Origin of the sequence: Maribellus sediminis (assembly GCF_011799805.1) — a bacterium.
GTDB lineage: Bacteria > Bacteroidota > Bacteroidia > Bacteroidales > Prolixibacteraceae > Draconibacterium > Draconibacterium sediminis_A.
The window spans coordinates 980,414-1,095,756 of the sequence record NZ_WXUB01000001.1; the positions used below are offsets into that span (position 1 = coordinate 980,414).

Consider the following 115,343-nt stretch of genomic DNA (forward strand, 5'->3'; position numbering starts at 1 on the left):
TTTTCAGATTTAACCCGGTGTCGTCTTTATAAATCCTTACCAGATTGATTTGCTCATCAATTTTTTCCAATTCATTTCTGAGCACATCTTTTTTTGAGTTACTCTTGGTCCCACCTGAGTTGCATTTATCGCGCCCCGGATAATAGATACAAACAATTGGTTTATCAAAATTGAGGGAATAGATGGATAAAGAATCCAGTGTTTTATAAACCTTTTCAATATGAACTAAATTTCCTTCAGCATAGCGGTATACCAGACGTTTGTGGTTGCTGGAATCTCCCGGCACTTCTAGATAATCTCGCGAATCGAGTTGTTCCATGTATTTCTCTTCAGAAATTTCCATGTTTGTTTCATCGAAATATCGGACTGTTTCCTGAGACAGACCTGGTCGCTGTTGAGCGCACAACAAGAAATGTGTAAGGTTCAAAAGGACAAAAACTATAGAACAAAAGATTGATTTCATTTGAGGAGAAAATTGTTCCGTTTTCAATACTTATTATTTTATATCATCAAGCACTTTTTGTGCGGCCAGTCTTCCCGTTTCGATCACTTCTTTGGCTTTATAAAAATCGTAAGTGCCACAGGTGTCGCGCGAGGTTTCTATCAATATATCGGGGTTGCCGTTTTTAATGGTAAGTTGAGCCAATTGCAACATTCCGGTGGCAAGTGTATTATCGATCAGCGAAAGAAAGCCCAAACTGTGTTCTTTTTCTTTTGAGCTGCTAAGAAATTCGCTGATGTTGCTGAGCCATTTTTTGTATTTCGACTCTTTCTCTTCTTCTTCTTTTTTATTCAATACCGGAGTAATCGCAGGTATATTGGCATTAACATGAACCACGACGAGCTTGTCGCCTTTGGTTCTTTTTACGTTCGAAATCGGCACATTATTCATCACTCCGCCGTCAACAAGCACAGCGCCATTCTTCTTTATCGGCGTGAAGACTGTAGGTATGGCAATCGATGCCCGAATGGCATCATAAAGGCTGCCGCTGGTAAATACCACTTCCTGGTGCTTGATTATGTCGGTGGCTGTGGCCGAGTAGGGAATAGGCAGTTCTTCAATTTTTACATCGGGAATAAACTCCTTCATGGCGTTAAGTACTTTTTCACCTTTTACAATACCCGCCGCACCCAGGGTGAAATCAACCAGTTTAAATAGTTCGAAATGATCGAGCGAGATCATCCAGTCCCGGAATTCGCTTAACTTACCATGGGCATAAACGCCTCCTACCAAAGCTCCCATTGAAGTTCCGGCAATGGAAGTAATTTCAAAATCGTGTTTTTCAAGTTCTTCAATAACCCCAATGTGAGCTAATCCACGGGCTCCGCCTCCCGATAAAACCAACGCAATTTTCTGACTCATTTTGAATTGAATTAATTTCAATAAAAATACAAAGATTCGCTTTTTCCGATGCAATTTTTCCGGTAAACAATATGCCTTTGCCTCATATCGAATATTTTAAATGTTTGATTATCTTCGAACCTTAATTCTGTATTTAAAAATTCAGAATGCTTTTGGTGGATAATGGCTTCACAAAGGAGAAAGTAAATCACCAATTAAAAAACAACATCGAAATCTTTAAATTGTAATTATATGAAAAAGTATTTTGTTTTGATTTTTGCTGCCGGACTTTTTGCATGTTCGCAGCAAAGCGGTTTTAAAATTAACGTTAACCTCGAAGGTGCCGAAGGACAGGTGGTTCTTGAAGAACGTAAAGATGGCGCACTGGTGGGTATTGATACGGCTGATATTGTTGATGGTACTGCAGTTCTTGAAGGTGAAGTAGAAGTTCCCGGAGCATATTACCTTTCGATATTAGGGCAGCGGGCAAAAGCACTGGTTTTTGTTGAAAATGCAAAAATGACGGTAAGCGGTAAAGCTGATTCAATTCGTTTTGCGAAAGTTAGTGGTTCGGCCAGTCACGACGATTATGCAGCGTTAAGCGATAAACTGAAAAAGATCTCTGATGAGTATATGGCCCTCTACCAGGAAGCCAGAACCGCTGAAGCTGCAGGTGATACTGCAAAGTCGGCTAAACTAATGGCGCAGGTTGAGGAAATGTACGAAAGTACCAATACTATTCAGGAAGATTTTGTAAAAGAACATCCGGCATCGTATGTAACTCCAATTATTCTTGGTGGAATTTCCTATGGAAAAGAAGCCGATGAACTGGAAGCACTGGTAAACGGTTTGGATCCAAAGATTCAGGAAGTGCCAAGTATTGTTGAGCTGAAAGATAAAATAGAGAAACTGAAAGTCGTAGCTATCGGGCAGATTGCTCCCGATTTTACCCAGAACGATCCTGAAGGAAATCCGGTGAAATTCTCTGATGTTTATTCGCAGCACGAATTGACTTTACTCGATTTCTGGGCGTCGTGGTGTGGTCCTTGTCGTCAGGAAAACCCAAATGTTGTGGCTGTTTTTAATGAATTTAAAGACAAAGGCTTCACCGTTTTTGGTGTTTCACTCGATCGTGATAAAGAAGCTTGGTTAAAGGGAATCGAAGACGATGGCTTAACCTGGACACAGGTTTCTGACCTTGCTTACTGGAATAACACAGTGGCTAAAACCTATGCTGTTAGCGGAATTCCTCACAGTATTCTTGTAGGCAAAGACGGTAAGATCATTGCCAAAAACAAGCGTGGCGATGAGCTTCGCGAAGCGGTTCAGGAATATTTGAATAACTAGTGAAAAGTACAAACTGATAAAGGGAACCATTCTTCAGCTTGTGTGAGGAATGGTTCTTTTTTTAGTTGAAATCGCTTACTTAAATCTGATATGCAAAACCATTTTGGAGAAATAGCAGGTGTGCTTACAGCAGTATTCTGGACGATTACAGCACTGGCTTTTGAATCGGCAGGAAAAAAGGTAGGATCGCTTGCGGTGAATCTTATTCGCCTGGTAATCGCTTTTTTTCTCATTGGTATTTACAGTTGGGTGGTTCGTGGTTTTTTCTTCCCTACCGATGCCACCTGGTTTGCCTGGAAATGGCTGGCACTTTCGGGACTGATTGGTTTTGTAATTGGTGATCTTTTATTGTTTCAGTCGTACCTGATTATTGGTGCACGTGTGGCTATGCTAATCATGGCGCTGGCACCACCCTTTGCAGCTTTTATCGGCTGGCTGATGCTGGGCGAGGTACTTTCTCCCATGAATTGGCTCGGGATGGTAGTTACCATGAGTGGTATTGTTCTGGTAATTCTGAAACGCGAGAAATCGGAGGAGAACGGTGCGATCATCAAAAAGTTGAAATCGAATTATTCGCTTCCCGGACTTTTGCTGGCACTTGGTGGCGCACTGGGACAGGCTGCCGGTTTGGTGATCAGCAAAAAAGGAATGGGCGACTACGATGCTTTTTCGGCTACACAAATACGCGTACTAACCGGGATTGTGGGATTCTCTATTTTGTTCTTTTTTATTCGGCGCTGGAAGCTGGTGGGGCTGGCTTTAAAAAATGGCTCGGCCATGAAACGCATCACATTGGGAGCTTTCTTTGGCCCTTTTCTGGGCGTTTCTTTTTCATTGCTGGCAGTGCAACACACACAAACCGGTATTGCCGCCACATTAATGGCCATCGTTCCGGTACTGATTATTGCCCCCGCCGTGCTTATTTTCCACGAAAAAGTAAACTGGAAAGAAATTCTTGGCGCCGTAATAACAGTTGCAGGAGTAGCTTTGTTTTTTCTATAGCAAAAGCTTAAGCTTGCACTTTATTCCATTCGTCGATTTTAGATTATTTTTATCGTGCTGCAAATTAGTTGTTTAGTCTGAGTTAGTGTGGTGCGTGACTAAAATCATGTTCAAATTTTTGTTTTTTCAAGCTACTCAAATTATTTTCACGTATCCTTAATACAAAACAACTTTACGATAAATGTACTAGCATAATGAACTAATGACAGTAACTTGGACGTAGCCAGGCTACACAACCCAAACCAAACCTTTGCTTGTGATAGCTGTAAACTACCTTTAAATGGCTCTTCTTTATTTCCGTTAGGAATTTCATTGCATGGAAGCATCAAACGCTTCCTATTAATTTATTATTTATTCATATTAAAAAATTTATATAAATGAAAAGAAACAACAAATTTCTCGTAAAATTTTTATGCTTAGTAGTGTTTATTGGAACCACTGTAAGCGCAACATCATCCGCACAAAATAGCAGAACTGCCAAAGATCTTACACGATATGAAGTGGCCGTAGACCTTCAAAATTTATTCTCTGACGGTATCCCGGATAAGGTATTATTCAAGTTAAATAATATTAAAAATAACCAAATAATAGGGGCATATCGTTTTGGAATTGGTACCTCTTATAGTGTGAGTAAATATAGTGTTACTCATGATGATGAGAACTATGAATTAACCGGAAAAGAACAAAAAACCAACTTCTCGTTCTCTCTCGGTTATGAATTTCAAAACAAATTCAATAAAGCTGTTTTTTATTACGGGGCTGATGCTGGAGCTTATTTAGGCATTATCGACGATATGGATTATCCCAAAACGGATGATTATTATAATATTTCCTTTGTTCCTTTTGTCGGAGTAAAAGTATTGTTATCAAGTAATTTATCAATAGCTTTTGAAACCGGTATAGAAAACAAATTCGAACGTTGGAAAACGGAAGGGACAAATGTTGATCCAAACAATAGAGTAAAGCACACTTATTATCATTCCCGAATTCAATTACCTTATAGTTTAACTTTTAATTTTAATTTTTAATGAACAAACACATTGAGATTCTTACTGAACTGTTACTGAAAAACAAATTTCATAAAATTATAGGGAAGCATGGTTGAGGCCTTCAAGCATTAATGGAAGCTTGATTGCCTCAATTATCTATAATAATATACAGGATATAAGAAAAAGCGCAGAATTACTTTTTCATTTCCAGCCATTCTTCCAGTTTGGCTTTTACCAGTGCTTTTTGATCTTCCGGAAGGTTTCCGATACGTGCGTTATGGCTTCCTTCAGGTTTTACAATTTTCAGGAAATTGTCTTTCTGTGGTACTTCAAATGCCGAGGCCGACCAGGGATCCCATTCGCCGTAAATAAAGAGTATTCTAGAGTCTGTGGTATCGATAAACTTTTTCACCGCAAGAGCAGTTTTTGGTTGGTATTTAACCTTTAAATCTTTGGGTAGATAGATTTTGGTCATCCAGCCTTCGGCGCTTTTTATACGCAGATAATCTTTAAATGGTTCGGTGTCGTAACCATAATAACCCAACTCGCGTGCAGCCTGAATGTAGAACGATAAGAAGATATTAACGCCTTCATCGCTGAGGTACATAGGCGACGATATTTTTACCAGGTGCTCAAAGATCACATCATCTCCGGCGTCAGTGGCCGGAATAGCATCGATCGGAGTGCCGTACTGCCAGAATCCGTAGGAATATTCCAACACCACAAAGTCCAGCATTTCTTCCGGCTCTAAGCGGGAATGTAACTTTTTTTCTTCACAATAATCTTTTAGCATCGGCACAAATTCGTCACGGTGCTTTACTACATAAAGCTGAAGATCGCGTACTTTTTTTCGGCCTTCAGCAGTTCCCGTAACATTTGCTATGAAAGGTTCGTGGCGGCCATCTTCAACAGCAAAATTCAGCGGAGCAACATATGGAATCGAAACATCAACATCGTCGGGATAGAGCCAACGGTGATAAACGACTGTCTGTCCGCCTTTGCTGATGCCAGTGGTGATCCATTTTTCCTCGTAATATTTTTTCATCATTTGAATCACTTCGTGATGATCGGCAGCTGCATTCCGCACGGTCAGGTAGTCCCAGTTTAGCGGATCGGGCATCGATTCGCCAAAATAACGGTGATCCATACAAATTTGGTTGGCTTCCAAAATCGGACTCAGTTCGTTTATGTACCTCGGATTTTCGGCATAACCACCATTGTAACCTTCAGTAATAAAAACCACCGGGCGATCTACTCCTTTGTTACAAATGATCACACGCTGCAAAAAAGTTCCTTTTTTAGGGTGCCGGTGATCCAGAGGCTGTTCCACCATTATTTTATACTTCTCGTTAAAAAAGTCATTCGTCTCCAGCTTCTCGATGCTTTTAACTTGCGGTTGTTCCTTTAAAAATGCTTCGAGCGAAGGATACTGTGCAAAAACAAATGTTGACAGCAGCAGTAAAAGCAGTAGCAATTGAAATCTTTTCATTTTGCAATTTTTATTCTAAATATAAAATGCGTTAATATTTTTAGCGCCGTCCTTTAGTGCGGCGATTTATGAGTTTCCCAGATGAAATTTGATTTTCCGGAAATTTCGAAGTTTGTAGGATACAAAATTTCCGGAAAATAAGTACGAAATGAATGTCTCTTGCCACCGCACTAAAGTACGGTGCAAAAAATACAAGCCAATGCTTCAACTGTCAAACTCATTTTATCAAGCTTAGTTAACAGGTTTTCTTACTTTTGAATGCAAGTAAATCATTCTATTCAAATTAAAAAATGAAGAAAGTAATATTGTTATCGTGGCTGCTGATTGTTTTTGTTCAGTTAAGCTTTGCCGGGCAATTGCCCAAAGTTCTGATGACTACAAGTTTGGGTAAGATTGTATTGGAGATTGATACTGTTCGTGCCCCGGTAACGGCTAAAAACTTTTTGATGCACGTTAAAAATGGAACGTACAAAAATGCAGTGTTTTACCGTGTAGTTCGCCCGGATAATCAACCCAACAACGCTATTAAAATTGAAGTGATCCAGGGTGGGGTTTACGATGATAAGCTGATTGATCAGATTCCGACAATAGCACATGAAACAACTGAAATGACGGGTATCAAACACAAAGACGGCACTTTTTCGATGGCCAGGTACACGCCGGGAACCGCCTGCTCCGAATTTTTTATTTGTGTTGGCGATCAGCCGGAACTGGATTTTGGTGGTAAACGAAATCCCGACGGTCAGGGATTTGCAGCTTTCGGACAAGTAGTAAAAGGAATGAAAGTGGTTCGGAAAATTCAGCAGCAAAAAGATAAAGCACAGTATTTGCTCGCACCTGTGAAAATTGAAAGCATCGGGATACTAAAATAAAAAATGGCCCCGAAGGGCCATTTCTTGTAAAATTATTTTGTTTTAAGGTAGAGTCAGAACTTCGTTGTACTCTCCGTAAGAACCCAGGTCGGGAATAAGATGTTCGATTGTCATCGTTAACACTTTTCCACTCATGGTTCCCGATCCCAAAACATGGACATCAGATTCATAGGTATTGCTGTACCAGCCAACCTGCTCTTCAATGGTAATGATATTATTTTCCACGATCACCGTAACATCAATACCAACATCGTACAACTCTTTAAGCTTGTATAACGTTTTAGAGCCTACAACTAATTTGTAAACTTCCACATCCCAGATATCTTCAAAGAATTCGGAATTGAAATTAGCTGTTCCAACATAATCAAATTTAAATCCGGCTTTATAGGTGGCCGTATTAAATAATTCTGATGCATTATCGCTGGTTATGGTAAGATTGAACACATACGCTTTGGTTGGATCCAACTGATCAGGGCTGACCAGGGGGACTATTTTTACATAGGCCGTTCCTTTGCCATCTTCGAAAGTAACGCTGTTGTTTTCCAATGCAAATACACCTTCAATATCCGCATTCATTTCCAATTCGATGTTGGCCGTTGCTGAACCTTTCAAATCGGAACGAACAAGAACACAGTTTACTGAGAAGTTGTTATCCGCCGAAAGTACATTATCTGGAACAACAGAAGTTGCAAAACTTACATAAGGACCGTCCGGCTCATAAATGGTTCCAATATTGTCCTGGTCGCAGGATGCCAACGCCAGAGCAAATAGCATTAAAAGCAAATATATTTTATTCATTTCAATCGTTTTTAGCGTTTAATTATCAGCGAATGGATTCTGATCAGTCACTTCATTCATATTCTTGTTTCCGTCAAATTCCGATTGTGGAATAGACATTACAAAGTCAGCATATTCCGGATTCAGCGTATTGCGGGTCAGTAGTTTATCCACATGATTGCTTCCCGCAAAATTACGTGAGAAACCGGTTTTCAATCGTTTAACATCCATAATCCTTCCAACTTCTCCCCAAAGTTCGATCCTGCGTTGCAGTATAATCTCGTCGAGCAAGGTTACCGAACCTCCGGCCGGGGTTGTTGGCCCGTTAGCGTCGTTGGTAGTAAGTGTGTGCGAATCCTGCAATGAAGAGATGTCATAAGTGACATCACGTTCAGCCATCAACTCATTGAGCACTGCGCGGGCCTGGGTGTACTTACTTTGCATGCACATGGCTTCGGCCTGTACCAGCATCATTTCTTCGGTACGCATCAGGATATAATCGCCCAGTGCATTCGTAGCATCCGAGAAACGGAACTTGAACTGGTTGTAGCTCATCACCGGACCAATTGGATCGTCAGATTCCAGAGGGCCGTTCCACCAAAGGTTTTTACGAACATCAAAGTCCGACATCTGATCGTACAACCAGCTGCTGATACATTTGCGCGATGTTTGCGCATAGTAATCGGCACTGGCATCCATGTGCGAAAAGAATGAACCAAAAACTGTTGAATGCTCGGAAATAATTTTCAGTCCCCACAAAACGGTGGGAGCTGAAGCATCGTTAAATGCAAAACCGTTGTCCAGATCATCCATCGAGAGCATCGAGGTTCCACCGCTTAAAGCAATTGTTGCGGCCGATTCTGCCGTTGCCCAATCATTTTTTTCGAGGGCGATATTCGCTTTAATACCGTTAGCCACGTAATAGTCGATATGTGACGGATGACTTTTAGGTGCTGCATTATCCGGATTAAGTAAATTGATCGCTTCGTCGATATCAGCATCTATTCGCTGATAAACATCGGCAACTGTTCCGCGAGCTTGGCCTTCCGATGTATTCGTTGTTGGTTCAGTGTAAATTGGCACACCAGGAGCATCTTCATTCCCTACATAAGTTTGCTGAAAAAACCGAACCAGGTTAAAGTAAGCATAGGCTCTCAAAGCATATGCCTGTCCGATCAAACTGTTTATTTCAGAAGGTTCTCCGGCGATTCCATCTTTTGCAGCAATAATAGAATTGGCATTGGAGATTACAGTATAGTAGAAGAACCACACTGCATAGGGCCGACCGCTTTTATGGACATAGTCCGATTTAACATTGTAGATGTAATCGTAATAAAACCATCCCTGGCCTTCTTCGTTTTGTACCATATCTTCGGCCATCAGGTCGTAAGTCAGCGTAAAGGCAGTTACTCCGAATTCTTCATCAGCCCAGTTTGCCGACCAGGTGGAAGCCACGTACATAGCTCTGTAAATGCCATTTAGTGCGACATTCGCCTTAGCTACATCCGAGAACAGAACGTCGCCCGAGGTGCTGTCGGTTGGGTTGGTGTCGAGGTAATCCTCGCATGAGGAAACGAACACCACCGCAATTATCAGTAAAAGTATTTTATATAATTTCATGATGTTTTATTTTAAAATTTTACTTCAATACCTAAAAGACTTGTTCTGTCAGGTGTGTATGCAAAATTGGTTGATCCCGTAAAATTGTATTGCGGATTCATACCATCGAGATGAGAGAACAGGGCTACATTGTCGACAGTTACATAAGCGCGGACACTTTGTATCCCGATTCGTTGCAGAAAGGCTTTTGGAAGTGTATATCCAAGCGTGATATTTTTGATAGAAAAGTAAGAGGCATCCAACAGATCGCTGTCGGTTGCTATCCTTGAAAAACCTGTGCCATTCTGAATTCTTGGCACATCGGTTACATCGCCGGGTTGACGCCACGCCCGTAAAACTTTATCTGCATAATTGGTACCGATATAAGTCGGGTTCCCAAGGCTACGATACACCTGTTCATAAATTTCGCCACCAACCGAGAAGGTAGTCATAAAAGAAAAGTCAAAGTTTTTGAACAGGATGAAATCACTTCCAAAGGCACCATAAAAATCAGGTATCCGGCTTCCGGAGATTATTTTACTTTGCGTTGCTTTCTGGTAATCAGCCGAAATATAAGGTTCGCCGGGGAACCCGTCGTCATCCAGGTCAAATACCCAGTAAAGTTGTGCACCGGTGGTAATATCAACTCCGGCAGATTGAGCTACGTAATAAGAGTTTAACTCTTCTCCTTTTTTCTGAATGATACTTCCATTCACAATCTGATCCTGTTCTCCGTCAAGTTCTACGATCTCATTTTTCAATGTGGTAAGGTTCAGCGTAGCGTTCCACCTGAAATTCTGAGCATCCAATACAATAGTTTTCGAGTTAAATTCGAGGCCTGAGTTCAGCATTTCGCCAACATTGGCCCAATAACTATCAAAACCAAGTGATGTGGCCATCGGCTTTTCCATCAGCATACTTACCGTTCTTCGCTGGTAGTATTCAAGTCCGAATTCAAGTCTTTTCCAAAGTGTTCCTTCAACACCTATGTTGAAATTGTTATTTTCTTCCCATTTGATGGTCGTGTTTTCAAGCGACGATAACAAGGCTCCGTTCAGGTTAGCATTCGACCAGTCGAGGTTGTAAAGCGACTGCCAGCCATAATAAGTACCAATACGGTCGTTACCTTGTTTCCCGTAACTTCCTTTCAATTTAAGATTGTCCACCCAAGTGACACTGTCGAAGAACTTTTCTTCGCTGATTCTCCACGAAGCACCAACAGACCAGAATTTTCCCCAACGATAATCTTTGTTGAATCGTGACGAACCGTCGGTTCTGAAACTTGCAGAAAGGTAATAGCGATCAGCAAAATCATAGGTCAAGTTACTGAGGAACGATTCAATGCTGTAATTATCTTCAAACGATGTAAGTTTTGATACGGTTGATCCAGGAGCCAGTTCTTTGATCCCGGAATAAGGGAAGCCTGTTTTTTCACCTTCCAACTCGTTGATCATCAGTTTGTAGAATTCGTGGCCAACCAGTAGGCTAATACTGTGCTGCCCGAAATCTTTTTCATACCGCAGCAACTCATTCACTGTAAAAGAGAAGTTCCTGTTATTGACAAGATTCAGACGGCCGCCAACAATAGCTCCGTCCCCAAAATCGGGATTGTTATAACTTTTTGTGTTGGTATTTACATAGTCGAACCCAATATTGGTGCTCAGTTTAAGACCGGTTAATGAGGTGCCCATTCCATTACCGAGCAAATCGAAATGAAATCTTCCTGAGAGGTTGTCGGCGCGTGTTTCGTACGAGTCTTCGTAGAGTGTTGCTACAGGATTCCAGTTAGGATTAGCACCCGATGGCCGTGACAGGCCATAATCAAATTGTTTCTCGCCCAGTTCGTCAAGTACAGGATTTCCGTTTTCGTCCTGTATATACACCGGATAAATTGGCGCCATGAATTGGGCCGAGTACCAAACGTTATTGTTGTAGGTAGTTGCCTGGTTAGCCAGGAAATCAGATTCTGTTTTCGAGAAATTGACGTTTCCTCCATAATTGAACCAGGCGGTTGGAGTGAGTTCAGCACCGATCCTGCCTGAGATTCTTGTGAAATCAGTGGTTTTCAACAAACCTTCTTTATTCAGATAGGCGATTGATGAAAAGATCTTTGCATTTTCTGATCCACCGTTCAGGAAAAGCTGGTACTCCTGGTGTTGCGCATTGTTGTTGGTGATTTCTCCCATCCAGTCGGCTTCATAAAGCAATTTAGCCGAAGGATTCACCATGCCGGTTACGGGATCAATCAGTTCGGCAATCGGCATATTATACGGATTGTACATTTCGTTGGTCCCGAAAATTCCGGAATTCCCTGTCATTGCTGCAATGGCTGCTTCACCAGCCAGATCGGGATGAACACCGCTTCTGTAAATCAGATCATTCTTATAGCCCTGGAAAGAGGCTTCAATAAACTCAGCCGTGTTCAGCGTATTATAGGGTTTGATGGCCCGGCTCGCCACACCGTAAGTGGCTTTTAATTCAACCGAAAGTCTGTCGGCTTTCCCTTTCTTTGTAGTTATCACCACAACACCATTGGCCCCGCGTGAACCATAGAGTGCACCTGCAGACGCATCTTTCAAAATCGTCATCGACTCGATGTCGCCCGGGTTGATGGCATTCAGGTTACCGTCGTACGGCACACCGTCTACTACGTAAAGCGGATTATTGCTCGAATTGATCGAACCAAATCCACGGATCACGATACTCGCTCCATCGCCCGGTTGGCCCGAACCTGATGTAGTTTGTACACCGGCAACCTGGCCTTCGAGTGCCTTGGAAATGTTGGCCACCGGCCTTTTTTCCAGCACATCGTTGCTGATTACTTCGGCAGAACCCGTAAACGATTCTTTTTTGGCTGTACCATAAGCAACAACCATAACCTCGTCAACACCAATCAGTTCGTTTTCCAGCTCAATGTTGTAAGTGGATTGATCGGTGATTGGGACTTCAACGGTTTTCATTCCTACAAAAGAGAAAACCAGGGTTTCGTTCTCAGGAACGGTAAGCATGAACACACCGTCGATGTTGGTAGTAGTACCATTGGTAGTACCCTTTACCACTACCGATACGCCGGGTATCGGGGTGCCATCTTCGGCAGAACTTACTTTCCCTGTAATTTGCTTTGTTTGGGCGAAAATGGTGAATACACCCATGAACAAAGCTACAATGAGTAATAGTAGTTTTTTCATGTACAAAAGTTTATGTTAATACTCTAGCGATAATTACCCTTCGCTTATGTTTTCTTGCATAAGAAAACTCCCGCCGGGGAAACGGGAGTTTGAATATCCGCCAGCCGGCCAGATATTACTCTTTTTACATTTGCATTGCTGTTTAACTATTTCTATGTAAAAAAGCGGAGTCTTTTTTTGTTTGTCTGTTTCCCCGTACTCCCCGTAAATTTTTTGTTGGAATTCTATGGCTCAAGAGTTCCCTGTTTTAGTTTTTTTTCAAACTTAAGACAGAAATCAATTCGGTGAAAAAAAATTCAGCAAACGACAGTGAAATTTGTGCAACATGCTAATATTAGACTGTTTAGGTGTGTTTTGGCAATTTTTGAGCACATGGCAGATAATAGGTGGTAGTTTACAGATGAATTTAGGCAGTTTACATAAAAAAAGCGGGTAAATACCCGCTTCTATTTTTTAAGCCGCAATGTCCTTAAAGGCCTCAGCCAGAACATCGGGATACTGATTTTTAAAATTGGCATAACACCAGGTATACAACTCGCCAATCTGATCGGGTTCTACCCAGTTGATGCACTTATTCAGTTCTTTTCTGAACAAATCTTTACTAAAACTAACTTTAGGAAGAATGATTTTAGCATACTCTAACATGGCTTGTGCTTTTAATGATTGTTGGTATTAAGATAACTCTTAGCAGGCATTTTAAGTATGCTGTAAAATATGCTTTAACACTATTTAATAGTCCGTTTTTGTGCCAATTCTGATTAACCGTTTGTAGCTTAATTGTTTACAGAATAAAGGCTGCTTTTCTGTTTCAAAACATACCTTTGGCGTAAACATTTTTTAGCTTATTTAATCGGGCTGAATGATGTTTTCCACGAACACTTTGATTCCTGTTTTCAGGTCTGTTGAACTCGAAACAGCATTTACGAATGCACTTCCAATAATGGCTCCATTGGCGTATTTACAGGCGTTACCAAAGGTTGCACGGTCAGAAATGCCAAACCCGATCAAACGTGGGTTCTTTAATTGCATGTTCTGAATTCGTTCAAAATAATCCTGGTGAAAATCCTCTACTTTTTTACCTGCACCGGTTGTTGAAGCCGACGATACCATGTAAATAAATCCTCCGCTAATTTCGTCGATCTGTCGAATTCTCGCTTCTGAAGTTTGTGGTGTGATCAGCAAAATATTATGCAGGTTATTTTTATCGTAAAAAGCTTTATAGTGGCTTTCAAATTCATCAAGCGGAAGATCGGGCAGAATGGTTCCGTCGATTCCGATTTCAGCACATTTTTCACAAAAACGATCGATGCCATACTGGTAAACCGGATTGATGTAGCCCATCAGAATAAGCGGGATGTTCACCGATTTGCGGATATCTTTTAGCTGTTCGAACAGCAGGTTCAGGTTCATGCCATTTTTCAGAGCTGTTTCGCTGCTTTTCTGAATGGTTGGTCCGTCGGCCGTTGGATCAGAAAAAGGAATGCCAATTTCGATGAGGTCCACGCCATTCTTTTCCAGTTCCTGAATGATTTCTACGGTATCATTCAAGTTTGGAAATCCGGCTGTGAAATAAACTGATAGTATATTTTGCTTCTTGGTTTCGAAAAGTTTGTTTATTCTGTTCATCATTTTGTTTCATTTAGAAATGAGATTAAGAGTAATTAGTATTGAGAACTTTGAAGTAACCTTCTTCTCAATACTCACTCTCTCACGACTCTGTACTATTTAGTATCCAAAATAATTAAGGTACGTTTCCATGTCCTTATTCCCGCTGCCCGAAAGATTGATGACATTAACATCGTCGGGTTTCATTTTTATCTTATCAAGCGCTGCCAGTGCATGTGCCGATTCCAGTGCCGGAATAATTCCTTCTTTTTGCGTGAGCAGCAGAACGGATTGCAGCACTTCTTCGTCGGTTGCAGCAAGGAATTTTGCACGGCCGGTTTTGTGCAGATGAGCGTGCAAAGGCCCGATGCCCGGGTAATCCAGTCCGGCCGAGATGGAATATGGCTCCGTGATTTGTCCGTCGGCATTTTGCATGAGCATTGTTTTAGCGGCATGTAATACGCCGGGAGAACCAACCGTAAGAGTGGCTGCCGTTTCTTCGGTATCAACACCTTTCCCGGCGGCTTCCACGCCAATGAGTTCTACCTGTTCATCGTCGAGAAAATGGTAGAAAGCTCCGGCGGCGTTGCTTCCTCCGCCCACACAGGCCAGTACCCGGGTTGGCAGTTCCGAACCGGTTTGTTCCAGCAACTGGCTCTTCATTTCTTTGCTGATCACCGACTGAAAACGTGCCACCATGTCGGGGTAGGGATGAGGCCCAACCACCGAACCGATGATGTAGTGCGTATCTTCCGGGTTGTTGATCCAGTCGCGCATGGCTTCGTTGGTAGCATCTTTCAATGTTTTGTTACCACTGTGAACCGGGACAACTTCAGCGCCCAGCATTTTCATCTTTTTTACGTTTGGTGCCTGACGTGAAACATCGAGTGCACCCATGTAAACCACACATTGCAGTCCTTTAAGCGCACAAACTGTAGCTGTGGCCACTCCATGCTGGCCGGCACCTGTTTCGGCAATAATTCGTTTTTTGCCCAGTTTCTCGGCCAGCAAAATCTGCCCGATCGTATTATTCAGTTTGTGCGAGCCCGTGTGGTTCAGGTCTTCGCGTTTCAGGTAAATTTTTGTTCCGTAATGCTCCGATAAACGGCCGGCAAAGTACAAAGGCGAGGGGCGGCCTACGTAATCCTTCAACAACTGGTCGAACTCACTTTTGAATTCTTCTGATCCGATTATTTCAAGGTAGCGGTTTTTCAACTCCTCAATGTTGGTGTACATCATTTCAGGGATCCAGGCCCCGCCAAATTCACCGTAATATCCTTTTTCGTCAACTTGGTATTTCATAGTCTGTGTTTTTCTTTTCCATCGTCATTCCCGCGAAGGCGGGATTCTCATCAGTTTCCTGCTTTCGCAGGAAAGACAACTGTTTGTTATTGCAGTTCTTCAATAAACTGTTTTAGTTTTTCAATATTTTTTATTCCCGGCTCGTCTTCAAATCCGCTGTTTAAATCCACTCCGGTAAGTTTTGGATGATCGATCTTTTTGATCTCTGAAACATCCCCGGGTCCAATACCGCCGCTTAAAAAAAATGGTCGGTGCCCGGTGTATTTATTCAATATCTCCCAGTTAAATTTTTTCCCCGATCCGCCATGCAGCTTGGTTTTGGTGTCGAATAAAAAGTAATCGACATCTTTCTCGAAGGCTTGAGTAGTTTCAAATTTGAAGGAATCGTCAACCGAAAAGGCTTTGATGATTTTCAACCCTTGTTTTTTGAGCATGCCACAGGTTTTGGGATTTTCTTTCCCGTGTAGCTGGACATACTCGAAGTCGAAGTTTTTTGTCAGCGCCAGTATTTCAAAAGCGTTTTCATCGACAAAAACAGCAACTTTGGGTTTGGCAGCATAAAAAAGCCCGGCATCCGGATCATCGCCAACAAAGCGTTTCGAAGGTTCGTAGAAAATGTAACCGAGCAGATCGACTCCAAGTTGTTCCACCTGTTCACGATTTTCGGCGAACTTCATTCCACAAACCTTTATCTTCAATTTTCTTTCCATTCGATTTTTCTTTTCCTGTATTCTTTTCTAATATCCCCTTGAGGCCTGCCTGCCGATAGGCAGGAGACTACAGGGGTGATTTGACTCACTATTTTAGTTTTTGAATAAACTTTTTACACGCTTTTCCGGGATTCTCGGTTTTCATGAAGGTCTCACCAATCAGGAATCCTTTAAATCCGTGACTTCTGAGGTATTTTATTTCATCGGGACCTGCCAGTCCGCTTTCCGATATTTTTATGAATTTATCGGGGATGAGTTTGCCCAGTTCAACCGATGTTTCAACACTCACTTCAAAAGTTTTCAGGTTGCGGTTGTTTACGCCAACAATATCCACAAAATCGTTAACGATGTCCAGTTCTTCGGCATTATGGATTTCCATCAATACTTCGAGACCCAGTTCTTTTGCAGCCTGAGCCAGTTCCAGTGCCTGTCTTTTACTCAGGCAGGCAGCAATCAGCAAAATAACATCGGCACCATAACCTTTGGCTTCCACCATCTGGTACGGATCGATCATAAAATCCTTGCGAAGAATCGGAATATCGGGATTGTGTTCTCGCGCAATCACCAGGTTCGACTGCGAACCTCCGAAAAAGTGTTTTTCCGTAAGAACCGACAGCCCTGCAGCCCCTGCTTTTCGGTAAGCTTCGGTTACTTTTTCCACCCTTGCCGACAGATTGATATCCCCTTTTGAGGGAGATCGTTGCTTAAATTCTGCAATAATTCCGGATGAACCTTCTTTTAGCAGACTTGCACAGAGTGAATTACATTCCCTGTAAAAATCAGGAATGTCTTTCAACACCTCGATGTCGACCAATTCTTTTTGGTGCGTAATTTCAAGCTTTTTAGCTTCAATGATTTTGTCCAGGATGTTCATGATATTATTGAATAACAGATTTCAGACATTGTAAAGCCTTGCCACTATCGAGTGACTCGCGGGCCATAGCAACACATTCAGTCAATTCCTTTTCAGGATAAACCACCTGAAGTGCGAGACCTGCATTGGCCAAAACCACGTTGGTTTGCTCTTTGGTTCCCTTTCCTTCCAGCACGCTGGTAAAGATCTTTGCAGCTTCCTCAATCGTGGTTCCGCCGAATAATTTCTCGGGCCGGACACTTTCCAGGTTAAAGTCTTCGGCAGTGAGGTATTTTTCCGTCCCTTTTAATCCCAAACGCGTATTGGCAGTTAAAGAGATCTCGTCGTAACCATCGATACTATGAACTATTGCAAAATTAATAGCCAACGATTCATAAACGTTCTTATAGTGCATAAAATTTTCGGAATTGTTTACACCCAGAACCTGGTATTTTGGTGCCGACGGATTGATCATCGGGCCAAGTATATTAAAGAAGGTCGGCACTTTCAGCGCACGGCGGACTGGAGCGATGTGTTTCATTGCCGGATGAAATAGCGGCGCATGCAAAAAGCAAAAATTGCCTTTTTCAAGGTCGCCCTTCAGTTTGTGAATATCGCTGCTGAATTTGTATCCGAGGTACTCCAGCACGTTTGATGAACCACTGTTTGAACTCGCTGCGTAATTACCGTGCTTGGTAATGTTTACTCCCGAACCGGCCACAACAAAACAGGCCAAAGTTGAAATATTAAAGGTATTTTTTCCATCGCCACCGGTACCAACAATGTCCATTCCATTAAATTCCGACAGATCGACTCTTGCACTCAGTTCAAACATGGCATCGCGAAAACCGGCCAGTTCTTCCGATTCCAGGGGACGCATTTTAAATACTGTAAGAAACGAAGCAAATTCAGCTTCGGAGTGCTGACCTTTGCCAACTTCCAGCAGACTGCTTTTTGCCTCTTCCCGAGTGAGTTTATTACCTTCAAACAAGTATTGTAAAGTATCTTTCATGTCTAAGTATTTAGTATTGAGATTTTAGTAATGAGAATTTTTAACTGTTGAGTTTATTGAGTTGTTTCTCTACTCACTACTTTGTACTATTGTCTGAATTCAGCCAGTTTTCAATCATTTTTTCGCCGAGAGGTGTTAATACTGATTCGGGGTGAAACTGCACACCCTGCACGTCGTATTCCTTGTGTTTCATCGACATGATCTGTCCGTCGGCATCGTAACTCGTTACTTCGAAACAAGCTGGCAGGTTTTCGCTTTTAACGATCCACGAGTGGTAGCGGCCAACATCAAAAGTTTCGGGCAGCGAATCAAAAAGAATCGATTTGTTTTCGGTGAGCTTAACCGGCGTAGCAATTCCGTGCAGTACCCGATTCATATTGTGGAGTTCGCCGCCAAACGCTTCACCAATGGCCTGGTGACCAAGACAAACACCCAGCATACTTTTCTTAGGCCCGAATTCTTTTATAATGTCGAGCAGCAGACCGGCTTCTTCGGGGATTCCCGGTCCGGGAGACAACACAATTTTGTCGTATTTCGCGATTTCTTCCAGCGAAATCTCATCGTTGCGGTACACATCAACCTGCTGGCCGGATATTTTTTTAATGGCATGAACCAGGTTGTAGGTAAACGAGTCGTAATTATCAATAACTAATATCTTCATGATCTTTGGATTTACTAGTTGATTTCTTTGGCCATTTCAATGGCCTTTTTCAAGGCTGCCAGTTTGTTATTCACTTCCTGCAGTTCGCTTTCTTCTTTCGAATCGGCAACAATTCCGGCACCCGCCTGGTAAAACAATTTGCTATTCTTGCTTAAAAAGCTGCGAATCATGATCGCGTGGTTTACGGTTCTGTCGAAGCCAAGATAACCAATACATCCGCCATAATAACCACGATTCTGATTTTCGTATTTATCGATCAGTTCCATGGCTTTATACTTTGGTGCACCGGAAAGGGTTCCGGCCGGGAATGTTTCGCCCAAAACTTTAATCAGGTTGGTGTCGTCGGTGATCCTTCCTGATACCTGCGAAACCAGGTGAATAACATGCGAGAAGAACTGTACTTCGCGGTACGTTTCCACCACCACATTATCGGCATTCCGGCTCAAATCGTTGCGCGCGAGATCAACCAGCATTACATGTTCGGCATTTTCTTTGGGATCCTTGCTCAATTGCTCTGCCAGTTCACGGTCCTGATCATCGTTGCCGGTACGTTTAAAAGTACCGGCAATGGGATGAATATAAGCTTTGTTTTCTTTTATGCGGATCTCCGCTTCGGGGCTCGAGCCAAAAATACGGTAAGTGCCATAGTCGAAATAAAACAAATAAGGCGATGGATTAATGGAACGCAGTGCACGGTACACATTAAAATCATCGCCTTTATACTCTTGCGAGAACTGTCGGCTGAGTACGATCTGGAAGACATCGCCACGGTAACAGTGCTCCTTACCTTTTGTTACCATGTATTTGTATTCTTCGTCGGTAATGTTGGATTCTTCCGCTCCTGTAGGTTCGAATTTTGCTGTGGCAAAATTCAGGTTGATGAGCAAATGGTGGATGTAATCGATCTGCGACTCTTCGCCTTCCATCAGGTTCTCCACCATGTGGATTTGGTTTTTGTGGTGATCGATGGCAACCACATACTTGTAAAAACTGTAGAACACTTCCGGAATCTGGTATTCCTCTTTTTTCGGTGAAGAAAAGCGGATGTTTTCGAAATGCTGAATGGCATCGAAATTCAGGTAGCCAAATAAACCGTTTGCAGGTAATTCTATTTCGCTCGAATCAACATCGAAGGTTTTGAAAAAGGCATCCAGTTCATCGTGAAGTTTGCGCTCATTTGTCAAAGCATATTCTTCTTTGTCCTTTCCCGGAAATGCTTTGGTAACCTGGCCTTCCTTTACTTTAAAGCTGGCCAGCGGACTAAATGCAATAAACGAGTAGGCATTTTCATTGCCGTGATAATCCGAACTTTCCAGAAGAATCGACTTCGGATAAAGTGTGCGCAGCCGGAGGTAAATGCTCACCGGAGTTACCGTATCGGCAAGTATTTTCCGGACTACCGGTTTAAATTTTAATTTTTCCATTATTGTATTTTTTAGATTTTTCGATTAAAAAAAACGGCTCATCGTGATTTCGATGAGCCGTTTCCATTTTTAGCATATGGCGATCCTCTTTTCACGATTCCTGTAAAAAGTTGCAACGCCACCACCAAATATTGTTTTGTAATTTCATTCTGCTTTTTTTCATAAAAAAACCCGCTCTTAACAGGAGCAGGCCTTCGGTTTTTAATATCTTTAAAAAATACCAATATGGCTCTTTAACTCCTAACTTACGCAAGAAGACCCCACCACGGAAGCCATATTGTATTTATTTTTTTCATTTCTGTACTAAATTTCCTCTGCAAGAAAAACCATTTTTTTGTAAAATCAAAATATTCGCAGCTTTTTGCTTTCAAATCCTTTCTTAGCATAAGGTTATATTAACACTAATTCGAAAGGGTGAAACGGAAGCTGACCCCGAAATTCGCATTTGTTGTACGGTACGAAGTTGAAATGAACGGATTGTTTAAAATCCGGTCGTAGAATACCCGCATTTCAAATTTGTCGCTTAGGCGGTAATCTGCATAGGTTTTAATCGTAAAGTTACCTTGTCCAGCTGTGATTTGCGATACATCATCCAAGGGGCGCAACATGGTTTTGCTTTTCCGGTACGAAATATCGGCACGGATATTTAAATCATTGGAGTAGGCTTGTTGCGAGTTTTTGGTTTTAATGATCAGGTCCATATGCGTAAAGCGGTAGCCCATACCAAAGATGAATTCGCTGGTAAGAACCTCGGTAATCTGGTTGTTGGCAAACGACAGGTTGAGGTTACGTGCCCGCTTAATCTCGGCTCTTGTAGTCAGGTCGCTGTGCCACATGATATCCATGTTGATAAGTGGATTGAAGGCCTCAACAATACTCACAGAGTTAAAATCGTAGGGAGTTTTAAAGTTGTAAGCCAGGTCTACCAGTTCATCCATGTAATCAGAAAATTCACTTCCATCCAGATAATCCAGATTGGTAACATACGAACCAATGTTATAGGTTGAACGGTAGGTATGCTGGAAATTCAGCGAACGCATCACTTTATTCAGCCCCGGTATACGCGAAACCATTCCTTCGTAACGGATGCTCCAGTTTGGCCGGATGAATTTCGCTGAAGGGAAAAGGTCGAGCGAAACCTTATTCGGATCTTTATCCTGATATGCAGCAAGGAAGGCCGGTACCAGTACTTCTACCGAGTTTGGACCATAGCCCTGAGGATATCCCGGGTAATTTTGATGCTGTACGTTTGGATCGTAATTTCCGCCGGACGCACGTTGAGCTGCCAAACGGTGTGCAATAATCTGACGGTATTCTTTTAAATTTTCAAAAGCTTCAGAACTAACTACTTCTTCTCTTCCAATTGAGAAGAAAGCTGTTTTCCATGATAATGTGGAAATGCTAAAATTACCCGACTCAGTAGGACTGTTTGCTTTAAAAGCGCCGGTTCCGTCGTAATCGTAGAATTCGCTTATGTTTTTAGAGAAATTTCTTTCTCCCGTGATATCAATACGTAGGTCGGGGAGTGGTTCCCACAATACCCGCAGGTTCAAGCGTTCTGTATTTCGGAACATGAACGGTTGATTTAATGTTGAGTCGATGGTTAACCAACCATTGTCAGCGGCTTTACGGGCAAAATCGCGATCCTGCCACCCAAACATAAATGGTAAGCCCGGAGCAAAATTTGACTGTACATTTGGTAGCGACCAATCAGGATCGCCTGAATAATTACCTGCACCAAATAACGATGGTTCCGGGAGATAACCCGGCAATACCGTACTTCCGTTTTTGGAATACATTATCGATGCTGTGCGCACACCAATCACCATTCGGGTGGTGAGGTCGAGTACATCCTTCAGGAAGGGTTGATCTCCCCGTTTACCGCTAACTGTCAACATCGCCTGGTTGGCGTCTTCGTTTGGCGTAAATTCAATGGTGTTTGCGTCAACAATCGTCAGTTTTCCCGGAATTGCTTTTCCTTCCACTCCGGTTACCAGCACCTTAACTTTTTTGGTATTTAGCTTATGCTGTACTTTTTGAGGAGCACCGGCTATAAATTTCAAATTTGTACTAAAGGTTTCTTCCGATTTTCGTTCCAAGGGTTGATTATCCTGTTGGTTGCTTCTACTTGAATTCCTGTTCAGGCTTCCACGTCCGCGTCCTGTTCTCCGGAATTTTTGGTTCACCTCACGGAAATACGGAACCTGGTTGAATAAGGTCTGAAAATTGGCATTTCCGGTTAACGACATGTTACGCGAGTTGCTGATCACGTTACCGATATTTATGTCTTCTTCGGTCAGTGGCCCGGCCACCCAATCGTAAGTTCCTGAATACCGAACGTTGGCACTCATAAAACTCAGCGCTTTGATAGACCGAAGAGGTACCTGGTAATTCAGGTTAAAAGTGTGACCGTAAATGGTTGGCCTCCCCAGGTGCATCAGATTGGTCAATATCGAATCGCGTTTCCATTCGTAATCATCGTCTCGTCGGTTAATCCGGCCTTCGGGTTCGTCGATTCGTGAAGTGGCACGCGACGAGAAGTCGAATTTAAGCGAACGGGTCATGTCGTAACGAATATCGAGGTAACGGTTCCACAGGAAATCTTTTTCAAAATTGGTCGGCAATATCAGGTTCGGATTGGTAATGTTACGCGTCTGTACTTCGTGGTACCTTCTGAACAAATCGGTTCGATACGAAATCTGTGTTGGCAGCGGATAAAAGTTAAAATCACCGATTAGTTTTAACGGGCCTTTCTGTAACACAGAAACTTTTTTGAAAGGCTCAATCAGTTTTGAACGGCTGCTGTAATTGTAAGAGAACATTGCACGATGCGTTTTATCCACATTGTATTCAGTAGTCACATTTCGTTTCGAAATCTCGTTGTAGGCGTAGGTCACCGCGAAATTTTGAGGATCCCACAAATGCGTTTTTTCTTTCTGACGCTGAGGTTCAACTTTCACGTTGGTAAAGTTGATGCTCTTGCGCTCAACCACATCCTGGGTTATATTTTTTAATGAATCTTTTTCATGTTTGGTCTCCAGGTGGGCCAGCGATTTGTCCATTTCGATATCCGGCTCAAGCGGATTGTATTTTGGTTTTACCGTACTTTTCGAATAACCATAGTACATTGGAATGCGAACGCCGGCTTTTTCGGGGAAAAAGCGTCCCCAGTCGATTGATGTTGAAACATCCATTTCGTCGAGGTCTTCCAGTTGGCGGCTGTTTATGTTTTGATCGATGCTTCCAAAACCCGAAGTGCGTTTTCGTCCGGCCACAGTAATGCTACCCAAATCGGCAAGTCGTGCTGAAACACGTCCGTTTGCGGCCCAGCCACCTTCTTCATCAAAATCGGTAAGGCGTAATTCGTTGGCCCACACTTCCACCGATTTCGGACCGGTATTTACCTGTCCGCGGCGGTTGCGAACACCCATCATAAATACCTCAACGTTGCCGAGGTTCGGACTACCCTTAATTTTCACCCGGTTCTTTCCACTGTTCCGGTCAGGGTCCGATTTTTCATAAATATCGTTAATCCGTATTGTTGAGCCGCCTTCGCGGATGGCGTCATTTCTATCGAGTTTCAGGTTGGTAAACAGGTCGAGCGGAAGATCAATCAGGTTTTCTTCCGGCCAGACGATCATTCGGTCTGATTCACTGTCGTTGATATAATTACCTTCAGGTGTAAGTTTTAACGGAATTTCGTATTCGTAATAGTTATTGTTGTAATCCGATCCCATCCTGATAAAGAATGACAATTCATCATCTCTCAGGGGTGAGCCTTCAATCTCTTCGGCATGAACAAACATTTTCAGTTTTTTGTACCTGCGGAAGTCCATGTACAACGACTTGTATGTTGCTTTGGCATCTCCCTGTTCCAGGTCAGTCGCTTTTAATACGATAGACTGTTCGTTCAACTGGCGTAACTGTGGATTGGCGGGGTCAATAACCCTTGATATTCCGGGAGGAAGGATGTAGTTCACCGGCTCGCGGCTACCGTTTTCTTCGATACTTACGGCTGATATCTCGAAATTAGCATTCGCTGAAGGAGCCGAAATGTCGTCGGAAAGATCGCCTGAGTAACGGCGCCAGTCGGCTCGAACAAGATCAAGTGTTGCAAAACGCATAACTGTTGAGTCCTGGAAACCGCGCATGAACATCCTCATAAAACGGATCGATTTGAAATCGCTGATGTTACCGATCACCTGATCAGGATTTGTAACCGGTATTTTAAACTGATACCAGTTCACTTCTCCAACGGTTCCGTTTTTAAGTTCAACCTTACTGTGTTTAATATCGGTAATGTAGTTTTGCCCCAACACCATGTCCTCGCGACGAACACTAATATGATACTGGAAATAACGTTCGTATTCGTTTAGGGTGTTGTCGCCGTTAATGTCCTCAATATCCGGAATGGTAGTAGCCGAAGTAGGGTAGCTTTCCGGCGACATTTCTGCTGTTGGTGAGTTGCCTTCGGGACCGTTGTATTTTTTGTAACGTTGCAGGATTCCTACCTGATCCCGGTCGTAGTCAGAGCCCCGGTAATAATGGAAGTTATCTGTTGAAGGGTCATTCAGTGCATTCTGATACGCATCGTCGTTCACTCTCAAACGCAGTTCTTCGAGGTATTGCTCAAAAAGCGATTTCTCGTCGTTATCATTTAATCCGTCGAAACCAATGTCCTGGTATTGTCTCGAAGTCAGGTTGTTATCAAATGCATTTACCAGCGACTGCTGTGTTGATACACGTCCCCAGATGGTTGTATCAACATTGGTGACTTCCGCAGTTGTCGGCAATCCGTTTTCAAATGCTTTTCGCGAATCTTTTAATATATCTTCCGAGATTTCTCCAAGGTTAAAATACAGGTCACCACCTTCATGGGTTTGAAGTGTATCGTTCACAAAAGGGTCCATCACCCAGAATTCGATGTATTCGATGTTGGCGTTTTCAAAATCGCTGGTTTGAATCTCGCGCATGATACCGCCCCATCGGGTTTCTGGTGCTCTCAGTTTTCCATCCGACTCAACACCGGCAGAAAAGTTGCTGTTTCCCGCATCGTAGTTATACGGTCCACGTTCCTCAGGGTAAAAGGCGAGGTCGAAGGTTTGAATGTTGGTTGGTTCACCGGTTGTGAACTCTTTTTCAGGGAAAAGTTCCTGTTCGAATACCTCACGTACCAGGTGGTTCGACTGCATGCTACGGTCGTTTTTAATGTGATCGGGTGTCAGCGAGTTGTTCCTCAAAAATAAAGGATCGATATTGTAAAATGCCAGTTTTGCACGGTTGATACCGTATTCCAGCGTATTGGTCAGGTTGGCTTCAGGGAACAGGTCGCTCTGGTATTGCGGCGTACTGGCCAGCATCCACGACTGGCGGGCTCGCATGTCGATGGCTGTTTTTGTGGCTTCAAAGTCATCGATATATGCCGAGCCATCAATTGCTTTTGCACTTCCCGGTACCAGTTTGGCATATTCTCCTTCAATATTAATCGATGAAGTAGCGTTGGTCGAATAGAAGGGCAGCGCATCGAGTGCTTTGGTAATTAACATGCTTTCGGTGTTGTAGCGTGCATCGAGCCCGTACATCAGGTTCGAAATGGGATCCTGACCATAATCTACTTTCTCTGTAAGCGGACGCTCGTGCATGTACAGCATGGTGGCGCCAACGTTAAAATTATCGGAGAAGGCATAGTTCGCGTAAGTTCCCATCAGGGTTTTGCGCTGCATGGTAAACAGGTCTTCAGTTTCTGTTGAAACCTGGATCGGAGTACCGGCCTCCAAAAGTGCCTGGTTAATGATCTTAACTCTACCAAGGGTATAGTCTACGGTGTAGTCAACGTTTTCAACAAGCACCTGCCCCCCGGCAGTAACTTTAACCGATCCCTGTGCAAGGTTCAGTCCGCCAAGCATGATCTCCGAACTCGACGAGCCCTTGTAGCTACCAATAAGTTTGAACTTGTTATGCTCGGCATCCTGTTCGGCCCTAACCTGAGTGGAATCGTAGAGCGACTGGTAAACATATTTGTCGACCAGGGCCGGATCGATAATTGAATCGGCCAGATGGCTACCAAACGGTTCAACTACCGGGAATATGATCCGCCCGCTGCTTGGATTCACCGTGATCCCCGGAACGTAGTCAAAGATTCCGTCTTTTGTTGGGTCGAGCTGCTTGTTGAGCATGTCGAGACGCATCACTTCCAAAAGGATGTGTCCTTCAATTCTACTTTCCGGAAGGTAATTGATGTAGGTACCGGTAGAGTCGTTCTGGTACACAATGTTTAACTCAAAATCTTCGCTGGTCAACTGATAAGCATTCAGGTTGTAAATGTTTTTCATCATCAGTTTCCAGGTAGGTTTTCCCGGTGAAAGGTTTGTTCCTTTTAATAACTTCAGGAATAAAGTCTGAGGTGCATCAATCCCACCAGTCGAGAATTCACCAACCTGAAAAGTTTGACCGTTTACGGTGAAGTTGTAAGCAACAGCAAGAACTTCATCCGTGTTTAGCGCTGAATTCAGAGAGATGTAACCAAGCGTGGTGTTCACATTATATTCCGACGGACTTAGTTTACGGGCACTTTCAATCTTTTCAAAATCGGTACCTCCAACGAAATCCTGTCCGAATTGGGCCATCACACCGGTAATATTTTCAACCTGACGAACATCGGAATACGTAGTGTTCATTTCGCTGTACAAACCGTTGGCAGCATTGTTCGGATAAATATTCTGTGGATAAGGAAGCCCCGGTGTGGACTGAAACTGCGGCACCTGATTATAAATATTAGGATCGTGTTCTGCAAGGTCCTGGAAAGCCAGAATGTTGCGCGACTCGGTAAAATCGTTGGACTTATTGGTTATCCAAACTTCAATTTTATTAATAGTGACCGGCGAACGCGGAACGGCGGTACTTTTTAACCATTCATCGTAATGGTCGCGGAAATACTGTGCCAGGAAAAAGTGTCGGTTCGCATCATAGTTCGAAGCCGAAATATCGAAGGTTGCCACCTGTGCTCCACCTTCGGTTTCAACGGTTTTCGATTCACCTTTACTTTGCGAGAAAATAGTGGTAACGTTCAGTTTCCCGAACTGCATCTCTGTTTTTACCCCAAAAAGGTTGGATGCACCCGAAATCAATGAACCATTCAGCGGAAGCGAAACATTACCGGCCTCAATACGTTTGATGATCTCATCTTCGTCGCCGGTATATTCCAGGTTCATTTTATTTTCGTAATCGAAGGTGGCCTCGGTGTTGTAATTCACCCGCATGTTCATTTTTGTTCCGATCTGGCCGGTAACATTCATCTGAATCTTTTCGTCGAAATCGAATGTTGGCACCTTACGCAGGCGCTCCGGTATCGACGGGTTGTCGGTTTTATTCACCTGGTAGCCGAAACTTACTTCAACATAACCCTGTGGCTGAATATTGATGGTGTTACCGCCAAAAATGCGGTTAAAGGCTTCACTTCCGATTGTCAGTTGAGGCAGTAAGCCTCCGCGGCGGTCCTGGTCTTCGAGTTGTGTACGGCTTTTCCAGTATTCCTGGATCGACCGGTCGAAGTCGTAATCGATATAATCGTCGAGCGACATACTTTGTGGCAGACGATAATTCAGGTTGCCAATTTTTTCGTAGAACACATATTGTCCGGTTATCGGATCGTACTCTACTTCGTATTTAATGTTACTGGGTTTGTTCAGAAACAGCTTCATGGAGTCCTGTTCAGGATATCCAAATGCAGGTTGATCCTTAAAAGGATAGGGTAGGTTGCCGGTTGTGTCCATTACAGGAGCATCCTGTGCCAGCCCCAATTGGGGAATCGCGAGGGACATTACGGCGAATAAAATGAAGTATATTTTTACTAACCTTCGGTTCAGTTTCATATAAAATCAATTACTACGTAAAAGGCAGTCAATTTTACGGGTAATTTCCTTTTCTCTCATCAAGACAGATTTGGTACGGTCTTCCCGGGTTACAGCCTTTTTAATGCTTGTTTAATCACACTTTCTACAGTTGAGTCAGGTTGCTCGCCGAGGATTTTGGAAACTACCTTTTCCGCGTCCTTTTTGGCGAACCCAAGCATGACTAATGCAGATAACGCTTCAATCTGTATAGTATTGTCTGCTACAGGCAAAATATGGCCACTTTCGGATAATTTTCCGAGCTTATCTTTTAAATCGATAATGATACGCTGAGCTGTTTTTGCCCCGATGCCTTTTACCGCTTTCAGAACATTAACATTATCAGTGGCTACAGCCGACCTGATCTCGTCGGGAGATAAGGACGAAAGCATCATAATTGCCGTGCTTGCACCAACACCATTCACCGAGATCAGGTTCCGGAATAATTCGCGTTCCTTAACATCGGCAAAACCATAAAGCGTGTGGGCGTCTTCACGCACAATCTGGTGCAGAAACAGTCGTGTTTCCTGCTTGCCACTCAGCTGGCTGTAAGAGTTCAGTGAAATATTGATAAAATAGCCTATTCCGCCGGCTTCAACAATGATGTTTGCCGGGCTGATATCCGCAATGTTGCCCCGGATATATTCGTACATGTGTAATACAGTTTATAAGTTGTCTTCTTCCTCGCTTGCTTCAATGTCAACGCTCTCGTCCACCTGGTTCGGATTGATCTCGTACTTCTTGAGTGGATTTTGAGTGATCTCGTCGTAGATCATTCTGTTTTTATAAATGTCGATGGCCAGGTAAAGTGCCTGTCTGAACGATTCGGGCGATGCTTTGTCTTCACCTGCCAGCGCGTAGGCTGTTCCGTGTGCAGGCGATGTGCGGATCACCGGAAGTCCGGCAGTGAAATTTACGCCGCGCTCAAACGAAGCCAGTTTGAAAGGGATCAGGCCCTGGTCGTGATACATGGCCAGAATAGCATCGAACTTGCGGTAATCTTCCGATCCGAAAAAGCCATCGGCAGGGTACGGACCAAGTGCGATGATGCCTTCTTTTTTGGCCTGAATAATTGCCGGAAGGATAATTTCCTTTTCTTCATTTCCGATCAGACCGTTATCGCCGGCATGCGGATTCAAACCAAAAACCGCAATCCGTGGACGGGTGATTGAAAAATCCTGTTGCAGCGATCTGTTAATGATCCTGAGTTTTGAAAGAATAGCTTCCTTGCTCAGGCTTTGTGCAACCTGTGAAATTGGGATGTGTGTTGTTACAACCCCAACTTTCATGGTTTCGCTTACCATCAACATGAGGTAATCTTTTGTTTCGAATTTCTCGGCCAGGAATTCGGTATGTCCCGGGAATTTGAAATTCTCACCTTGAATATTGTCTTTGTTGATAGGTGCTGTAATGAGCGCATCGATGTAGCCTTTTTGCAAATCGGAAGTGGCTTTTTCCAATGCGTTGTACGACGATAAACCGGCTTCTTCGGTTGATTTTCCAAGTTCAACCCTGATTTGCTCATCCACACAATTAATGATGTTCGCTTTTTTGTGAAAAGCCTCTTTTGTGTTTTTAATGTGGTTGAAACTTACATCGTTTATGTTTAGCGCCTTGCGATGGTAGGCAGCAACTTTCGGCGAGCCGTAAACAATTGGTGTGCACATCTCAAGGATACGCGGATCCTGAAGTGTTTTTAAAATTACTTCGTAACCAATGCCGTTGATGTCGCCATGCGAAATCCCGATTTTTATATTGTCGTGTTGATTATGCTGTTTCATCTGTATTGCAATTACACTTTTTATCTGTTAAATCTTGTTTTTTTGAAACCTGTATTTATCTAAAGAAACACAGTTTAGGCGTTTCCCGGATCATCCCTTATCAGACAGGCGCTGCAAAGTTAATTTTTTAATTGAAAGATTCATAGCCGGTTTTGTGCTGTCCGGTTCCGGAAGACGCCCTGTTCTTTAAGCGATTAAAATTGCCTTTTCGTATGTTTCTAACTAAATTTTTCTTTTAAGAAATGATACACCAAACGCACTCCAAAACCCGTTCCGCCTGCCGGATGGTATTGGTCGGCTTCTTTAAAATAAGGAGTTCCGGCCGAATCGATGTGCATCCAATCATAGTCGGTAAAATGTTCGAGGAATTTACCTGCAACTGTCGACTGTGCTTCACGCGATCCCAGGTTGTTCAGATCGGCAATATGCGATTTAAGCGGTTTGGCATACTCTTCCCAGAGCGGAACCTCTATAAGGCGCTCGTAAGTTTTTAAGCCAATCTCCTTAATGGAATCGATATTCTTTTTCGAATTTCCCATAACAACTGCCGCATGTGGGCCGGCAACAATATCGGCTGCCCCGGTGAGTGTAGCATAATCAATTACCAGTTCTGGATCGAACTTTTTGGCATAGCTCAGAGCATCGGCCAGGATGAGGCGGCCTTCGGCATCGGTATTTTTTACTTCAACAGTAGTTCCGTCGAACATCGTGATGATGTCGCCCGGAACATAGGCATTTCCATCGGGGCGGTTATCGGTTGCCGGAATAAGGGCAATAACATGGATGGGTAACTTATTTTTAGCTATGGCATAAACTACACTTACCATGACTGCGGCCCCGGCCATGTCGGTTTTCATGTAGTCCATTGAATTAGCAGTTGGTTTTAGGCTAAGTCCGCCCGTATCGTAAACGATACCTTTGCCCACCAGCACCACCGGCTTTTTATTGACTGCGTTTTCCGGTTTCCATTCAAGGATGTTGAACGTTGGCGGATCGATGCTGCCTTTGTTAACAGCCAGCAGGCCTCCCATTTTCAGCGATTCAATTTTTTGCTTGTTGAATACCTCCACATCAAAACCGGCTTCCTCTCCCAGTTTTTCAATTTCAACCGAAAATTGTGGTGCAGTAAGAAACGACAGTGGTTCGTTCACCAGATCGCGTGCAGCAAAAACCGCTTTGATAATATTGGATAGTTCGACGATCTTTTCTCTGGTTATCGAATCATCAACAAGCAGGATCTCTTCGATTGAGAACGACGACTTTTCTTTTTTGTATTTGTCGAAGCAGTAGTTGCTCAACAGCAAGCCTTCGAGCAGCGCGTAAGTCAGTTCAGGCTTACTCCGATTTTGCAGCTGAACGGTTTTTGAGTCGATCGCTTTTAATGCTGAAAACAGTTTTGAGCCGGCTTTTCGGGCGGCTTCCAGTTGCTGGTAGTTTTCCTGGTCGTCTTTTACTTTTTCCACAAAAAGTATAACCGGCAGTTTGTGGACTATCGCACTTGACTTTGTTTCCAGTACCGATCCCAGGTACTGCAGTTCCGCATCAGAAATCTCAGGGAATTGTGCTTTGTCTATTTCTCGGGTAAGCACGGCAGTTGATGTGTTTTTCTGCCGCGTAGTTATCATTTTTATCTGTGGTATCATTATATGAATTTTGCTAAAATGTGTATTAGTCAGTTGCTATTATTGTACCGCTTCGATGTGAGAAACCACATCTTTCAGGCCGAGTACTTCAAAGCCATGAACAAGGTAGGCGATCACAAAGTTTCGGACTTCGGTGTTTTCGTCAAGCTTTGGCAATATAATGTCAACGGCTTTCAGGTACGCTTTAGTACGCTGCTCCTTGTTAAACGACTTATCGTTGAAAAGTACCAGGAATTCGAATATTTTATCGGTGTATGCCTGTGAGTTGATCAGGCTAGCATCGGTAAATTCGATGTGCTTGAAAAAATTGGTTTTTTCGGCTTCTTTGCGCTCAGCAGGTGATAAAAAGCCATCCTTAAGCGGCTCGCGTTCGAGGGCAATCAATTTCGAGGCAAACTTATCGTGGTTTTGCTGAATGGTCTGAACAAGACGCAGGTCCCACTCCATTTGAAGCTGGTTGAACTCGTTGGAAAGATTGATCGCCTTGGTGGTATCTTTTTGGGCCCAATACTGATCCACTTCCTGCTCCATCAGCGAAATTGCTTTTTCGTATTCGCGCTGGCGCTGCATAAAATCGTAATAAAACCTGTTCTCATCCGACTCGTAAATCCACAAGGCACCCAGTGGATTTTTAAAATCGGTTTTCAAATTGATGTTTTCGTTGTTGAAAATAAAGTCGAGTTGTTGCGGATCATCATTCATTACTTTGGCGTAGCCCGTTTTTCCCAAGATCAAACGGTAGACACCGGGCTGAGCATTTTCCGGAAACAGAAACTGAACAGAACCATTTGTTGCCTTCGCACTGTCGATGCTGATAAAATTATCGCCTTCAAGCCGGCCAAAAACTACCGGGTTGTCGGGTTGATTCTGAATTTGAATTTCTAGGTTGTATGGTTGCGCGGAAAGTGGAATAAGGCCGCAAAAATAAATAATTAGAACCAAAATCGATTTTAAAAAGGTATTCATAGTTTTTGCTTTCTTCAAATTTAACCATTCGCTTTTGTTTCTGTTCGCATGAAACAGCTAAAATACGATTTCATCCTCAAAAATAACAGGAGTCTTCGTGGATGTATTCAAATTCGATTTAGTACCTGCTTTTAGCTTCTATTTTGTTTTTGAAATGGCGGAATAGTGCGATCACATTGATTTTCTGAGAGTAGTGTGCACTAGGTCAATTTAGATATTTAAGAGTCGGTAGAATGTGGATGTAATGGCAAATTAAGAATGTAAGATTTTTTTGAAAAATGTTTTGAGATTTCAGAAAAGCTATTACTTTTGCATCGCTTTTGAAAAGCAAACGTTCTACAGAACAAAACAATATTCCCTAGTAGCTCAGTTGGTTAGAGCGGCGGACTGTTAATCCGTAGGTCGTAGGTTCAAGTCCTACCTGGGGAGCAGCAAATTCAAAGAGGTCTTTTTAGGACCTCTTTTTTTGTTTCTATAATTCTTAACCTTTTTTGAATCTACAATTCCCAACGACTTTATTTTTATTTTGCTGCATTCGCATAAGTTAAGAACGGAATTATATCTTCATTTTTAGATGAACTGGTACCGTCGTATTCTATGGTAACAATTGGAATCCCGGTTATTTTTTCCATTTTCGATTTCATTGCCTGCGTTACGAGTGACGGACAACAATACGAAGGATTTGTTTGTACGAATAAAGCAATATCCGGGTAATACTCTATCAGATGGATAATTTTAAGTGCATTTTCAAACGATTCTCCATTATAGGAGGTAGTAAGATTGAGTTTTTTCAATTTATCGTTGTATGATTTTAGTGGTTTGGAAATAGGTTCGTGTAAAATTTCATTAAAAAGGTTCAAGTATCTCTCTTCCAACTGAGTTGCTACTGCTATAAGAAAACGTCGTAACGATGCTTTCATATAAAAACCTTCCTTTATTAAACGGTTGTTCGAAGCAAAAGCTATAATTTTTATATACTCACTGTACGGAGTTGTAATTGCTTCACCCCCGTTTTTCTCAATAAAGCGGATTAAATTCTGATTAAACACGTCGTTGTCGCGGACATACAAATCTCCAAAAATTGCCACTTTTGGGCGGTGTTGTTTTTTTGTTTTAATTGTTTTACTCCATGTAATAACTTGTTTCAACGCTTCTTCTTTCGAGCTTCCATCCATGAAAGTTTGATAAAGAAGTTCCATCGACTTTTTTATTAGAATATCAGTCTGGCCTTTTTGTATTTCGTATGGTCTTAGTTTGCACTCTATTTTGCGCAGAAAACCACCAAACAGAAATGCCAGGTAGGAATTTATGGAAGTATTTATTGAAATATCGGCAAAAGTTATTTGCCCGCAGTAAATCCGCAATTGTTGGAATTCTTCCTTCTGTTCTCTCAGAAGTTTAGCCATGTAATTGATAAACATTCCCAGGTTACAGGAAATCGGAGATTCGATCATCCATAAAACTGTATTTGCCGGATCGAGGTTATTTTTCTCAATATAATCGAATGCATCCTGAAGGATAATATTTAGAGGCAAACACTGACCGGTATTCGAATTAAGGCTTCTTTTTATCGAATCTTCTGAATCAAAAAGGGTATGTGCTTCAATTCCAATCCGGCGTAAATTGGCCTCAAGCAATTTCGAGGCATATTCGCCCAAAGATGGCATTAGCAGGATTTTACCTTTAAGTTCAGCGGCGTCGGTTATCAAATTGTTAGTCGATTTAGCGCTGTTACTTTTCACTGTTTCGATAGAATGATAATGATTTTGAAAAGAACGGAGTGCAGCTTCAATCCGCGTTTCATAACCTACATTAGAATTATATTCATCCAGCTGTAAAATCAAATAAGGTTTTTTATAAAAATCCATTATTTGTTTGAAGTATTCAATCGTGAACGAATCGGGAGAACATTTAAAAGAAGAAATTAATACAGGGTATAAATCCTTTTTCCGGGCCACATAATCGGCAGCAGTCAGAATGGCTGAAGCAAATTTCCATTTTGTAGAGCTTAAAATTTCGCTGATGCTATCAATTTCATTTTCATTTACTTTCAACATATTCTGATAAAAGGTTTTCACTCCTTTTTTTGCAAAAATATCCGGAATATTATTATTCATAACCGGTGTAAGAACCGTATAGGGCCTTCCCAGTAAGATTACTTTCAGGTTCGAATCTGTGGACGATTTAGTTTGAAATTTAGCTTTCCATGAATTTAATTTTTCCTCCTTCTCTCGTTTGGCTTTGTTAAAGGCATTTGAAATGCTTATCAGATTTATACCTGTAAACCCGGCCTTTTTTAGGGAGTTGAACAATTCATTTTTTAACAGCACTTCATTTTGAAGGGAGAAAAGAATAGGGTTTATAATTTTATTCTGTTCGGCAATCTCGTCGATCGAAGCCACAACAGGAGGAGCAAACTGACTGTAGTAGCAATATTGCCGGCGTAAGCTTTTAGATTTCTGACGTTCTTCAAGATAGGTTGGCAAAAATATGTAATCGGCTTTGTCGAGGAGATACTTTACATGTCCCTGTATCGCATTCATCGGGGAACAGAATTCGGCACCGGAAATTCGTTTTCCTGTCTTTACTGCATCACGAAAGTTTGCGCTGGTAACCGTTTTTATATTTAACAAATCGAAAAATCGCTGCCACAGCAACAGGTCTTCGAATAGATATAAACCGGCCGGAATTCCAATGGCTATTTTTGATTCTCCTTTATTCAGGGCTTTAAACCTGAAGTGTTTGTTGTACTCTTTTGCAAGGTTGAAATCGGAGGTATTGTTGTCGACAAAACTGGTGGAGTTGTAATCTCTGCCGCATAAGAATCCATATGCCTCTTTTTCACCTTCCACTTCCGCAATTTTGTATTTGCAATGATTGGTACATATGTCACAAATTTCAGTTTGTACAGGTATTTCGTTCTTATAAAGTTTTATTCCTCTGAATTTTGTTTGGTTTATTTTTTTGTCCGATAATTCAAGTGCAACTCCTAATGCACCGGTTAAATGGCAATATTTCGAAACCAGAATCGGCTTATTTAGTTTTTGTTCGAATGCGGCAACCAAGGCCTGGTTTTTAGCCGTTGCTCCCTGGAAGAAAATTTTGTTGCCAATGTTTTTTTCAATAGCAACTTTAAGCAGATAGTTTTCACGAACCGAATGCAGGACAGATGCCAGTATTTCGTTGGTCGTGTAGTTTTCGTTGAGGTAATGATTTAAATCGCGCTCCATAAAAACAGTGCACCTGTCACTGGCAATCGGGGCAATTGTATTCATGGCTTTCTCAGAATAGTCATCCAGGCTCACCCCTAGTTTTTTTGCCTGTTCTTCAATAAAACTACCTGTGCCGGCAGCACATACATTGTTCATTATCGAGAAAGTGACTCTTCCATTGCTTAATGTGGTAAATTTTGCGTCCTGCCCGCCAATTTCAATAATGGTATCTACTTCGGCATCCAACTCAATGGCAGCCCTCGCATGTGCAGTTATTTCATCAGGAATGATATCGGCACCAATAATTTTACCGATAAACTTTCTGCCTGAACCGGTTGTGCCAACTCCTAAAATATTTAGCTGGCAGTTCGTTTTAGAAATAATGTCCTGAATGGTTTCAAATATGGCGCGAACGGCATTTACGGGCTGACCGGAAGTACGTGTGTAAAAACCTGCCAGAACATCTTTATTTTCATTCAGAAGAAGTGCTTTGGTACTTGTTGAACCAATATCAATACCCATAAAAACGTCATATTCCCGGTTTTTAATTTCGGTGTAAATATCAACTTCAACTTCTGTAACATGCTTTACTATTTTGGATTCTAAATTGTATTTGTCAAAAGCTATAAAATCAGGATATTCGGATAACTCCAGTTTCAGAGGTTTGTAGAAATAGCTCCTTTCCTTTTTATCTTCCAAAAGAATGTCACCCGGTACCTTAAAATCAAAACTTAATTTTCCCTTTTTATCGTCGATAAGATGAATAGCGGCTCCAATTGCTCCATAAAGATGTGAATGTTCTCCAACCACCGGTTTAATTCCGGTAAGGTTTTCAATATGCCGGGCCACTGCAACATTCAACGAAACTCCTCCTGTAAAAATCATTGGAGATGCTATGTTCCCGGCATTAAATAATGTATCCACAATATTTTTGGCCAAGCCGTGACACAATCCGTCGCAAATTTCAGAAAGTGAATAACCTTCCTGCTGGGCATGAATAAGATCGGTTTTTGCAAAAACGGAGCACCTCGATGCAATTTTTGGAAAGTCTCCATGATTTTGGTTTGCAAGGTCGCTAAAACTGGAAATGCTATCCAGGTTTAAGCGTTTGGCTTGCTGATCTAAAAAACTACCTGTTCCGGCTGCACATGATGAGTTGCCTTTAAATGTCCGGTACTGCTGTTTGTCATCGAACAGAACAAGGCCAAATCTTTCACCTCCCACAATCAGAATCGAACCAACCTTTTTGTGCATTGATTTCGACGCTGTTATGTAGGTTACCCGACTATCGTAAACTGCAGAACTTTTGATATATGAAGGAGTAGAAGATGTAGTGGCTATTCCACGAATATTTTTGAGGTTAAATGGCGATAGAAGTTCAATTAATTTATCGGCAATTTTTCCTTCATGAAAATCGTAAGCCGTATCAATTATTTCCTTTTTATCATTAAGAATAACTATTGATATGGCAACTGAACCGACATCAATTCCCAAATATTTATTTTCAACGTTCATTATTAAAGTATAATATATGGAACGTTACACTCTTTGCTGAAACAAATTTACTGATATGTAATGACTTATTTATTGAATCCTTGAAACTAATCCCCGATTTAGGGGTGAGTTACATGGAATACCTTTAGAGTTAATTAATTTTTAGGAAGGAAACCAACAAGCATTTCCTGCTTTACTGCCTGTTATTTGAAAAGTATATGCAAAGATTAGTTGCAGTTGGTTTTCAAGATGTCTGAATATCAAGCCTTAGCTGTGTTTTTTATTACCCTTGAGTACGCTTCATAAATACGAATTAACAACAATGCATAACATAGTACCAAGTAAAAAAAGGAAATATCTTAAAAAAAGAACTATATAAGTGTAACGTCCTCGGGAAATGTGCGTCATATAATTGAAAACAATTCGAAAACAATACAACAAAAGACAACAGGAGGATAAGTCATGAAAACAAAAAACAATGTTCAGAAAGCAACTACAAAATTATTCGCATTAGGATTAATTTTAGTCGTTCTGGGTTTAAATGTAAATGCTCAGAAATTAGGAAAATCATTGCCGGAAACTGTCGGTTTTAAGCAATTAGCCCTTGCAATGGTTGATAACCCTATCGAACCCAAATCATCATCAACCAGGACTGAAGTTGATGCTTCAAATTTCGTTGTGGAAACTGAAGAAGCATTGGAACTGGAAGATTGGATGACAGATGAAGTCAGGTTTGATGTCTATTCACAATATTCTCTAACAGAACAGGAAGAAGCACTGGAACTGGAAGACTGGATGATTGATGAATCTACTTTTAAGATTTGGTCTTTTCAGTTAACTGTAGAAACTGAATCGCGATTGGAATTGGAAGACTGGATGACTTCTGACGAACTATGGAATCGCTAGTTCCAATTGAAATCGTAAAAAAAGAAAATTATAACCATTTAAAAGTCAGAAATAATGAAATTAGAGAATACAAAAGCACAAATGAGAAAAGGGGTATTGGAATACTGTATCTTACTTATTTGTAGAGAAGAACCGGTGTATGCAGTTAACGTTATTAAAGGTTTACGGGATGCCAATATGATAGTGGTTGAGGGTACTATTTATCCCTTACTAACCCGATTAAAGAATGACGGATTATTATCCTACCGTTGGGAAGAGTCTACCCAGGGACCACCCCGGAAATACTACGAACTGACCGCCAGAGGCAGAGATTTTTTAAGTGAGCTGGAAGGTTCGTGGGGTGAATTAGTTAACGCCGTTAGAAGAGTTAAAGCAAAAAGAGCATAATAATAAGAATCAGTAAAAAAGTAATTACTTAAAAATCGATAAAAATGAAAAAGACATTGACAATAAACATAAGCGGCAGCGTATTTCATATTGAAGAAGACGCATATGAGGCACTGCAGAAATACATGGTAATCCTGAAAAATTATTTTGGGAAAGATGATGAAGGCACAGAAATTTTCGCTGACATTGAAGCGAGAATTGCGGAAATTTTTACAGAAAAAATGGATAAGAAAAATCAGGCAGTTACGCTTGAATGGGTAGAGGAGTTAATAGAAACCCTGGGCACTCCTGAGAATTTCACGGAAGAGGTTGGAGAGGAAGAGCCATTGGCAGGACAGAATCAGAGAAAAAGAAAACTTTACCGTGATCCTGAACAAACAGTTATTGCAGGAGTATGTGGCGGACTGGCCGCTTATTTTGATATGGACCCGGTAGTTATAAGATTAATTGTTGTGTTACTTGTTTTCCTAACATCAGGAGCGGGTTTATTGGTTTATATCATTCTTTGGATAATTGTACCCAAGGCCGTAAGCACAGCACAACGGCTCGAAATGAAAGGCGAAGAGGTTACTGTAAAAAACATCGAGAAATTTTTGAAAGATGAGGTGGATGCCGTAAAAGAGAGTTATAAAAAAATAAGGAAATCCCGTTTTTTTTCAAAAAAGAAATCGTAGAAGGAAAAGCTTTTAAGGAAGCTTTTGGATCGGTTTAATATTTGAATTGTTTAAATAAGTTGGACCAAAAAATAAGCTGCTTAACAACTGAAATAATTGTTACAGGTAAACAATTCATTGCTTTGCATCATTTTTAAAAATAGAGCACTAAAGAAGGAGATCATATTTGATCTCCTTATTTTATTTCCGAATTTCTTAAGATCCTTCGTATGCTGCGCCAAACTATATTAGTTGTTGTGACGCACAACCAGCAAGATGTTCGCCTTATGCATAAATGTACGCTAATACTGAGTGTAATACAGGATATGATATTCTGGATAAATCAATTAAAAGCTAAAAGTTATTTTAGGACGGCAGCGGACTTCCAACGGGGATGTCACATCGGTGCCCCGGCTGGCCGTGTGGCGGATTTAATTTGGGGTTATTACTTGCGGTAGCCGGCAGTGGATCTCCAACCGGTATATCACAGCGATGCCCCGGTTGACCATGAGGTGGATTTTTCACAAGGGCCTGACCGGAGGAATTAATCGGTTTCGACGGAGTAAAAGTTTTAAGATTCTCAATGGTTGGGCCAACTTGGCCGGTAGAAGGTTTTATTGTGGTATTTGCAGTATTTGCCGCAGGAATAACAGGTGTTATTGAAGCACTTTTTTCGGGCTGTGTTGCATTTGCTGACGGTGAATTTAGTGGTGCACCTACTGCAATATCGCATCTGTGACCGGGTTCGCCGTGTGGTGGATTTAATTTTACCTGCTCATCTGTTGTTGTTGTTGTTGTTGTTGTTGTTGTTGCTTTCTGAGGTTCTTCAACGTCGAGGTTTGCTATCGCAGTTTCAGTATTCTGATTTTCTATACTGGTTGGATCATTCATTTCCTGAAGCAGGCTCGGAGTTGATTCAAGGACTGCCGTTTCGTTTTGAACGTTGTCCTTATTTGCAGTTCCGCACGCTGCCAGCGTAAAAAGAATGATTATAACAGCTAACACTCGGGAAGAAACTATTTTAAATCGAATGTTGTGTTGTTTCATAGCAGAAAATTTAGTTGTAAAATCGTTTTGTGAACTTATTTAAATAAAAGCATTACGATTGAAACACATATCTTTTCTAATAAGTTCAAAAAGACCTTCTAATTTGAAGCTCTCAATTGCATATTGATTTTTGGGAACCTATATAGTTTTATCAGAACTCAATCCTGTAATTCAGGATCGGGATCAATCCATTCATATAGCTTTTTTCAACTTTCCCGGTTTCCGGACTGTAGTATTCATCCCAAACGTTTAAACGGCCGCTTACATTTTGAACGTCGAGTGAAACGATCCACGACCAGGAAGGTTTGTTTTTCCGGTAGCTGATTCCACAGTCAACACGGAAATAGTCGGGTGCTTTCGTTTCAAAAGCACGTGAATAATCCCGGACTTCGCGGTTTTGAGCGAGTGATGCATCCAGATCAAGCGGGGTGGTGCGGTAACCGCCTCTCCACATGGTTCTCAGGTTTAATCCAAGTATGTTTTGTTTGTTTTTACCCACTTCAAACTCTTTTCCACCAACCACATTAAAAATGTATTTACTGTTAAACGCGGTGTTTCGCTCAACTCCATCGGGCATGGTGTATTTCGATTCGAAAAGCGAGGCAGTTGTAAGCATATACCAGTTGTTGGAGAAGAACTTTTCAAGTGTCAGTTCTAATCCGTAATTTCTCCCGGTTCCCTGGTTGGTAAGTTTCTCGTTGGTAAAACCGCTGCTAAAGTTAAGGGAACTTACCGTATTTGTTGAGTCTTTCGGATCAACCGGGACATCATACAGATGCTGGTAGTACACTTCTGCTTTTATTCGGAAATCGCGTGCAAAATTCCAGTTGTACCCCATAACCACGTGAGCAGCTTTCGTGATTTTTAAGTCCTTATTTGGTTGAATGGTGCTGCCATCGCTTAATTCTCTTTCTGCCAGATAGATTGAAATGGGTTCAATTTTACTGTGCAGACCGGCACCAAAATTAACACGTTGTTGCTTATTTATATCCCAACGGATTCCTAAACGAGGTTCGATACTATAATCCTTGTTCAATGCCAGAAAAGTGTAATGAAGGCCTGAATTGATATCAACTTTTTCATTCAAGCGATATTTCCATTGAACGTACGATTCAAAAACCTGGGTACTTCCCTTACTTTTTACTTGTTGTTCCAGATTACCGGTATCAAAATTCAAACTTGAAGCATCGAGATTATAGCCCCGGTTATGGAAAATGAAACCACCCATAAGAACATGTTGTGCATTAAATTTGTGATTAATGAATGAATTAAAACTAAGTGTGTTGTAGGTGAAATTTTCATCTTCTGTGGTTGCCGGTTTTAGATCGTAATTCAACGAATCAACCGTAATATCATCTTTTGTATGCGAATACGCAGCCACTGTTTTGATATAGGTTTTTGAATTGGGGAAAAGATAATTATGGGTTATCCCAGCAATTCCAAGTTGATGATTTTCCGTGTCCCGAAAGCGATCAGAACGGTACATCCATTGCGAAGTGTCCTGAACAACAGTGGAACCAGCTGAACTAATTCCTCCCAGTCCCCAAACAGAGAAGTATCCTGCTTTTTTTGTAGGGATATAAAATTTATACGACAGATCCTGCCATTCGGGAATAATGTCGCCACCGCTGATATCAATGCCAACTTTGCTTAAAAGTTTTAAGGTTGAATAACGGTAGTTGAACAGGTAGGAAGCTTCACTTCCTTTTTTCAGCGGGCCTTCGAGCGCCGCCTGTGCTCCCAGCACACCCAGTTGAAAGGCATATTCATGTTTTTCGTAGTTGCCGTTTCGCAGTTTTAGGTCGAACACCCCCGAAAGTGCATTCCCGTACTCTGCAGGGAAAGCTCCGGTGAAAAAATCAGAATTGGCTAAAACCTGGGTGCTAAGTGCCGAAACACCACCTCCCGAGCCTCCTTCTCCATTTGTAAAATGGTTCGGATTCGGAATTTCGATTCCTTCCATACGCCACAGCATTCCGCGCGGAGAGTTTCCACGGATAACCAGTTCGTTGTTTTCGTCGTCGGCTGATGAAACGCCTGCAAAAGATTGTGCCGTTCTTCCCGGATCGTTTATACCGGCTGCAATCCTCGAAGTTGATTCCACAGTGATTTGAGTGGCACTAATAGTTGCCATTTGGTTGATCGGTTCACTTTTATCGTCGTACGCATAAACTGTAACTTCGTCCAAATCGGCAACCGATTCTTTCATCTCAATGTTTAAAACCACCTCACGACCCGAGCCAACCATAATTTCATTCAAAGTAACATCCTCATAACCGAGGAATGATACTTTAAAACTCTGTCTTCCTACAGGTACTTTTTCAATTTTGAAATTTCCGTTTCCATCTGAAGCCGCACCCTTCATAGTGTTCCCGCCTGTTAGCAGAACAATGTTGGCACCGGGCAACGGACCTTTTGTATCAGCATCAGTTATTTTTCCTTTTACGGTTTGAGTTAACCCCTGTGCAAACATAAACGCCGGTAGAGTGCATATCAATATGGTTAATAGTATTGTTTTCATAGCTTTTTGTTTCTTTGTTCGTTTGAGTTTCTGTTTTCTGTTGCTTTGGTTTCTAATTTATTTTGATGATTTCCGAGGCGTCCTTCAGGTTTTGATATTCGATAACACCGTTTCCTTTGTAATAAACTTTTGAAGCACCTCTGGCAGTAACATCCAGTTTTTGCTCAACTGTTAACGAGATTTTAGATCCTCCATCCAGATCGGCCTTTAAGTTGTTGCATATAAAACTAAATCCTGACATTTCACATGCTCCTGTCGCATCGATGTGGAAGTTGGTACACAAACCATCGACTTCCATTTTTGAGGCTCCTTCTATTTGTGCAGTTAATGTTTCTGTATCAAGCGATCCTTTAAGCCGGCTGGCTCCTGTCAATTCAATTTCAACCTGATCGATAAGTAAGGCATCGCGAAATTCAACAGATGCGGCACCCTCTGCCATAACTTTTGAAAGGGAGGTGGTTGTAATGTAAACGTTTAAAACCGGTGCACCGCTAATGTTGGTGTTTTTCTTTAATCCAACCGATAGACGGTCGCCCGTTTGATTCATTTCGATAAATGAATGTAAGTTTTCGTTGGCCTCAACCTGAACAGACTCCTCTGTTTCTGAAAAATTGACATACACATGGAAGACGTCGGAAATGGCTAACTGGCTGACGCCTGACGCGGAGAAATCGGTAGTGGTGACTTTCGCTGATGGAATTACATCGAAATGATCCTTTTCGCAAGAGGTAAATAAAACTCCTACTGCTAAAATTGCTGCTAAAAATACTTTTGTTTTCATGACTTTAATTTTTAATTGTTTCTAATGGTATTGTTTAAGTATCCTGTTTTAAGTTTTTAATCTATTTGTCAAATTTGAGGTATTAAAAGCCTGTATTCGACCGACTGCATAAAATCGAACTGTTTACTCACCGGAAAATTGGTTCGAGTGAATTTTTTATTATGTCCGACTTTGTTGTAAATGTCAGATCTTGTGCTGTTTAATGCAGGTGTTATTGTTTTGGTTAAATTCATCTTGAAAGCGTTTGTTTGTTTTGTTTGGCCATTCTGTAGCTGTATTTTTTCCAGATGAATTCGATAGGTCCCTGGTGAAATCGCTGCAAATACAAATGGGTAATAAAGGTTTGGAACGCATAAAATGCAATGGCAAGCATCCACGATTGAAAATTTGTGAGCTTTCCGAAAAGGTTAAAGAGGTTGAAGCAATTATAGAATACAAAAACGTAAAGAGATGATTGTAAAATATAATTGCTTAAAGCTGTCCGTCCAACCGGATTGAAAAGCTGCAATACTTTTCTGATTGATCTGTTCTGATAGATTTGTAGGAACGCTGAAATGTAAAAAAGGCTTTGCAGAATCATTCCTGCTACAAGTACAAACGGTAGCCAGAATAATTCAAGTTCTAATTTGCCTGCCACTACTTGATAATAAAGATAGCTTGAAGCCAATCCGAACGTCATGCCCAACGTTATAAACCAGGTTGAGGTGTTTTTGAATTTTTCAGGGCATTTAAAGAAATCAATTTTTGCAAGGATAAATCCAATCAACATATTACCAAAAGTGAAGGCAACGGTCAATGGCATATCCCGATAGAAATTGGTCCAGGGATCGAATAAAAAATTCAGTTTCAGATACCTGAGAAAAGATGTTGTAAGGGGTAATTCCTTTGCCAGTTCAAAATCGAAATTGTGTGTCGACCAGCCAAACGAAGTCAACCCGATGTAAATTGCCCCGGTAAAGACAACATTCAACACCACTGCCAGAACAAACAGCTTTTTAACCGATGTATTCCGCAGCAGTAAAAGAAAGAGGCCGCCTGCTGCATACGTTCTAATTATATCGCCATTCCATATGAGGAAAGCGTGTAAGCTGCCTATTCCAAACAGCAACAGCATTCGAAAGGCAAAATATTTACCGAAGGCTACATTTTTCTCTGCAGCTCGTTGCATTTGAATGTAAAATCCAAATCCGAACAATATGGAAAATATGGTGATGAATTTTTTATCGATTAAAAAATGAAATAGAAAGGTCATGAGTGAATCCAGTTCACCGGTTACAGGCGAGTTAGTTTGATAAGGGATATTTGCAATTATTATCCCTAACAGGGCAAATCCGCGTAAACCATCAACCGATTCAATTCGGCTCTCTTGAGTGCTCCGTTTCAGTTTCGAAATTTGTATTTCCTGTTTCTGATTCATCATTAAATCATTTTCGTGTTGAAAAATCGTTAATGCAAATGTCAAGAATGTCAGTGTGTTATAAAAGTTTTACATGTCGCGGATCCTGAATTCAGAACACGCATTCTCAGAAAATGCAGAATTCAGGACAAAAGTGAAATTGATATGTAGAAATCAGGACAACGATGAATTGTGGCTGTAGAAATCAGGACATCGAAAAAAGAAAGAAAGGAAGAAAATTTTAGTTGCTTCTGAAATTTCCGGGTGTCTTTCCGGTTTTCTTTTTAAAAGCGATATACATTGCTGAACGGGATTTGAATCCGGAATCCAAACCGATCCCTTCAATCGACAGATGATCGTTATTTTTATCGTTCAGGATTTCAAGAGCCTTTTCAACCCGGTAATTGTTTACCCATTCGTTAAAGTTGTATCCAAAATTCTTGTTAATGCAGGTTGAAATGGTTCGGGCTGAAACGTGAATTTCTTTTGCAAAATCATGAATCGATAAATCCTGGTTTAAATAATATTGTCCGGTTTCCATCGAGTTTTTAACCGATTCGCAAATTGTATTTGATGATTTGGATTTGTCTTCTTCCGGATCTTTTCGAGTATGATTTTCTTTGGTTTCAGCTCTCTGGTAAAATAAATCCTGCTGTGTAAATGCTTTAAAACTTACAATATAAATAATGATGGATACAGCTCCCCAGATTACCACAACAATGTCAGATTGACCAACTCCTCCGATAAGAATCCGGATTAATTCGATTCCCCATAAAACTACAACAGGAACAAAAATCAATACAAATTGCCACAGCCAGTTAATGTCGAGAAGTGTTATATCAGAATACTCGTTTTTTACAATATTCCGGTATTTAATTGTTTCAACAATAGCAATTGAAACTGCCGAAACAGTAAGTAAATAGGCGTAATATTGTATTGCCATAAAGTATTTGTCGACTGTGTCGAATTCAATAAAACTATAAATGGATTTCCCGTTCACAAAAAATATTCCCAGGTTGACGAAAGTAATGGCAACAACGATAAAAGCCAGAATATAATGGATTCGAATAAATAGTTTATAAGATGATGCCCGTTGCAATTTAACCAGAACATAATGCAGGAAAAGTATTGGAAATAAGAGTTTTACTTCGGGAAGCGTAAAGTATCGACTAACTGAGTAGCCGCCAATTTGGTCGAATGGTAAAAGGTCGGTAGCAGCTCCAAGGATGAATATTATAAGAAAGAGTCCTAACAGCGTATTGGAGAAGCTTTTATGTCTCCTTGAAAAGATGAAAACAAATCCAAGCAGAACTCCTTGAAGTACAGCTGCCCAAATTAAAGTTGTGAAAACGATTTCCATTCAATGTCCGCTTAAATTATTTTTCGTTAAGACCACAATGTATTACTAATTGTTCAAAGTGGCAATCTTCTTTTTTTTGGTGCATTAAATATCGGGCAAATCGGATTTCGGATATCTGAAAAACAATGGCAAACTGACTTAAGGCAATAATAAAATAGGTTCTCAAAAGAACCTATTTTAATTGTGTTTCTGATTTCTGAATAGTTGTTCTAATCTGCTTTTATGATCTCTGAGGCATTTTTAAGGTTTTGATTTTCAACGATACCATTTCCTTTGTAATAAACTTTTGATGCTCCCCGTGCATCTACTTTTAGTGATTGCTGAACTGTTAACGACACTTTACATCCACCTTCAAGTTTGGCATCAAGGTTATTGGTTGAAAAATTAAATCCTGTCATTTCAGAAGCGCCGGTAGCGTCAATTGAAGAGTTGCCCGAAAAACCGGTTAGATCGAGTTTGGAAGCACCTTCGATTTGAGCTGTCAGGAAATCAGTATTAATGCTTCCTGATAGTTTGCTGGCTCCTTTAAGTTCGATTTCAAAATCAACATTTTCCAGCTGATTTTCCAGCATAATAGTAACTAAACCTTCACCCTTAATTTTGTCAAGTGAATTTGTTTTTACATAAAGGTTAAGTACTGGTTCGCCAATTATATTCGTGTCTTCCAGCTCAACTTTTAATCTTCCATTGTCATTATCGATTTCAATTAAAGAATGAAGATTATCATCTGCTTCAATATATGCCGATTCTTCGGTATCAGAAAAACTTACATACACGTTGAACAGGCTTGAAACATCAACGAAATTGATTCCACTTATTGGAATTGATTTGGTAGTTACATTACCTGAAGGGGTAACATCATATTCATTTTTTTCACATGAAGAAAAAAGAATACCTAATACTAAAATTGCTGATAAAAATTTAATTGTTTTCATGACTCTAATTTTTAATTGTTTATAAATGTTTGTTTAAAACTCAATCTTATAACTAAGATTTGGGATAACAAGCCCGTCGTATTTGGTGTCAATTTGGTTTGTTTTCAGGTTGTAGAAATCGTTTGAATATTCTTCGCTACCATTGGCATTGAGTACCTGCAATGACCACACCGATGAGTATTTTGCTTTGTTTTTTCGATACGATAGGGTAAATGATACTACCGGCAAATCATCATGTTTTTGACTAAATGCGATGTTACCGTTTGTTTCGCCATAAACCACATCGTGCTGTTGCAACGAGGCATCCATATCAATTGGTTCAATGCGGTTTCCTCCCAGGTAATTTAGCCTCACATTGGCACTCAAAATGTTGTTTTTAGCGGTTTGCCATTCTTTCCCGGCCATCAGGTTAAAAACGTAGTTTCGATTAAAACGGGTGTTTCGTTCAATACCATCGGCTGCTGTGTATTTCGAATCGAAAACCGAAGCAGTTAGCATGTAGTAATATCCGCGGCTTAAAAATTTCTCAAGCGTAAAATCAATACCCACATTTCGTCCTTTTCCTTTGCTAACCAGCACTTCGTTAAAGAAAAGTGTGTTGTTATTATTCAAAGTTGAAATATAACCGTCGGGGCTTACCGGAACATCCTTTAATTGCTGGAAGTAAGGTTCAATTCGTAGATGAAGGTTGTCGGCAAGTTTTGCCTGGTAAGAAAATACATAATGGGCAGATTTCATAAAGTCGAGATCTTTGTTGGGTGTGCTGCCGTTGGCCGAAACAAAATATACAGGCAACTGTTCCAGGCGGCTGTGAATTCCATAGGCCAATCCCAGGCTATGTTTGTTGTTGATGTTGTACTTTAATCCAATTCGCGGTTCAATCGAAAAATTATCATTTAGCAATAAATATTGGGCGTTAACACCGGCATTCAGGACAAGGCTTTGAGACAGGTTAATTTTTGATTGTGTATAGAATTGAACAAAGTCGGTGCTGCCGGTTTGGTTAGCTATTTGAGTAGGATTTTCTCCTTCGGCAAGCGATTCTGCCACATCAATATCAAAAGAAAGATGACTGTACCGAACGCCGGTTTTATTACTGTGTGTTTCGTTAAAACGTTTGGTAAAATCGCTTTGAACCGTAATTTGGCTGGTGGTGTTTTGGGCTTTCGATTGTGGATGAGGCTGCAGGTTAAAGTCCAAACGCTGCTCTTCAAACTCTAATCCGCTTCCTGAATACGATACGGTCGTTTTCAGGAATGCATTGCCGGGCAGGTTTATTTTATGCGAAAGGGCGGTTGCAAACATATAAATTGATGTTTCCGAGTTGTCGCGGTCGAAGTCTGATTCCCAATCAATGCTATCGGCAGCGTCCATATTTACGCCATCGATTGTGCCAATCCCCCAAAGCGTAAATGTTCCGCTGTTTTTAGTTGGGAAGTTGGTTTTAAAAGACAAATCCTGGTACCGTAAAACTCCTGCATCATCGGGTAAAAGCGGGGCTAAAAGTGCCATGGTTGAATTGCGGTAGTTGACAATATAAGTAGCATCCGTACCTTTTTTGAAAGGCCCTTGTGCCATTGCGCCAACACCTAAAATTCCGGCTTCGAAAGCATATTGCCGTTTGTTGCGGTTTCCTTCCCGTAATTTTATATCGAAAACTCCCGATGAGGCATTTCCGTATTCAGCCGGAAAAGCACCGGTGTAAAAATCGCTGTTTGCCATCATTTGGTTACTGATGGCCGACATTAATCCCCCGCCGGCAATGGTAAGGTTGGCAAAGTGGTTGGGATTGGGTACCTCCACGCCGTCGATACGCCACAACAAACCGTCGGGATTGTTTCCGCGAACCGAAATGCCATTGTCGCTTATCGAAGGATTCGCCACACCGGCAAACGATGCAGTCAAACGTGCCGGATCATCCAATCCACCTGCATAACGTTGCGTTTCTTCCACTGTAAACTGTCGGCTGCTTAAAGTTGCCATGCTGTTTAGCGGTGTTGATTTGTTCACCCGAACCACAACTTCATCAAGTTCAGCATTGCTTTGTTGCATCCCGATAGTCAGGTTAATCTCCTGCCCCGAACTCACCAATAGTTCCTTCATTTCGTAGGTGTCGTAACCAACCATTGAAATGCTTAGGATTTGGCGCCCAACCGGCACGTTTTTTAGAATGAAATTCCCTTCTGTATCTGAAACAGTACCGATTAACGGTTCGCTTCCTTTGACAACAATACTTGCAAAAGGTAACGTTTCGTTTGTGATGTCATCAAACACTTTCCCATTAATGGTTTGCGTAACATTCTGTGCCGACAAACTTCCGGTTGATTCAACTAAAAGCAATCCCAGAAACATAAAGGCGACGATCAATTTCGAAGTCCTGTTTACCCATACTGTTCTGCTTATTGAACTTGCAGTTTTTATTTCTTTCGAGAAGAAAAATGATTTGTCGTTCACCACAATATAAAGTGCAAACAGAATTAATAGACCCGTTTGAATAACCTTGCTCATGGGGTGGGCGGCAAATATTTCGTTAAAAAAACCGGCTGCGATGTGAAATATGACGGGCAAAATGATATTTCGGTTGGCTTTGTAGTAAATCCAGTTCATAATAAGTACAAAGGGGAAAAGACTTACTATAAAATTGAGCGAATAAATCCAACCTGCCTCAACCAGATTACTGTGGTAATAATCTTTAATACCACTGAGTGGTACATGCCATATTCCCCAGAATAAAGCGAATAATAATGATGTTGTAAATAGATTGAAACGAACCCGCAAAGAATCAGTCCCATACGAATGCCAGGCCAATTCTTCCAGTAGCGGTGCAACAATTAGCATCACCCAAACAGGGAAAACGCCCGATGTAAACGAAAAAGATTTTGCGAATTGAAACTGGTCTATACTGTATCCAAACATTAGCGATACAGCTTGAGCAAGCAAAATGCTAAATGGCATTAATAATAGAGTAAGTACGATGTAGGTTGAGCGGATTTCTTTAAAATTAAAAATCCTTCGGCTTAAATCGTAGGCCAGGTTTTTATTTTGACTGGCCATAAAGAGTGTAATCAAAACCGGAGCCAGTAAGCCTAAAAATGCAATTATGCTGGCCAGTGATTGTGGTGCTGAACCATTGTTTTCGATGTGACTTATATGGCCTGCCAGAATCCATAATATCCATGGAATTAGTGTTGCCAGACCATAAAATAAAGCTGTTTTGTTGTAAATCCTGGTGTTCATAATTTCGCGTTTTAAAATTGTTTCTGAGGCAAAGATTTATCAAAAACAAAGGCGCATCGCCCAAACGTGAAAGGCTGAACTTTTTTGAGGTACAAACATACAGGAGTGTACCCTAAATAGGTTGTGAATGAGCGTTTTGGCTGATTTTTGCTAAAATGTAATTTTTAAACTGAAAAATGTGATTCAGGACTTTAATCCTGAAATGTATTGCGAAGGAGTGACTGATTTGTGTTTCCTGAAAACATTGTTAAACGACGATTTTGAATTAAACCCCGAATCGAGCGCATGTGCCAGCAGACTAAAATTTTTATTGGATTGAACCCGCTGAATAAATTCTTCAACACGATACTTATTTACAAAATCGTGAAAGTTTACCTGCTCGTATTGGTTAATGATTTGCGATAGATGATTCGAAGACAATGATAAAGTGTTCGCCAGTTCGCTTAAAGTTAGTTTGGGATTTAAATAGGGTTTTTCTTTTTGCATTAATTCCAGCAATTCACTGTGTTTCTGGATAGCTAATTCCTGTTTTAATCCCGATCTTTTGTATTCGCTTTCAGTCCTCAGCAAGTCAATTTCATTTTTCACAGTATTGGAAAAAAGGTCCTGTTGCCGTATTCCCGAATATCCGATAAATACCACAAATGCCACAATAATTGAATAGAATAAAATGTCGGCGTTAAACGGAAACTGAAGGCCCAGCATTTCGCGCATGATGGTAACTGCAGCGGCCGTTATAAACACAGAGCCAATTCCAAGAATCGCAAAACGCAGCCAATTCATATCGATGCGGTTACTGTACGAGTAATTATCCTCAACAATTTTATGTCTTTTCAGCAACATTCTGTAGGCTAAAATTGCATAGGCGATTCCTGATATAATGAAGGATAGAAGAAGAATTGTTGAAAAAAGGCCGTAATCGTCAATCAGGCCTTTGTCAACCTGAACTTTTTCGTCGGCGGTGTATGTAAAATAGAAGGGCATCATTAGCAGGTAAGAAACCAGTGCCGGGGCAAAATGGATATAATCTCTTTTTTGTATGTGTTTTTTACTCTTTAACGAATACCGAACATAGAGGTACAAAAAAGGGCCGTATAAAAGCGGGAAAGGCGCGGTAATTCCAATCAGGTGAGGATATAAATCCCAGTATCCCTTATAATTTAGAAAATACCCGGTAAGATGAATTCCGATAACGACCAGCCACAACGATAGTATGTTGTCGGTAAGCACTTTGTCTCTTTTCGAAAACAAAAGAATCCCTAAAAAGAAAGAAAGTATTATGCCGATATTTAATACAATTTCCATGTCTTGCCAGATTAAAACTTACAGCTAGCTTGTATTCGAAAAATGTTATACCGCTCGTTTGAAATATAAGGATAATAAATTTACAAATTTTGTGCTGGCTAATTTTTTTGATTTGATAGCAAATGCATCAGGTCTCTTAAGAATAAAGTAATTTGAAATCATTTGAACTGCTTTTTATGCCACAGACAGTGATTTTTGTTTGCGGTATTCAGTGGGTGTAAATCCCGTGTGTTTCTTAAACGCTGTATTAAACGATGATTTTGAGTTAAATCCCACTTCGTATAAAATCTCCAAAACAGTGTATTCTTTTCTGTCGGGAGAAGTAAGTAATTCCATTGCTTTTTCAATTCGGTATTCATTTACAAAATCGAAAAAGTGTTTGTTAAGGTGGTGATTGATCAATATCGAGAGTTCGCGACTGGGAATATGGCATTCTTTGGCAAGCGTATGAAGTGTTAAGGCGGGATCCAAAAATGGCTCATCACTTGCCATAACTTTTTGAACCTGTTCAATTTGGGCCTTTATTTCCGGTTCAAAATCCAATTCGTTCTGGAACCGTGAATTTTTTACCAGTTTTTTTACCGGTGGCTGGGCGTTTACTTCATCGATAAACAACTCGGGAGAACGAAGGCCGCTGAATATCAGCCAGCAAAATAGAAACAGAACAGTGCTGATTACAACATAAGAGAAAAAGGACAAGCTCTGTATTTGCAGTACAAACTTGGTAAGAATATTTATGAACGATAAAAGAAATAAAATACCAACTCCAACTATCAGGTTTCTGAGATAGGCGTATCGCGTTGTGTTTGTATTTGAATAATTCTCGAAGAATATTTGTTTGTGCTTTCGTAACTCGCGAAACGATAAGAACAGGTAAGTATACATTTGAATATAAAGAATGGAATAAAAAATTAACCCCACTTTATATTCAATCTCTTCAGGTATGTCGCCCTTTTGAACTTCGGTAATAATTAAAATAATAATAACGATATTGGTAATTACAAATACCGTTAGATGCATCAAATCCTTCGCCTTGAATTTACTGTCTGGAAACAGGAAAGTCTTGATATGAAAGTAGAGAGCAGGTGCTGCCAGATAAATGGAGGTTTGTATAAATACGGTAATATTTTCGGAAAAAGGATTTAATATAAACTTGGCAAAATAGTCGAGCACATTTAAAGCCAGAAGAGCAATAAACAGGGCAATAAAATAATTACTCGATTTTTGTCCGTCTTTTTTAATAACGAGGTAAATGGCAAATAAAAAGGCCTGAAATCCGGCCAGTAACTCAATGGCATGTAAAAGTGTTATTTCCATTTATTTGTCAATTGCTAGTCAGGTATCTACAATAATACAAATAAATGCTTTGTGGATGAAATTTGTTTAGTTAGTCCAATCTCTTCACCCTGTTAAAATGAAATAGTTTGCTCGGGTCATTTAGAGGAATGATAACAGATTTTCAAGAACCCAGTTCGTTATTACCCGTTCTTTATCCAGAAAGATCATGGTGATGCCAAACATATCGTAAATTCCATGGGTAAGGACGCCTGCCCAAAGATTCTTCGGATTTTTATACAGAATAAATCCAAAAATTAGCGCAACAAAAAAGGTGGATACAATACCGGAAATTCCCTGGTAAGTATGCGCAAAACCAAATACCACCGACGAAACGATAATGGCTGCAAACCAGGCCTTCTTTGATTCTCCAAATATTATTGCCAGCCTTTTGGTCATGTATCCCCGAAAAAGAAACTCTTCTCCAAAAGCGGCAACCACCCACATTATCAAAATAAAAATGACATAATTCGCTACGTTTCCCTTAATTCCTTCAAACGAAGAAAGATCTGTTGAACCGTAATAAAATTCGATAACTGGTTGAAACAGAAAATCATTTACAAGAATTATTAAAGCCGTGTAAAACACTGCTTTTCCCAATGTCTTAAAGAATGGATTTCGTTGAAAGCCAAAATAGCTCCATTTCCATTTTATTGCCCAAAGTGTGAAAAGCGCAATTATAAATCCTAAGATTGTTCCGTAATTGCTTGTGATTACTGATAAAGTGAAAATTACCGAGGTTGCAGTTATTACTGTAAATGGCGAAGTCATAACCGCTGCCAGCCGTTCGCGTATTGTCAAGGTATTTGTTTTATTCGTTTCCATTTTTTATTACTTTTTCTATTTCATTTACTAATTCCAGGTTGTTTTCAAGTGCCTGCTTGTATATTTTTATGTTTTGCTGATAAAAAGAAATTATCCCCAGGTACATATTGGTGAACTCCAAACTTTTGTAGCATTCATCATCGATAAATTCGCGTTTAAGAATGTGGTAATTTTTATAGATAATAGGGAAACCATAATCGTTCATATGGTTCAGGTAAAACTGTTCCACATTTTTTACTTCGTGCAAGAGGCTGTAATACGAGCTAATGGCTTCTTTAACCCGGTAATTTGCAATTAAATTCAGGTTGCCACTGTTAATAATATCGTCGTAGGTATCGTCAGCGGGGGTGAACCATTCCAAAAACAAGATCTCACCGATAATTTCATCAGCCATTTCTCGGGTGAGAGCATTATTATCGTAGTCCGTTTTCTTCAGTACTTCCAATAAACCATCCGTCTTTATCTGAGTACGTTGTATTAAAGAATCCAGATCGTCTTTATCCGATAAAAGGTTGGCATAAAAGCCGTTTAAATACTTTTGTTCAAGTTTTGAATTCGAGTTATCTTCGCGCCAGTTGTTTAACAGAAAACCTGCTGTTACCCCAATAAAAACTACCAGTAATTCAATCAGGTAATAGAACCAGTTAATTTTTTTCCTTTTCGCCATTTGCAATCTTCGTTTCAGTTTACATCAGCAAAAGTGCAGTAATGCGTTTTCTTATACGACCGAATACATAAAGTCGAACTATTTAATGAATTCCGAATAGGTTCGATTATTTTGAAAGAAACAGTTCGACTTTGTTTTAAGTGACAGATTGCTAGGTTAGTGTAGTGTTTTGTACACCGGTTTCAGCAGTTCGGAGCCGATTTACAATTAAAGTGGTGCTAATTAACAATCCGGAAATTCCGTCACAGTTTTGCGGAAAACCGGCCAATACTGCTAGATGCAGTTCAGGCCAATCAGATTTACGATGCAGTCGGAACACAGGTATTTAAATTACCAACGACACATGAAAGAATACTGGCAGAAATAATTTTATAACATGGAAAATAGTGGCTTCAAAAAATAGATGAATTTGAGTGCTACACTTTTTTTAGTTTTCGTTTTTTACTTTTTACGTTTTTCATAGTCAAACAATACATATTCGATAAGCAAATTGCTGTGAATCGACTGTAACAGGTAGATGAGCTTATTGGATTTAGATAAAAGACAGTGAAAAAGTTGATTGTTCTCTGAAGGTAAAAGTGGGAGGTGACAGTGATTTATCTGACAAAGTGTGCGACCGAACAATTTTTTAAATCACATGAATCAAACAGAGATAGATTATAAATCGACGAAAGAAGGAATATTAAACTGGTCACATATTGTTCAACCAGAGGAATATTTATTCAATTATAAATTTCAAATTAATATCAATCTAAACTAAATTGAAGAACATGAAAAAGAATCTTAAAAAAATGCAGATGAATCGCTTTAATTTTTTGCGGTTGTTGTCTTTTGTTTTTGGCTTTTTACTCATTATTCCTGTAATGGCAAATGCTCAGTCGGGTAAAGCCAATTTTTCCGGAAGTTGGACTTTAAATGAATCAAAAAGTAAAATGGGCGAAGGAGGCCGGAGATTTGGTGGTGGCGACTTTGTTGTTAAGCAAGAAGCCAATCTTCTTTCAGTTGAAAGAAGCTTTAATGATCAGAGCTTCACCAGTAAGTACACGCTTGACGGAAAAGAAAGTGTGAACTCTTTTGGAAGAGGTGAAAGCAAATCAACAGCAAAATGGTCTGCTGATGGTAAATCGCTTACTATTGTTACAAAGATGAACTTCAATGGTTCCGAAAGAACATCAACCCAGGTTTGGACATTGAGCGATTCGAAAGTACTGTCTATTGAATCAACAAGGCAAAACAGGGATGGAGATACGGTTAAAACCACGATGGTTTACGACAAGAAATAATTTTTCTCTGAATAGTAAAAGAGACCTCTAGAACAGAGGTCTTTTTTTATTCCTTTTCATAAGTAGTTTATTTATAATTTTGAAGGAAAGAATTTTCACTGATAAAGATTATGGCGAATAAGAAGCTATCCGATTCTTCATTGAACTATCCACCTTCGAGGAGTAAAAATGTATTTACCGATGCGTGGCATTTTCTTATTCATTCGCCAAAAATCAATACGCTTGTAAAAACCGATACCGAGGAAAAAAGGCAGGAATATAACCAGCGGGTTATGCAACGGGTGGGTGTTCAAATCGATAAAAACAGGGTGCTGAATATTCATCAGATTGGCGTGAATGCACCGGTGAGTTATGTTTTCAACGAGCTCCTGAACTGGAACGGCGATTCAACCTGCTGGCCAAACCATGTTGCCCGTGTGGAACGTATCAACAACCAGCTCGAGCAGATCAGAATTCTGCCTTTTGGCTGGTCGAAATATCCTTTTCGGTTTATGAAAAGTTTTTTGGGATTGCACATTATTCCATTGTTTTATCTGAAATCGATCCGTTTCAAACAAGTTCCCGATACTTTTGATTTCGATAACGCACGTTACCTGCTATATGAATGCAGCGGGGGATATCCGATCGGAATATTTGCCATGTATGTGCGCTCTTCGATTGAGGATTTGGGTGAGACGGCTTCTTCACAACTGGTCTTTGCAGTTAGTTTTAATTTTTACGGCAACGAAAAACAGCGGAGTAAGCTGGTAAATAAAACATGGGAAGCGGTGCACAACAGGGTTACTGCAAATGTGCTTAACCGCATAAAGCAGCTCAGCGAGTGGCGGGTCGAAAAAATGAAACGGCAGCTTGAATACCTGTAATTTAATTCGTAAGTGACACGGTTTTATCTCGTGTTAAAGTATCCCGAAGATAATAGATGCGTATAGAATAAAACGCATGTACCGAAAAAGCGACCATAATAAATAGCGCTTAAAATTGTACTTAATCAGACCAGATGCCAGGCTCACAATAGAGTGGGGGATTGGCGAAACCGCGCCTAAAAAAACAAAAATGCCCCCCCATTTCCGAAGGTTAATAATGTGCTTTTGTATTTTGTTTTCAATGTAATTTTTTACCGATGGAATCAATGACAAGCGGGTACCAAGGAAGTAGGCAATTATACCACCAACATAGGATAACGAAGCCAGGGTGAACAGTGCAACCCACGGAGCATCTAATTTTGAAGCCCATGCAATAAACACCTCAGGAGGTAATAAACCTAAAACGGTCTCAGAAATAAGAAATACAGTATAAATTATTTTGGGTGCATAAATGGTAACCAGATTGTTGAGAATGATATTAAAATCTAACAGGAATATTTCCAGGCTTACCAGTAACAGTACAAAAATTGCGGTAACGCTACCTCCCTTGTAGGCCGTGTTTTTCAGAAAGGAATAAAACCGGGTAATTCTGTAATACCGGTTCAGTATTGCCAGGCGTCTGGGTGAAAAACTGTAAAGCAAATTTTTTATCATCGTTCAATTTTATCGTGGCTAAAGAATGACTTTTAATAACAAGATTGGTTATTGAAATGTTGCACAGGCATGGCATTTCTTTCGAATATTTTCGGATGGCAAATATATTCAGGAAAACCTGGCTTCTGCTGGAAATGAAAAATAATTTGATCGTTGAATACGGGAATTTTCACTTCGATCTATGAAAACTGCAGCTTTATAATCATCTTTAAGCTCTAACTTAAATCCAACCATCTCATTTATTTCATTTGAAGTAAATGGAGATAAAATCTGGTACAATGAAACGAGCATGAGAAAGATTTTCACACATAGTCGAATTAATAAAATCATGCGAGTTCCATCTGTTACGATAATAGATAAACAATTTTAAACAGATGAAATACTTACTGTTATTTTTCTTTTTACTCCCGATTGTAGTCACTACACTCGGGCAGAGCGAAAAAACAAACGAAGAAATAGTACTAACCAACAAACGCGGTAAAACTACTGTCATTTCAAACGAGAATGGAGAATTACTAGTCAATGTATCGCCAAAGAATGTTCGAAAACTTAAAGCTGAGGGAGTAGTTCGATACAGCTATTTTGGTGCAAAAGGGGATGGAAAAGCAGATGATATTGACGCCATTGCTGCAACACATGCTTTTGCCAATCGGCATGGCTTGTTGGTGAAAGCAGATGAAGAAGCTACGTATTATATCGGAGGAAAGGATCGAACGGCAGTAATTCAAACCGATACCGATTTTGGAAATGCCGAATTTATTATCGATGATACTGATGTTGAAAATCGCAATTCCTTTGTTTTTCTTGTTAATTCAGGCCTGCAATCGTTTAAACCGGAAGGGATAACCAGGCTAAAGAGAAATCAGAAAAAACTAGACATTACTCTTCCCGGTGCCTGTTTGGTAACAGTGGTTAACTCTGGCATAAAACGTTATATTCGTTTTGGACCCAACCAGAATAATGGATACTCGCAGACTGATATTTTTATAGTTGACAAAAAAGGTAATGTTGACATGGATGCCCCGATTATCTGGGATTTTGATCAGATTACTAAAATTGCAGCGCTTCCAATCGACGAAAAAAAGCTGACGATCAGCGGAGGCCGTTTTACCACAATTGCCAACCGTGCAGAATCGAAATACACCTACTATAACCGAGGATTTGGTATCAAACGTTCGAACGTGATTCTGGATGGACTTGAGCACCGTATTACCGGAGAAGGAGACAACGGAGCACCTTACGGTGGCTTTCTCAATATAAGCGAATGTGCTTATGTCACGGTTCAAAACACCATCCTTACCGGACATAAAACCTATAAAACCATTGGCTCAGCCGGAGTTGCTGTACCGATGGGAACCTACGACATTTCGGTGAATCGCGCTCTGAATGTTTCATTTATAAATTGCAGCCAAACAAACGACATTAACGATAATCTTTACTGGGGAATACTGGGATCGAACTACTCCAAAAATCTGTTGTATGATCAGTGTGTTTTTTCCCGTTTCGATGCTCATATGGGAGTAGCCAATGCCACCATTCGTAACTCAACGCTCGGTCATCAGGGGATAAACGCCATTGGAAGCGGTACCTTCATTGTTGAGAATTCGACTATTCGGGGAAGGAACCTTATTAACCTGCGATCGGATTACGGCAGTACCTGGCAGGGGGAGTTCATTATTCGCGACTGCGTTTTTGTTCCTTTAAACGGCAAACAAACCACTGCCAGCCTGATTGGTGGCTCCAATTCAGGACAACATGATTTTGGGTATACCTGTTACATGCCCGAACGAATTACTATTGAAAATCTAAATATCGACGACTCGAACCATCCGGAGGACTATCCCGGGCCCGCAATTTTCGACGATTTCAATTCAAAAATGACCACGGATGCCTACGTGCAGAAATTTCCTTATGTAGTTACAAAAGAAGTTGTTCTGAATAAGGTAAGTACGTCGAGTGGAAAAACTCTGAGAATAAGTGAGAATGCTTACATGTTTCGAAATGTAGAAGTAACGACGGAGTAGCAGTTTTGTTTGGAATGCTCACCAAATCGAAAGACCGGTAGCAGTTAACCATCCCAGTTTAGCGTAGGTCAAACATGATATCTACAATTTCAACTGATGGCGGTTCTATAGCACCGTAAGCTTTTGCGATGGTGGCTGCAAGTTCCGACTGGCGAAATTCTGTAAGCGATTCACGCGAATCCCAAATATATATTCCGCCGAACTCGCCCGGATTACCCATTTTGACGTAATACTTCTGAACCAGACCAGGAATCGCCATGAATTGAGGTTCTCTTTCGTGGGCTATTTTTAGCATTTCTTCTTCACTTAGTTTTGTTTTGAGCCTGACAATCTGCATGATCGTTCCTTTTCCATTGTTGTTCATTGTAAGTACCGTTTTAGTTTGATGTTTTTAATCATTGCAACAATTATTGTTTCCTATTGGTTGATTAATTGCCCCAAACGGCTTGTCTAACGGCGATGATTCTAATTCCAATGAGCGCATTTTTCCTGGGTTTCTTAGCTCACAACTCAACAGAATCTATACATTTTGAATTTTCAATTGAATAAACTAACTTGTTGTGTTCGGACGCAAATTGTTTATTATGAAAGCTTTCCAGCGATTGTTTTGGGTTTTGTTATTGCTAAGCGGATTTGCTTCGTGTAGTGACCCGGGTGACCCTTGCGAAATCAGTAATTTGAAGGTAATAACCAAAGAATGCCTCACTGACTCAACTTATCAACTCACAATTGATTTCGATTATCAACATGCAGCAAATGACTTTTTCGATGTTTTCGTTCGTGAAAATCAACACCTTGGTTATTACAGTCTGGCTGATCTTCCGGTCACCATTGAAGATTTTAAGTTGTCGGGAAAAGATTTTGATTATCTGAAAGTTTGCATCAATGATCGTCTTGACTGTTGTGAAGAAATTGAGTTTGAAACTCCTGATTGTTCGGATAAAAAATGCAGTATAACAGACTTAGAAGTTGAACCCGGAGAATGTGACGGAAATAACACCTACAATTTGAAGCTCAATTTTGAGTACGCAAATCCCGGAAATGACTACTTCGAAGTTTATGGTCGGGATAATCAAAGGATTGGTACTTATAAATTTTCGAACTTGCCAATAAGCCTTGAGAATTTTGAAACCAGTGGGAATGAATACGATTTTATCAAGGTATGTGTGAACGACCATCCCGACTGTTGTAAGGCTATTGAATTTAAAGCTCCGGATTGTTTGTCTGAAAAATGTGAAATAGGCGCATTAAACATTGACATTGGAAATTGTACCGGAGATAACACTTACAACATTTTCCTGAACTTTGAGTACGCAAATCCCGGCAATGACTACTTCGAAGTTTATGGTCGGGAGAATCAAAGGATTGGTACTTATAAATTTTCGGACTTGCCAATAAGCCTTGAGAATTTTGAAACCAGTGGGAATGAATACGATTTTATCAAAGTATGTGTGAACGACCATCCCGACTGTTGTAAGGCTATAGAATTTAAAGCTCCGGATTGTTTGTCAGAAAAATGTGAAATAGGCGAATTAAACATTGACATAGGGAATTGTACCGGAGATAACACTTACAATCTTTTCCTGAACTTTGAATACGCAAATCCCGGCAATGACTACTTCGAAGTTTATGGTCGGGAAAATCAAAGGATTGGTACTTATAAATTTTCGGACTTGCCAATAAGCCTTGAGAATTTTGAAACCAGTGGTAATGAATACGATTTTATCAAAGTATGTGTGAACGACCATCCTGATTGCTGCAGTGTAGTTGAATTCAAAGCCCCTGAGTGTGCCAACCAAAACTGTGAGCTTACTGAACTGACAGTTTCAGTTGGTGATTGCGTAAACGACAGCACTTATCAGCTTACAATTAATTTTGATTACATCAATCCAAACAATGATTATTTTGAGGTATTTCTCCGGAATGATAAGCGTTTGGGGTACTACAAATTAACGGATCTGCCACTAACTATTTCGGAATTCAGGAAAAGTGGGAAAGAGTACGATTTCATTAAAGTTTGTATCAATGATCATCCGGATTGTTGTAAAGTGTTGGAGTTTAAATCGCCGGGATGCGAATAGAGAATTTCAGTGTAAATACTTGTAAAAAAAGAAAGTCCGGTTGATTTCTTCATCAATCGGACTTTGCAGGTACTTTATAAGTGTACCTTATTTTTTATCATAAACTTGTGTTTCTTCCATGTCGCCGTATGAAGAAGAGGCTTTCGACTTAATAACCATCGAACCGTTTTCCATGGAATATATTTCTGTAATTGTCATGGTTTCGCCCTGCATCGGAATTTTTGAAGTAACTGTTAGCGACTTTTTATCGCCCGACCAAACCGCTGTCGATTTTTTCTCGGTGTCCATAAATCCTTTATTTACACATTCTTTCCCATCCAGCGTGTATTTATCGGTAGAAGTAAATTCATTCCCCTGGAATTCTGAATGTTTTTCAACGCTCATATCATTACTTTTCTGGCTAACAACAATTGTTTTTGGTGCCATACTGAATTGTTCACCCAGCTTACTTTTCGAGGTGTTTAATTTCCAGTTACCAGATAAATCTACTTGAGCAAAAAGGGATGTGGTGAGAATTACCGCCAACACCGAAAGAAGAAATTTTTTCATAATCATTGTATTATAGTTTAAGTTTAATTGTGCTCTTTGACTGATTAATTCATTGTTGGTTTAACGGACCTTCTCATTAATGTGCTGAAAAGCAGGTTTTTGTTGAAAATTCGCAACAAGAATTTAGAACACAATTAATTTCATTGATAAGAATATTGTATGCGCCATATATCCAGATCGATAGTAATCAACTTAACATTTTAGACTAGGAAATGAAAACTTAATTTGATGTCGATGGTTATTTTCTACAGTATCCACTAAACGAAACGACCAAATTTATGCAGGTACGCGATCTTAAATGGGCCTTTTTTTCATACGGGCACAATCTGGGAGATTTTACACGGGCACTCGAAACAGCTATTGGTATGAAGCAAAGCGGAGCTCAGGTAAAGTTTTTTAATCACGGAGGAATACACAATAAACATATTGCCGAAGCGGGTATCGAAGCGGAGGACCTGCAACCTGAACTGACCTGGGAGCAACACAAGGTAATAATGGACATCAACCGTTATAAGGCTGCGGTCGGAACGCCTCTTCCGGTTACCCGGGAACAATGGATAAAGATGGCTGAAGCCGACTTAAAAGCGTTTGATGAATATCAGCCCAATGGGGTGTATGCAGGTTTAAATCTCAGTTGCATGATTTCGGTTCCTTATGCCAAACTGCCCATGGTAACTCAGGTGCCAACGGTTAATTGTCCGGCCTTCATTCATAACGAAATGTATAACATGCCCAATACCATGGAGCGGAATTTCTTCATGCGGCACGTTCTTCCCGGAATGATCAAGCGAAAGATTATGAAGAAAGTTTTGCTTGGCAATTCGGCAGGCGCTTCGCTGACAACCTTTAATGAAGCCCGTAAACATTTTGGTTTGAAACCGATCTATAATATTACCGATCTGGTGCGTGGTGACATTACGCTCTTGCCCGATCTTCCGGTTTTAAGCGGACTGGCTGAAAAGGACCTGAATAGTGGCTATTATTACACAGGCCCTATTTTTTCAGGAATTGAATTTCCGCTGGATGACCAGATCCGAAAGGTTTTTTCGCGCCCGGGATTAAAAGTATATTGTTCGTTAGGTAGTTCGGGGTATCCGGAAACATTGCGTGAGATAATAGCAGCTCTCCGGCAAAACAGTAATTTAAATATAGTTTGTGCCACCACAACAATACTCGATCCGGAAGAACTTAAACCTTTTTCCGAAAATTTTTATGCTACCCGATTTCTACCGGCTACGAAGGTGAACGCTTTGGCTGATATTGCTGTTCTGCATGGTGGTCAGGGGACCATCCAGAATGCAGTTTGGGCAGGCACTCCGGTGGTTGGCATTGGTTTTCAGGCCGAGCAACAAGCGAATATTGATGGGATAGCACGCGAAGGAATGGCCATTCGAATTCCTATTTATTCTGTAAACAGCAAACGGATACTAAAGGCTGTTAACGAAATATCGAAAGAAAAATACCGAAACAGGGCCAGGCAAATTCAGACACAGGTGAGAAGTACGAATGGCGTTCGTAAATCAGTGGAACTTATGAATCAATTGGTGTTGGGTCAGTTGCCTGAAAGTAAAAAATTCAGTTAGAAAACCGGGTCAATGTTTTCCCATTTTACCTTCCAATCTTCAGGGAAACCGGGATTTTTTGTGGTGTTGCCTTCAAAGCCGGCACACATCATAGCCACTGCGGTTAAAAGTCCTCCGTTGCCGGGCAGATAAATTCTCAGGCGTTCTCCCTGGTAGTTGTGTCCATTCGGTAAGTAGGTATTTTTTAGCACATCTTTTAAAAGCAGATCGATGGCCTGTTCAGGTTTTCCGAGCCGCGTGGCACACATGGCTGCCATTGGGTAATCCCATCCCCAGGTGCGGTCCCAGTTCCAGTGGCGCTCAATGTAATCAAAGGTTTCCGACATAATCCCGGTGTCAAGCGGAAGCGTTTGTGGTAAAATTCCAAATGTCCCAAGAACCATTGGATGATCAGAATAATAATCTTCGTTTTCATATGAATCAGGCGCACTTTCTGCTGCCAGGTACAACCCATCTTTTTGCGGAAGCAATGATAAATTATCGATCACATTCTGCCACTCCTGATTTGACGGCAGGTTTAGCCGATTTAACCAGCTTTGTGCAGTTGTCAGTCCCCAATGCCAGTAGGCAAGTTCAAAAGGTGGATTGAAAGTTTTTTCTTTTTCCAGACTTTCCTGAGCAGGAATAAGCGGCGGTCCGAGAATGAAACGTTTATTCTCTTCATCCCATCGGGCAAAGTCGGCCATAAAATCGGCAGTGGCCTGAATCAAAGGCAGGTATTTTTCAAGCGTTGCTTCTTCGGGATGACTTTGATACAACTGCTCGGCAAAATAGATAATGTGTGGCTGCTGCCAGATCAAAAATTCACCAACACTCGACGGGCTGTCGTTACCGGCGTTGTCGGTCATTTTTGGCCAGCGGGCGCCTTCGTAGCCCTGCAACGCTGCCTTATGTTTCGCTTTGTTCAGGATCTCAAAATAATAATCCAGACTTCTTTTAAGGAACTCCGGGCGATTCCAGTATGTCCAGTGCGCCGCATGCCACCAGTGCATTTCCAGATGAAATTTGCCGTACCAGCTGTTAAACGTCAATCCGGTTTCCTGCGGAGGGTAGTGGCCTGCTTCCTGTGCCCGAATTAAATATTGCGAAAGAATTACCCGGCGTTCCAGTTCAGCTGCCCGTGGATCAGTTGTTTCCGAAAAGTCAACAATACCGCCACTTTCCCAGTAATTTTTCCACGACGCTTGGGATTCAACCAGTATATTTGCAAAATCTTCGGATATAGCGAAATTGTTATCCGAATTGAATTCAAAGGAAAAGGAAAAATCACGCAGGTTCTCCGGTTTTATGACAAAATAATGAGGCTGCTTTTGCACTAATTCCGCATTCCCCGTCCAGTTTATTTTAACGAAGTATGTAGTAGAATCAATGGTGTGACGAAAAACGGCTGATTGAGCTTTTTGCTCCACAATTGCCGAAAAATGGTCATTAATATTTTGCCAGTCGGCTGCTCCATCAACATGACCACCGGTGGGATAGGGGAAACGGATCTTTATTCCATCCACTTGTTCACCTTTATTTTCTGTTTTAAAGCTAACTCCGATTAAGTCGCGTGATGGATGACAACAGGTTTCTACCCGGTAAATATCATTCTTCACTTGAAATTCACTTCTGATGGTTCCTTCCCAAAGGTTGAGTTCCTGCGAAATTGCAGAGATTTGTTCCGGTTTCACTCCGTCACGGAATTCAAACCCTATTCCGGCCAGTTGCAGCCGATGAGGATTAACCCGGAAATAATCGGACGCAGCTTTTTTTCTCCCTTCTTCCTTTGGCTGAACAGCATACGGTATTTCTCTGCCTTCTACTTTGTAATAATTGAAAGCTTCTTCGCGCAAATAACCCTCAGTATTGGGAAAACTGTGCCAACCCCATTCTGACATGGTGCCAAGACAAATCCCGTTTTCGTAAATCTCCTGAAATGTTTGTAAGCCCGTCGCATCAACGGTAAATGCAAAAGCACCGTTTCCAACTGTCAACGATGAAAGGGAATCAAAAGCATTTACCCGAACATTATGCCTGTTGACTAGTGCAAAGCGATCGATTTTAGCATTTTCATCAGAACATGAAACAACCAGAAATGAAATTAGAAAAACAAAAAACAGGTACTTCGATATAAGTAACGGGCACTTTGTAAGGTTATGAAGTTTTCGTTGCATGAAATTTAGTTGAAGTTCGCGTTGCTCAAGGTAATAAAAGCGTAGTAATTTTTCAGATTACGGCAAGATAAAATGGCGTGTTGTTGAGCTGAGTTTCTTGTTGCCTATTTTGAATAGCTGGTGATTATGCATTAATTATCACGACTGAATTACAACAACTACACCACGCAAATTCCACTGTGTTTCCTGTTTCCGGACGTTATCACCCTGTGACTGATACCTTCAGTTTTACACAAAATGCAGTTCTTAAGCAAAGCTATCAATCTAATATTTATGCAAGTGGCAAAAAAAGTTGTGACGCTTCATGCTGAAAATATTTCTGAAAATTCTATTAAGCTCCAATTAGATACGAGATTTGCAAATAAGAGACATTGTGAATGTAAAGCAATACAAACGGTTAGAAGATACTGTTTGAAAGCTCGTTTTATGAGCCAACTTCAAGGGGTTTTAAAGTTCGGTCTGGTGACTGGATAAAAGCCACCGGTTTCGTCGTGGAACCCGACAAACTAAAACCGGCAATCCAAAGTCCTTTTTCCCATTCTTTCACTATTGATCGTTTGTCAGCTAAAATTGCTATATTTAAGTAGCTGAAAACCTGATTGCTAACCACATTCTGAACTTATGTCTGAAAATTTTGAAAATAAAGTCAGGCTAATCATCCAACACAGAATACAGGAGGAAAACTTTGGAGTTTCTGAATTGGCGGCCGAATTGGGATTGAGTCGATCGCAGGCTTTGCGCAAGATTAAGGCAGCAACCGGCAAATCGATTAACCGTTTGATTCGGGATATCAGGTTGGAAGAGTCCACAAAGTTGCTGGGTGACGAGGATTTAACCGCTTCCGAAATAGCCTATCGTGTTGGTTTTAGCAGCCCTTCTTATTTCAATAAGTGTTTCCTCGATCGATATGGTGTAACTCCGGGCGAGTACAAAAAGGACTCGGAAAATAGTCATGGTACTTCAATTCAGACAAAAAGTACTAGTAAGAAGAAACCTTTGTTCATCATATTTTTTTTCTTAATAATCATAATCACCGCAATCTATTCTACAATTGGGCATAAGAAAGAAACACCTGCCAATCTTACTTCAATTGCCGTACTGCCTTTGCTCGATTTTTCAGAGTCGCACGATAAAGACTACCTGACCGATGGAATAACTGAGGCCATAACTCTGGAATTGGCACGCAACGAGTCGATCCGTGTGATCTCGCGTGGTTCGGCTATGAAATACAAGAACGAAAAGAAACTCTACTCTGAAATTGCAGAAGAACTTGGCGTCGATCTTTTACTCGAGGGTTCAGTATTATCGGGGAACAACACGCTTCGAGTGGTGGTGCAACTTATAAAACCCTACCCCGAAGAAAGACACATCTGGCAGAATAGTTACGACAGAAATCATTCTGATATTTTGGGGTTGATTCGTAATGTTTCTAACGAAATCGCCAGTGAAATTTCGGATGTGGTAGAACCTGATGCGACAAGGCAAAAGACATATAAGGTTGATCCGAAGGCTTATGACCTTTACCTGCGGGGACGTCATTTGTGGAACACTCAAAATATCAAAAAGGAAGCGTTGTTAACAGCTGTAGATTATTTGAAAGAAGCGCTAAAAATTGATCCGGAATTTGCTCAGGCTTATGTAACTCTGGCTGAAACGTATATTGCGATAAATACACTTATTGGCGACAACGAGGAGAAAATGCAGTATCGTGAAAATGCCCGTATAGCCATAGATAAAGCATTGGAACTTGACCAGTTTCTTGCAGAAGCTTATGTTACCAAAGGTAACCTGGCTGGCAAATTGGACTGGGATTGGGAAACCATGAAGCAAATGGCAAATGAGGCATTGCAGCTTGAACCAAGCAATGCAAACGCACACCTAACGCTTTCAAATTATTTTGTAGTAAAAGGCGAGTACAATAAAGCCGTAGCTGAAGCATTGAAAGCCGAAGTCCTCGATCCGCTTAATCCACAGATAGGTTGTTTGGTGGCTGAACGTTATTACATTGCCGGTGATTTTAATCGATCTATCGAAAAATATCAGGAAGTGATTGATCTGAATCCAAATTATGGTTTTGCGTACAATAATATAGGTTTTGTTTATTTCAAAATGGGAGATATTGAGAAAGCTGTTGAAGCCTGGCAATACCTGCAAACAATCAGGGGACATAAAGCACTTTATGACTGTTACGATGAACATCCTTACCAATATTGTTTAAATTTTTTCCTGGATCATGCCAAACAGAACGAACCGCGTTTTTGCAGTAATCCGGTTATTATTTCATCAGTTCAGATGCTGGTGGATGATAAGCAAGGCGCACTTCAATTTTTGGAGATTGCCCGGCAGTATAAAAACGAGGACCTGCCCGTAATGATAACTTACCCCGATTTTTATGCACTGCACCAACAAGAAGAATTTCAAAAAATAGCAGAAGAAGTGGGTGTTAAACTACCCATCTGATAAATCAATTCCTTTGTTTTTACCTGAATGCTTCAAAATTTAAAGTTGTGCTTCAAATTTTAAAGTTTATGCGCCGTGGCTGATAAGTTGTAAACGATCCCTTCTCCGAACTTTGTAGTATAAACTTTAAATCTCATTATTATGAAAACGAAACTTATTGTAGTACTATGTCTTTTCGCAGGATTGATGTGGACAAATTCTTTTGCTCAGGACAACAATCGAAAAGCAAGCCAGGGTTGGTTTAGTGGAACCTATTGGTCGCCAGTATTTTGCGATGGTGAAATGGTTGATTTTTTGGAAGGAGGTACCCTCCGGATTCATTATGTAACACGCATTAAACCGTATGTTTATTATAAGGAGATGGACCAGCTGAAAGGTGAAGTAACTAGCAGTGTGACCGGCGAGGTATTTCAAGTTAGAGAAATTGATAAGGTTCTCTATACGCCAGATATGTATGTGGTGTCATGGAAATTTAACCTTATTGGAAATATGGGAACGCATTATCATGGAAATATAACAATGGACATGCGCACCGGAGATATTACAGTAGGAAAAACAGTATGCAACTAAAACTAATTTATCATGAAAAAAATAATTTATATTCTATCGATTGTTGCTGTGACTCTGGTGTTTACAGCTTGCGAAAATAGTTGGATTGAAGAACCGGCAAACGACCTTCAGGAAAAAAGTGCACATAAGGATAAGCTGAAAGGATTCGATGAATGGGGGTTTAATTGGCAGGCACAGCAATTTAACGGCTATTTGATTAATATGATATTAGGCGACCATTATTTTGAAGGATGGGCTCATTATCAGCAACATGTCTACAATGGCGAAGGCATCGAATTTTGGCAAATGTTGCAGGCGGTATATGGTTATTTTCATTTTCTAATGCCGATGGAACTTTTGGATGTGAAGTTGAATGCGCACTGGAACGAGGGCCTGATCAGTAAAGATGGTGTATATCCGGCAACATGGCTGAATTCCGATGCCTGGATAAGCTTTAAATATTCAGGGAAAGATGGTAATGAGCGTTGGTCGCACTTCCGAAAGCTGGTGGCGGCCAAAACCGGTGATCTCCTTGATAAACAAGACACCAATGGAGATGGTGTTATAGATATGTATGATGATTTAGGTACCTGGTATAACGCTGATGGGGAAGAGATTGGTTTCGAGTCGGCATACTGGCCGGAATTAATCGTTGTGCAGGTAGTAAATACCGGCAACGTTCCTCCTGTCTTTTATGCTGAATATGTTAGTCCTTGGGGGCCGGGCTACGGTCACTATAAATCTGAATAAGCAAACTTTTTTAGTGTACGTATTTAGATGTATACTTTACTAAAAATCATTAACTATGAAATCATTAACTATTTCTGTATTTCTATTTTTCTTATTTGGTGCATTATATTCACAGGAGCAATTTGAGGTGCCCCAGTTAACGCAGGAACAAAAGACCGAAGTTCTTTACAGCCATATGGTTGCCTATGCAGCTACCGGGATAAGTTTTGCAAAATCGCAGGGATTGAGTGCAAAAGATTATGGAAAGTTTATTGGTCAAAAATTCGCCGCATTCTGGAATCCCGAAGATGGTTTCGCCATGCTGGTCAACCGAATGATGTTTATCCTGGCCGGATTACACCCGGAGAACGAAATGCAAATCGTTGAGCAGGATGACAGCGGCATCACCTTCAAATTAAAAAATGTGGATCTGGCTTTTAAGAATGGACCAATGTTCGATGTTCCGTACCAGGATTTCCTTGATTGTTCCGAAGGAATAATAGCCGTAATCGCGAAACACATGAAATCTTCTTTTGCTCACGAAATGACAACTGACGGATGGTATGTTGTACACTTAAAAAATATGTAGCCCGAATTTGAATGCATAAATGTTAATCAAAAAATCAATCACAAAAGGAGGTCGACAAAGGCCTCCTTTATTTTTATGCAATTACAAGAGTCATCTTTGAATCGATTTACTGGTTTTCTGAAGGCTTCGGCCTTTTGCATAAAAAGCTTAATTTTCGTAACTTATATTATTGGTAATCAGTATTGATTCTAACATATGATAGGCGTAAGATAAAATCTTTTAGCTATCCAGCTACTTCATATCATCTTGTGATACTACCGGTTTTATCAACTAACTTTTAAAATTCATGCCTATGAAAACTTTTACCAAAATTCAACTGACTTTAGGACTCTTAATTTTTGTCAGCTTTTCGTTACAGGCGATAAATGTCAGTCCTATTGAACCCATCACCGCCATCACAAAAAACATGAGTAACAATGCTCTTAACATCCCTGGTGATAAACCTGAAGAATTTCCGCTCATAGGAATAATAGGTGATGCCGTAAATGGCTGGATGGGGACCGATGCATTTATGGAAACTACGGATGGAGAGGTGTATACACTTACTGAATTTCCGCTCAAAATGGGCGAACTAAAATTTCGACAAGATGGTGACTGGGTCTTAAACTGGGGACCGGAATGGGGATCGCCACCGGCATTTCCCGATGGATTTGGAGTTCAGGATGGACAGAATATTCCAATACCAAAATCAGGAAACTATGATATTATGTTCGTTCGTTCATCCGGTGAGTATCATTTCACATGCATAAGTAATTGTGCTCGCGATATTGGTATTACCGGCACAGCAGTACCCCCATTTTTTAACTGGGACGATAATCATCCAATGATAAGTCCGGATGGAGAGAATTATTTTATCCCGATACGCTACTTTGGCAATGGTGAAGTGAAATTCAGACAACTTGATGATTGGGATAATTACTGGGGAGGACCTGATTTCCCTTCTGGGCGAGCAGTTCCCGGAGGTGCAGGTATTCCTGTGGTGGAAGCTTTTTATTCTGTTCATTTCAATGCTAATACACTGGATTATCAGTTCGATTATCCTTTTTTGGGAATGGTTGGTAGTGCGCTTGAAGGTTGGGAAAACGACATCCCAATGGAAACAAATGATGGAATTCACTACAATTTGCCAGAACACTACTTTAATCAGGGAGAAACCAAAATCAGGGCGAATCATGATTGGGCTTTCAATTTTGGAACCTTTTGGGGCAATCCTTCGGGAGGATTCCCGGAAGGGCTGGCGGTTCGAAGCCAAATGAATTTTTTTGTTCCTGCCGGCGTTTATGCTGTGAATTTTAATTTACAAACGAAAGAATACCATTTCGATGGTACGCCTTGCATGATTTGTCCCCAGGATACCTTTGTTTTTGCTGTCGCCGATCAATGTGGAGCTATTGTTGAATTTCCTGATTTAAACGTAAATGAAATTTGCGGATCGAATTTTACGATTGATCAAGTTGAAGGATTGCCAAGTGGATCACTATTCCCTCCCGGACAGACTCATCAGGCATTTATTGCCTACAATGATGAGGGGAAATACATGGAATGCCATTTCAATGTGGTAGTTGCAGATACCGTACCTCCTGAAATCATTGATTTCACAGCGGATTATGAAATGCCGTGGCCACCAAACCACGAAATGATTCCGGTAACATTGAATTATGAAATTAATGATGTATGTGGAGCAGAAGTATTCAAGTGGATGAATATTTGGTGCAATGAGAATAATTTGAAAGGGCAGGGAAATACTTCTCCTGACTGGGAAATTCTGGATGATCACCACGTTCTGGTTCGGGCAGAAAGATCAGGTAACGGAACGGGACGTGAATATCATATCATTTTGGGGACTTATGATGCAAACAAAAATTATACTGTCCAGGAAGTCATTGTCAGAGTTGAGCATGATATGGGGGAATCCATGAATAAATCGGCTCATATAGCGGAAGAACAAACCGATATTTCGCGGGCACAAGTTTGGCCGAATCCAACAAATGGAGCATTCAATTTGACTTTGCCTTTAGAATTAAAATCAGAAGTAGAACTAGTAATCTTGAATGTCAACGGACAGATGATATCAAGAGAGTTGGTTCGTAACCGTACGCAAACATTTGGCGAAGAATTACCTTCCGGAGTTTATGTGCTGCAGTTGAAGTCATCAAATCAAAATCGTACGTTTAAAATCGTGAAAGAATAAAACTAAAGAAGCCGTCTTCGAATAGAGGACGGTTTCTTCGTTTATGATCTGCTAATTTCCCTGTTGTTCCATGTTTACCATACAGACAATGTTCACTTCTAAAGTAATTCAAAAGTAAAAAGTATATTATCAGGGTAATTCGAATAAGTTGACATAATATTGTTTTGTTTATATTTGTTTTGTGTTAATTTCGTGAAAAACAATAATCTATACCTTTTTGTCATGAAATTAACTAATCTTCTTTTTGTTTGTTTAGCAATATTGGTATTGAGCTCATGTTCAAAAGCCGATAAGAACGCTGAAAAGCTTTCTGTTCCTTATGTACAATATGAATTGGGTAATGGTCTGGATGTAATTTTGCATCAGGACAAATCTGATCCAATTGTAGCGGTTGCCATTCAATACCATGTTGGCTCTAATCGCGAAGTTCCCGGACGCACAGGTTTTGCACACCTGTTCGAACACATGATGTTTCAACAGTCGGAAAATGTTGGGCAGGACGAATTCTTCCGCAAAATACAGGGTGCCGGTGGTACACTTAATGGCGGAACCAGTAATGATGGAACTGTGTATTACGAAGTTGTTCCGAAAAATGCTTTGGAAATGGTGTTGTGGCTCGAGTCCGACAGGATGGGCTATCTGACCAATACTGTTACCAAATCGGCTTTTGCAAATCAACAGAACGTGGTTCAGAACGAAAAACGCCAGTCGTACGACAACCGTCCTTACGGGCATAACAGCTGGGTAATTGCTAAAAATCTATACCCCGAAGGCCATCCTTACAACTGGACTGTAATTGGCGAGATGGAAGACCTGTTTAATGCAACAGTAGACGATGTTATTGAGTTTCACGATAAATTTTATGTGCCGAATAATTCAACACTGGTAATAGCCGGTGATTTTGAGTTGGAAGATGTAAAGCCGTTGGTAGAAAAGTATTTTGGCGAGATTCCTTCGGGAGAAGCGGTTGCTGATCCGGAACCAATCGAAGTAACTTTAACCGAAACCAAGAAACTGTACCACGAAGATAATTTCGCGCGTACACCACAATTGACTATGGTTTGGCCGGTTCCTGAACAATACAGTAAAGAGTCGTATGCACTCGATTTCCTGGGGCAGGTGCTTGGCAGTGGTAAAACCGCTCCGTTCTATCGCGTAATTGTTAAAGATAAAAAACTGGCTCCGCGTGCAAGCGTCAGAAACCGTTCGCAGGAACTTGGCGGACAGTTTACAATTTCGATTGGTGCGAATGCCGGAACCAGTCTTGCAGAAGTGGAAGACGCGGTTTTTGAGGCTTTTAAATTATTCGAAGAAGAAGGCATTACCGAGAAAGACCTCGAAAAACACAAAGCCGGAATAGAAACCGGTTTCTACAATGGAATCAGTTCTGTTTTAGGCAAATCATTCCAGCTGGCCCGTTATAACGAATACGCCGGATCACCTGATTTTATTGAGCAGGATATCGCCAACATTCAGGCGGTTACCATCGAGGATATTATGCAGGTTTATGAAAAATACATCAAAGACAAACCGTATGTAGCTACCAGTTTTGTTCCTAAAGGCCAGGTTGACCTGATTGCTGAGAACTCAGTAAAAGCGAGCGTAGTGGAAGAAAACATTGCAGAAGCAACAGAGGTTGACCAGTCGACGATTGTAGACGAAGAAGTGATTGAAAAAACACCGACTTCTTTTGATCGTTCGGTAGAGCCGGCTAAGGGACCCGATCCTGACCTTTCATTACCTGAAGTTTGGACTGCCGAAGCCGCAAACGGAATGAATGTTTTAGGCATTGAGTACACTGAAGTTCCTCTTATTCAGTATTCCATTGTTATGGACGGTGGCCACATTCTGGAATCGAAAGATAAGGCGGGAGTTGCAAGTTTTCTGGCAAGTATGTTAACCGAAGGTACAGCCAATAAAACGCCGGAAGAACTGGAAGAGGCTATCGATATGTTAGGAGCAAGAATCTCGGTAGGATCGGGATCAGAAAGCATGATGGTTAGTGTGAACTGTTTGTCACGAAATTTTGAAAGTACCATGGCGTTGGTACAGGAAATTCTGTTGGAGCCGCGTTGGGATGAAGAACAATTTGACCTTATAAAAGCACGAATGATCAACTCGATAAAAAGAAACCAGGCCAGTCCCGGCTATCTTGCGAGCGTTGCGTTTAATAAACTGGTTTACGGCGATGATTGTATTCTGGCGGTACCAAGCGGAGGGACCATAGAATCGATCGAATCGATTACCATGGACGACCTGAAGGATTTTTACGAAAAGAGCTTTTCGCCATCGGTGGCCAATATGCACGTTGTTGGTAAAATTAAGCAAGACCGGGTAATGTCGGCTGTTCAGTCTTTAGCTGAAAACTGGGAAGCAAAAGATGTTGAAATTCCTGAGATTGCGATGCACGAACCACCTGCAACATCAAAAATTTACTTTGTTGATGTACCCGGCGCCAAACAGTCGGTTATAAATATTGGCGGAGTTGGATTACCTGAATCGAATGAAGATTATTATCCGGCTTATGTGATGAACTATAAACTGGGTGGCTCGTTCAACGGAATTGTTAACCTGATCCTTCGCGAAGAAAAAGGTTATACCTACGGAGCCAGAACCGGTTTTTCAGGTGGAAAACAATACGGTACGTTTACTGCAAGTTCAAGTGTTCGTTCCAGTGCAACCGAGGAATCAGTTCAGATCTTCAAAGAAGAAATGGAAAAATACATCCAGGGAATCGATGATGAAGGATTAATGTTTACAAAAGACGCACTTATAAAATCAAATGCCCGTGGTTTTGAAACTTTGTATGCGCTGCATGGTATGTTAACCGATATTAGTGCTTATGATCTGCCTTTCGACTATGTTAAAAAGGAAGAGGATTTTGTAAAGGCTTTAACCAGCGAAAAACATAAAGAGCTGGCTCAGAAATACATTCAGCCCGACCATATGTACTATATAGTGGTTGGCGATGCTGAAACACAATTGTCGGCCCTGAAAAATGTTGGGCTAGGAGATCCGATACTTCTGGAACTTTAAACATAAAAAAAACGATCCGGACAACCGGATCGTTTTTTTTATCTCGTTATATTATTTTTTACAATCCACTGAAATCAACATTGTCGAACAAGATCGATGGTGTTCTCCACGATGAGGTTTCGTTCACATCTTTTCCAATTTCTCCAATGTTCGACCAGAGTGTTAGCATGTTTCCGGTAATGTTCATTTCAGATACGGGTTGAACGATTTTTCCATTTTCGATCAGAAATCCATCGATTCCGTATGAGAAATCACCGGTTGAGCCGTTGCAGTTTCCACCGTTGAATCCGGTAACAAGAATGCCTTTTTTTACCGATGCGATCAGTGCTTCAAGGTCCTTATCACCTGTTTCAAAAATCAGGTTGGTTGTGCCGCCACTGGTTGGGGCCATTTCCATTTTTTTCCCGTAATACGTATCGATGTAGTAATTTTTTAAAATACCTTTATCGAAAACAACACGTTTTTTAGTGGCAAGTCCTTCTCCGTCGAACAAACGCGAACCACGGCCGCCAACAATAAACGGATCATCTGTTAGGGTAAGTTTCTCGGAAACTACTTGCTCTCCCAGTTTATCAATCAGGAACGAGTTTTTTTGCTGAATTTGAGAAGCGTTCAAGGCATTGATCAACGGACCGAAAATTCGGCCTACCTGGCGGTTTTCAACTATCATTGGCATAGTTCCTGATCCGATCTTTTGCTGTCCGATTTTCTTTAATGCCTTTTCCAGAGCAATTTTTCCCGTTCCCGTTTTTTGAAGGTCGGAATAGGTAATTGAACTTTCGCTCCAGCCGGCTTCAGGTCGTGCTTCGCCTCCTTTTACCGATACTTCGGTAAAAATGCCAAAAACCGAATTGGCAGTGTCGCCTTCAAAACCATTGCTGGTAACCATTACGCGCTCGTTCATGCTGTCGTAATAGCTCGATGATACCGAAATGATCCGTTCGTCCTTACCCAGCGCTTCCTGCTCGGCATTCATAGCCAGATCGATCTTTTGTTGTGGCTCAACTGCATCGAAATTTGTATCCAGAGAATTCAGTTCCGGGCCACCGCCTTTGTAATACAGCTCCGGATCGGGTAATGTTCTGAATTCATCTTCTGCCAGGAAACGTGTACCTTCAATAGCCTCTTCAATAAAATGGGCAATATCTTCTTTCTTCAACCTGCTGGTTGAATGTGCCGAGTATTTCCCGTCCACAAAAAGCCGGATGGAAAGGTTGCTTTGGATAGCTTGTTCCAGTTTATCAATTTTTTGTTCGCGCACTTCAACACTGCTGCTTTTACTGTTGGCAATGCTAACGCTAACTTGCTGTGCACCATTTTCAAGTGCATGGTTCATGGCCCATTTAGCCAATGTATATTTTTCTTCTTTTGTCATTTCTCAAGTTTTAGATTCAAACATCAACTTTAATTTTCGTTTCTTTCATCCCCTGCACTCCTTCGTCGCGCTTCCCCCTTCGAAGGGGGAATAGGGGGATGATTGGCCTAATTATCAATTAGGAAACTTAATCTTATGAATTTGTTCCTCCAACAGTAAGTTTTTTCACCAGTACCGTAGGCAATCCCAGCGTTACCGGAACCGACTGCCCGTCTTTTCCGCATGTCCAGGTGCCACTGTCGTTTTTATAGTCGTTGGCTGCCATGGTAATATCGGCAAGGGCCTGTGGTCCGTTACCCACGATGTTGATGTCTTTGATCGGTTGGGTAAGTTTACCGTTTTCGATAATGTAGCCCGATTTTACAAAGAATGTGAAATCGCCGGCTCCGATTTTAACTTCACCGTTGCTGAAATTGTCGACAAACACACCGTATTTCACTTGCGAAATAATGTCGTCTTTGGTGTGAGGGCCATTCTCCATGTAGGTAGAACGCATACGTGGCAACGGAATATTCCGGAACGATTCACGACGTCCGTTACCGGTTGGCTCAACACCATAATATTCGGCACTGATCCGGTCGTGGATGTAGCTGTTCAGAATCCCGTCTTTTACCAGGTAGGTTTTCTGAACGTCGTTTCCTTCATCGTCGATGTTGATAGCGCCACGATCATGTGGCAGCGTTCCGTCATCGATAATGTTGATGAAATTCTCGGCTACCTTTTTGCCAAGTTTATCACTAAAAATTGAAGTTCCCTTGCGGTTGAAGTCGGCTTCAAAAGTGTGCCCAATGGCTTCGTGAAGCAAAATACCCGAGCCACCGGCGCCGAGTACCACCTGCATTTCTCCGGCTTTTGGTTTGCCGGCTTCAAAAAGGATATTGGTTTTTTCGATGGCCTCGTTGGCGATTTCATCAACCAGTTCGTCGGTCATGACCTCAAAACCGGAACGGAACGAACGTGCCGAATAGGCATTCTCAATTTGTCCGTCTTTTTGCATGACACAAACAGCTCCGATTCGCATCATTGGCCGATAATCGTACGTCAGTCTTCCTTCTGAATTGTAGAAAAGAACATAGGAAGTGGAGTCGCCAAGAAAGGCATTCACTTTAATTACTTTTTCATCGAGACTAAAAACCTTGTCGTTAATTTTCTGCACAAAGGGCACCTTGTCTTTGATGCCTACATCAGTCCATTTTTGCGAGATCCTGTAAAAATCGGCCGGCACTTTTTCGCTCACCGACTGTGCACCGAATTCCTGTGGTTGATCGGCAATGTTAGCTGCCATTTTTGCTGCATTCAGCATATCCTCCATGCTGATGTTCTCAGAATAGGCAAAACCGGTTTGGTCGCCCTTTAGTACACGAATTCCAACTCCAAAGTCAACATTAGAAAATGCACGGTTCACCTTTCCGTCTTCCAGGGAAACCTGGTTGGTGATTTTGTGTTCAAAATAAAGGTCGGCATAATTACCCCCTTTACTCATTGCTGCTGCAATAACTTTCTGCAGCATTTCGGTTGAAACCTCAAAATGTTCTAAGTAACTTTTCACGTTTGTTGAAATTTGTACGTTCTGGCACGATTGCATTAATGTTGGAAGTACCATACTCCCCGCTGCAAACATACCACTTGTTTTGATAAAATCTCGTCTGTCAAACTTCATTTTGGTTGATTTAAATACGATAGTTATTTGGTTTATTATGAACAATAAGTACTGAAACTGTGCATATTGTTACATGTAAATTCCGATCGGAGATGATATTTTTTCGATATAAACTTCAATTATGGATTATACGGGTGTGAATTGTAGTGTTAAAAATGGCCGCTTCCCTTTTTTGTAGGGTGCAGCAAAAATTTTGTGTAAAAAGTTATTAAAATCCTCAAAAAGAAAGAGGTGTTTTTTAAAACAAATAGTAGTTTTGAGCGAGAGGTATCAAAAAGACTTAGGGTGACTGACAAAAATCTACTTTTAATGTAAATTTTTTATTAATTCTTTACAATTTGTTATAAAAACGTATTTGTAGGTTTCATTTAAGCATATTTTTGTTGTCAGCAGTTATAGAATATCCATTATTTAAAATAATTTATTACATCATGAAATCAAAATTGGAATACATTTGGCTGGACGGTACCGTACCAACTCAGCAGCTAAGAGCAAAAACACGTGTTGAAAGTAACTTCAGCGGTAAGCTGGAAGATTGTCCTGAATGGTCGTTTGATGGATCTTCTACAAATCAGGCATCTGGTGGTTCTTCTGACTTGCTTTTGAAACCTGTTTTTATCTGTCCTGATCCTGATCGTAAGAATGCTTACCTGGTGATGACTGAGGTTTTGAATGCAGACGGTACTCCACACGAAACCAACGGTCGTGCTCATATCGAAGAAGAGGATGAAGATTTCTGGTTCGGTTTTGAACAGGAATATTTCCTTTACGATCCGCAAACCCGTCTTCCATTAGGTTTCCCGGCTGGTGGTTTCCCTGGTCCGCAAGGTCCTTACTATTGTGGTGTTGGTGGTTCAAAAGCTTTTGGTCGTCAGATTGTTGAAGAACATTTCGATCTTTGTCTTGAAGCTGGTTTGAATGTTGAAGGTATCAACGCTGAGGTTGCTGCCGGACAGTGGGAATTCCAGATTTTCGCCAAAGGTGCACACAGTGCCGGTGACCAAATTTGGATGGCTCGCTTCCTGTTGGAGCGTACAGCTGAAAAATATGGTGTTGATGTTGAATGGCATCCAAAACCACTGGGTAAAGACCTCGACTGGAACGGTTCGGGTATGCACGCCAACTTCTCTAATGGTTTGATGAGAACTTGTGGTGACGAGAAAGTATTTACGGCTATTTGTGAAGAATTCGGAAAACACATTCCGGAACACATTGCAGTTTACGGTGCATATAACGATCAACGTTTGACTGGTCTTCACGAAACTGCTGCCATCACTGATTTCAGCTATGGTGTTTCTGACCGCGGCGCTTCTATTCGTATCCCTGTAGGTACTATCGAAGCTGGTTGGAAAGGTCGTTTGGAAGACCGTCGTCCTGCATCAAACGGCGATCCTTACAAAATTGCGGCTGTAATCATTAAAACAACCAAAAAAGCAAAGGTTTAGAAATAAACGTTTAGTAGATAATTGCATATTTTAAAAGCTGTTCCAATTGCGGGGCAGCTTTTTTTGCTTTCAAGACGGGCTTTAGTTCAGCAGAGTCATTCCATGACCATTTAATCAATCTATATCTTGTAGAAAGAGGAGATAATCTTGCTGATGATATAGCAAGATGAATAACATTCGCCCCCAAGGACTATTTTACTCAATTACTGCCGATTCGCAAACGTAGGTAGGAATGATTCCCGAGCTTCCAATTTTAATTTTAGCCATTTCAGGCAATGTATTTCCCGAAAGCACCAGCACAGTATCGAGTCCAAATTTGTTGCCACCGATAATGTCGGTAAACAATGTGTCACCCACCATCAGAATTTCGTTGCGTTTAATGTCCGGAATATCCTGCATAGCACGTTCGTAGGCCAGCAAAAACATTTGGGCATCCGGCTTTCCGAAGCGAATAAATTTTTTCCCAAGAATCTGTTCCACCAGATCGGCCAGTCCGCCGATAGCCACTGAAATATCGTTTTTGTTCACCGGGTAATTGATGTCGGTGTTGGCTACGATTACCGTCATGTTTTTATGCCGGAGCAGGTTGATGGTTTTGTCGATGTCTTTGTTCCAATCGAAACCTTCATCATCGAGAAAAGCAAAAGACTTTATGTGGTCCAAATCTTCCAGATTTACCTCGCTGATTGGAACCGTTTTTTGCCCCGCTGTTTCGAGGTAATGCGCCGATTCTTTGGTTCCAAGGTAGGCCACCGCTTTCCCATTGGCCAGTTTGGTTTTAAAGAATTCCATGGCCAGCATTCCCGACGACAGAATTTTATCGGTAGTAATGCATTCCAGTCCTCTGTTTTGGTACCAGTTCGAAAGTTCATCGGGGCTGCGCGACGAGTCGTTCGTTAGCACGTAATACGGGATTCCTTTCGACTCAAGGTACTTAAAAGTGTTTCCAACTCCATCAATTAAGCCCGAGTGGTTTTTCAATACTCCAAAGGCATCGAAAAAAACGGCTTTGTAATTCTTTACTACACTTTTGAAACTTACTGTACGCATGATTCCAATTTATAATTTTAATGTTTTTAAGATTTTTTCTACCCGGTAATTCGCATCCATCGCCGGGAAATAAGTCTCGTAGGCTTCTTTTATGAGTTTGTTCGAATAATACCTTCTGAAAAAATAAGGGCCGTCTTTTACTACATAATTCAAAATAAAGAAGCGGTAAACTTCCTTGATCAGCCTGACTTCAGGCTCTGTAAGCGGGAAGATCCGGTGGTATTCTTTTAGGAACATCATAAAGCGTTCTTCCATCAGGGTGTCAACCATGTAACTAAAAACTGTGCGGTCGCCTACATCGGATACTACGCGGCTAAAAAAGTAAAAATCCATCACCCGCGACGACATACGGAACCAGTCGTAATCCCAGCGTGAGAAGAATTTACCATCGCCGGTAACTGAAAAGTTACCAATGTTCCAATCCACAAAAACCGGAATGGTTTCTATCTCCGTCGAGTAATTTACACGGTCAGAATTTTCAAGAAAATGATCGGCATGGCGAAGTATCGTATCCTTGTGCGCATCGCACATTTTTATTTCGTTGTTGTGAATCGACCGCTTTAAGCGCTGAATGTCGATGATCACATTTTTTGAGGATTGCGGCAGCTGGTTCGCAACATTGGTGCAGGCCCTGTGAAAGCGAGCCAGTTCGCGCCCCAGTTTCTTAATGTGTTTTTCATCCAGCCGGCGAGGTAGCTTATTGCGAATCATAATAGGATTGTAAAATACCACCCACGCACTGCTTCCGTCCAACTCGTGATAACGGTAAATAAACAATTCATTACGTTTTACCAGCGACTGAGCCAGAAACATCTGGTAAGGATATTCGAGGTTATTGGCCAGGTTATTTATTATGATGTGGTCTTCTCTGAAATCTTCAAAATTGCCGTATTCCGAAATTTTCGCAAAAACGGGCTCGCGTTTATAGAAAGAAAGTTTATAAACGTGATTGGTAGAAACCTTGGCACTTACATCGAAAACACCTTTGATTTGGTGTCGTTCGCCATCGAACTCGCGCCAGGCCAGTTTTATTATTTGAGCATAATCTGCTTTTTGCATTTCCCGGGTTCTTTTAAAATCAAAACTACCTAAATAATCTCAAAATACCTTTTTAATTCCCAGTTCTCGTCGTTTGGATCAACCTGTCTGCATTCCCATTCGCGGGTAAGTGTAAAATGGTCTACAAATGCTTCACCGAAAAGTTCATTGGCAATTTTCGAGTCGGCCATTTTTTTCGTGGCTATTTCCAGAGAATTGGGGAGTAAATGCTCTTTCGATTCAAGATAGGCATTTCCCTGGCTGGCAGGTGTAGTAAGTTCCAGTTCATTCTTAATGCCGTAAAGACCTGCTGCCAGCGATGCCGCCATGGCCAGGTAAGCGTTGGTATCTGCACCGGGAACGCGCATTTCGATTCGGGTAGAAGTTTCGTTTCCGGGTATAGCGCGTATCGAAGCAGTCCGGTTGTCGATTCCCCAGGTCAATGTGCGTGGTGCCCAGTCACCACCGCTAAGGCGTTTGTAACTATTCGGATTTGGTGCGAACATCGGCAATATCTCCGGCAGACATTTTAATAAGCCGGCAATGTACTGTTTCATCAGCTTGCTCATTCGGTTGCTATCATCTACCTCAAAAAACAGATTCTTTTCACGACTTTTATCCCATAAACTTTGGTGAATGTGCCCGCCACTTCCCGGTAGGTTTTTATTCCATTTGGCCATGAATGTTGCTACAAAATTATGGCGGTAGGCAATTTCTTTTACAGCAGTTTTAAATAGTATGGCTTTGTCGGCAGCATGCAGTATTTCATCATAAATCACGGTAGCTTCTACTACTCCCGGTCCGGTTTCGGTGTGCATGCCCTCGAGCGGTACATCAAATTTCAAGAGCATTTCAAAAAGGTCATTAAAAAACGCATGGTTTAAGGAGGTACGAAGCAGCGAATAGCCAAACATGCCCGGTGTTATCGGTTTTAAATTTCGAAAATCATCCTGGTATATTTCGCTTGGAGTACCCATGAAATTGAACCACTCAAATTCCTGCGAAAAAAACGGAATAAATCCCATGGCTTCACTTTCTGCAGCAACACGTTTCAGCAGGCTGCGCGAACAGGTGGCCTGAGCATATTTTTCATCCTGACTAAAATCTCCCAGAAAAAAAGGCGTGTCGTTTTCCCAGGGAATTTCACGAAAAGTATTTATGTCGATTAGTGCCTGTGCATCGGGATAACCCGTGTGCCAGCCCGTAATCTCAATATTGTCGTAACATTTGTCGTTACAATCCCATCCAAAAATCACATCGCAAAATCCCAGTCCCTGGTCGATGGCCTTCGAAAATTTGTCTTTGTGAATGTATTTTCCACGAAGAATGCCATCAATATCAGGAAAAGCAATTTTAACTTTTTTGCTGCTTGAATTTTTGATTTTATAGAGTAATTCTGTTTTGTTCATATTTTCAAAAGTAGTGCTAAAAGCTACGGAAACATGGAGCATATTTATTCATTCCCCTTGCTTATCTTCCGTATCGTTTATAAGATTGAAAAATACTGCATGTTTCAGTAATAATCAAACGAACCACAAATTAATATGTAAAAGAGATACGGTTAAAAACGGTGATTTAGTAAGAAAAAAGTAAAAAAATAGGAAAGGGCCTCTCATTCAGTGAGGTGTGATGTGATAAATTGGTGAAATTTTTCAATTAAGCACTCTAAAATTGGATGGGTGAGAGCTAATATTGTTATTTTTATACAGACAAAACAGACTTAATATTCACTTATAATGGCACAATTTAGATTTAAGGCACTTGAAGAAGTGCTAAACCGCAAGCCTGACGAAGTGGTCAGGGAGAATAATCTTGTATCTGATTATTTTGGAATGTTGGTTTTCGACACTCCGAAAATGAAAAAATACCTCTCGCGAGAGGCTTATAAGGCAGTAACCGATGCTATCGAGAAAGGAACTGCAATCGACCGAAAAATGGCGGACCAGGTGGCTCAGGGAATGAAAGCCTGGGCGATTGAGAATGGTGCGACACATTACACACACTGGTTTCATCCACTTACTGATTCCACGGCAGAAAAACACGATGCCTTTATTGTTCAGGGTGCCGATGGTGGTGTGATTGAGTCATTCTCCGGAAATCTGCTTTCGCAGCAGGAGCCTGACGCTTCTTCTTTTCCGAGTGGTGGTATTCGGCAAACATTCGAAGCGCGTGGTTATACGGCCTGGGATCCAACTTCGCCGGCTTTTATCAGCGAAACTACGCTGACTATCCCGACGATTTTTATTTCATACACCGGCGAAGCACTTGATTATAAAACGCCGCTATTGAGGGCCTTACAGGCTGTAAACAAAGCAGCAACCGAAGTGTGCCAGTATTTTGATAAAAATGTTACATCGGTTCAGGCTAACTTGGGCTGGGAACAGGAATATTTTCTGATTGATGAAGCGTTGTTTATGGCGCGTCCCGACCTGGTTTTAACTGGCCGGACTTTAATGGGCCACAGTTCGTCGAAAGATCAGCAACTGGCCGATCATTATTTTTCTTCGATACCAACACGCGCCAACCGTTTTATGCAGGATCTGGAAAATGAAGCCTACAAGCTGGGCATTCCGGTAAAAACACGTCATAACGAAGTAGCACCAAATCAGTTCGAATTTGCACCAATTTACGAAGAGGCAAATCTTGCCAACGACCACAACCAGCTGATGATGGACATTATGCAGAAGATTGCCCGGAAACACAAATTCCGTGTTCTTTTTCATGAAAAGCCATTTGCCGGTATCAACGGTTCGGGTAAACACAACAACTGGTCGTTGACTACCAATACCGGTGTAAATGTGTACAAACCGGGTAAAAATCCAAAGTCAAACCTGCAGTTCCTGACTTTTGTAATCAATACTTTGCAGGCAGTTTACGATGGACAGGATCTTTTGAGAGCAAGTATTTTAACGGCTTCAAATTCTCACCGTTTAGGCGCCAATGAAGCACCGCCATCAATTCTTTCGGTTTTCCTTGGGTCAGAGGTTTCAAAAATGCTCGACTTGATGGAAGAAGCTGTGGTTGACCGGAAAATGACTCCCGATGAAAAAACAGCACTTAAACTGAACATCGGGCGAATTCCTGAGATCATTCTAGATAACACCGACCGCAACCGGACATCGCCATTCGCCTTTACCGGTAACCGCTTCGAATTCAGGGCAATTGGATCATCAGCGAATAATGCCTCTTCATTGATTGTGCTGAATACGCTTGTAGCGAATCAACTCATGAAATTTAAAGCTTCAGTTGACAAACTGATTGAAAAAGACGTGAAGAAAGATGAGGCAATTTTTCAGGTGTTAAAAGACCTGATCATTTCTTCAAAACCTATCCGCTTTAACGGTGACGGTTACAGCCCGGAATGGGTGGAAGAGGCGACGATGCGAGGATTGTCGAACATCAATAATGTTCCTGAGTCTTTGAGTGCCTACTTGCGACCGGAGAGTACTAAACTATTTGAAAAAATGAAGGTGCTTACCGAGTCGGAACTGCGCGGAAGGGTGGAAGTGGAATATGAAAAGTTTGTGATGAAGGTGCAGATCGAATCACGCGTTCTTGCCGATCTCGCAATTAATCATATTGTACCTACTGCCGTTCAGTACCAGACCATTTTGCTCGAGAATGTTAAACATCAGAAAGAAATATTTTCTCCTCAGGAATTTGAGGAGCAAGCGAGCGGACGACTGGAACTGATCCGGGAAATAGGAGGCCATATTTCTGCCATCAAAATAAAGCGTAAGGAAATGATTGAAGCCCGTAAACAGGCCAACATAATTGAAGATGTTTACGAAAGGGCAAAACTGTACAACGATACCGTGAAGCCATTTCTTGAAGAACTGCGCGATCACATCGACCGTTTGGAACTGATCGTTGATAACGAAAAATGGCCGCTGCCTAAGTATCGCGAGCTGTTATTTGTTCGCTAACAATACAAGACATCCTATAAAATGGCTTCTCAATTTACTGAGAAGCCATTTTTTTTATGAAAGTCACAAGAAATTCAACAGTAAATTGCGGTTCTAAATTTTCATACTCACCCTGATTGTCCTTCGACACAATCGTCCCTGCCTGAACTGCGAACGGCAGGCAGGCCTCTCTGCGCGCAGCTAACCTTCATACACATCTTTGCGAGGTTCTGCTCCATTTTCGTCCGGAACAATCGTTCAGCTACGATCAGCATTCTTCGCCGGACAAGGTACATCATGCTATTGTAACCCAGGCCGCCGTAATTCTTTGAATTACTTTGTCCTGGGCTAAAATACAACGCACTTTCAGTGCTGTTTTTTTTAAATCTCGAAAGCAAGTTTTGCCATTTGTAGTGCTGAAAGTCCTTAATCATTCAGCGGGGTTAATGATCCTACAAAATCGGCGCAATTGCGGCAAAGCATTGAAAAGGTACACTATAATGCGCCGAATTTCTGGAGCTGATCAAAATCGCTCATTCCTTGTACTTGTGTATAAAGGGTAGCTGCGCGCAGAAAGGGAGCAAAGGAGAGTCTGCACAAAATTGTATGGCCTTCATTCCAAATGGTAATTCCTGAGAATCATGATCTTTTTATTTCAGTGTTCTGTCAATCAGTTGTTTGTCAAACAAATTGGTGTCTTACCTGTTCTTTAAAAACAGCTCAGCAGAAAATCTCAATTTGATTCCATTTAGGCTGTTAACAAGCCTTAAATTACTTTTCTGCGTGATCATAATTTCGTAAATTGAAAAAAGCCAAAAATCATAAGGATAAGTTATAGGCATATAAAATGTATATATATTGATTATTTTAAATTTGGTGTAGAAACTTCATAAAATTTAAAGAATATGGAACACGACACACACGCAGACAAAGGATCACATCACGGAAATGGTGAGGGGAAATGCCCGGTTACCGGCCATACATCTGGTGGCGGAACCACCAATCGCGATTGGTGGCCCAATCAGTTGAACTTAAACATACTTCGTCAGAACTCTTCGCTTTCCGACCCGATGGGAGATGGTTTTGATTATGCAAAAGAATTTGAAAGCCTTGATTTGGCGGCTGTGAAAAAAGATCTTGCAGCGTTGATGACAGATTCTAAAGACTGGTGGCCTGCTGATTTTGGTCACTACGGTCCATTGTTTATTCGTATGGCCTGGCACAGTGCCGGAACCTACCGAACAGGTGACGGCCGTGGAGGAGGTGGTACCGGACAACAACGTTTTGCCCCGTTGAACAGCTGGCCCGACAACGTAAGTTTAGACAAAGCGCGAAGGTTGATATGGCCGATCAAGCAAAAATACGGTCGTAAAATTTCATGGGCCGACCTGATGATTCTGGCTGGTAATGTGGCGCTGGAATCGATGGGATTTAAAACTTTTGGTTTTGCCGGTGGCCGCGCTGATGTGTGGGAACCCGAACAGGATGTTTACTGGGGACAGGAAAGTACCTGGCTGGATGATAAACGTTATTCGGGAGATCGTGACCTTGAGGATCCGCTTGCAGCCGTGCAAATGGGCTTGATCTATGTAAATCCGGAAGGTCCAAATGGTAATCCGGATCCGATCGCAGCAGCCAAAGATATTCGTGAGACTTTTGCCCGAATGGCCATGAACGACGAGGAAACAGTAGCATTGATCGCGGGCGGTCATACCTTTGGGAAAACACACGGAGCAGGACCTGCCGATCATGTTGGCCCGGAGCCTGAAGCAGCCGGTATTGCCGAACAGGGCTTGGGCTGGAGCAGTAGCTTTGGAACAGGAAAAGGCGGCGATACCATAACGAGTGGCTTGGAAGTTACCTGGACAAAAACTCCGACAAAATGGAGCAATAATTTCTTTGAAAACCTTTTCGATTACGAATGGGAATTAACCAAAAGCCCGGCCGGAGCGTATCAGTGGAAACCACGCGGACAGGCTGGTGCCGGAAGTGTTCCTCATGCCCATGATCCTGAAAAAAGGATAGCGCCAAACATGTTGACTACCGACCTTTCGTTGCGTTTTGATCCGGCTTATGAAAAAATATCACGACGTTTTTACGAAAATCCGGATGAGTTTGCCGATGTATTTGCACGTGCCTGGTTCAAACTGACCCACCGCGACATGGGGCCAAAATCACGCTACCTGGGGCCCGAAGTTCCGGAAGAAGATTTGATTTGGCAGGATCCGATCCCGGCTGTTACTCACGAGTTGATAAATGAGCAGGATACAGCCGATCTGAAAGCAAAATTGCTGAATTCAGGTTTGTCAGTTTCCGAATTGGTTTCTACAGCATGGGCTTCGGCATCTACATTCCGAGGTTCTGATATGCGTGGTGGCGCCAACGGAGCACGTATTCGTTTAGCACCTCAAAAATTCTGGAAAGTCAATAATCCCGAAAAGCTTGCTAAAGTGCTGGAGGTAATCGAAAATATTCAAAATGAATTTAACGAAGCTCAATCAGGTAATAAAAAGGTTTCTATTGCCGACCTGATCGTACTTGGAGGATGTGCCGCCATTGAACAGGCTGCAAAAAATGCCGGGTTCGATGTTTCGGTTCCATTCACTCCCGGACGTGGCGATGCCTTGGCTGAACAAACCGATGTTGAGGCAATGAGTGTTTTGGAGCCGGTTGCCGACGGTTTCCGTAACTACCTGAAAGGAAATTATACCATTCCGGCCGAGAAATTATTGATAGACAAAGCCCAATTGCTGAAACTCACTCCACCGGAATTGACCGTTTTGATTGGCGGAATGCGTGTGTTGGGAACCAACTGGGACGGATCGAATCATGGTGTTTTTACCGACAAGGTTGGGACGCTGAGCAATGATTATTTTTTGAACCTGTTGGATATGGGCACTGAATGGAAGCCTACGTCGAAATATGAGGAGTTGTTTGAAGGTCGCGACAGAAATACAGGTGATTTGAAATGGACCGGAACACGCGTCGACCTGATTTTTGGTTCCAACTCCGAACTTCGTGCCTTGGCTGAAGTGTACGGATGTGCGGATTCAGGTGAGAAATTTGTGAAAGATTTCATAGCAGCCTGGGATAAGGTAATGAACCTCGATCGCTTCGACCTGTAATAGTTGAAAACTGATTTCATAATAGATAAGAAACCGTTCCAGTTTTGGGGCGGTTTTTTATGTATCAGTCCTGATGATCGTTCTGTTTGAAGTCGAGTCCACAATCAAAACAGTGCATCTTTTTCCTGATAGGCCACAAAGGAGCGGTAAGTAAAGACAGAACGAGGTACAGTATATCCCACTTAATGTCGATCGCGTACCCAAAAACCACATTTGTAGAATGACATTCAGGACAAGAATCGTGGGAATCGGTATCTGAAGTGTCATTATATTTCTCCACCAATTCTTTATCCAGGTAATATTCCACGGGCCTGATTCGCAGGTAGCTAAATACACTGCGGTCAAAATCTAGAAGCTCGTACCAGAAATCTTTCCAGTCAAAATTGAGTCTTTTATTGCTAAGCCTGTTGAATTCAATTTCTGATTCAATTAAAACTGCCAGTTCATATTCGCTAAGTATTTCTGTTTTTAATTGTTCAGGCGTGTTCAACAGCTTTGGATTCTTGCGGATTGCAGATTTTATTCTAAGTATTTCGTTTTGTCTGATTAATTCATCCTGAAATACTTCGGAAAGCGAATAAACGCCGTTTTCATCCGAAAGTTGCTGAGTCTGCTGCAATGCAATCGTATTTGCTGCCTTTTTCTGCTGATCTTCGGGAACCTTTATTTTTACACCACCAATAGCCACAGCTCTGAAAGGATGCACCCAAACCATGTTTTCATCATATATGAAACAATTAATTCCCTCGGTTTCCAATCTTCCTTTCAGGATATGGCAGTTTACAGGAATATTTGAACTATAAATGGTTTTGAGTCTGGTCATTTCGGGATTGAGGTGGAAAAATGTTTGGTTCAATATGATTTTATGTAAGTAGCTACTGTACTGGTTTTCATTGTTTCAAATGTAATGATTTCAGGTATTGATTACAAAAAAATAATTATGAATTTAAAGCCTTGTTGTGGTAACGGGTTGAAATTTTGATCAGTGTGGAATATTTGCAACTCTTTTGTGATATTTTCTTCCTAATATACTTTCGAACCTAAACTCACGTTATCTTTTCAGCTGTTTAAAAAAAACGTTTACTTTTACTTCCCGAAATAAAACTGGGCATGAAGCAAATAAGATTAGTAGTTTTTCCTGTTTTGATCTTAATCTTAAGTGCATGTGGGTCGGCAAAGTATGGCCGTGAAGCCACACTTTCGAAAGACATTGGCGAATACTACAAAGCTATTGAACAATACAAGAAAGCACGTAAAAAGGAGAAGAGTCGCGAGAAGCGTATCGATTACGCCTATAAGATTGCGGATTGTTACCGTGCAATTGGACAATACGAATACGCCGCCCAAAACTACAAATTTGCCATTCGATTAGGTTATCCCGATCCTGAAGCATTATTGAATTATGCTGAAATGCTTCGGATTACGCAAAAGTACGAGGAGGCGACAGAAACTTACCGTACTTATCTCGATTCGGTTCCAGGCGACCAACGCGCCCTCGATGGCATTGAGGCTATGCGTAAAACCCAGGAGTGGGTGGCCAATCCAACACGACACATCATCAATCCGATAAAAGAGATCAACTCGCGGGAAAGTGATTTTGCACCTGTTTTTGTAGGCGGACGCGATAACGAAATAATTTTTACTTCCACCAGAAAGGCAGCTACGGGACGCAAGGAAAGTATGATTACCGGGCAGAAATATGCCGACTTGTTCAGGGCTACTTTTGGCGTTCAGCGCCAGAAATGGCAACAGCCCAAATTGCTCGACGAAAACCTGATCATCAATACAGGAGAAGAGGAAGGAGCAGCTACGCTGTCATCCACCGGAGAACAAATGATATTTACCCGTTGCCGTTACGATAAGGCAAAAGCCATGGGAACCGAATTGTATTCCACCTCGCAGTCGCGAGGATCGTGGTCCGATCCTATAAAGCTCGAAGTGACCGGCGACAGTATCATTGCGGCGCATCCGGCAATGAGTGCCGACGGAAGTGTGCTTTATTTTGTTTCAGATATGGCCGGAGGTCAGGGAGGAAAAGACATCTGGATGGTTGAGTCGAACGGCGGATCATACGGCAAACCTGTAAATATGGGGGCAACCATCAATACCGCCGGCGACGAAATGTTTCCATTCGCCCGTGATAACGGTGAGTTGTATTTTGCTTCAAACGGCCACATCGGAATGGGCGGTTTCGACCTTTATGTTGCTGCGAAGAACGAAGACAATGTTTGGATCGTTAAAAACATGGGATCGCCAATGAACTCGCCTGCTGATGACTTCGGAATTAGCTATGTTACCGGCGAAAATAAAGGGATGTTTTCTTCGAACAGAAAAGGATCGAGAGGCGACGATATTTATGAGTTTATGGTGCCGCCAAAAGTCTACCAGGTTGAAGCCGATATTTTCAATAAGGAAACCAATGCCAAACTGGATGGAGCAACGGTGCGCGTAATTGCTACCGACGGAACAAACCTGAAAGTTCGGGCAAGCAATGGTAATTTTAAAATGAATCTGAAGCCCGAAACCGAATATGTTTTTGCGGCTTACAAAGACGGATTTTTGCGGGATAAAGCTGCAGTAAGTACCATTGGCCTGGAAGAAAGTAAAGATTACCGCTTCACCATGTACCTGACACCGACCGATGCACCGATAAAAGTGGAGAATATCAGTTACGAATTTGGTAGCTGGGAACTGATGGAAAGCTCCAAAGCCTCGCTCGACTCACTGGTGCAAATACTGATATTTAACCCGACTATTACAATTGAGTTAATGGCACATACCGACCACGTTGGTAGCGATCAGTTTAACTTCGATCTGTCGCAAAAACGTGCGCAAAGTGTGGTTGATTATTTGATTGAAAAAGGGATTAATCCGGCACGTTTGGTTGCAAAAGGGTATGGCGAAACCTGGCCAAAAACAGTTACACGCGAGTTGGCCAAACAATATGATTTCCTGAAACGCGGTGATGAACTCACTGAAGCGTTTATTAATAAGCTCACGCCGGAGCAGCAGGAAATTGCCACATCTATTAATCGTAGAACAGAGTTCAGGGTGTTGTCTACCGACTTTATCGAAAAATTTGATGCAGAACCGGAGCGTTAATTTTCTCCCTCTTTTGGGATTTCTTTTGGAGGTTCTTTTACCTGACGGGTTGAGTGGTAATCTTTAGTTCGGTCATTCCTCGCTTTTACGAATACTTTTCCCAGAACATCGGATGGCGAAAAGCGGACAATGCTTACCGAAGCCGCTTCTACTCGCATTTGACGGTTATTTTCGGTTATTACAGCGGAAACGGGATTCTGTTGGTCGGCACTTATTTTGGTGAAGGCCGGAACTTCATATTGGTTAATAAATTTAAGGTTGTCATTGGCTCTGTCGAGGTCGCTGATTTGTTCGGGACTAACACGGATCTCGGGAACATTAATGTGTTCTGAATACATTTCTATCATGGGATTGACAAGAATGGTTTGTACCCGGACTACCTTCCGGATGTATGAAATGTGTGAAAGAACCAGTGAGTCGGAAGGAGTCACCCAAATGGTAAAAACGCCATTGTCGCGACTGATATCCTTGTCGTGATTCCTGAGGTTGACGACATAAACATCAGGGATGGCCATTCCGTTCTGATCAACTATTCTACCTTCAATAAGAAATGCTTCATGTTGGGCTTCAGAAACGAGGCCCGAAAAAAGAAACATGAACAGAAATAAAATACGCAGTATCCTTTTTTTCTTTGTCATATTTGCTGTTTTTGCCGGCTAATCGCAGCGGGTATTACACTACAATTTAACGAATAATTCGCAAAACAGGTTATACGTATTCTACTTTAACTTTTTTAAAGAATTTGTGCACCAGGATTTTTACGATGCGCTTTATCACAAATTTCCTTAGCTCCAGTTCCAATGGTTGATCCGGATCCTGATGGGCCCAGTTGATTCGGGTTCCAACTATAATATCAATACTATCATGTTGCAGCAACAATTTTACAACTTCCTCGGGAGGTGTATTTCCCAAACGCGTATCGCTGTCGTAAGTTTCCAGTATTTCTTCAACTTTCCCCAGTGTGAGGATACCCTCGGTTACCATTTCAAAGCCCGACATGGTTGCGCTGGGTGGTAGTTTTTCAAGGTTTTTATTTCCGTGTTGAATTTCCACATTCAGGTTTAATTCGCGCGCAATGATCTCTGCTGTTGTACCGCCGCAAATGATCTTTTTCCCATCGAATCCCTTTATGCGGCCTACAAAATCGTAATCCTTTATTTTGTAAAACGGAGGCCCGGTAATCAGCATGAATTTCCGGGGTTCGCGAAAATAGATTACCCCCGACGTAGCATCATCTTTTACTGAGTAGTCGTCATTCATTAAGGCCTGGTTGATGACTTTACGCGAAAGTTTAGTCGCCGAAATATCCGGTTGTCGTTTCACCTGGTTCAGGATAAATGCTTCCAATTGTTCCATGCCCCAACCCATTGGGAAGCGTTTATTGCCCAATCCCGACTGCGGTATTCCGTCCGACATAAAAATAATCCGGTCTTCTTTACGTGCCATAAACTCTTTGCAAAGCATTACTTTGCCTTCGTTGCCTTCGCCTTTGATGGCCAGCTTATATTCTTTGGGCTGAATTGAAACTCCGTTCCTGATGACCAGCACACAGGGATTGTCGTAGTTCACAATGCGCACGTGCCCGTCGTCTTCCAGTTCGATGATGGTAAACGTTGCATAGCTTTCTTTTTCTTCGCTTCTTGGAAGTGCTTCAAGAATAAACTTGGCGGCAACTTCGGGTTTGGTGTGCAGTTGTGTGTATTTCAAGGCCATGGTAGAGGTTAAAGTCGCCAAAACACTGGCTTTTATTCCATGACCGATTCCGTCGCTCAGTACCAGGACTGTACGACCTTCTTCTCTGAAAATACTGGATTGAAACACATCGCCGCAAGCTGTTTCTCCTTTTGGGCGTTGTTGCTGAACATCAATTTCAACATGAAAATCAGGAATTGTCTTCGTCTCCATAACGGTAAGTTTGAATGATCGAGTTTAACAATTCTTCAGTTTCTGCTGCATTTTCGCCCAACAGGAAAGCTACTTTCTGAACGGTCTCAATATTTTGTTTGTTGATTCTCCGGGCCCGGTTAATGATCTCATCCTGAACCAGCATAGGTGCCGACATGTCGCGAAAAACGGCACCGACCACCCTGTTTTTATACAATGTAACTACAGAAACGTGGAGCAGTTTGTTGGCAAAACGCAGGTCGCGTTCGGTTTTTTCTTCGCCTGAATTCAGCACTCCCTGCATCATTTTATAAACCACTTCGGGTACCAGACCACTCACATCGGCTCCTTTTAATCCCGGAATAGTGTCGTACAATTCTTCGATTTCTTCACCCATTAAACGGGCAAAACTCTCGTTCGAATCCACCACTTTAAACTCACGGTCCATCATGACGATCCCCGCCGATATTTTATGGATCATTTGCGAAGAAACTTCCATTGATTCCTGTGCCTTTGCCAAACGTTTCTCCGTCATTTTTAAATCCGTGATATCGTTTATAGAACCAACAATGCCGACTATTTCACCTTCATTGTCGCGGATTACAGCCTTGTTCAGAATAACATGATGCGATGTTCCGTCGCCATGACGCACTTGCGTATTGTACACCTGAACGTCAGGATTATTTAGCAATTCGGCATCCTGATGGGAGTATTTTTCGGCCATTTCTTTGGTGTGTACCTCAAAAACCGACTTTCCAACAATCTGTTGCTTTGTTTTTCCGGTAAACTTTTCGTGTGCCGCATTACACATTTGGTAAACGCCATTTACATCGCGGTAAAAAATGGGTACGGGAAGCGTATCAATAATCTTTTGGTGTATTTCCGGATCGTCGATGTTTCCGGTCAGAAACGAGTCTTTATCGTAAATCATGGTCTGATGTTTATTGGTCTTTTTTATAAAATCTCATAGTTCCATGTTAATTTAAGATTACGTCGTTTCACACCTAATTTCCTTAAAATTGTCATTGTGAACGAAGTGGCGCAATCCTTTAAAACCGATGCATTGCAGGTCAATAGTTGTTAAAAATACGGATTTTATCAGGCATAAAAAATATCGCTTGTTTTTAATGAATTTAAATTCCGCCTCTTGAACTATAAAATAATGATTATCACCTTGGCTACTACTATATTTGCAGCGTAAACGATTTTATAAACCAGAAATTGAAACGTGAAACTAGCTGATATTATTCGACATACAGAGGCTAATCTCGTTGTTGGTAGCGATTTGGATCAGCACGATCTGAAAAAAGCATTTAGCTCCGATTTGATGAGCGATGTACTGACCCTTGATACCGAAAATATTCTATTGATTACAGGACTAACCAATCCGCAACTGATTCGCACGGCTGAAATAGCTGACATCGAAGTGGTGTTGCTGGCACGTAATAAAAAAGCCAGTGCCGAGATGATTGAACTGGCCCGTGAAGTGGGTGTGGTGTTGCTTGAAACACCTTACTCCATTTACCGGGCAAGTGGTATTTTATACAAAAACGGATTGGAGCCGGTGTATTAAAATGAAGTTGGAATTCGACATAGCAAGTGGCGACTTTTCTCAGGCCGGACAAGCATCGAGCCGGATAAAAAAGGTATTGAAGCAACTTCAGGTCGATCCGAAGGTGATCAAGCGTATTGTCGTGGCCGTTTACGAAGCCGAAGTAAACGTAGTGGCGCATTCGTTAGGCGGCCAAATCATTGCCGAATTCAGTAACGAATACGTTGAAATTACGGTTCAGGATTGCGGCCCGGGTATCGCCGATATCGGGCAGGCAATGACCGAAGGCTATTCTACCGCTTCTAAGAAAGTAAGGGATATGGGATTTGGCGCCGGAATGGGCCTGCCTAATATTAAAAGGAATACCGATGAGTTGAGTATCGAAAGTACTGTGGGGAAAGGAACCTGCTTAAAATTTAAGAACAATTTGAACGGATGACAACATTAACACCATACCATGCCATTAAAGTTGACCCGGATAAATGCATCGGTTGTACACATTGCATGAAAACCTGTCCGACGGAAGCAATCCGTATTAAAAACGGGCTGGCGGCCATTAATGCTTTACGTTGCGTGGATTGTGGCAACTGTTTGCGTTCGTGCCCGGTAGATGCTTTTTATGTGGAACACGACAACCTGCATCAGATTGAGGATTACAAATACCGTGTGGCATTGTTCCCAGCGGTAATGATCGGGCAGTTTCATGAGAAATACAGCGAAGATCAAATTTATCAGGCAGTTCTTAAACTGGGATTTACGCATATCTTCGAAGTAGAACAACCCATCAGTTTGTTGGTGAACGAGATAAAAGGGCAGGTGCGGGAGGCCGATTCGAAACCATTGATTTCATCTTTTTGTCCGGCAATTGTCCGCTTGATCCGCTCGAAATACCCGTCGCTGGTCGATAACATTATTCCGCTAAAAGTTCCGCACGACCTTGCAGCTGCTTTCGCCATCGAAACGCTACGAAAAAAAGGAATTGAAAGAGAAGAGATCGGTTTGTTTTATGTGTCGCCATGCTCAGCCAAAATGGCCGCTGTTAAAAGGCCCCTGGGAGAGAAGGAGTCAGTGGTCGACGGGCTGATCAATATGAAAGATTTTTATAACCGGATCATGCAGGTAATTTCAAAAGATCAGGTTGAAGACACCAGCGAGTTGAGAAAGCACTTGCGCCGCGATGGAATTCTGTGGAGTTTGCCACGTGGTGAAGCACGGCATTTCAAGCAAAAATCGATGGCTGTTGACGGTATCAACAATGTTGTGAAGATACTGGAACGGATGGAAAACGACAATGTGCCTGATCTCGATTTCCTTGAATTGAAATCGTGCCACCAGGGCTGTGCCGGAGGAATCCTGCTGACAGGAAACCGGTTTTTAACGGTAGAGCGTTTGCAGAAGCGTTCGAAACGTTATCCCTTTATAGGAGAAGATGACCTTGGCTGCGTTGATTGTAATGCAATTGAACCAACCCTGAAAGGAGAGCCGATTCTGCCAAATTATGTTTTTGCGCTGGATGCCGATCGAATGAAAGCGCTGGAGAAACTTCAGAAAATGGATCGTATTCTTTGTCAGCTGCCGGGGATCGATTGCGGTGCCTGTGGCGCACCAAACTGTCATGCACTGGCCGAAGACATGGTTCAGGGAAAAGCAAAAATGACGGACTGCGTATTTCTGCAAAACAGATATTTAAACGAAAATAAAATAGACGTTAAACGGGCGACACGCAACCTGGAAAATACTTGGGGGCAAAATCGTTTTGACGCCGACTGTAATAAAAAAGGAGGAAGAAATGAAGGTTTCTGATCTTGTAAATCAACTGCAACTAGAAGTTTTTTGCGGCCAGGCCGGGCTGGATAATGAAATCACCGGCGGCTATGTTTCCGACTTGTTGAGCGATGTGATGGGCAACGCTTCGGAAGGCGACGTGTGGATCACTTTGCAAACGCATCAGAATGTGATGGCAATTGCTTCCTTGAAAGAGCTGGCTGCGGTGATCCTGGTAAAAGGATTCGAACCCGATGAAGATTCTGTAAAGTACAGCAACGAGGAAGGAATCCCGGTTTTGGGAACCTCGATGACCACTTTCGAAATCAGCGGGAAATTGTACGATATTTTAAAATAAGCACATGCTGAGATTCAGGGCCGATTTACACATTCACACTGTTTTGTCGCCCTGTGCCGATTTGGAAATGTCGCCGCGAAATATCGTGTCGGGAGCCAAAGAGGCAGGGCTGCAGATCATTGGCATTACCGACCATAATTCAACTAGGAATGCGTTGGTAATCAAAAATCTGGCCCAAGCTGAAGGTATTTATGTTTTAATGGGGGCAGAGGTTACTACCAAAGAAGAGGTGCACTGTCTGGCGTTCTTTGAAGCTGATGAAGAGCTGAAGGAATTTCAAAATTATCTGAATGACAACATCACAAAAATACCCAATCCGAACGGACACTTTGGTTATCAGCCGGTGGTTGATGCCGACGAAAATGTGCTGGAAATGGTGGATTATTTTTTGACTTCGGCACTTAAAAAAGGCATTTCCGAAATTCAGCAAAAAGTGTACGATCTGAACGGAATATTTATTCCGGCGCATGTAACGCGGCCGATGGGAGGAATTTTTTCGCAGCTTGGATTTATTCCGGCTACGTTAAACTACGATGCACTTGGAATTACATCGAAAACTTCGGCAGCAGCTATTCGTGCTACAAAAGGTGTGAAACCTGATGTTACGCTGGTGTACAATTCCGATGCTCATTTCCCGGAACAAATCGGCAGAAATTACTCGGTCTTCCATCTCGAGGAAGTTAGTTTTAAGGAGATTCGAATGGCCCTGAACAGGCTTCATGAAAGATTTGTGGAAGAGCGATGAGAACACTGTCGGAACACATACTTGATATTGCTCAGAATTCAACCCGGGCCGGGGCGAAAATGATTGAAATCATAGTTGAAGAAAGCAAAAAGAAAGACCTTTGTAGCCTGACTATTAGCGATAACGGTTGCGGAATGGATGAGGAAACGTTGAAACAGGCAACCAACCCGTTCTTTACTTCCAGAACTACCAGAAAGGTAGGATTGGGCCTGCCACTTTTAAAACAAAAAGCCGAAGATGCAGGAGGCAGTTTTTCTCTGAAATCGGAACCCGGCAAGGGAACAAAGCTGCGAGCCGAATTTCAACTTTCAAACATCGACCGGCCTCCCATGGGCGATATCTGGGACACACTTTACCTGCTGTTTTTAAGCTACCGCGATATTCAACTTGTTTATCGTCACGTTACTGCAAACGGTGAGTTCAGTATCAGTACATCGGAACTAAACGAAGCACTTGGCGATGTTTCGTGGCAGGAAAAGGAAATAAGAAACGGAATTATTGAATTGATAAAAGCAAACCTCGGCGAGATCGGGGCAGCAAAATAGAGAAATATTATAACTCAAAAAAACCGATAATGACTAAGATTAAATCATTGGCTGATCTTCGGAAAATGAAAGAGGAAGTTCAGTCGAAAATTAAGCTTCGCGAAAACAGCGATAATTCGGGCCAACTGGTTCAGATTAAAGTTGGAATGGCAACCTGTGGAATCGCCTCGGGAGCCAAGGACACCATGAAATTCTTTATTGAAGAACTGGAGCAGGAAGCCATCGATGCAGTGGTTACCCAAACCGGGTGCATGGGTTTTTGTTATGCCGAACCAACTGTTGAGGTAATTCTGCCAAACAAAGAACCGGTTATTTTTGGCCATGTAGGCAAAGAAAAAGTTCACGAAATTGTTGATGCTTACATCAAACGCGGTGAACTGGTTGACGGAATTATTCCGGTGAATTTTAAAACCATTGACGACTAATCAAAACCGAAACTATGACCGATTACAAAATGCATCTGCTTCTTTGCGGCGGTACAGGATGTAAAGCCTCAGAAAGCGATGAAATAAAAAAAGAACTCAACCGGGTTCTCGAAAACCACAAACTTCAGGATGAAGTTCAGGTAGTATCGACCGGTTGTTTTGGCTTTTGCGAAAAGGGCCCGATTATTAAAGTACTGCCTGATAATACCTTCTATGTTCAGGTTACCCCGCACGATGCGGTTGAAATTGTTGAAGAGCACGTGGTAAAAGGCCGTCCGGTACAGCACTTGTTGTATACCGATCCAAAAACGGCAAAGCATATTCCCGATTCAAAAGGGATGGATTTCTACAAAAAGCAGATCCGAATTGCCCTAAAAAACTGCGGTTTTATCAACCCTGAAAACATTGATGAATACATTGCGCGCGACGGGTACCAGGCACTGGGTAAGTGTCTTACTGAAATGACGCAGGATGAAGTAATTAAGGAGGTAAAAGATTCAGGCCTGCGGGGTAGAGGAGGCGGTGGTTTCCCAACCGGATTGAAATGGGAGATCACAAAAAATGTGGAGAACGAGCAAAAGTACGTGGTGTGTAATGCCGATGAGGGCGACCCCGGTGCTTTTATGGACCGTTCAATTCTTGAAGGCGACCCGCACGCCGTACTTGAAGCCATGGCAATTTGTGGCTACTGCATTGGTGCCGATACCGGTTTAATTTACATACGCGCAGAATATCCTTTGGCCATTCAGCGACTAAAAGTTGCGATTAAACAAGCCGAAGATTACGGTTTGATCGGAGACGATATTATGGGAACCGGCTTCAATTTCAGAATTGAATTGCGTTACGGTGCCGGAGCTTTTGTGTGTGGTGAAGAAACCGCGCTGATACATTCGATGGAAGGTTTGCGCGGCGAGCCTACTTTCAAACCACCGTTCCCATCGGTTTCGGGTTATATGGGCAAACCTACCAACGTAAACAACGTGGAAACTTTTGCCAATATTCCGGTGATCATCAACAAGGGAGCAGCCTGGTTTAGCAGCATTGGCAGCGAAAAATCGAAAGGTACAAAGGTGTTCGCACTAGCCGGAAAAATCAACAACGTTGGTTTGATTGAGGTTCCGATGGGAACTACATTGCGCGAGGTGATCTACGACATTGGCGGCGGTATCAAAAACGGGAAGAAATTTAAAGCGGTACAAACAGGTGGCCCGTCGGGAGGATGTTTGACCAAAGAACATTTGGATATCCCGATCGATTACGATAACCTGATTGCCGCCGGTTCGATGATGGGCTCGGGAGGAATGATTGTGATGGATGAAGACGATTGTATGGTTTCTATTGCCAAATTCTACCTCGATTTCACGCTGGAAGAATCGTGTGGAAAATGTACACCTTGCCGTGTTGGAAACAAACGGCTTTATGAAATTCTGGATAAAATCACCCGCGGAAAAGGTGAGGTGGAAGACATTGAAAAATTGAAAGAATTAAGTGGTGTAATCAAAGACACAGCACTTTGCGGCCTGGGGCAAACATCGCCAAATCCGGTACTTTCAACCATTAATAATTTCGAAAAAGAATACCTGGCCCACGTTCTGGATGAGAAATGTCCGGCAGGACAATGTAAATCGCTGGTGCGTTACGATATTCTGGAAGATGCCTGTACAGGATGTACCTTGTGTTTCAGAAATTGTCCGGTGGGTGCCATCTCAGGCGAACGCCGTCAGCCACATTACATCGATCACAACTTGTGTATTAAGTGTGGTGTATGTTTCGAAAAATGTAAGTTCAACGCGATTACAATTAGCTAACCCGGAAACTCTGAATAATTATGGATACAATAAATCTTACGATAGATAATAAAACACTGGTGGTGAAGAAAGGCACCACTATTCTGGAGGCAGCTTCGGGGATCGGGATCGATATTCCAACCCTTTGCCACATGAAACTCGACGACCTGAACATTGAGAACAAACCGGGAGGGTGCCGCATTTGTGTGGTGGAAGTGAATGGAAGAAGAAATCTTGCTCCGGCGTGTTGCACCGAAGTGAACGAAGGAATGGAAATCAATACCCACTCGATGCGTGTGATAAATGCACGTCGTACCGTAATGGAATTGATTCTTTCCGACCATCCTTTCGACTGTTTGATCTGTGCCAAATCGGGAAACTGCGACCTGCAGGATATGGCACACAACCTTGGAATACGCGAGATTCGCTACCAGGGCGAACAATCGACTTACCGCGAAGATACTTCGCCGGCCATTATCCGCGAAGTAGACAAATGTATCATGTGCCGCCGGTGCGAAACCATGTGTAACGAGGTGCAAACGGTTGGTGTACTTTCTGCCATTAACCGTGGATTCGAGTCGGTGGTTTCACCGGCTTTCGAAATGAACCTCGATCACTCGGTATGTACTTATTGCGGACAGTGTGTGGCGGTTTGTCCCACCGGAGCATTAACCGAAGTTGATGAAACCGGTAAAGTCGTACGTGCACTTTCTGATCCAACTAAAACGGTGATCGTGCAAACTGCACCTGCAGTACGCGCTGCTTTGGGCGAAGAATTTGGCATGGAAGCCGGAACACTGGTTACCGGCAAACTGGTAGCTGCTTTACGTCGTCTTGGATTCGACCATGTTTTTGACACCGATTTTGCTGCCGACCTCACCATTATGGAAGAAGGCACTGAATTATTAAATCGTCTTGGAAAACATTTGAGCGGAGATAAAGATGTAAAACTTCCGATTTTGACTTCGTGCTGTCCGGCCTGGGTGAAGTTCTTTGAACACCAGTTCCCGGAAATGAAAGATATTCCTTCAACAGCGCGTTCGCCACAGCAAATGTTCGGAGCCATTGCCAAAACGTATTTTGCCGACCAACTCGGCGTAAAACGCGAAGATCTGGTAGTGGTTTCAATCATGCCTTGTGTGGCTAAAAAATACGAATGTGGCCGCGAGGAATTCAAAACCAACGATAATCCGGATGTGGATCACGCTCTCACAACACGTGAGTTGGCTGCTTTGATCAAGCTGTCGAACATCGATTTTAAATCGCTGCCGAACGAGGAGTTTGATAATCCTCTTGGAGAATCAACCGGAGCCGGAGTTATTTTCGGAACAACGGGTGGTGTAATTGAAGCGGCTGTTCGTACAGCCTACGAAATTCATACGAAGAAAGAATTACCTCGACTCGATTTTGATGAACTGCGCGGAATGGAAGGCATTCGCGAGGCAACTATCGACTTCGACGGGCTTCCAATAAAAATTGGAATTGCTCATGGTCTTGGAAATGCCCGGAAATTGCTGGAAGATATTCAGGCCGGGAAAAGCGAATTCCATGCCATTGAAATTATGAGCTGCCCCGGTGGTTGTATTGGCGGCGGTGGTCAGCCATATCACCATGGTAATGCCGATGTGCTTAAGCAAAGACAAAAAGCGCTGTACACTGAGGATAAAAACAAAGCTATTCGCAAGTCGCACGAAAATCCTTACATCGTGAAATTGTACGAAGAGTTCCTGGGAAAACCGATGAGCGATAAAGCGCATCATCTGTTGCACACCGAATACTTTGACAGAACCTAGTAGTCATTGGTCATTAGACAATAGTCATTAGGATATAAAGAAGGAAATCATGAGGTTAGAAGATTTAGTTGTATATCAGTTGGCAATGGAAATTGGAGAAGAAGTTTTTGCTATTGTTGATCAGTGGGAAAGCTTTCATAAATGGACAACTGGCAAACAACTTGTTGAAGCTGCTGATTCTATGGCCTCGAATATCTCAGAAGGATATGGAAGGTATTTCTATAAAGAAAACAAGCAGTTTCAATACTATTCAAGAGGATCTCAAAGTGAGACAAGAACCTGGTTACAAAAAGCAAAAAACAGAAAGCTGATAGATGAGGAAACTCATCACGGATTGATAGTAAAGCTGGATGAACTGGGTAGGCGACACAATAATTGTATCAAATCAATTGGAAAGACTGATGACCAGTGACAATTGACTAATGACTGTTCTTCAAGGAAAAAAGAATTATTGATTTAAAAAAAATAAAATCAAGAAAGAGATGCCAAAAATAAAACTTGCTGAAAATACAGTAGAACTTATAAAAGCCGTTTGTGCTGAGTTTGAAAATAAGGAAAGCGAACTGATAAACGTATTGCACGGGGTACAGCAGAAACTGGGTTATTTACCGGCCGAAGTGCAGGAAGTAATTGCCCGCGAACTGAACATGTCGGTGGCGAAAGTTTACGGAGTTGTTACCTTCTACAGCTTTTTTACCATGATCCCGCAAGGTGAATTCCCAATCTCGATTTGTATGGGAACCGCCTGCTATGTTCGTGGTGCCGAGCAGGTGCTTAACGAATTTAAACGCCAGTTAAAAGTTGAAGTTGGAGAATCAACCGAAGACGGAAAATTTTCGATCAACTGTTTGCGTTGCGTTGGAGCCTGTGGGCTCGCGCCGGTAGTTACGGTTGGTGAAAAAGTTTACGGACGTGTTTCTCCTTCAGAAGTTAAAAAGATCATCGCTGAATACCGTGAAGGTTGTGCTGATGATGCGAAAACAGCCTGATACAACCACAAGAAAGTCATGCTCTCACTTCAGGTGAGGGTATGACTTTATTTTTACCCTGAAATACTTTTTATGAATTCGATGCTGCGCCGGTTAAAGATCTCCGGTTGATCGATGTTGCACACATGACCGCTGTTGTCGATCACTTCGAGGCGCGAATTGAAATGCTTTTTTACCAGGTTCGATACCATGGGCAGAAACATGTGGTCGCGGTCGCCCATCAGGTAAAGAACAGGTGCCGAAGCTTCTTTAATAAGAAATTCCTGAAGGTTGTCTTTGATTTCAGTTGACATGCGCAGCCATTTCTTAAATTCTTTTTCACCCAAACGAATGGCTTCCTTAATAAACAATTTTCGCGATTCGATATCCTTTTTGTAGGGAATAAGAATCCACGCGTTGATCCTGTACAACCACATGTAAGGAACGATTGAACTTAGCAGTTTTGCTACGCTTACCAAAACCCGAATCCGTCCGTTGAACTGGATAACAGCACCTCCCATAATGATGGATTCAGCGCGTCCGGGTGCCAGTTTGTCAATGGCCCGAATAACGATACATCCCAAAGAAATACCAACAAGGTGAGCAGTTTCAATTTGCAAATGATCCATGGTTTTGATCACATCCATGGCAATTTCGTCAAACTTGTATTGCTCTTCTTTGGTGTATTCTTTTTTCGATTTGCCGTGGCCGCGTAAGTCAACCAAAAGCACATTGAAATGCTTTTTGAATTCGCGCAGTTGCCGAAACCAAACAATATTACTTCCGCCGGCGCCGTGTATAAAAACGACCCACGTTTTAGAAGTTTTATGATGGAATGTTTTGTGGTACAGCATGGCGCAAAAGTAGGTTTATTTTGAAAAATACCAAATACCCCAATCTTACCCCAAATAGCCACGTGTCAGCAAGCGTTTGTTGCAGCTGCTTTCTGTTGATTATTACAAATTGATTAAATATCAGAATAGGCGGTTGGATGACACAGCCATTTATCAATATGTGAAACTGTATTGGCGTATTCTGGTTTGTCTTTTAGTGCATTCCAATCCGGGTGGTCACGGAAGGCATCCCAATGTTCCTTGTTCGATTTCCTGTCGGAAAAAGACGTCATGTACATGAGGTTTGGCATGGCAGAACCCGACAATACCTCGCCGTAAAAAACAGCACTGAACACCAGTTTCTTGAATAACGCGCATTCTCCGCCTTTGTTGAACATGTGTACCTTTTGTCGCCACAGTTTTTCAGTAGGCCCCTGGTAACTTCTGAGTTCAAATATATGATCGCTTTTGGGCGTATCATATTTTGGAACGAAGAATTCCGGCTGATTTTCAAAAGCCCTCAGCAGAATCGATTCAATGCGAACATAGGGAGGATTATCATGTTTGGCATCCAGGTAAGCCTGCCCGTTTTTAAGGTATTCTTTGTCTTTGATGACCTTGTCTTCAACCGTTTCAAGCTGGCCTAAATTTTTTAAAGGAATAAAAACAAAGATTTTTGTTCCAACGGCAGGATCTTCTTCAACGGGTTTAAAAACGCCAACGGTTTTTATTCCGGCCCGGTGGAGTGCCGGTAAATAGGCATCTTCTAAATAAGCATCCACCATATTTTCCTGGGCCTTGTTTTCCAGGGTGTATACCTTTATCTGGTAGTAATCGCGTGCTATTGCACCAACTGAACTAAAAAGAATAGTCAGCAGAATGAATCCGAAAAGAGCTTTTTTTGATTTCATAGGTTTAGTTTTTGTGGTTTATTGATTCTGAAGGTAGTGAAGATAGCTAATTTTTCACCAATTTGAATTCAGGTACAAATAATTCCTTGTGTGTTTCGGCAAGCATCTCTTTTACGGGGATGTTTGGCGGAATCCTGGAACTGTCGATCTGTGCTATATTTTCCGAAGTTGGCAGCAACCCGGGAAACCAGTGGCTTTTTTGTTCAAATATTTTGTAACGGTATTTTGCAAAATCTTTCATGTCGTAGCATTTCCAAAGTTTACGCAAACGCAACACCTGCGGAATGTTTATTCCCGAAGGATCGTTTTGCAGATCGTAACCGTCGTAGGTGGCGTAAGGATCATCTTTTACAAAACTGTCCAATAGTAATTTAGTCTGTTGTTCTGCATCGCTCCAGGGCAGTTCAAACGGGAAGATGCCTTTCATTTCTTCGAAATGGGCCACTTCGTGCATGCCAAATGTTAGCGTGTGGACGGCGGGATTTTGCAAACAGAAACGCGCATTCCATTGAATAGGAGTAAGGGGAGCAGTAGCCTTTCTTACCTTTTCTGGAGCCTTAAAAAGCTGGCCTCCCTTGTCGTTGGGCGAGATTATAAAAACACCCATATCGTTTACCTGAGCCATGTTAACCGCTGCCAGGTTTCGCTGGTCGAAGTAGTAGTAATGCAGGTTTACAAATTCAAAAAGTCCCGTTTCGATAGCCCTGATGATCACCTCAAGCGGTGCGTGTGTACTAAATCCAACATGACGGATCACACCTTCTTCTTTCAGTTTTAACAGTTCTTCAACGGCACCCCCCGGTTTGCAACTCTGTTCAAAGAGTTCCTGGGTGTTCATGCCATGCCAGCCATAAAAATCGAAATAATCGGTTTGAAGATCTACCAACTGTTTTTCTACAAGTTTTCGGGTATCCTCAGCTGTAAGCGGATTGCCCTTGGTCATTAAATGGTAGGAATTGCGCGGAACCTTCAGCTCTTCATTCAACACCTTGCCATAAACTGTTTCGCTCTTTTTGTAGCCCCATGCTGTTTCAATATGATTGATCCCGGCATCAAAAGCCAAACGAACCGAAGTGAGGCATTCTTCCAGTGTATCTTTTGGAATTTCATGACGGGGATCGTCCCACCCATGTTTAAAACGCATTCCTCCCAGCGTTATTACACTAAGGTATTCTCCGGTTTTGCCAAAACGGCGGTATTGCATGCCCGGTTTGTTGTTTAAAATCTTGTGCATACTGTTTCTTCTGAAGCTCTAAATTTCAGCAAATTGTTACGAAGAAACCAACAAACAAGTGGAGTAGAAGTTGAATTGATATTGATTTAATGTTTTTATTGTGACGAAATCCTGGTGCAAAAAAAAACTAAGGGTTATTTCAGCCCTTAGTTTTTTGCTATCCTGTGTTTTGAATTCCTAGAAATCAGTATAATCCCATTTTCCGCGATACGGACGTGAAAGCATCAAGTTGGCAGGTTGGTCACCAATAAACTTTTCATCTTTCGGATCCCACTGTAATGGGCGTTCCAGTGTGTAGGCAATATTGGCAATGTTGCAAACCGAACTGGTACGATGCCCTGTTTCAACATCAGAAATTGGACGTGTGCGATTTCGCATAGCATCCAGAAAATCCTGGTAATGATTGTCGCTGTAATACAGTTTTCGGTCTTCCGGCTTAATTTCAAGCTGAGCCAGTTTTTCGTTGGGGTAGGTTTTTATAAATCCACGCGTCACTTCTATTCGCCCTTCCGTTCCGATAAATTCTACGCCGTTACCCATTGGCAAATCCACATGATTCATTACCACACCATTGTCATAAACCATTTTAAGTCCGTGTGTTTGGCCATGTTTAGGCGGAATGTAAACACTGGGGCCGCTATGGTCCATCTGTAAAGCCCACTGTCCAATGTCGAACATATGAGCTCCCCAATCCGTGATCATACCTCCGCCAAAATCGCGGTATAGCCTCCAGTTGGGGTAAATATCTTCCTCAACAGGTGGCGAAAGTACTGGATTAAACTCCCGGTAAGGCGACGGGCCAACCCATAAGTTCCAGTCGAGATTTGCCGGTGCTTCCATCGAAGGGAGATCGCAGGCAACCACGGGGCCACCCACGCAGGCATTAATGGTTTTTACTTCACCGATGTATCCACCTGCAACCAGTTCACAGGCCTGACGGAAATTATAACTCGAACGTTGCATGTTTCCGGTTTGAAACACCCGGTCGTATTTCCGGGTGGCGTTTACCATGGCTCTGCCTTCAGCAACGGTGTATGCCATAGGTTTTTCGCAGTAAACATCTTTGCCGGCTTTACAGGCATCGATGGCAACCTGGGCATGCCAGTGGTCAGGTGTGGCAACTACCACAGCATCGATATCACTGCGCTCAAGAATTTCGCGGTAATGTTTTGTAGCGAATATTTCAATATCAGTGCCGCGCTTTTTATTGGCACCTTTAGCAATTCCAATAAATTTATCCAGCTTTTGACTGTCCACGTCACTGGCTGCAATTGTAACCGTTTCGTCGGTTCTATCTTTAAAGAAATTCTGGAGAATACGTCCCTGTTTTCCTGTTCCTATAAAAGCCAGGTTAATTCTGTCGTTGGCAGCAATTCCACCGTTTTTACCCAATACGGTTGCCGGGATAATGGTAAACGCTGCAGCAGAGGTCGCAGTCGTTTTAATAAAGCTTCTTCTTTTCATTAGGTTTTATGGTTTTAGTTAGTGAAGTTGTTTAACCTTAATCGGAAAACCTGTGAGCAATATCTTGATCTAACCAGCTTTAGGTAACTCTGCTTCAGTAGCTAAGGCTATGCAGGAAAAATCCAACTTTGCCAGGTAGAATCACTAAGTCATTCTCACAATTTCTAATTCCTGGTAAACGACTTCAGAATATGCCTTTGAAAATACAAAAAATCCCTAAGACTGAGTTCAATCTTAGGGATTATGAGCCTGAAAAACGACTTTATGTCAATTTCCGGCTGTTACTCTTTGTTTTTTACATATTTCTCCAGCCACTGGTCCTGTTCCCACAACATGTGCAGGATCGATTCCTTTGCAGCGTATCCGTGGCTTTCTTTTGGTAACATGACCAAACGAACAGGAGCACCAAGTCCTTTCAGCGCGTTAAAATAGCGCTCGCTTTGCAGCGGGTAAGTACCGGCGTTATTATCGGCTTCTCCGTGAATCAGCAACAATGGAGTTTTCATTTTATCGGCGTGCATAAACGGCGACATGTTATAATAAATTTCAGGAGCTTCCCAATAGGTACGTTCTTCGCTTTGGAAGCCAAAAGGAGTAAGTGTCCGGTTATAGGCTCCGCTACGGGCGACACCAGCTGCAAAAAGATCGGAGTGCGATAGGAGGTTGGCAGTCATAAAGGCTCCGTAAGAGTGTCCGCCAACAGCAACTTTATTGCGATCGATGTAGCCCAGTTCATCAACAGCATCGATAGCTGCTTTGGCATTGGCCACCAGCTGCTTAATGAAGGTGTCGTTTGGTTCTTCGTCGCCTTCTCCCACAATGGGAAACGCTGCTCCGTCGAGAATGGCATAACCCCGGGTGACCCAGTAAATCATCGATCCGTAGGATGGATAGGTAAATGAATGTGGTGATGTAGTCACCTGTCCTGCAGTTGATGCATCTTTGTATTCGCGCGGGTAAGCCCACATGATCATCGGCAGCTTTTCTTTTTTCTCCCTCTCGTATCCGGCCGGAAGATAAAGTGTTCCGGAAAGCTCGAGGCCATCTTCGCGTTTGTAGGTGATCACTTCCTTGTAAATATCCTGGATGCTTTCGAATGGATTTTTAAAGTTGGTGATCTGTTGTGGTGCAATACGTTTTTTTATGTTCCGAATATAATAGTTCGGGTACTGCGTGCTGGTTTCCACACGGGTAAGCAGCACACCTTGAGGGGCGTCAATAACCTTCGCTATTCTTTCCAGGGTTTCTTTACCATCAGCCCGCCATAAACGCTTTGTTTCTTTTGTTTTCAGATCGAATTCATCGAAAAACGGACGGATACCTTCCGGAGAATAGCCGGTTCCGTCGAGGTATAATTTGCCTTTTTCAATCTCCAGTGTATATTGGCCCAGTTCATTTCGCTGAGTTACAAATGAACCCGGATCGGCATAATTGTCCTGGTAATTCAGGTCGAATAATACTTCAGGTTCCGAACCCGGATTGGATGGATTGAAAAGGTAGGTTTTTGCATTTCGGGTATTCCACCAGCGATCGCGTGCAATGGCAATTTCGTCGTTACCCCAGGTAATTCCGGCATAACGTTGTTTTGTTTTGAGGATTGAAGTTGGTTCGCTGCTGAAGGGTGCATCCCACGAGAAAATTTCATCGCGGTAGTCAACCTCAACTTCAGGATCGCCTCCATCAAGTGCTTTGGCATAGTATAACGTTGCCGGTTTATCAGACCGCCACCGCATACTCCTGATTTCTTTGGTAGTCGCCATAAATCCTTTTGGCTGAACTTCTTCCAGGGGAACATCGCGGACAACTTTTACCAGTTTACCGTCTTTGTCGTAGATTGTTGTTTTTTGAGGAAAGCGGCTTAGGGTAACCAGGTAAGAAAAAGGCCGGTGCAAGGTCTCTACCATCACGTATTCGCCGTTGGGCGAAAATTGAAGACCCGCGTACATGGCTGTTTCTTTCCAGAGCTTTTTGTTTGCGTTCAGATCAACGGTATAAATGGTGGCACGCAAAAGCTGTTCAAAATTAAATTCATCGGCTTTGTCTTTCAGCAGGTCCTGATACGTCCTGTTTTGGGCCTTACTGCCGTCGCTTACCGATACCCGCGGTCCAGTCGGTATGGCAGTCGATTTGTCAATCAAAGGTTTACGGTCATCGGGAAGAAAACTAACCAATAACTTATCGTTGCTCTCGTACCATTCGTAAGGCCTTCCAATGTTGGCATTTAATGTAGCGTCAGTAAGTTTTTTACAAGTGGCGCTTGCAATGTCGAGCACCCACAATTCAACCCCTGTTTCAGTGGTATTGGTGAAAGCCATTTTACTTTGATCGGGCGACCAGGAAGCGTTTGCCAGTTGCGGATTTTCGGGCAAGCCACTTACCTGAGTTTCTTCAGGATTGCCAACCTTCATCAAAGTGATGTTGTAATAATAGCCATTTCGGCTACCAATGTTAGTTACCGGATTAATGCGCAATCCGGCTAACCGAAGTTCTGTCTCCGACAACTCGGCAATGCTTTTGTATTGACTCCGGTACAACAAAACAATATTCTCGTTTTTGTAATCGAAAACCGTTGAAGGAGCTAACGGGGCATCAACAAGGTCAAGAATTTCTTTGGGTGGTTTTTGGTAGGTCAGATCAACTTGCGCGTGGACGAGTCCGGCCAGCAAAATCAGAATAAAAGTAAGTGCAGTAATTTTTTTCATTTTTTTAGTATATGTGTTATACAATGGTTGAATTCGCTAAATTAGAAAATGACAACAAATTATGAAACCGATAAGTTTGAATGAATTGTTAACGCGATTCGCAGTAAATCTCTTCTTTTAGCTTCCTCGTAGAAAAAAAATGATCGCATAAAACATAATTCATGGCCCGATGTGAAACGATTTTTCCCGATCTGGGAAAGCTTAAGTTTTTGGCGTTGCCGTAAAGTATTGAAAATGAGGCATGTTTGATTTTTGGCCTGATGCTTGCTTTTAATGGCACAAGAAGTTCATTAAATATTGGTAGGACGATTTCTACAACTGATTGGTTTTATATTTGGGTTTGTAATGTCAATCATCTAAAAAAAGCGTCATATTAGTTCTATCAATAATTACAATAAAAAAAACCGTTCAATTCTGAACGGTTTTTTTGTTGGGTTCTATTTCAAAAAGCGTCAAAAAATATTGGCTTAAAACCAAGTTCAATTTTTTTGTAAATAAGTTGAGTTTTGCGTCCACTCACAAATATATTCCCTTAAACGAGGAAAGGTAACCAGGAAATCGGGGCTTTTTAATCAAAAATGGCCTATTTTAAAATCATTCAAGATAAGCAGTACATTTAATAATTCACGACATCCGATATTTCCGGTTGATCCAATTGCAGCTCGTTCCCGGGAGTTTGTTTTAAAAGAATGTTTTTTCCAAGCAAATCTTCCGACAGTTGATTGCCTCCGAGCTTTATGTTTTTGCAGTATTCGAAACTGAAAGTATATAAGCGTTCGTGGTAGGGCTCGAAATTAAAACTACGGCTTAATGTATTGCCTTCGAATGCCAGGCCATCGACCGAGCGTGCAAAAAGCACCGGGAAATCAAAGGGATGAAATTCATTGTTTATAATTCGGATGTTCCGATGGAAGGCAGGTGCACTGTCATCGAGTTTCGGGATGATGGGGTAGATGGAAATAATGGCCTCACAAAACTGATAGGGGCTGGTGTTGCAGAGGTCAGAAAACGTATTGTTTTGTATCAGTACGTCATTAACTGCTCCCGATTCGAACCAGCCGTTGGCATCGCCGGAAATCAGAATGGCGCTGCCGCTCGATTCAAAAACATTGTTTTCGATCAGCACTTTCCCGGGTGTGGAAACCAGCAGTCCACGGGCGCGGCAATTCCCGAAATGATTGTTTCGTACAGTTAGATCGGGTGACCAGGTAAGGTTTTCCAGCGCATCGCCCACCTGTAATTCTTTTGGAACCGGGGCAGCCAGTGTCAGCATGAAATTCTCATTATCGATCGTTTTAAATTCAAGGACTTCTCCTTTCCCAAGAGAATTCATTCGCTCGTTTTCGATAAAACTGATCTTGTCGCCTTTGTGTCCCCAGGTCATGCCAACACTCTGGTGATGCATGAAGCGGCATTTGAGCTGTGTTGGCGAAACAATCTGCTGAATCTGGACACTGGTGCCGTGCACATTCACAGGATCGTCCATCAAACCGGCAAATTCGCAGTTTTGTATATTTATCTGGCCTTTGCAATTCGACACCTGAATGCCATCGTCGCCACCACCGAAATACCGATTTTTTCCCGGATTCGGAACTGCCCGGTAAGCATCGAAAGTAAGGTCTTCGCTAAACTGTGCCAGAATTCCCAGTCCGGTTGCATGATACAGGTTAATGTTCTGCACTTTCACATTTTTCGACTCGTTGATAAATATGCCTGAATGGGCCCGCTCGGCGTGGCGTAAAACCAGGAAATTACGTTCTTTGGGTTGGCGGGTAAAATGATTGTTTAGCCGAACGATTCCGGGCATGGTGGTTACAGCTTCATATTCCTGCCAGTGATCGCCTAAACAACCCTTGTCGCCGGTTTGAGGAACAATGTATCGCCCCTTTCGATCGAACTCCATGGTACTTCGCCAGATATTTTTCTTGCTGCGGTTTACATCGAACCAGAGTTTGCCATCTTCAATCCGGTAGGGTGTTTCCCTGAAATCGATGGCCAGATCGATGTAATGATCTGTAACTTTCAATACTTCGCCCTGGGCGATCAGCGGATTTTGCCAGTCGATACTCAGGTTTTTCAACACAATATTGCTGCAATTGTCGAAAGTAAACGGCTGCATCTGCTCGTGAAAGATCAGCGTGCTTCCGCGTCCGTCGATGGTCAGGTTATGCACATTTTCAAAAAGAAAAGCGCATACTTTCGGATTTACATCAGTGGTGTTCGATTCGTAGTAAACCTTGGTTTTTGCACCATCGGGATAGAAATGATACACTCCGGGTCGAAAAACAAGGACCTTCGGAGCATTGTCTTTCAGCAGGTCGTCATCCAGTGCCTTATTGATGTATTTAATGCAGTTTTTGTCCTTCGTACGCTGAAGTCCGTATTCTTTTAGGAAAATGTAAGTCGTGTCGCTTGCTACCCGATTTTCAGCAGCTAAATTCAAAGTTGTAAAGCAAAGGAAAACGATGGAAAGAATCAGGTTCGACTTCATGGCAAAATCTTTCCCGCAAGATAATTATTTTGTGGTTTTTCCTTCGTACATCTTTTCAAAAACCTGGTCAACCGGCTCCCATAATTCGATCTTATTGTTCTCAGGATCGAGGATGTGCACAAACTTTCCGTATTCGTAAGTTTCAATTTCGTCGCAGATGATAACTCCGGCTTCCCGCAATTCTTCCACCAGCTTTTCAATGTTTTCAACCCGGTAATTGATCATGAATTCTTTTTCCGAAGGCTGAAAATATTCGGTATCTTCTTTGAACGGACTCCACACCGAGTAGGCCTTGTTTTCAGGTTTATCCGATTCGCGAAACTCAAACACCGAACCATATTCGTTGGTTACCAATCCGAGATTCCTGGCATACCAGTCTTTCATAAGCTCCGGGTCTTTTGTTTTGAAAAAGATGCCGCCAAGTCCTGTTACTTTTTTCATGTTGCGAATTACGTTGTTAGAAAGTATGTTCTGGTATAAGGAGCCAACTGCGCTAAAAGTTTAGTTCTCGTTTATTTTTTTTAGCAACAGAAGTCTGAAATCCATCACCTGCCTGCCCGGTATTTTGGTTGCTTGCAGGCTGAGCTCACCCGTTCCTTTCGTTAAGTGGATACTTCCAATATTTGTTCTTTTGAAATCTTTGACATACCCTTCCATTCGCGGATAAATATCAGTGTCTTTTTTCAACGGCGGATCGAAGGCCTCACTCAGTAAGAAATCGAGGACCGCACCCTTGTAACTCAGTCGAACGGCAGAGCCAATATCCTCGGGAGGGCAGGTATAAAATAATTCAACCTCGTAAGTACCGCTGTTCAGCACTTCCACATCAAAAGTAATTGTATCATTTATATTGGTCCAGTTGGTGAAGTAAGTGCAGTTCGGGTGTTTATTCGAGCGCAGTATATTTCCATGAGGAACAGCATCACGCGCCGGGAGTTGGGTGTATTCCATCGAAGTGTGGCCAATGGTAAAAGGTCTTTTTACAGATGGATCCAATTCTGACAAAACATCTTTTTTCCAGGATTCTTTTGCTGTTGAAAGCCTTTTAAATGCTTCTGGAAACTCTTGCGCCACGTTTTTGGATTGGCCGGGATCGTTCTCCATATCAAAAAGCCGATCTTCCTGATCGAGTCGGAATTTCTGTGACCGGACACTGGTTTTTCCTGCCCAGTAGTTTACCAGTATTCGATCGTCCCATTCTGGGTTTTCATCCAGTAAAAGGGTTTTCAGGCTTTTCCCATCCGGCTGTTTTGGAGTATTCAGTTCAATTCCGGAAAGCTCGCTGAGTGTGGGAAACAAATCAATGGCACCGGCAATCTGTTTTATTACTTTTCCTTTCGGCAGCACGCCGCTCCAATTCATGATCATCGGAGAGCGAACTCCACCCTCGTCTGTTGAGCCTTTTTTACCTTTCATTCCTCCATTCCAGCGCCAGTCGTTAGGCCCGTTGTCGGAGAGATAAATCACGATGGTATTTTCTGCCAGGCCCAGTTCCTCAATTTTTCGGGTTATCCTTCCAACGTTCCAGTCAATATTCTCGCACATGGCCAACGCAGCCCGGGTGAAATCGATGTCCTCCTTTTCTTTATCGCGGTGAAACATCGATAGTTCCTTGTGCTCAAACTTATCCCAATATGCTTTTGGAGCCTGCATGGGGGAATGCGGTGTATTAAACGGCAGGTAAAGAAAAAAGGGCTGATCTTTGTGATCTTCCATAAACTGCAGCCCGTGATCGGTAAAATCGTCGATGGTAAAACCATTCCCTTTTACAATGTCGCCGTTATGTTCAAGCATCGGACTAAAATAGTTTCCCCAGTGGCCGGAACAAAAACCATAGAAATCATCAAATCCGCGTGAATTTGGATGATAAGGAGCCTGCATGCCGTTGTGCCATTTTCCATAGGCAGCAGTGGCGTAACCCGCACTTT

Annotated in this window: 86 protein-coding genes and 1 tRNA gene (2 of these 87 running past the window's edge); 34 read left to right on the forward strand and 53 right to left on the reverse strand. The window is 41.8% G+C overall.

What is annotated here, in order from left to right; genetic code table 11:
* Positions 1 to 343, reverse strand: partial view of a hypothetical protein gene (locus HFD85_RS03830; protein ID WP_167605278.1) — the 5' portion only. It extends 182 nt beyond the left edge of the window; only the first 343 of its 525 coding nucleotides appear in the window; it begins with the start codon at positions 341 to 343; the stop codon falls past the left edge of the window.
* Between the two features lie 153 nt (positions 344 to 496).
* Entirely contained in the window at positions 497 to 1,363 is an 867-nt protein-coding gene (locus HFD85_RS03835; RefSeq protein ID WP_167605279.1) for a patatin-like phospholipase family protein, read from the reverse strand.
* A gap of 231 nt (positions 1,364 to 1,594) precedes the next feature.
* Between HFD85_RS03835 and HFD85_RS03840 the strand changes: the two genes are divergently transcribed.
* From HFD85_RS03840 to HFD85_RS03850, 3 genes are all read left to right on the forward strand, one after another.
* On the forward strand, positions 1,595 to 2,689 hold the full coding sequence (locus HFD85_RS03840) for a TlpA disulfide reductase family protein (protein WP_167605280.1): 1,095 nt from the start codon (positions 1,595 to 1,597) through the stop codon (positions 2,687 to 2,689).
* Positions 2,690 to 2,779: 90 nt separating this feature from the next.
* Positions 2,780 to 3,691: a DMT family transporter gene (locus tag HFD85_RS03845; protein WP_167605281.1), complete on the forward strand. Its 912-nt coding sequence runs from the start codon at positions 2,780 to 2,782 to the stop codon at positions 3,689 to 3,691.
* 377 nt (positions 3,692 to 4,068) lie between these two features.
* On the forward strand, positions 4,069 to 4,719 hold the full coding sequence (locus tag HFD85_RS03850) for a hypothetical protein (protein WP_167605282.1): 651 nt from the start codon (positions 4,069 to 4,071) through the stop codon (positions 4,717 to 4,719).
* Between the two features lie 154 nt (positions 4,720 to 4,873).
* On the opposite strand, the gene HFD85_RS03855 is transcribed toward HFD85_RS03850, so the two are convergent.
* Positions 4,874 to 6,169 carry a S28 family serine protease gene (locus tag HFD85_RS03855; RefSeq protein WP_167605283.1) on the reverse strand — a complete coding sequence of 432 codons (1,296 nt, stop codon included), beginning with the start codon at positions 6,167 to 6,169 and terminating at the stop codon, positions 4,874 to 4,876.
* A gap of 290 nt (positions 6,170 to 6,459) precedes the next feature.
* Between HFD85_RS03855 and HFD85_RS03860 the strand changes: the two genes are divergently transcribed.
* The gene (locus tag HFD85_RS03860) at positions 6,460 to 7,041 is read left to right on the forward strand and encodes a peptidylprolyl isomerase (RefSeq protein WP_167605284.1); all 582 of its coding nucleotides are present in this window, start codon (positions 6,460 to 6,462) and stop codon (positions 7,039 to 7,041) included.
* A gap of 42 nt (positions 7,042 to 7,083) precedes the next feature.
* Here the strand turns inward: HFD85_RS03860 and HFD85_RS03865 are convergent, their stop codons facing one another.
* From HFD85_RS03865 to HFD85_RS03940, 16 genes are all read right to left on the reverse strand, one after another.
* Positions 7,084 to 7,839, reverse strand: a complete 756-nt coding sequence (locus HFD85_RS03865) for a hypothetical protein (RefSeq protein ID WP_167605285.1) — start codon at positions 7,837 to 7,839, stop codon at positions 7,084 to 7,086.
* An 18-nt stretch (positions 7,840 to 7,857) separates the two neighbouring features.
* Positions 7,858 to 9,438: a RagB/SusD family nutrient uptake outer membrane protein gene (locus HFD85_RS03870; protein WP_167605286.1), complete on the reverse strand. Its 1,581-nt coding sequence runs from the start codon at positions 9,436 to 9,438 to the stop codon at positions 7,858 to 7,860.
* Positions 9,439 to 9,449: 11 nt separating this feature from the next.
* Positions 9,450 to 12,605 carry a SusC/RagA family TonB-linked outer membrane protein gene (locus HFD85_RS03875; protein WP_167605287.1) on the reverse strand — a complete coding sequence of 1,052 codons (3,156 nt, stop codon included), beginning with the start codon at positions 12,603 to 12,605 and terminating at the stop codon, positions 9,450 to 9,452.
* A 453-nt stretch (positions 12,606 to 13,058) separates the two neighbouring features.
* Positions 13,059 to 13,250, reverse strand: a complete 192-nt coding sequence (locus tag HFD85_RS03880; protein WP_167605288.1) for a hypothetical protein — start codon at positions 13,248 to 13,250, stop codon at positions 13,059 to 13,061.
* A 201-nt stretch (positions 13,251 to 13,451) separates the two neighbouring features.
* Positions 13,452 to 14,234: a tryptophan synthase subunit alpha gene (gene trpA / locus HFD85_RS03885; protein WP_240925005.1), complete on the reverse strand. Its 783-nt coding sequence runs from the start codon at positions 14,232 to 14,234 to the stop codon at positions 13,452 to 13,454.
* Between the two features lie 96 nt (positions 14,235 to 14,330).
* The gene (gene trpB, locus HFD85_RS03890; protein WP_167605289.1) at positions 14,331 to 15,512 is read right to left on the reverse strand and encodes a tryptophan synthase subunit beta; all 1,182 of its coding nucleotides are present in this window, start codon (positions 15,510 to 15,512) and stop codon (positions 14,331 to 14,333) included.
* 86 nt (positions 15,513 to 15,598) lie between these two features.
* Positions 15,599 to 16,222 (reverse strand): phosphoribosylanthranilate isomerase, encoded by a 624-nt coding sequence (locus HFD85_RS03895; protein ID WP_206081850.1) that lies wholly within the window; start codon positions 16,220 to 16,222, stop codon positions 15,599 to 15,601.
* Between the two features lie 88 nt (positions 16,223 to 16,310).
* Complete coding sequence (trpC, locus tag HFD85_RS03900; RefSeq protein WP_167605290.1) at positions 16,311 to 17,096, reverse strand: indole-3-glycerol phosphate synthase TrpC; 786 nt, start codon at positions 17,094 to 17,096, stop codon at positions 16,311 to 16,313.
* A gap of 4 nt (positions 17,097 to 17,100) precedes the next feature.
* Complete coding sequence (trpD, locus tag HFD85_RS03905) at positions 17,101 to 18,087, reverse strand: anthranilate phosphoribosyltransferase (protein WP_167605291.1); 987 nt, start codon at positions 18,085 to 18,087, stop codon at positions 17,101 to 17,103.
* Between the two features lie 76 nt (positions 18,088 to 18,163).
* Positions 18,164 to 18,748 carry an anthranilate synthase component II gene (locus HFD85_RS03910; RefSeq protein ID WP_167605292.1) on the reverse strand — a complete coding sequence of 195 codons (585 nt, stop codon included), beginning with the start codon at positions 18,746 to 18,748 and terminating at the stop codon, positions 18,164 to 18,166.
* 14 nt (positions 18,749 to 18,762) lie between these two features.
* The gene (locus HFD85_RS03915) at positions 18,763 to 20,172 is read right to left on the reverse strand and encodes an anthranilate synthase component I family protein (protein WP_167605293.1); all 1,410 of its coding nucleotides are present in this window, start codon (positions 20,170 to 20,172) and stop codon (positions 18,763 to 18,765) included.
* 401 nt (positions 20,173 to 20,573) lie between these two features.
* Positions 20,574 to 27,992 carry a T9SS outer membrane translocon Sov/SprA gene (gene sov, locus HFD85_RS03920; RefSeq protein ID WP_167605294.1) on the reverse strand — a complete coding sequence of 2,473 codons (7,419 nt, stop codon included), beginning with the start codon at positions 27,990 to 27,992 and terminating at the stop codon, positions 20,574 to 20,576.
* A 140-nt stretch (positions 27,993 to 28,132) separates the two neighbouring features.
* Positions 28,133 to 28,714, reverse strand: a complete 582-nt coding sequence (gene ruvA, locus HFD85_RS03925) for a Holliday junction branch migration protein RuvA (RefSeq protein ID WP_167605295.1) — start codon at positions 28,712 to 28,714, stop codon at positions 28,133 to 28,135.
* Between the two features lie 12 nt (positions 28,715 to 28,726).
* Complete coding sequence (gene pdxA, locus HFD85_RS03930; RefSeq protein WP_167605296.1) at positions 28,727 to 29,842, reverse strand: 4-hydroxythreonine-4-phosphate dehydrogenase PdxA; 1,116 nt, start codon at positions 29,840 to 29,842, stop codon at positions 28,727 to 28,729.
* Between the two features lie 218 nt (positions 29,843 to 30,060).
* On the reverse strand, positions 30,061 to 31,485 hold the full coding sequence (locus tag HFD85_RS03935; RefSeq protein ID WP_167605297.1) for a leucyl aminopeptidase family protein: 1,425 nt from the start codon (positions 31,483 to 31,485) through the stop codon (positions 30,061 to 30,063).
* 39 nt (positions 31,486 to 31,524) lie between these two features.
* Entirely contained in the window at positions 31,525 to 32,451 is a 927-nt protein-coding gene (locus HFD85_RS03940; protein WP_167605298.1) for a DUF4369 domain-containing protein, read from the reverse strand.
* Positions 32,452 to 32,806: 355 nt separating this feature from the next.
* On the opposite strand from HFD85_RS03940, the gene HFD85_RS03945 reads away from it, so the two are divergent.
* A tRNA-Asn gene (locus HFD85_RS03945) sits at positions 32,807 to 32,880 on the forward strand.
* Positions 32,881 to 32,972: 92 nt separating this feature from the next.
* On the opposite strand, the gene HFD85_RS03950 is transcribed toward HFD85_RS03945, so the two are convergent.
* On the reverse strand, positions 32,973 to 37,178 hold the full coding sequence (locus HFD85_RS03950) for an acyl-CoA dehydratase activase (RefSeq protein ID WP_167605299.1): 4,206 nt from the start codon (positions 37,176 to 37,178) through the stop codon (positions 32,973 to 32,975).
* A 441-nt stretch (positions 37,179 to 37,619) separates the two neighbouring features.
* Here HFD85_RS03950 and HFD85_RS03955 point away from each other — a divergent pair, with 441 nt between their 5' ends.
* The 3 genes from HFD85_RS03955 to HFD85_RS03965 all read left to right on the forward strand — a co-directional run bounded on the left by HFD85_RS03955 (position 37,620) and on the right by HFD85_RS03965 (position 39,124).
* A complete protein-coding gene (locus tag HFD85_RS03955; protein WP_167605300.1) occupies positions 37,620 to 38,063 on the forward strand; it encodes a hypothetical protein in 444 nt (147 codons plus the stop codon).
* An 81-nt stretch (positions 38,064 to 38,144) separates the two neighbouring features.
* Positions 38,145 to 38,450 (forward strand): PadR family transcriptional regulator, encoded by a 306-nt coding sequence (locus tag HFD85_RS03960; RefSeq protein ID WP_240925006.1) that lies wholly within the window; start codon positions 38,145 to 38,147, stop codon positions 38,448 to 38,450.
* 44 nt (positions 38,451 to 38,494) lie between these two features.
* Complete coding sequence (locus tag HFD85_RS03965) at positions 38,495 to 39,124, forward strand: PspC domain-containing protein (protein WP_167605302.1); 630 nt, start codon at positions 38,495 to 38,497, stop codon at positions 39,122 to 39,124.
* A gap of 345 nt (positions 39,125 to 39,469) precedes the next feature.
* Here the strand turns inward: HFD85_RS03965 and HFD85_RS03970 are convergent, their stop codons facing one another.
* The 11 genes from HFD85_RS03970 to HFD85_RS04020 form a co-directional block, all read right to left on the reverse strand.
* Positions 39,470 to 40,150 carry a hypothetical protein gene (locus HFD85_RS03970; RefSeq protein ID WP_167605303.1) on the reverse strand — a complete coding sequence of 227 codons (681 nt, stop codon included), beginning with the start codon at positions 40,148 to 40,150 and terminating at the stop codon, positions 39,470 to 39,472.
* A gap of 151 nt (positions 40,151 to 40,301) precedes the next feature.
* Positions 40,302 to 42,671, reverse strand: coding sequence for a TonB-dependent receptor (locus tag HFD85_RS03975; RefSeq protein ID WP_167605304.1), 2,370 nt, complete (start codon positions 42,669 to 42,671; stop codon positions 40,302 to 40,304).
* A gap of 52 nt (positions 42,672 to 42,723) precedes the next feature.
* Positions 42,724 to 43,452 (reverse strand): head GIN domain-containing protein, encoded by a 729-nt coding sequence (locus HFD85_RS03980; RefSeq protein WP_167605305.1) that lies wholly within the window; start codon positions 43,450 to 43,452, stop codon positions 42,724 to 42,726.
* 229 nt (positions 43,453 to 43,681) lie between these two features.
* Entirely contained in the window at positions 43,682 to 44,872 is a 1,191-nt protein-coding gene (locus tag HFD85_RS03985) for a DUF418 domain-containing protein (protein WP_167605306.1), read from the reverse strand.
* Positions 44,873 to 45,089: 217 nt separating this feature from the next.
* Positions 45,090 to 46,208 (reverse strand): helix-turn-helix domain-containing protein, encoded by a 1,119-nt coding sequence (locus HFD85_RS03990; protein ID WP_167605307.1) that lies wholly within the window; start codon positions 46,206 to 46,208, stop codon positions 45,090 to 45,092.
* A 209-nt stretch (positions 46,209 to 46,417) separates the two neighbouring features.
* On the reverse strand, positions 46,418 to 47,143 hold the full coding sequence (locus HFD85_RS03995) for a GIN domain-containing protein (RefSeq protein ID WP_167605308.1): 726 nt from the start codon (positions 47,141 to 47,143) through the stop codon (positions 46,418 to 46,420).
* Between the two features lie 33 nt (positions 47,144 to 47,176).
* Positions 47,177 to 50,380: a carboxypeptidase-like regulatory domain-containing protein gene (locus HFD85_RS04000; RefSeq protein WP_167605309.1), complete on the reverse strand. Its 3,204-nt coding sequence runs from the start codon at positions 50,378 to 50,380 to the stop codon at positions 47,177 to 47,179.
* A gap of 183 nt (positions 50,381 to 50,563) precedes the next feature.
* Positions 50,564 to 51,685, reverse strand: coding sequence for a helix-turn-helix domain-containing protein (locus tag HFD85_RS04005; RefSeq protein ID WP_167605310.1), 1,122 nt, complete (start codon positions 51,683 to 51,685; stop codon positions 50,564 to 50,566).
* A gap of 174 nt (positions 51,686 to 51,859) precedes the next feature.
* Positions 51,860 to 53,002 (reverse strand): helix-turn-helix domain-containing protein, encoded by a 1,143-nt coding sequence (locus HFD85_RS04010; protein ID WP_167605311.1) that lies wholly within the window; start codon positions 53,000 to 53,002, stop codon positions 51,860 to 51,862.
* 120 nt (positions 53,003 to 53,122) lie between these two features.
* On the reverse strand, positions 53,123 to 53,845 hold the full coding sequence (locus HFD85_RS04015; protein ID WP_167605312.1) for a CPBP family intramembrane glutamic endopeptidase: 723 nt from the start codon (positions 53,843 to 53,845) through the stop codon (positions 53,123 to 53,125).
* Positions 53,832 to 54,512, reverse strand: coding sequence for a hypothetical protein (locus tag HFD85_RS04020; protein ID WP_167605313.1), 681 nt, complete (start codon positions 54,510 to 54,512; stop codon positions 53,832 to 53,834). Before HFD85_RS04020 ends, HFD85_RS04015 begins: the two co-directional genes overlap by 14 nt.
* A 770-nt stretch (positions 54,513 to 55,282) precedes the next feature.
* Here HFD85_RS04020 and HFD85_RS04025 point away from each other — a divergent pair.
* Both HFD85_RS04025 and HFD85_RS04030 read left to right on the forward strand, forming a co-directional pair.
* Positions 55,283 to 55,795 carry a hypothetical protein gene (locus tag HFD85_RS04025; protein ID WP_167605314.1) on the forward strand — a complete coding sequence of 171 codons (513 nt, stop codon included), beginning with the start codon at positions 55,283 to 55,285 and terminating at the stop codon, positions 55,793 to 55,795.
* 110 nt (positions 55,796 to 55,905) lie between these two features.
* The gene (locus tag HFD85_RS04030) at positions 55,906 to 56,658 is read left to right on the forward strand and encodes a hypothetical protein (protein ID WP_167605315.1); all 753 of its coding nucleotides are present in this window, start codon (positions 55,906 to 55,908) and stop codon (positions 56,656 to 56,658) included.
* Positions 56,659 to 56,691: 33 nt separating this feature from the next.
* Here the strand turns inward: HFD85_RS04030 and HFD85_RS04035 are convergent, their stop codons facing one another.
* The gene (locus HFD85_RS04035) at positions 56,692 to 57,312 is read right to left on the reverse strand and encodes a YqaA family protein (RefSeq protein WP_206081851.1); all 621 of its coding nucleotides are present in this window, start codon (positions 57,310 to 57,312) and stop codon (positions 56,692 to 56,694) included.
* Between the two features lie 374 nt (positions 57,313 to 57,686).
* Between HFD85_RS04035 and HFD85_RS04040 the strand changes: the two genes are divergently transcribed.
* Complete coding sequence (locus tag HFD85_RS04040) at positions 57,687 to 59,336, forward strand: hypothetical protein (protein ID WP_167605316.1); 1,650 nt, start codon at positions 57,687 to 57,689, stop codon at positions 59,334 to 59,336.
* A 58-nt stretch (positions 59,337 to 59,394) separates the two neighbouring features.
* Here HFD85_RS04040 and HFD85_RS04045 read toward each other — a convergent pair whose 3' ends face one another.
* Positions 59,395 to 59,673, reverse strand: a complete 279-nt coding sequence (locus HFD85_RS04045) for a YdhR family protein (RefSeq protein WP_167605317.1) — start codon at positions 59,671 to 59,673, stop codon at positions 59,395 to 59,397.
* A gap of 247 nt (positions 59,674 to 59,920) precedes the next feature.
* On the opposite strand from HFD85_RS04045, the gene HFD85_RS04050 reads away from it, so the two are divergent.
* Positions 59,921 to 61,417 (forward strand): hypothetical protein, encoded by a 1,497-nt coding sequence (locus HFD85_RS04050; RefSeq protein WP_167605318.1) that lies wholly within the window; start codon positions 59,921 to 59,923, stop codon positions 61,415 to 61,417.
* A gap of 87 nt (positions 61,418 to 61,504) precedes the next feature.
* On the opposite strand, the gene HFD85_RS04055 is transcribed toward HFD85_RS04050, so the two are convergent.
* Positions 61,505 to 61,966 carry a lipocalin/fatty acid-binding family protein gene (locus HFD85_RS04055; protein ID WP_167605319.1) on the reverse strand — a complete coding sequence of 154 codons (462 nt, stop codon included), beginning with the start codon at positions 61,964 to 61,966 and terminating at the stop codon, positions 61,505 to 61,507.
* Between the two features lie 278 nt (positions 61,967 to 62,244).
* Here HFD85_RS04055 and HFD85_RS04060 point away from each other — a divergent pair, with 278 nt between their 5' ends.
* Entirely contained in the window at positions 62,245 to 63,549 is a 1,305-nt protein-coding gene (locus HFD85_RS04060) for a glycosyltransferase (RefSeq protein WP_167605320.1), read from the forward strand.
* On the opposite strand, the gene HFD85_RS04065 is transcribed toward HFD85_RS04060, so the two are convergent.
* Positions 63,546 to 65,705, reverse strand: coding sequence for a glycoside hydrolase family 65 protein (locus HFD85_RS04065; protein WP_206081852.1), 2,160 nt, complete (start codon positions 65,703 to 65,705; stop codon positions 63,546 to 63,548). The two genes, HFD85_RS04060 and HFD85_RS04065, sit on opposite strands and share 4 nt — an antisense overlap.
* A gap of 621 nt (positions 65,706 to 66,326) precedes the next feature.
* On the opposite strand from HFD85_RS04065, the gene HFD85_RS04070 reads away from it, so the two are divergent.
* The 6 genes from HFD85_RS04070 to HFD85_RS04095 all read left to right on the forward strand — a co-directional run bounded on the left by HFD85_RS04070 (position 66,327) and on the right by HFD85_RS04095 (position 75,259).
* Positions 66,327 to 68,165: a helix-turn-helix domain-containing protein gene (locus HFD85_RS04070; RefSeq protein WP_167605321.1), complete on the forward strand. Its 1,839-nt coding sequence runs from the start codon at positions 66,327 to 66,329 to the stop codon at positions 68,163 to 68,165.
* A 141-nt stretch (positions 68,166 to 68,306) separates the two neighbouring features.
* Positions 68,307 to 68,735, forward strand: a complete 429-nt coding sequence (locus tag HFD85_RS04075) for a hypothetical protein (protein WP_167605322.1) — start codon at positions 68,307 to 68,309, stop codon at positions 68,733 to 68,735.
* A 12-nt stretch (positions 68,736 to 68,747) separates the two neighbouring features.
* Complete coding sequence (locus HFD85_RS04080; protein WP_167605323.1) at positions 68,748 to 69,464, forward strand: hypothetical protein; 717 nt, start codon at positions 68,748 to 68,750, stop codon at positions 69,462 to 69,464.
* 55 nt (positions 69,465 to 69,519) lie between these two features.
* The gene (locus tag HFD85_RS04085) at positions 69,520 to 70,032 is read left to right on the forward strand and encodes a hypothetical protein (protein ID WP_167605324.1); all 513 of its coding nucleotides are present in this window, start codon (positions 69,520 to 69,522) and stop codon (positions 70,030 to 70,032) included.
* A gap of 292 nt (positions 70,033 to 70,324) precedes the next feature.
* Positions 70,325 to 72,223, forward strand: a complete 1,899-nt coding sequence (locus HFD85_RS04090; protein ID WP_167605325.1) for a T9SS type A sorting domain-containing protein — start codon at positions 70,325 to 70,327, stop codon at positions 72,221 to 72,223.
* Positions 72,224 to 72,445: 222 nt separating this feature from the next.
* On the forward strand, positions 72,446 to 75,259 hold the full coding sequence (locus HFD85_RS04095) for a M16 family metallopeptidase (RefSeq protein ID WP_167605326.1): 2,814 nt from the start codon (positions 72,446 to 72,448) through the stop codon (positions 75,257 to 75,259).
* Between the two features lie 58 nt (positions 75,260 to 75,317).
* Here the strand turns inward: HFD85_RS04095 and HFD85_RS04100 are convergent, their stop codons facing one another.
* Together HFD85_RS04100 and HFD85_RS04105 are read right to left on the reverse strand one after the other, a co-directional pair.
* Positions 75,318 to 76,634, reverse strand: coding sequence for a TldD/PmbA family protein (locus tag HFD85_RS04100; RefSeq protein ID WP_206081853.1), 1,317 nt, complete (start codon positions 76,632 to 76,634; stop codon positions 75,318 to 75,320).
* Between the two features lie 133 nt (positions 76,635 to 76,767).
* Complete coding sequence (locus tag HFD85_RS04105) at positions 76,768 to 78,294, reverse strand: TldD/PmbA family protein (protein ID WP_167605327.1); 1,527 nt, start codon at positions 78,292 to 78,294, stop codon at positions 76,768 to 76,770.
* 431 nt (positions 78,295 to 78,725) lie between these two features.
* Between HFD85_RS04105 and HFD85_RS04110 the strand changes: the two genes are divergently transcribed.
* Positions 78,726 to 79,739, forward strand: a complete 1,014-nt coding sequence (locus tag HFD85_RS04110) for a glutamine synthetase beta-grasp domain-containing protein (protein WP_206081854.1) — start codon at positions 78,726 to 78,728, stop codon at positions 79,737 to 79,739.
* A gap of 195 nt (positions 79,740 to 79,934) precedes the next feature.
* Here the strand turns inward: HFD85_RS04110 and HFD85_RS04115 are convergent, their stop codons facing one another.
* The 3 genes from HFD85_RS04115 to HFD85_RS04125 are packed head-to-tail and all read right to left on the reverse strand — an operon-like array spanning position 79,935 to position 83,236.
* On the reverse strand, positions 79,935 to 80,789 hold the full coding sequence (locus HFD85_RS04115) for an HAD-IIA family hydrolase (protein ID WP_167605328.1): 855 nt from the start codon (positions 80,787 to 80,789) through the stop codon (positions 79,935 to 79,937).
* Positions 80,790 to 80,798: 9 nt separating this feature from the next.
* Positions 80,799 to 81,848: a hypothetical protein gene (locus tag HFD85_RS04120; RefSeq protein ID WP_167605329.1), complete on the reverse strand. Its 1,050-nt coding sequence runs from the start codon at positions 81,846 to 81,848 to the stop codon at positions 80,799 to 80,801.
* A gap of 29 nt (positions 81,849 to 81,877) precedes the next feature.
* Complete coding sequence (locus tag HFD85_RS04125) at positions 81,878 to 83,236, reverse strand: glutamine synthetase family protein (RefSeq protein ID WP_167605330.1); 1,359 nt, start codon at positions 83,234 to 83,236, stop codon at positions 81,878 to 81,880.
* A 327-nt stretch (positions 83,237 to 83,563) separates the two neighbouring features.
* On the opposite strand from HFD85_RS04125, the gene HFD85_RS04130 reads away from it, so the two are divergent.
* Positions 83,564 to 85,753, forward strand: coding sequence for a glutamine synthetase III family protein (locus tag HFD85_RS04130; protein ID WP_167605331.1), 2,190 nt, complete (start codon positions 83,564 to 83,566; stop codon positions 85,751 to 85,753).
* Between the two features lie 107 nt (positions 85,754 to 85,860).
* On the opposite strand, the gene HFD85_RS04135 is transcribed toward HFD85_RS04130, so the two are convergent.
* Positions 85,861 to 86,166, reverse strand: a complete 306-nt coding sequence (locus HFD85_RS04135) for a hypothetical protein (protein ID WP_167605332.1) — start codon at positions 86,164 to 86,166, stop codon at positions 85,861 to 85,863.
* A gap of 471 nt (positions 86,167 to 86,637) precedes the next feature.
* On the opposite strand from HFD85_RS04135, the gene katG reads away from it, so the two are divergent.
* The gene (gene katG / locus HFD85_RS04140) at positions 86,638 to 88,857 is read left to right on the forward strand and encodes a catalase/peroxidase HPI (RefSeq protein WP_167605333.1); all 2,220 of its coding nucleotides are present in this window, start codon (positions 86,638 to 86,640) and stop codon (positions 88,855 to 88,857) included.
* Positions 88,858 to 88,921: 64 nt separating this feature from the next.
* Here katG and HFD85_RS04145 read toward each other — a convergent pair whose 3' ends face one another.
* Positions 88,922 to 89,680, reverse strand: a complete 759-nt coding sequence (locus HFD85_RS04145; protein ID WP_167605334.1) for a putative signal transducing protein — start codon at positions 89,678 to 89,680, stop codon at positions 88,922 to 88,924.
* A gap of 287 nt (positions 89,681 to 89,967) precedes the next feature.
* On the opposite strand from HFD85_RS04145, the gene porE reads away from it, so the two are divergent.
* Positions 89,968 to 91,959, forward strand: coding sequence for a PorE family type IX secretion system protein (gene porE / locus HFD85_RS04150; protein ID WP_167605335.1), 1,992 nt, complete (start codon positions 89,968 to 89,970; stop codon positions 91,957 to 91,959).
* Here the strand turns inward: porE and HFD85_RS04155 are convergent.
* From HFD85_RS04155 to HFD85_RS04165, 3 genes are all read right to left on the reverse strand, one after another.
* Positions 91,956 to 92,597 carry a hypothetical protein gene (locus tag HFD85_RS04155; protein ID WP_167605336.1) on the reverse strand — a complete coding sequence of 214 codons (642 nt, stop codon included), beginning with the start codon at positions 92,595 to 92,597 and terminating at the stop codon, positions 91,956 to 91,958. The two genes, porE and HFD85_RS04155, sit on opposite strands and share 4 nt — an antisense overlap.
* 70 nt (positions 92,598 to 92,667) lie before the next feature.
* Positions 92,668 to 93,864 (reverse strand): SpoIIE family protein phosphatase, encoded by a 1,197-nt coding sequence (locus HFD85_RS04160; protein WP_167605337.1) that lies wholly within the window; start codon positions 93,862 to 93,864, stop codon positions 92,668 to 92,670.
* A complete protein-coding gene (locus HFD85_RS04165) occupies positions 93,842 to 94,774 on the reverse strand; it encodes a PAS domain-containing protein (RefSeq protein WP_167605338.1) in 933 nt (310 codons plus the stop codon). Before HFD85_RS04165 ends, HFD85_RS04160 begins: the two co-directional genes overlap by 23 nt.
* A gap of 297 nt (positions 94,775 to 95,071) precedes the next feature.
* Here HFD85_RS04165 and HFD85_RS04170 point away from each other — a divergent pair, with 297 nt between their 5' ends.
* The 11 genes from HFD85_RS04170 to HFD85_RS04220 all read left to right on the forward strand — a co-directional run bounded on the left by HFD85_RS04170 (position 95,072) and on the right by HFD85_RS04220 (position 103,801).
* Positions 95,072 to 95,416, forward strand: a complete 345-nt coding sequence (locus HFD85_RS04170; RefSeq protein WP_167605339.1) for a hypothetical protein — start codon at positions 95,072 to 95,074, stop codon at positions 95,414 to 95,416.
* Between the two features lies 1 nt (position 95,417).
* Positions 95,418 to 95,834 (forward strand): ATP-binding protein, encoded by a 417-nt coding sequence (locus HFD85_RS04175; protein WP_167605340.1) that lies wholly within the window; start codon positions 95,418 to 95,420, stop codon positions 95,832 to 95,834.
* Positions 95,831 to 97,198: a [Fe-Fe] hydrogenase large subunit C-terminal domain-containing protein gene (locus HFD85_RS04180; protein WP_167605341.1), complete on the forward strand. Its 1,368-nt coding sequence runs from the start codon at positions 95,831 to 95,833 to the stop codon at positions 97,196 to 97,198. Before HFD85_RS04175 ends, HFD85_RS04180 begins: the two co-directional genes overlap by 4 nt.
* Positions 97,185 to 97,517: a DRTGG domain-containing protein gene (locus HFD85_RS04185; protein WP_167605342.1), complete on the forward strand. Its 333-nt coding sequence runs from the start codon at positions 97,185 to 97,187 to the stop codon at positions 97,515 to 97,517. The genes HFD85_RS04180 and HFD85_RS04185 overlap by 14 nt, the downstream gene beginning before the upstream one ends.
* 4 nt (positions 97,518 to 97,521) lie before the next feature.
* Complete coding sequence (locus tag HFD85_RS04190; RefSeq protein WP_167605343.1) at positions 97,522 to 98,262, forward strand: PHP domain-containing protein; 741 nt, start codon at positions 97,522 to 97,524, stop codon at positions 98,260 to 98,262.
* Positions 98,259 to 98,807 (forward strand): ATP-binding protein, encoded by a 549-nt coding sequence (locus HFD85_RS04195; protein WP_167605344.1) that lies wholly within the window; start codon positions 98,259 to 98,261, stop codon positions 98,805 to 98,807. Before HFD85_RS04190 ends, HFD85_RS04195 begins: the two co-directional genes overlap by 4 nt.
* A gap of 29 nt (positions 98,808 to 98,836) precedes the next feature.
* Positions 98,837 to 99,232 (forward strand): (2Fe-2S) ferredoxin domain-containing protein, encoded by a 396-nt coding sequence (locus HFD85_RS04200; protein ID WP_167605345.1) that lies wholly within the window; start codon positions 98,837 to 98,839, stop codon positions 99,230 to 99,232.
* Between the two features lie 14 nt (positions 99,233 to 99,246).
* On the forward strand, positions 99,247 to 101,040 hold the full coding sequence (locus HFD85_RS04205; RefSeq protein WP_167605346.1) for an NADH-quinone oxidoreductase subunit NuoF: 1,794 nt from the start codon (positions 99,247 to 99,249) through the stop codon (positions 101,038 to 101,040).
* Positions 101,041 to 101,060: 20 nt separating this feature from the next.
* Entirely contained in the window at positions 101,061 to 102,812 is a 1,752-nt protein-coding gene (locus tag HFD85_RS04210) for an NADH-dependent [FeFe] hydrogenase, group A6 (protein WP_167605347.1), read from the forward strand.
* Between the two features lie 49 nt (positions 102,813 to 102,861).
* Positions 102,862 to 103,224 (forward strand): four helix bundle protein, encoded by a 363-nt coding sequence (locus tag HFD85_RS04215; protein ID WP_167605348.1) that lies wholly within the window; start codon positions 102,862 to 102,864, stop codon positions 103,222 to 103,224.
* A 70-nt stretch (positions 103,225 to 103,294) separates the two neighbouring features.
* Positions 103,295 to 103,801, forward strand: a complete 507-nt coding sequence (locus HFD85_RS04220; RefSeq protein WP_167605349.1) for an NADH-quinone oxidoreductase subunit NuoE family protein — start codon at positions 103,295 to 103,297, stop codon at positions 103,799 to 103,801.
* Between the two features lie 53 nt (positions 103,802 to 103,854).
* Here HFD85_RS04220 and HFD85_RS04225 read toward each other — a convergent pair whose 3' ends face one another.
* The 8 genes from HFD85_RS04225 to HFD85_RS04260 all read right to left on the reverse strand — a co-directional run.
* Entirely contained in the window at positions 103,855 to 104,634 is a 780-nt protein-coding gene (locus HFD85_RS04225; protein WP_167605350.1) for an alpha/beta fold hydrolase, read from the reverse strand.
* Positions 104,635 to 104,747: 113 nt separating this feature from the next.
* Complete coding sequence (locus HFD85_RS04230) at positions 104,748 to 105,524, reverse strand: NIPSNAP family protein (RefSeq protein ID WP_167605351.1); 777 nt, start codon at positions 105,522 to 105,524, stop codon at positions 104,748 to 104,750.
* A 46-nt stretch (positions 105,525 to 105,570) separates the two neighbouring features.
* Entirely contained in the window at positions 105,571 to 106,758 is a 1,188-nt protein-coding gene (locus tag HFD85_RS04235) for an aldo/keto reductase (protein WP_206081855.1), read from the reverse strand.
* A gap of 177 nt (positions 106,759 to 106,935) precedes the next feature.
* On the reverse strand, positions 106,936 to 108,222 hold the full coding sequence (locus HFD85_RS04240; protein WP_167605352.1) for a Gfo/Idh/MocA family protein: 1,287 nt from the start codon (positions 108,220 to 108,222) through the stop codon (positions 106,936 to 106,938).
* Between the two features lie 281 nt (positions 108,223 to 108,503).
* Positions 108,504 to 110,924: a S9 family peptidase gene (locus tag HFD85_RS04245; protein WP_167605353.1), complete on the reverse strand. Its 2,421-nt coding sequence runs from the start codon at positions 110,922 to 110,924 to the stop codon at positions 108,504 to 108,506.
* 616 nt (positions 110,925 to 111,540) lie between these two features.
* Positions 111,541 to 113,415: a right-handed parallel beta-helix repeat-containing protein gene (locus tag HFD85_RS04250; RefSeq protein ID WP_167605354.1), complete on the reverse strand. Its 1,875-nt coding sequence runs from the start codon at positions 113,413 to 113,415 to the stop codon at positions 111,541 to 111,543.
* Positions 113,416 to 113,439: 24 nt separating this feature from the next.
* On the reverse strand, positions 113,440 to 113,856 hold the full coding sequence (locus tag HFD85_RS04255; RefSeq protein ID WP_167605355.1) for a VOC family protein: 417 nt from the start codon (positions 113,854 to 113,856) through the stop codon (positions 113,440 to 113,442).
* Between the two features lie 60 nt (positions 113,857 to 113,916).
* Positions 113,917 to 115,343, reverse strand: the 3' portion of a protein-coding gene (locus HFD85_RS04260; RefSeq protein ID WP_167605356.1) for an arylsulfatase. It continues 337 nt past the right edge of the window; only the last 1,427 of its 1,764 coding nucleotides appear in the window; its start codon lies beyond the right edge, outside the window; it ends in the stop codon at positions 113,917 to 113,919.

Excerpts from the sequence above, each read along its gene's own strand:
- HFD85_RS03835 (WP_167605279.1), bottom strand. The coding sequence starts at position 1,363 with ATGAGTCAGAAAATTGCGTTGGTTTTATCGGGAGGCGGAGCCCGTGGA.
- HFD85_RS03840 (WP_167605280.1), top strand. The coding sequence starts at position 1,595 with ATGAAAAAGTATTTTGTTTTGATTTTTGCTGCCGGACTTTTTGCATGT.
- HFD85_RS03845 (WP_167605281.1), top strand. The coding sequence starts at position 2,780 with ATGCAAAACCATTTTGGAGAAATAGCAGGTGTGCTTACAGCAGTATTC.
- HFD85_RS03850 (WP_167605282.1), top strand. The coding sequence starts at position 4,069 with ATGAAAAGAAACAACAAATTTCTCGTAAAATTTTTATGCTTAGTAGTG.
- HFD85_RS03855 (WP_167605283.1), bottom strand. The coding sequence starts at position 6,169 with ATGAAAAGATTTCAATTGCTACTGCTTTTACTGCTGCTGTCAACATTT.
- HFD85_RS03860 (WP_167605284.1), top strand. The coding sequence starts at position 6,460 with ATGAAGAAAGTAATATTGTTATCGTGGCTGCTGATTGTTTTTGTTCAG.
- HFD85_RS03865 (WP_167605285.1), bottom strand. The coding sequence starts at position 7,839 with ATGAATAAAATATATTTGCTTTTAATGCTATTTGCTCTGGCGTTGGCA.
- HFD85_RS03870 (WP_167605286.1), bottom strand. The coding sequence starts at position 9,438 with ATGAAATTATATAAAATACTTTTACTGATAATTGCGGTGGTGTTCGTT.
- HFD85_RS03875 (WP_167605287.1), bottom strand. The coding sequence starts at position 12,605 with ATGAAAAAACTACTATTACTCATTGTAGCTTTGTTCATGGGTGTATTC.
- HFD85_RS03880 (WP_167605288.1), bottom strand. The coding sequence starts at position 13,250 with ATGTTAGAGTATGCTAAAATCATTCTTCCTAAAGTTAGTTTTAGTAAA.
- trpA (WP_240925005.1), bottom strand. The coding sequence starts at position 14,234 with ATGATGAACAGAATAAACAAACTTTTCGAAACCAAGAAGCAAAATATA.
- trpB (WP_167605289.1), bottom strand. The coding sequence starts at position 15,512 with ATGAAATACCAAGTTGACGAAAAAGGATATTACGGTGAATTTGGCGGG.
- HFD85_RS03895 (WP_206081850.1), bottom strand. The coding sequence starts at position 16,222 with ATGGAAAGAAAATTGAAGATAAAGGTTTGTGGAATGAAGTTCGCCGAA.
- trpC (WP_167605290.1), bottom strand. The coding sequence starts at position 17,096 with ATGAACATCCTGGACAAAATCATTGAAGCTAAAAAGCTTGAAATTACG.
- trpD (WP_167605291.1), bottom strand. The coding sequence starts at position 18,087 with ATGAAAGATACTTTACAATACTTGTTTGAAGGTAATAAACTCACTCGG.
- HFD85_RS03910 (WP_167605292.1), bottom strand. The coding sequence starts at position 18,748 with ATGAAGATATTAGTTATTGATAATTACGACTCGTTTACCTACAACCTG.
- HFD85_RS03915 (WP_167605293.1), bottom strand. The coding sequence starts at position 20,172 with ATGGAAAAATTAAAATTTAAACCGGTAGTCCGGAAAATACTTGCCGAT.
- sov (WP_167605294.1), bottom strand. The coding sequence starts at position 27,992 with ATGTCCCTCGCGATTCCCCAATTGGGGCTGGCACAGGATGCTCCTGTA.
- ruvA (WP_167605295.1), bottom strand. The coding sequence starts at position 28,714 with ATGTACGAATATATCCGGGGCAACATTGCGGATATCAGCCCGGCAAAC.
- pdxA (WP_167605296.1), bottom strand. The coding sequence starts at position 29,842 with ATGAAACAGCATAATCAACACGACAATATAAAAATCGGGATTTCGCAT.
- HFD85_RS03935 (WP_167605297.1), bottom strand. The coding sequence starts at position 31,485 with ATGATACCACAGATAAAAATGATAACTACGCGGCAGAAAAACACATCA.
- HFD85_RS03940 (WP_167605298.1), bottom strand. The coding sequence starts at position 32,451 with ATGAATACCTTTTTAAAATCGATTTTGGTTCTAATTATTTATTTTTGC.
- HFD85_RS03950 (WP_167605299.1), bottom strand. The coding sequence starts at position 37,178 with ATGAACGTTGAAAATAAATATTTGGGAATTGATGTCGGTTCAGTTGCC.
- HFD85_RS03955 (WP_167605300.1), top strand. The coding sequence starts at position 37,620 with ATGAAAACAAAAAACAATGTTCAGAAAGCAACTACAAAATTATTCGCA.
- HFD85_RS03960 (WP_240925006.1), top strand. The coding sequence starts at position 38,145 with ATGAGAAAAGGGGTATTGGAATACTGTATCTTACTTATTTGTAGAGAA.
- HFD85_RS03965 (WP_167605302.1), top strand. The coding sequence starts at position 38,495 with ATGAAAAAGACATTGACAATAAACATAAGCGGCAGCGTATTTCATATT.
- HFD85_RS03970 (WP_167605303.1), bottom strand. The coding sequence starts at position 40,150 with ATGAAACAACACAACATTCGATTTAAAATAGTTTCTTCCCGAGTGTTA.
- HFD85_RS03975 (WP_167605304.1), bottom strand. The coding sequence starts at position 42,671 with ATGAAAACAATACTATTAACCATATTGATATGCACTCTACCGGCGTTT.
- HFD85_RS03980 (WP_167605305.1), bottom strand. The coding sequence starts at position 43,452 with ATGAAAACAAAAGTATTTTTAGCAGCAATTTTAGCAGTAGGAGTTTTA.
- HFD85_RS03985 (WP_167605306.1), bottom strand. The coding sequence starts at position 44,872 with ATGATGAATCAGAAACAGGAAATACAAATTTCGAAACTGAAACGGAGC.
- HFD85_RS03990 (WP_167605307.1), bottom strand. The coding sequence starts at position 46,208 with ATGGAAATCGTTTTCACAACTTTAATTTGGGCAGCTGTACTTCAAGGA.
- HFD85_RS03995 (WP_167605308.1), bottom strand. The coding sequence starts at position 47,143 with ATGAAAACAATTAAATTTTTATCAGCAATTTTAGTATTAGGTATTCTT.
- HFD85_RS04000 (WP_167605309.1), bottom strand. The coding sequence starts at position 50,380 with ATGAACACCAGGATTTACAACAAAACAGCTTTATTTTATGGTCTGGCA.
- HFD85_RS04005 (WP_167605310.1), bottom strand. The coding sequence starts at position 51,685 with ATGGAAATTGTATTAAATATCGGCATAATACTTTCTTTCTTTTTAGGG.
- HFD85_RS04010 (WP_167605311.1), bottom strand. The coding sequence starts at position 53,002 with ATGGAAATAACACTTTTACATGCCATTGAGTTACTGGCCGGATTTCAG.
- HFD85_RS04015 (WP_167605312.1), bottom strand. The coding sequence starts at position 53,845 with ATGGAAACGAATAAAACAAATACCTTGACAATACGCGAACGGCTGGCA.
- HFD85_RS04020 (WP_167605313.1), bottom strand. The coding sequence starts at position 54,512 with ATGGCGAAAAGGAAAAAAATTAACTGGTTCTATTACCTGATTGAATTA.
- HFD85_RS04025 (WP_167605314.1), top strand. The coding sequence starts at position 55,283 with ATGAAAAAGAATCTTAAAAAAATGCAGATGAATCGCTTTAATTTTTTG.
- HFD85_RS04030 (WP_167605315.1), top strand. The coding sequence starts at position 55,906 with ATGGCGAATAAGAAGCTATCCGATTCTTCATTGAACTATCCACCTTCG.
- HFD85_RS04035 (WP_206081851.1), bottom strand. The coding sequence starts at position 57,312 with ATGATAAAAAATTTGCTTTACAGTTTTTCACCCAGACGCCTGGCAATA.
- HFD85_RS04040 (WP_167605316.1), top strand. The coding sequence starts at position 57,687 with ATGAAATACTTACTGTTATTTTTCTTTTTACTCCCGATTGTAGTCACT.
- HFD85_RS04045 (WP_167605317.1), bottom strand. The coding sequence starts at position 59,673 with ATGCAGATTGTCAGGCTCAAAACAAAACTAAGTGAAGAAGAAATGCTA.
- HFD85_RS04050 (WP_167605318.1), top strand. The coding sequence starts at position 59,921 with ATGAAAGCTTTCCAGCGATTGTTTTGGGTTTTGTTATTGCTAAGCGGA.
- HFD85_RS04055 (WP_167605319.1), bottom strand. The coding sequence starts at position 61,966 with ATGAAAAAATTTCTTCTTTCGGTGTTGGCGGTAATTCTCACCACATCC.
- HFD85_RS04060 (WP_167605320.1), top strand. The coding sequence starts at position 62,245 with ATGCAGGTACGCGATCTTAAATGGGCCTTTTTTTCATACGGGCACAAT.
- HFD85_RS04065 (WP_206081852.1), bottom strand. The coding sequence starts at position 65,705 with ATGCAACGAAAACTTCATAACCTTACAAAGTGCCCGTTACTTATATCG.
- HFD85_RS04070 (WP_167605321.1), top strand. The coding sequence starts at position 66,327 with ATGTCTGAAAATTTTGAAAATAAAGTCAGGCTAATCATCCAACACAGA.
- HFD85_RS04075 (WP_167605322.1), top strand. The coding sequence starts at position 68,307 with ATGAAAACGAAACTTATTGTAGTACTATGTCTTTTCGCAGGATTGATG.
- HFD85_RS04080 (WP_167605323.1), top strand. The coding sequence starts at position 68,748 with ATGAAAAAAATAATTTATATTCTATCGATTGTTGCTGTGACTCTGGTG.
- HFD85_RS04085 (WP_167605324.1), top strand. The coding sequence starts at position 69,520 with ATGAAATCATTAACTATTTCTGTATTTCTATTTTTCTTATTTGGTGCA.
- HFD85_RS04090 (WP_167605325.1), top strand. The coding sequence starts at position 70,325 with ATGAAAACTTTTACCAAAATTCAACTGACTTTAGGACTCTTAATTTTT.
- HFD85_RS04095 (WP_167605326.1), top strand. The coding sequence starts at position 72,446 with ATGAAATTAACTAATCTTCTTTTTGTTTGTTTAGCAATATTGGTATTG.
- HFD85_RS04100 (WP_206081853.1), bottom strand. The coding sequence starts at position 76,634 with ATGACAAAAGAAGAAAAATATACATTGGCTAAATGGGCCATGAACCAT.
- HFD85_RS04105 (WP_167605327.1), bottom strand. The coding sequence starts at position 78,294 with ATGAAGTTTGACAGACGAGATTTTATCAAAACAAGTGGTATGTTTGCA.
- HFD85_RS04110 (WP_206081854.1), top strand. The coding sequence starts at position 78,726 with ATGAAATCAAAATTGGAATACATTTGGCTGGACGGTACCGTACCAACT.
- HFD85_RS04115 (WP_167605328.1), bottom strand. The coding sequence starts at position 80,789 with ATGCGTACAGTAAGTTTCAAAAGTGTAGTAAAGAATTACAAAGCCGTT.
- HFD85_RS04120 (WP_167605329.1), bottom strand. The coding sequence starts at position 81,848 with ATGCAAAAAGCAGATTATGCTCAAATAATAAAACTGGCCTGGCGCGAG.
- HFD85_RS04125 (WP_167605330.1), bottom strand. The coding sequence starts at position 83,236 with ATGAACAAAACAGAATTACTCTATAAAATCAAAAATTCAAGCAGCAAA.
- HFD85_RS04130 (WP_167605331.1), top strand. The coding sequence starts at position 83,564 with ATGGCACAATTTAGATTTAAGGCACTTGAAGAAGTGCTAAACCGCAAG.
- HFD85_RS04135 (WP_167605332.1), bottom strand. The coding sequence starts at position 86,166 with ATGATTAAGGACTTTCAGCACTACAAATGGCAAAACTTGCTTTCGAGA.
- katG (WP_167605333.1), top strand. The coding sequence starts at position 86,638 with ATGGAACACGACACACACGCAGACAAAGGATCACATCACGGAAATGGT.
- HFD85_RS04145 (WP_167605334.1), bottom strand. The coding sequence starts at position 89,680 with ATGACCAGACTCAAAACCATTTATAGTTCAAATATTCCTGTAAACTGC.
- porE (WP_167605335.1), top strand. The coding sequence starts at position 89,968 with ATGAAGCAAATAAGATTAGTAGTTTTTCCTGTTTTGATCTTAATCTTA.
- HFD85_RS04155 (WP_167605336.1), bottom strand. The coding sequence starts at position 92,597 with ATGACAAAGAAAAAAAGGATACTGCGTATTTTATTTCTGTTCATGTTT.
- HFD85_RS04160 (WP_167605337.1), bottom strand. The coding sequence starts at position 93,864 with ATGGAGACGAAGACAATTCCTGATTTTCATGTTGAAATTGATGTTCAG.
- HFD85_RS04165 (WP_167605338.1), bottom strand. The coding sequence starts at position 94,774 with ATGATTTACGATAAAGACTCGTTTCTGACCGGAAACATCGACGATCCG.
- HFD85_RS04175 (WP_167605340.1), top strand. The coding sequence starts at position 95,418 with ATGAAGTTGGAATTCGACATAGCAAGTGGCGACTTTTCTCAGGCCGGA.
- HFD85_RS04180 (WP_167605341.1), top strand. The coding sequence starts at position 95,831 with ATGACAACATTAACACCATACCATGCCATTAAAGTTGACCCGGATAAA.
- HFD85_RS04185 (WP_167605342.1), top strand. The coding sequence starts at position 97,185 with ATGAAGGTTTCTGATCTTGTAAATCAACTGCAACTAGAAGTTTTTTGC.
- HFD85_RS04190 (WP_167605343.1), top strand. The coding sequence starts at position 97,522 with ATGCTGAGATTCAGGGCCGATTTACACATTCACACTGTTTTGTCGCCC.
- HFD85_RS04195 (WP_167605344.1), top strand. The coding sequence starts at position 98,259 with ATGAGAACACTGTCGGAACACATACTTGATATTGCTCAGAATTCAACC.
- HFD85_RS04200 (WP_167605345.1), top strand. The coding sequence starts at position 98,837 with ATGACTAAGATTAAATCATTGGCTGATCTTCGGAAAATGAAAGAGGAA.
- HFD85_RS04205 (WP_167605346.1), top strand. The coding sequence starts at position 99,247 with ATGACCGATTACAAAATGCATCTGCTTCTTTGCGGCGGTACAGGATGT.
- HFD85_RS04210 (WP_167605347.1), top strand. The coding sequence starts at position 101,061 with ATGGATACAATAAATCTTACGATAGATAATAAAACACTGGTGGTGAAG.
- HFD85_RS04215 (WP_167605348.1), top strand. The coding sequence starts at position 102,862 with ATGAGGTTAGAAGATTTAGTTGTATATCAGTTGGCAATGGAAATTGGA.
- HFD85_RS04220 (WP_167605349.1), top strand. The coding sequence starts at position 103,295 with ATGCCAAAAATAAAACTTGCTGAAAATACAGTAGAACTTATAAAAGCC.
- HFD85_RS04225 (WP_167605350.1), bottom strand. The coding sequence starts at position 104,634 with ATGCTGTACCACAAAACATTCCATCATAAAACTTCTAAAACGTGGGTC.
- HFD85_RS04230 (WP_167605351.1), bottom strand. The coding sequence starts at position 105,524 with ATGAAATCAAAAAAAGCTCTTTTCGGATTCATTCTGCTGACTATTCTT.
- HFD85_RS04235 (WP_206081855.1), bottom strand. The coding sequence starts at position 106,758 with ATGCACAAGATTTTAAACAACAAACCGGGCATGCAATACCGCCGTTTT.
- HFD85_RS04240 (WP_167605352.1), bottom strand. The coding sequence starts at position 108,222 with ATGAAAAGAAGAAGCTTTATTAAAACGACTGCGACCTCTGCTGCAGCG.
- HFD85_RS04245 (WP_167605353.1), bottom strand. The coding sequence starts at position 110,924 with ATGAAAAAAATTACTGCACTTACTTTTATTCTGATTTTGCTGGCCGGA.
- HFD85_RS04250 (WP_167605354.1), bottom strand. The coding sequence starts at position 113,415 with ATGAAGTCGAACCTGATTCTTTCCATCGTTTTCCTTTGCTTTACAACT.
- HFD85_RS04255 (WP_167605355.1), bottom strand. The coding sequence starts at position 113,856 with ATGAAAAAAGTAACAGGACTTGGCGGCATCTTTTTCAAAACAAAAGAC.